Origin of the sequence: Xanthomonas graminis pv. graminis, from assembly GCF_030168915.1 — a bacterium.
Taxonomy (GTDB): Bacteria; Pseudomonadota; Gammaproteobacteria; order Xanthomonadales; family Xanthomonadaceae; genus Xanthomonas_A; species Xanthomonas_A translucens.
This window is the reverse complement of record NZ_CP076255.1, coordinates 2,175,838-2,291,180: the sequence shown is the minus strand read 5'-3', so window position 1 is coordinate 2,291,180 and position 115,343 is coordinate 2,175,838. Positions and strand designations below refer to the sequence as shown.

Annotated in this window: 97 protein-coding genes and 2 pseudogenes (1 of these 99 running past the window's edge); 88 read left to right on the top strand and 11 right to left on the bottom strand. The window is 67.5% G+C overall.

What is annotated here, in order from left to right; all coding sequences use genetic code 11:
- The first annotated feature begins 85 nt into the window (after positions 1-85).
- Together KHF85_RS10020 and KHF85_RS10015 are read left to right on the top strand one after the other, a co-directional pair.
- The gene (locus KHF85_RS10020; protein WP_284569432.1) at positions 86-2,185 is read left to right on the top strand and encodes a PAS domain-containing sensor histidine kinase; all 2,100 of its coding nucleotides are present in this window, start codon (positions 86-88) and stop codon (positions 2,183-2,185) included.
- Positions 2,186-2,189: 4 nt separating this feature from the next.
- A complete protein-coding gene (locus KHF85_RS10015) occupies positions 2,190-3,914 on the top strand; it encodes an EAL domain-containing protein (protein WP_284569431.1) in 1,725 nt (574 codons plus the stop codon).
- A 109-nt stretch (positions 3,915-4,023) separates the two neighbouring features.
- Here KHF85_RS10015 and KHF85_RS10010 read toward each other — a convergent pair whose 3' ends face one another.
- The 4 genes from KHF85_RS10010 to flgA form a co-directional block, all read right to left on the bottom strand.
- Positions 4,024-5,253 carry an ATP-binding protein gene (locus tag KHF85_RS10010; protein WP_053834050.1) on the bottom strand — a complete coding sequence of 410 codons (1,230 nt, stop codon included), beginning with the start codon at positions 5,251-5,253 and terminating at the stop codon, positions 4,024-4,026.
- Between the two features lie 122 nt (positions 5,254-5,375).
- A complete protein-coding gene (locus tag KHF85_RS10005) occupies positions 5,376-5,720 on the bottom strand; it encodes a flagellar protein FlgN (protein WP_409976685.1) in 345 nt (114 codons plus the stop codon).
- Positions 5,717-6,034 (bottom strand): flagellar biosynthesis anti-sigma factor FlgM, encoded by a 318-nt coding sequence (gene flgM, locus KHF85_RS10000; protein ID WP_284569430.1) that lies wholly within the window; start codon positions 6,032-6,034, stop codon positions 5,717-5,719. The genes KHF85_RS10005 and flgM overlap by 4 nt, the downstream gene beginning before the upstream one ends.
- Before the next feature lie 66 nt (positions 6,035-6,100).
- Positions 6,101-6,745: a flagellar basal body P-ring formation chaperone FlgA gene (gene flgA, locus KHF85_RS09995; RefSeq protein ID WP_284569429.1), complete on the bottom strand. Its 645-nt coding sequence runs from the start codon at positions 6,743-6,745 to the stop codon at positions 6,101-6,103.
- A 117-nt stretch (positions 6,746-6,862) separates the two neighbouring features.
- On the opposite strand from flgA, the gene KHF85_RS09990 reads away from it, so the two are divergent.
- The 36 genes and pseudogenes from KHF85_RS09990 (at position 6,863) to KHF85_RS09815 (ending at position 40,210) form a co-directional block, all read left to right on the top strand.
- On the top strand, positions 6,863-7,807 hold the full coding sequence (locus KHF85_RS09990; RefSeq protein WP_004425629.1) for a chemotaxis protein: 945 nt from the start codon (positions 6,863-6,865) through the stop codon (positions 7,805-7,807).
- Between the two features lie 151 nt (positions 7,808-7,958).
- Positions 7,959-8,363 carry a flagellar basal body rod protein FlgB gene (flgB, locus tag KHF85_RS09985; RefSeq protein ID WP_284569428.1) on the top strand — a complete coding sequence of 135 codons (405 nt, stop codon included), beginning with the start codon at positions 7,959-7,961 and terminating at the stop codon, positions 8,361-8,363.
- Between the two features lie 2 nt (positions 8,364-8,365).
- The gene (gene flgC / locus KHF85_RS09980; protein WP_004425624.1) at positions 8,366-8,773 is read left to right on the top strand and encodes a flagellar basal body rod protein FlgC; all 408 of its coding nucleotides are present in this window, start codon (positions 8,366-8,368) and stop codon (positions 8,771-8,773) included.
- A 40-nt stretch (positions 8,774-8,813) separates the two neighbouring features.
- On the top strand, positions 8,814-9,488 hold the full coding sequence (locus tag KHF85_RS09975; protein WP_004425623.1) for a flagellar hook capping FlgD N-terminal domain-containing protein: 675 nt from the start codon (positions 8,814-8,816) through the stop codon (positions 9,486-9,488).
- Positions 9,489-9,513: 25 nt separating this feature from the next.
- Positions 9,514-10,737 carry a flagellar hook protein FlgE gene (gene flgE, locus KHF85_RS09970; RefSeq protein ID WP_284569427.1) on the top strand — a complete coding sequence of 408 codons (1,224 nt, stop codon included), beginning with the start codon at positions 9,514-9,516 and terminating at the stop codon, positions 10,735-10,737.
- Positions 10,738-10,876: 139 nt separating this feature from the next.
- Positions 10,877-11,632, top strand: a complete 756-nt coding sequence (locus KHF85_RS09965) for a flagellar basal body rod protein FlgF (protein ID WP_053837795.1) — start codon at positions 10,877-10,879, stop codon at positions 11,630-11,632.
- A gap of 117 nt (positions 11,633-11,749) precedes the next feature.
- On the top strand, positions 11,750-12,535 hold the full coding sequence (flgG, locus tag KHF85_RS09960; RefSeq protein ID WP_004427262.1) for a flagellar basal-body rod protein FlgG: 786 nt from the start codon (positions 11,750-11,752) through the stop codon (positions 12,533-12,535).
- A gap of 26 nt (positions 12,536-12,561) precedes the next feature.
- Positions 12,562-13,263, top strand: coding sequence for a flagellar basal body L-ring protein FlgH (gene flgH / locus KHF85_RS09955; RefSeq protein WP_053837796.1), 702 nt, complete (start codon positions 12,562-12,564; stop codon positions 13,261-13,263).
- Positions 13,264-13,271: 8 nt separating this feature from the next.
- Positions 13,272-14,390 (top strand): flagellar basal body P-ring protein FlgI, encoded by a 1,119-nt coding sequence (locus tag KHF85_RS09950; RefSeq protein ID WP_004425614.1) that lies wholly within the window; start codon positions 13,272-13,274, stop codon positions 14,388-14,390.
- A 1-nt stretch (position 14,391) separates the two neighbouring features.
- Positions 14,392-15,630, top strand: coding sequence for a flagellar assembly peptidoglycan hydrolase FlgJ (gene flgJ / locus KHF85_RS09945; protein ID WP_284569426.1), 1,239 nt, complete (start codon positions 14,392-14,394; stop codon positions 15,628-15,630).
- A gap of 11 nt (positions 15,631-15,641) precedes the next feature.
- Positions 15,642-17,516 (top strand): flagellar hook-associated protein FlgK, encoded by a 1,875-nt coding sequence (gene flgK / locus KHF85_RS09940; protein ID WP_284569425.1) that lies wholly within the window; start codon positions 15,642-15,644, stop codon positions 17,514-17,516.
- Positions 17,513-18,718 (top strand): flagellar hook-associated protein FlgL, encoded by a 1,206-nt coding sequence (gene flgL / locus KHF85_RS09935; RefSeq protein WP_053837800.1) that lies wholly within the window; start codon positions 17,513-17,515, stop codon positions 18,716-18,718. Before flgK ends, flgL begins: the two co-directional genes overlap by 4 nt.
- Before the next feature lie 333 nt (positions 18,719-19,051).
- Positions 19,052-20,236 (top strand): flagellin, encoded by a 1,185-nt coding sequence (locus KHF85_RS09930; protein ID WP_284569424.1) that lies wholly within the window; start codon positions 19,052-19,054, stop codon positions 20,234-20,236.
- Between the two features lie 118 nt (positions 20,237-20,354).
- The gene (locus KHF85_RS09925; RefSeq protein WP_284566649.1) at positions 20,355-21,311 is read left to right on the top strand and encodes an IS1595 family transposase; all 957 of its coding nucleotides are present in this window, start codon (positions 20,355-20,357) and stop codon (positions 21,309-21,311) included.
- Positions 21,312-21,477: 166 nt separating this feature from the next.
- The gene (gene fliD, locus KHF85_RS09920) at positions 21,478-22,809 is read left to right on the top strand and encodes a flagellar filament capping protein FliD (protein ID WP_284569423.1); all 1,332 of its coding nucleotides are present in this window, start codon (positions 21,478-21,480) and stop codon (positions 22,807-22,809) included.
- A gap of 168 nt (positions 22,810-22,977) precedes the next feature.
- A complete protein-coding gene (gene fliS / locus KHF85_RS09915) occupies positions 22,978-23,397 on the top strand; it encodes a flagellar export chaperone FliS (protein ID WP_284569422.1) in 420 nt (139 codons plus the stop codon).
- Positions 23,394-23,696 carry a hypothetical protein gene (locus KHF85_RS09910; RefSeq protein WP_284569421.1) on the top strand — a complete coding sequence of 101 codons (303 nt, stop codon included), beginning with the start codon at positions 23,394-23,396 and terminating at the stop codon, positions 23,694-23,696. Before fliS ends, KHF85_RS09910 begins: the two co-directional genes overlap by 4 nt.
- Positions 23,693-24,271: a PilZ domain-containing protein gene (locus KHF85_RS09905; RefSeq protein ID WP_064539961.1), complete on the top strand. Its 579-nt coding sequence runs from the start codon at positions 23,693-23,695 to the stop codon at positions 24,269-24,271. Before KHF85_RS09910 ends, KHF85_RS09905 begins: the two co-directional genes overlap by 4 nt.
- A 92-nt stretch (positions 24,272-24,363) precedes the next feature.
- On the top strand, positions 24,364-24,996 hold the full coding sequence (locus KHF85_RS09900; protein WP_284569420.1) for a response regulator: 633 nt from the start codon (positions 24,364-24,366) through the stop codon (positions 24,994-24,996).
- Between the two features lie 268 nt (positions 24,997-25,264).
- Entirely contained in the window at positions 25,265-26,662 is a 1,398-nt protein-coding gene (gene rpoN, locus KHF85_RS09895) for an RNA polymerase factor sigma-54 (RefSeq protein ID WP_053834018.1), read from the top strand.
- A gap of 13 nt (positions 26,663-26,675) precedes the next feature.
- On the top strand, positions 26,676-27,059 hold the full coding sequence (locus KHF85_RS09890; RefSeq protein WP_003466870.1) for a response regulator: 384 nt from the start codon (positions 26,676-26,678) through the stop codon (positions 27,057-27,059).
- The gene (locus KHF85_RS09885; RefSeq protein ID WP_284569419.1) at positions 27,056-28,546 is read left to right on the top strand and encodes a sigma-54 dependent transcriptional regulator; all 1,491 of its coding nucleotides are present in this window, start codon (positions 27,056-27,058) and stop codon (positions 28,544-28,546) included. Before KHF85_RS09890 ends, KHF85_RS09885 begins: the two co-directional genes overlap by 4 nt.
- Positions 28,547-28,850: 304 nt before the next feature.
- The gene (locus KHF85_RS09880; RefSeq protein ID WP_284569418.1) at positions 28,851-30,032 is read left to right on the top strand and encodes a DegT/DnrJ/EryC1/StrS family aminotransferase; all 1,182 of its coding nucleotides are present in this window, start codon (positions 28,851-28,853) and stop codon (positions 30,030-30,032) included.
- Complete coding sequence (locus KHF85_RS09875) at positions 30,029-30,253, top strand: acyl carrier protein (protein ID WP_058360843.1); 225 nt, start codon at positions 30,029-30,031, stop codon at positions 30,251-30,253. The genes KHF85_RS09880 and KHF85_RS09875 overlap by 4 nt, the downstream gene beginning before the upstream one ends.
- A gap of 1 nt (position 30,254) precedes the next feature.
- The gene (locus tag KHF85_RS09870) at positions 30,255-31,295 is read left to right on the top strand and encodes a ketoacyl-ACP synthase III (RefSeq protein WP_284569417.1); all 1,041 of its coding nucleotides are present in this window, start codon (positions 30,255-30,257) and stop codon (positions 31,293-31,295) included.
- Positions 31,292-32,065, top strand: coding sequence for an SDR family NAD(P)-dependent oxidoreductase (locus KHF85_RS09865; protein WP_284569416.1), 774 nt, complete (start codon positions 31,292-31,294; stop codon positions 32,063-32,065). Before KHF85_RS09870 ends, KHF85_RS09865 begins: the two co-directional genes overlap by 4 nt.
- Positions 32,062-32,814, top strand: coding sequence for an SDR family NAD(P)-dependent oxidoreductase (locus KHF85_RS09860; protein ID WP_237649029.1), 753 nt, complete (start codon positions 32,062-32,064; stop codon positions 32,812-32,814). Before KHF85_RS09865 ends, KHF85_RS09860 begins: the two co-directional genes overlap by 4 nt.
- A complete protein-coding gene (locus KHF85_RS09855) occupies positions 32,814-33,455 on the top strand; it encodes an acetyltransferase (RefSeq protein ID WP_284569415.1) in 642 nt (213 codons plus the stop codon). Before KHF85_RS09860 ends, KHF85_RS09855 begins: the two co-directional genes overlap by 1 nt.
- A gap of 14 nt (positions 33,456-33,469) precedes the next feature.
- A pseudogene (locus KHF85_RS09850) lies at positions 33,470-34,285 on the top strand (aromatic ring-hydroxylating oxygenase subunit alpha); the annotation flags it as partial.
- Between the two features lie 90 nt (positions 34,286-34,375).
- Positions 34,376-35,332, top strand: coding sequence for an IS30 family transposase (locus KHF85_RS09845; RefSeq protein ID WP_009597007.1), 957 nt, complete (start codon positions 34,376-34,378; stop codon positions 35,330-35,332).
- 7 nt (positions 35,333-35,339) lie between these two features.
- Positions 35,340-35,672, top strand: a pseudogene (locus KHF85_RS09840) (aromatic ring-hydroxylating dioxygenase subunit alpha); the annotation flags it as partial.
- A complete protein-coding gene (locus KHF85_RS09835) occupies positions 35,662-36,285 on the top strand; it encodes a UDP-3-O-(3-hydroxymyristoyl)glucosamine N-acyltransferase (protein WP_284569414.1) in 624 nt (207 codons plus the stop codon). The pseudogene KHF85_RS09840 and the gene KHF85_RS09835, both read left to right, overlap by 11 nt.
- Before the next feature lie 19 nt (positions 36,286-36,304).
- The gene (locus tag KHF85_RS09830) at positions 36,305-36,964 is read left to right on the top strand and encodes a class I SAM-dependent methyltransferase (RefSeq protein ID WP_284569413.1); all 660 of its coding nucleotides are present in this window, start codon (positions 36,305-36,307) and stop codon (positions 36,962-36,964) included.
- Positions 36,964-37,917, top strand: coding sequence for a hypothetical protein (locus tag KHF85_RS09825; RefSeq protein WP_284569412.1), 954 nt, complete (start codon positions 36,964-36,966; stop codon positions 37,915-37,917). Before KHF85_RS09830 ends, KHF85_RS09825 begins: the two co-directional genes overlap by 1 nt.
- Positions 37,918-38,191: 274 nt before the next feature.
- Positions 38,192-39,157 (top strand): IS1595 family transposase, encoded by a 966-nt coding sequence (locus tag KHF85_RS09820; RefSeq protein ID WP_284569411.1) that lies wholly within the window; start codon positions 38,192-38,194, stop codon positions 39,155-39,157.
- A 15-nt stretch (positions 39,158-39,172) separates the two neighbouring features.
- Positions 39,173-40,210, top strand: coding sequence for an IS5 family transposase (locus KHF85_RS09815; protein WP_458296510.1), 1,038 nt, complete (start codon positions 39,173-39,175; stop codon positions 40,208-40,210).
- Between the two features lie 311 nt (positions 40,211-40,521).
- On the opposite strand, the gene KHF85_RS09810 is transcribed toward KHF85_RS09815, so the two are convergent.
- Positions 40,522-40,746 (bottom strand): hypothetical protein, encoded by a 225-nt coding sequence (locus KHF85_RS09810; protein WP_284569409.1) that lies wholly within the window; start codon positions 40,744-40,746, stop codon positions 40,522-40,524.
- Between the two features lie 673 nt (positions 40,747-41,419).
- Between KHF85_RS09810 and KHF85_RS09805 the strand changes: the two genes are divergently transcribed.
- From KHF85_RS09805 to KHF85_RS09650, 32 genes are all read left to right on the top strand, one after another.
- Entirely contained in the window at positions 41,420-44,941 is a 3,522-nt protein-coding gene (locus tag KHF85_RS09805; RefSeq protein WP_409976684.1) for a glycosyltransferase, read from the top strand.
- A gap of 340 nt (positions 44,942-45,281) precedes the next feature.
- Positions 45,282-45,644 carry a flagellar hook-basal body complex protein FliE gene (fliE, locus tag KHF85_RS09800; protein WP_003472382.1) on the top strand — a complete coding sequence of 121 codons (363 nt, stop codon included), beginning with the start codon at positions 45,282-45,284 and terminating at the stop codon, positions 45,642-45,644.
- A gap of 11 nt (positions 45,645-45,655) precedes the next feature.
- Positions 45,656-47,377, top strand: a complete 1,722-nt coding sequence (gene fliF / locus KHF85_RS09795; RefSeq protein WP_284569408.1) for a flagellar basal-body MS-ring/collar protein FliF — start codon at positions 45,656-45,658, stop codon at positions 47,375-47,377.
- A gap of 10 nt (positions 47,378-47,387) precedes the next feature.
- The gene (gene fliG, locus KHF85_RS09790) at positions 47,388-48,374 is read left to right on the top strand and encodes a flagellar motor switch protein FliG (protein ID WP_284569407.1); all 987 of its coding nucleotides are present in this window, start codon (positions 47,388-47,390) and stop codon (positions 48,372-48,374) included.
- Entirely contained in the window at positions 48,371-48,991 is a 621-nt protein-coding gene (locus KHF85_RS09785; RefSeq protein WP_284569406.1) for a FliH/SctL family protein, read from the top strand. The genes fliG and KHF85_RS09785 overlap by 4 nt, the downstream gene beginning before the upstream one ends.
- The gene (locus KHF85_RS09780; RefSeq protein WP_003472374.1) at positions 48,988-50,364 is read left to right on the top strand and encodes a FliI/YscN family ATPase; all 1,377 of its coding nucleotides are present in this window, start codon (positions 48,988-48,990) and stop codon (positions 50,362-50,364) included. The genes KHF85_RS09785 and KHF85_RS09780 overlap by 4 nt, the downstream gene beginning before the upstream one ends.
- 3 nt (positions 50,365-50,367) lie before the next feature.
- Entirely contained in the window at positions 50,368-50,835 is a 468-nt protein-coding gene (fliJ, locus tag KHF85_RS09775; protein ID WP_003472372.1) for a flagellar export protein FliJ, read from the top strand.
- The gene (locus KHF85_RS09770) at positions 50,832-52,145 is read left to right on the top strand and encodes a flagellar hook-length control protein FliK (protein WP_284569405.1); all 1,314 of its coding nucleotides are present in this window, start codon (positions 50,832-50,834) and stop codon (positions 52,143-52,145) included. Before fliJ ends, KHF85_RS09770 begins: the two co-directional genes overlap by 4 nt.
- A gap of 228 nt (positions 52,146-52,373) precedes the next feature.
- Positions 52,374-52,910, top strand: a complete 537-nt coding sequence (locus KHF85_RS09765) for a flagellar basal body-associated FliL family protein (RefSeq protein WP_284569404.1) — start codon at positions 52,374-52,376, stop codon at positions 52,908-52,910.
- Positions 52,911-52,922: 12 nt separating this feature from the next.
- On the top strand, positions 52,923-53,930 hold the full coding sequence (fliM, locus tag KHF85_RS09760) for a flagellar motor switch protein FliM (RefSeq protein ID WP_064539664.1): 1,008 nt from the start codon (positions 52,923-52,925) through the stop codon (positions 53,928-53,930).
- Positions 53,927-54,265: a flagellar motor switch protein FliN gene (gene fliN / locus KHF85_RS09755; RefSeq protein WP_064539665.1), complete on the top strand. Its 339-nt coding sequence runs from the start codon at positions 53,927-53,929 to the stop codon at positions 54,263-54,265. The genes fliM and fliN overlap by 4 nt, the downstream gene beginning before the upstream one ends.
- Complete coding sequence (gene fliO, locus KHF85_RS09750) at positions 54,262-54,678, top strand: flagellar biosynthetic protein FliO (protein WP_284569403.1); 417 nt, start codon at positions 54,262-54,264, stop codon at positions 54,676-54,678. Before fliN ends, fliO begins: the two co-directional genes overlap by 4 nt.
- 2 nt (positions 54,679-54,680) lie before the next feature.
- The gene (gene fliP, locus KHF85_RS09745) at positions 54,681-55,502 is read left to right on the top strand and encodes a flagellar type III secretion system pore protein FliP (protein WP_284569402.1); all 822 of its coding nucleotides are present in this window, start codon (positions 54,681-54,683) and stop codon (positions 55,500-55,502) included.
- Between the two features lie 4 nt (positions 55,503-55,506).
- Positions 55,507-55,779 carry a flagellar biosynthetic protein FliQ gene (locus KHF85_RS09740; protein ID WP_003469346.1) on the top strand — a complete coding sequence of 91 codons (273 nt, stop codon included), beginning with the start codon at positions 55,507-55,509 and terminating at the stop codon, positions 55,777-55,779.
- Positions 55,780-55,930: 151 nt separating this feature from the next.
- On the top strand, positions 55,931-56,722 hold the full coding sequence (gene fliR, locus KHF85_RS09735; RefSeq protein WP_284569401.1) for a flagellar biosynthetic protein FliR: 792 nt from the start codon (positions 55,931-55,933) through the stop codon (positions 56,720-56,722).
- A gap of 136 nt (positions 56,723-56,858) precedes the next feature.
- Positions 56,859-59,810 (top strand): ligand-binding sensor domain-containing diguanylate cyclase, encoded by a 2,952-nt coding sequence (locus KHF85_RS09730; RefSeq protein ID WP_284569400.1) that lies wholly within the window; start codon positions 56,859-56,861, stop codon positions 59,808-59,810.
- A gap of 217 nt (positions 59,811-60,027) precedes the next feature.
- Entirely contained in the window at positions 60,028-62,928 is a 2,901-nt protein-coding gene (locus KHF85_RS09725; protein WP_284569399.1) for a ligand-binding sensor domain-containing diguanylate cyclase, read from the top strand.
- 115 nt (positions 62,929-63,043) lie between these two features.
- Entirely contained in the window at positions 63,044-64,174 is a 1,131-nt protein-coding gene (gene flhB / locus KHF85_RS09720; protein WP_179564494.1) for a flagellar biosynthesis protein FlhB, read from the top strand.
- Between the two features lie 17 nt (positions 64,175-64,191).
- Positions 64,192-66,255: a flagellar biosynthesis protein FlhA gene (gene flhA / locus KHF85_RS09715; RefSeq protein WP_284569518.1), complete on the top strand. Its 2,064-nt coding sequence runs from the start codon at positions 64,192-64,194 to the stop codon at positions 66,253-66,255.
- Positions 66,256-66,429: 174 nt separating this feature from the next.
- Positions 66,430-68,097: a flagellar biosynthesis protein FlhF gene (gene flhF / locus KHF85_RS09710; protein WP_284569398.1), complete on the top strand. Its 1,668-nt coding sequence runs from the start codon at positions 66,430-66,432 to the stop codon at positions 68,095-68,097.
- Positions 68,084-68,977: a MinD/ParA family ATP-binding protein gene (locus KHF85_RS09705; RefSeq protein WP_064522214.1), complete on the top strand. Its 894-nt coding sequence runs from the start codon at positions 68,084-68,086 to the stop codon at positions 68,975-68,977. Before flhF ends, KHF85_RS09705 begins: the two co-directional genes overlap by 14 nt.
- Positions 68,974-69,723, top strand: a complete 750-nt coding sequence (locus KHF85_RS09700) for an RNA polymerase sigma factor FliA (RefSeq protein ID WP_003470191.1) — start codon at positions 68,974-68,976, stop codon at positions 69,721-69,723. Before KHF85_RS09705 ends, KHF85_RS09700 begins: the two co-directional genes overlap by 4 nt.
- Before the next feature lie 18 nt (positions 69,724-69,741).
- The gene (gene cheY / locus KHF85_RS09695; protein ID WP_010341542.1) at positions 69,742-70,134 is read left to right on the top strand and encodes a chemotaxis response regulator CheY; all 393 of its coding nucleotides are present in this window, start codon (positions 69,742-69,744) and stop codon (positions 70,132-70,134) included.
- Positions 70,134-70,742: a protein phosphatase CheZ gene (locus tag KHF85_RS09690; RefSeq protein ID WP_064539670.1), complete on the top strand. Its 609-nt coding sequence runs from the start codon at positions 70,134-70,136 to the stop codon at positions 70,740-70,742. The genes cheY and KHF85_RS09690 overlap by 1 nt, the downstream gene beginning before the upstream one ends.
- A gap of 4 nt (positions 70,743-70,746) precedes the next feature.
- A complete protein-coding gene (locus tag KHF85_RS09685) occupies positions 70,747-72,510 on the top strand; it encodes a chemotaxis protein CheA (protein WP_284569397.1) in 1,764 nt (587 codons plus the stop codon).
- 366 nt (positions 72,511-72,876) lie between these two features.
- Positions 72,877-73,617 (top strand): flagellar motor protein, encoded by a 741-nt coding sequence (locus tag KHF85_RS09680; protein WP_284569396.1) that lies wholly within the window; start codon positions 72,877-72,879, stop codon positions 73,615-73,617.
- Between the two features lie 9 nt (positions 73,618-73,626).
- Positions 73,627-74,616 (top strand): flagellar motor protein MotD, encoded by a 990-nt coding sequence (motD, locus tag KHF85_RS09675; RefSeq protein WP_284569395.1) that lies wholly within the window; start codon positions 73,627-73,629, stop codon positions 74,614-74,616.
- Positions 74,616-75,398, top strand: a complete 783-nt coding sequence (locus KHF85_RS09670; RefSeq protein WP_064539674.1) for a ParA family protein — start codon at positions 74,616-74,618, stop codon at positions 75,396-75,398. The genes motD and KHF85_RS09670 overlap by 1 nt, the downstream gene beginning before the upstream one ends.
- Positions 75,395-76,858 (top strand): chemotaxis protein CheW, encoded by a 1,464-nt coding sequence (locus KHF85_RS09665; protein ID WP_409976683.1) that lies wholly within the window; start codon positions 75,395-75,397, stop codon positions 76,856-76,858. The genes KHF85_RS09670 and KHF85_RS09665 overlap by 4 nt, the downstream gene beginning before the upstream one ends.
- Positions 76,859-77,153: 295 nt before the next feature.
- Positions 77,154-77,462: an STAS domain-containing protein gene (locus KHF85_RS09660; protein WP_064539680.1), complete on the top strand. Its 309-nt coding sequence runs from the start codon at positions 77,154-77,156 to the stop codon at positions 77,460-77,462.
- On the top strand, positions 77,459-77,824 hold the full coding sequence (locus KHF85_RS09655; protein WP_003470902.1) for a response regulator: 366 nt from the start codon (positions 77,459-77,461) through the stop codon (positions 77,822-77,824). The genes KHF85_RS09660 and KHF85_RS09655 overlap by 4 nt, the downstream gene beginning before the upstream one ends.
- A gap of 33 nt (positions 77,825-77,857) precedes the next feature.
- Positions 77,858-79,858: a chemotaxis protein CheA gene (locus KHF85_RS09650; protein ID WP_284569394.1), complete on the top strand. Its 2,001-nt coding sequence runs from the start codon at positions 77,858-77,860 to the stop codon at positions 79,856-79,858.
- A 195-nt stretch (positions 79,859-80,053) separates the two neighbouring features.
- Here KHF85_RS09650 and KHF85_RS09645 read toward each other — a convergent pair whose 3' ends face one another.
- Positions 80,054-80,281, bottom strand: a complete 228-nt coding sequence (locus KHF85_RS09645; RefSeq protein ID WP_139120032.1) for a hypothetical protein — start codon at positions 80,279-80,281, stop codon at positions 80,054-80,056.
- Positions 80,282-80,454: 173 nt separating this feature from the next.
- On the opposite strand from KHF85_RS09645, the gene KHF85_RS09640 reads away from it, so the two are divergent.
- The 6 genes from KHF85_RS09640 (at position 80,455) to KHF85_RS09615 (ending at position 91,587) form a co-directional block, all read left to right on the top strand.
- Positions 80,455-82,710: a methyl-accepting chemotaxis protein gene (locus KHF85_RS09640; protein WP_284569393.1), complete on the top strand. Its 2,256-nt coding sequence runs from the start codon at positions 80,455-80,457 to the stop codon at positions 82,708-82,710.
- 362 nt (positions 82,711-83,072) lie between these two features.
- Positions 83,073-85,238 (top strand): methyl-accepting chemotaxis protein, encoded by a 2,166-nt coding sequence (locus KHF85_RS09635; RefSeq protein ID WP_284569392.1) that lies wholly within the window; start codon positions 83,073-83,075, stop codon positions 85,236-85,238.
- Between the two features lie 393 nt (positions 85,239-85,631).
- Positions 85,632-87,782 carry a methyl-accepting chemotaxis protein gene (locus tag KHF85_RS09630; RefSeq protein WP_284569391.1) on the top strand — a complete coding sequence of 717 codons (2,151 nt, stop codon included), beginning with the start codon at positions 85,632-85,634 and terminating at the stop codon, positions 87,780-87,782.
- Positions 87,783-88,104: 322 nt separating this feature from the next.
- Positions 88,105-88,527: a hypothetical protein gene (locus KHF85_RS09625; RefSeq protein ID WP_231104259.1), complete on the top strand. Its 423-nt coding sequence runs from the start codon at positions 88,105-88,107 to the stop codon at positions 88,525-88,527.
- 11 nt (positions 88,528-88,538) lie between these two features.
- Positions 88,539-90,746 carry a methyl-accepting chemotaxis protein gene (locus KHF85_RS09620; protein WP_284569390.1) on the top strand — a complete coding sequence of 736 codons (2,208 nt, stop codon included), beginning with the start codon at positions 88,539-88,541 and terminating at the stop codon, positions 90,744-90,746.
- 58 nt (positions 90,747-90,804) lie between these two features.
- Positions 90,805-91,587 (top strand): flagellar brake protein, encoded by a 783-nt coding sequence (locus KHF85_RS09615; protein WP_284569389.1) that lies wholly within the window; start codon positions 90,805-90,807, stop codon positions 91,585-91,587.
- A gap of 47 nt (positions 91,588-91,634) precedes the next feature.
- Here KHF85_RS09615 and KHF85_RS09610 read toward each other — a convergent pair whose 3' ends face one another.
- The gene (locus tag KHF85_RS09610) at positions 91,635-92,561 is read right to left on the bottom strand and encodes an IS110 family RNA-guided transposase (RefSeq protein ID WP_284566813.1); all 927 of its coding nucleotides are present in this window, start codon (positions 92,559-92,561) and stop codon (positions 91,635-91,637) included.
- A gap of 422 nt (positions 92,562-92,983) precedes the next feature.
- Here KHF85_RS09610 and KHF85_RS09605 point away from each other — a divergent pair, with 422 nt between their 5' ends.
- A complete protein-coding gene (locus KHF85_RS09605; RefSeq protein ID WP_003467814.1) occupies positions 92,984-93,475 on the top strand; it encodes a chemotaxis protein CheW in 492 nt (163 codons plus the stop codon).
- 83 nt (positions 93,476-93,558) lie between these two features.
- On the opposite strand, the gene KHF85_RS09600 is transcribed toward KHF85_RS09605, so the two are convergent.
- Positions 93,559-94,515, bottom strand: a complete 957-nt coding sequence (locus KHF85_RS09600; RefSeq protein WP_009597007.1) for an IS30 family transposase — start codon at positions 94,513-94,515, stop codon at positions 93,559-93,561.
- Between the two features lie 299 nt (positions 94,516-94,814).
- Here KHF85_RS09600 and KHF85_RS09595 point away from each other — a divergent pair, with 299 nt between their 5' ends.
- The 9 genes from KHF85_RS09595 to KHF85_RS09555 all read left to right on the top strand — a co-directional run bounded on the left by KHF85_RS09595 (position 94,815) and on the right by KHF85_RS09555 (position 106,731).
- Entirely contained in the window at positions 94,815-95,120 is a 306-nt protein-coding gene (locus tag KHF85_RS09595; protein ID WP_141696369.1) for a hypothetical protein, read from the top strand.
- Between the two features lie 104 nt (positions 95,121-95,224).
- Positions 95,225-97,618, top strand: a complete 2,394-nt coding sequence (locus tag KHF85_RS09590) for a methyl-accepting chemotaxis protein (protein ID WP_284569388.1) — start codon at positions 95,225-95,227, stop codon at positions 97,616-97,618.
- Between the two features lie 346 nt (positions 97,619-97,964).
- Positions 97,965-98,534, top strand: coding sequence for an MCP four helix bundle domain-containing protein (locus KHF85_RS09585; protein WP_284569387.1), 570 nt, complete (start codon positions 97,965-97,967; stop codon positions 98,532-98,534).
- A 60-nt stretch (positions 98,535-98,594) separates the two neighbouring features.
- Positions 98,595-100,856: a methyl-accepting chemotaxis protein gene (locus KHF85_RS09580; protein ID WP_284569386.1), complete on the top strand. Its 2,262-nt coding sequence runs from the start codon at positions 98,595-98,597 to the stop codon at positions 100,854-100,856.
- Between the two features lie 97 nt (positions 100,857-100,953).
- Entirely contained in the window at positions 100,954-101,820 is an 867-nt protein-coding gene (locus KHF85_RS09575) for a CheR family methyltransferase (RefSeq protein WP_053833973.1), read from the top strand.
- The gene (gene cheD, locus KHF85_RS09570; protein ID WP_009601101.1) at positions 101,817-102,419 is read left to right on the top strand and encodes a chemoreceptor glutamine deamidase CheD; all 603 of its coding nucleotides are present in this window, start codon (positions 101,817-101,819) and stop codon (positions 102,417-102,419) included. The genes KHF85_RS09575 and cheD overlap by 4 nt, the downstream gene beginning before the upstream one ends.
- Positions 102,416-103,492: a protein-glutamate methylesterase/protein-glutamine glutaminase gene (locus KHF85_RS09565; RefSeq protein ID WP_284569385.1), complete on the top strand. Its 1,077-nt coding sequence runs from the start codon at positions 102,416-102,418 to the stop codon at positions 103,490-103,492. Before cheD ends, KHF85_RS09565 begins: the two co-directional genes overlap by 4 nt.
- A 200-nt stretch (positions 103,493-103,692) precedes the next feature.
- Positions 103,693-106,362 carry a sensor domain-containing protein gene (locus KHF85_RS09560; RefSeq protein ID WP_284569384.1) on the top strand — a complete coding sequence of 890 codons (2,670 nt, stop codon included), beginning with the start codon at positions 103,693-103,695 and terminating at the stop codon, positions 106,360-106,362.
- 78 nt (positions 106,363-106,440) lie between these two features.
- The gene (locus KHF85_RS09555) at positions 106,441-106,731 is read left to right on the top strand and encodes a two-component regulator propeller domain-containing protein (RefSeq protein ID WP_284569383.1); all 291 of its coding nucleotides are present in this window, start codon (positions 106,441-106,443) and stop codon (positions 106,729-106,731) included.
- 202 nt (positions 106,732-106,933) lie between these two features.
- Here the strand turns inward: KHF85_RS09555 and acnB are convergent, their stop codons facing one another.
- From acnB to KHF85_RS09540, 3 genes are read right to left on the bottom strand one after another with little or no spacing between them, the layout of a single operon-like run.
- A complete protein-coding gene (gene acnB, locus KHF85_RS09550; RefSeq protein WP_284569382.1) occupies positions 106,934-109,525 on the bottom strand; it encodes a bifunctional aconitate hydratase 2/2-methylisocitrate dehydratase in 2,592 nt (863 codons plus the stop codon).
- Positions 109,526-109,576: 51 nt separating this feature from the next.
- Positions 109,577-109,984 carry a type II toxin-antitoxin system VapC family toxin gene (locus tag KHF85_RS09545; protein ID WP_284569381.1) on the bottom strand — a complete coding sequence of 136 codons (408 nt, stop codon included), beginning with the start codon at positions 109,982-109,984 and terminating at the stop codon, positions 109,577-109,579.
- On the bottom strand, positions 109,981-110,238 hold the full coding sequence (locus tag KHF85_RS09540; RefSeq protein ID WP_003465530.1) for an AbrB/MazE/SpoVT family DNA-binding domain-containing protein: 258 nt from the start codon (positions 110,236-110,238) through the stop codon (positions 109,981-109,983). Before KHF85_RS09540 ends, KHF85_RS09545 begins: the two co-directional genes overlap by 4 nt.
- Positions 110,239-110,386: 148 nt before the next feature.
- Here KHF85_RS09540 and acnA point away from each other — a divergent pair, with 148 nt between their 5' ends.
- Both acnA and KHF85_RS09530 read left to right on the top strand, forming a co-directional pair.
- The gene (acnA, locus tag KHF85_RS09535) at positions 110,387-113,155 is read left to right on the top strand and encodes an aconitate hydratase AcnA (RefSeq protein WP_284569380.1); all 2,769 of its coding nucleotides are present in this window, start codon (positions 110,387-110,389) and stop codon (positions 113,153-113,155) included.
- A gap of 538 nt (positions 113,156-113,693) precedes the next feature.
- Positions 113,694-115,343: the 5' portion of a long-chain fatty acid--CoA ligase gene (locus KHF85_RS09530; RefSeq protein WP_284569379.1), read on the top strand. Its footprint extends 30 nt past the window's final position; only the first 1,650 of its 1,680 coding nucleotides appear in the window; the start codon lies at positions 113,694-113,696; its stop codon lies off the right edge, out of view.

Below are 115,343 nucleotides of genomic sequence, written 5' to 3'. Positions count from 1 at the left end.
GGCGGCGGCGGCCGCAGTGGGCCGCGGCCGGCGCTTGCCGGTAAGATGGCAGTGGATGAATAACGCCGCACCAGGCTGTCGGGGCATGCAACCACAACGCGATCTCTCCCCGACCTCCCCGTCCTCGGGCATGCGTCTGGCGCAGCGGCTGGACCGGGGCATCTGGCGGACCGCACTGCTGTACCTGCTGCTCGGCCTGATCTGGTCGCTGGGCAGCGACCTGCTGCTGGTTCGATTCATAGACAACACGCAGACGCTGGCCGTACTGCAACTGGTCAACGACGCCGTGTTCCTGCTGTTGACCGCCATCGCCCTTTACTGCCTGCTGCGCCCGCTGGTACGCGGCGCGGTGCAGGTGCACGCGCAGCTGGCGCTGTCCGAGGCCGGCTACCGGCAAATGTTCCAGGCCAATCCCAGCCCGATGCTGGTCTACGATCCGGAAACGCTGCGGGTGGTGGACGTCAATCCGGCCGCGGTCGCCTTCTTCGGCTGGCCGCACGACACCTTCGTCGGGCTAGAACTGGGCCGGCTGTGGCCACCGAGCGCGGCCGAACGCATGGGCGAGGTGATCCAGTCGATCCGCGACACCCCGTCCAAGGTCTGCGTGGTGGCCGAGCCGCTGCGCCTGCGCGACGGCAGCCTGCGCATGGCCGAGGCGCGCAGCACCGGCCTGGACTACCGCGGCCGCGGCGCGCGGCTGGTGGTGATCAGCGACCGCAGCGCCGAGCACGAGGCGCAGCAGCGCCGCGACCAGGCGCTGCTGCGGCTGGAGGAGGCGCAGGCGATCGCCCGCCTCGGCTCCTGGCAACTGGACCCGGCCAGCGGCCTGGGCCGCTATTCCGACCAGGTGTACCGGATGCTCGGCCGGCGCGCGCCGGAGCAGCCGCGCCAGCATCGCCTGGACGAACTGCTGGTGCCTGCCGACCTGGCCTCGCAGTCGCGCATCCAGCACATGCTCGAGGAGTTGTGCGGCGCCGCACCGGTGCAGCTGGACATGCTGCTGCCGGTGCTGGCCGCCGACGGCCAGGCGCGCATGCTGCACCTGCGCGCCGAATCGGCCAGCGACGACGCCGGCGCGGCCTGCGTGCGCGGCACCCTGCAGGACGTGACCGAGCACGAACGTTCGCGGCGCCTGCTGCACGAGCGCGAGGAACAGTTCCGCGAACTGGTGCGGGTGCTGCCCGACGGGGTCGCGATCCTGCACCAAGAACACGTGCTGTACGCCAACGCGGCCTGCGCCGGACAGTTCGGCTACGAAGGCGAGAACCTGCTCGGCGAGCCGCTGCAGGGCCTGGTTTACCCCGGCGATCTGCAGCAGGTGCGCGAACAGATGCGCGATGCCGGCAACAAGCGCGAGCGCAGCGCCGCCGCGCGCATGCGCCGCCGCGACGGCTCCTCGTTCCACGCCGGGCTGTCGTTCGGCAAGGTCCGCTACAGCGGCCGCGACTGTCAGTTGCTGATCGTGCGCGACCTCAGCGAACCGGAGCGCATGCGCGACGCGCTGGCGCTGAGCAACCGCGAACTGCAGGCGATGGCGCGACGGCTGTTCTCGCTGCAGGAGGACGAACGCCGCGCGATCTCGCGCGACCTGCACGACGACATCGGCCAGGCGATCACCGCGATGAAACTGTCGGCGCACGCGGCGCTGGACGAAGCCGATGCCGAGCGCCGCCGCGAGGACCTGAACGAGATCGTGCAGCTGGCCGACAGCAGCATCACCAAGCTGCGCAACCTCTCCACCTTGCTGCGCCCGCCGCAACTGGACGCGCTCGGCCTGGAGGCGGCGCTGCGCTGGCAGGCCGGCATGCTGTTCCGCGCCTCGCCGGTGCGCCTGCACCTGGAGATCGCCACCCTGCCCGCGCGGCCCAGCGGCGAGGTCGAGCAGGCCTGCTTCCGCATCGCCCAGGAGAGCCTGACCAACGTGCTGCGCCACGCCTGTGCCGGCGAAGTGCGCATGGCGCTGAGCGACGAGCAGCACCAGCAGTTGCGCCTGGAGGTGGTCGACGACGGCGACGGCTTCGATCCGGCCGGCCCGCGCGGGCTGGGCCTGATCGTGATGCGCGAGCGCGCGCAGAGCGCAGGCGGTACCCTGCAGATCGACACCGCGCCCGGTGCCGGCACGCGGGTGACGCTGTGCCTGCCCTATACCACGGCGGCGACGCCAACCCACCCACCTGGACCCTGACACGATGTGGAACCCCGCTGCCCCCGTGCCGCAAGGCGACGAACTGCCGTCGCGCCTGGGCGCAGGCCATCCGGCGCTGACCGGCATGATCGCCGAGGCGCTGGCCGGCGGGCCGGGGGTGATGCTGCTGCACATCGACATCGACCACTTCGCCTCGATCAACGAGAACATGAGCGCGGAAGTCGGCGACCACGCGTTGGCGCTGCTGGCGCAGCGGCTGCAGGCGCATCTGCGCGGGCGCGGTCTGCTGTGGCGCCACGGCAGCGACGAGCTGATCATGGCGGTGCCGCGCACCGCCGACGTGCCGCCGCCGGAGGCCTTCGCCGAGGAGGTCCGGCAGCAGATCGAATTGCCGCTGTCGGTGCTGCCCTACACCTTGTTCATGACCGGCAAGATCGGCGTGAGCCTGTGCCCGGAACACTCCGCGCGCCTGTCCACGCTGCTTGACTATGCCGAGGACGCGGTCTACCAGGCCGCGCGCGAGGGCGGCAACATGGTGCGCCTGTACGCGGCCGACGGCCCGCCCAGCGCACACAGCGAGAGCATCATCTCGCGGCAGATCGTCGATGCGATCCCCAACGGCGAGCTGCGCCTGCGCTACCAGCCGATGGTCAGCGCCCGCGACGGCCGCGTGGTCGGCATGGAATCGCTGCTGCGCTGGCAGTCGCCGACGCTGGGCATCCTGGTGCCGGAACGGTTCATGCGCACCGCCGAGCGCTTGGGCGTGATCGTGCAGATCGGCACCTGGGTGATGGAGGGCGCGCTGCGCCAGGCGCGGCTGTGGCGCGACCAGGGCTTCGACGACTTCACCATCTCGGTCAACGTCTCCACCCTGCAGCTGCTGCGCCCGACCTTCTTCAACGAAGTGATGTCGGCGCTGCAGGCGGCCGGCGTGCCGCCGCAGATGATGGTGCTGGAGATCAACGAAAGCGCGTTGACCAACAACGTCAACTTCGTCCACGAAACCCTGGCCAACCTGTGCCGCGAGGGCATCAGCCTGAGCCTGGACAATTTCGGCACCGGCGATTCCAGCCTCAGCGCGCTGGTGCGCTATCCGGTGGACAAACTGAAGATCGACCGCAGCTTCATCAAGAGCGCGCCGGCCGGCAATCGCGAGGCGGCGATCGCCCGCGCCATCATCGCCATGGGCCATCAGCTGGGCATGGTGGTGATCGCCAACGGCGTGGAGTCGCAGGCGCAGCTGGGCTTCCTGCGCCGCAACGACTGCGACATCTTCCAGGGCTACCTGTTCGGCGAACCGATGTCGGCCGAGGCCGCGGGCATGGCGCTGCGGCGCCGCTACCTGCGTCCGGAATCGTTCACCGAGACCCGCCCGGACCGCACCCTGCTGCTGCTCGACGACGAGGAGAACGTGCTGCGCTCGCTGGTGCGCCTGTTCCGCCGCGACGGCTACCGGATCCTGGCCGCCGGCAACGTGCGCGACGCCTTCGACCTGCTGGCCACCAACGACGTGCAGGTGATCCTGTCCGACCAGCGCATGTCCGACATGAGCGGCACCGAGTTCCTGGGCCGGGTCAAGATGCTCTACCCCGACACCATCCGCCTGGTGCTATCCGGCTACACCGACCTGGCCACGGTCACCGACGCGATCAACCGCGGCGCGATCTACCGCTTCCTGACCAAGCCATGGAACGACGACGAACTGCGCGAGCACATCCGCCAGGCGTTTCGTACGCATGATGAGCAGCGGCGGGATGGGCAGGCTTGAAATCGGGGACCAGGGACCGGGGACCGGGAACCCGGAAGAGCAAAGGGCAACTGCACGACAACGCCGCCACGCCAGGATCGACGCTTTTTCCGGGTCCCCGGTCCCGGCCTTACTTCGGCTGCCTAACCGGAATCACGATGCGAAAACAAGAGCCTTCGCCGACGGTGCTGGTCACGTCGATGCGGCCATGGTGCTTGTTGATGATGCCGTAGGAGATCGACAGGCCCAGGCCGGTGCCGCTGCCGACCGGCTTGGTGGTGAAGAAGGGGTCGAAGATGCGCTGCAGCAGGTCCGCCGGAATGCCGGCGCCGGAGTCCTTGAACTCAATCCAGACCTCCTCGCCGTCCTGGCCGGTGCTGACCACGATGCTGCCGCGCTCGCCGATCGCCTGGCCGGCGTTGAGCAGCAGGTTCATGTACACCTGGTTGAGCTCGGACGGCAGGCACTCGACCAACGGCAGGTTGCCGTAGTGGCGGTCCAGGGTGACCTTGTACTTGAGCTCGTTCCAGATGATGTTGATCGTGGACTCGAGCCCGGCATGCAGGTCCACCAGCTTCCACGATTCCTCGCGGCCGGAATACGAGAAGTCCTTGAGGTCGCGCACGATGCGCGTCACCCGCTCGATGCCTTCGCGCGATTCGGCCATCAGCTGCGGCAGGTCGCGGCTGATGAAGTCGATGTCGAAGCGGTTGCGGATGTCGTCGATCTCCGGGATCAGCGCCTTCGGATCGGGCGCGCGCAGGGCGCGCTCGTAGGCCTCGATCAGGGTGAACAGGCTGCGCAGGTATTCCTGCAGGCTGCCCAGGTTGGAATGCACGTAGCCGATCGGGTTGTTGATCTCGTGCGCGACGCCGGCGGCGAGCTGGCCGATCGAGGCCATCTTCTCCGACTGCAGCAGTTTTTCCTGCGCGCCATTGAGGCGCAGATAGGCCTGGCGCAGCTCGGCGTGGCGTTGCTGAAGTTCCTGCTCGTAGTCCTGCTGGCCTTCGATGCCCTGGATCAGCACCAGATAGTGCCCATCGTCGCCGTCGGCATGGAAATACAGGTGCGCCAGCACCACGTGTTCTTCGGTCGGCAGGCTGCCGCTCCAGCGGCCATGGCTGCGCGCCTGCGACAGCGCATCGCTGGGCAGCCACTGCGCCAGGCGCTCGCCCAGGGCGCAGTCGTCGAAGACGTCGGCATTGCACAGGTGGCCGCGTGCGGCGCTATTGGCCAACAGCAGGCGGCCGTCGGCGCGAAACAGCACCAGGCCTTCGTCGATCAGCTCGCTCAGGGCGAGCAGGCTTTTGCGCGAAGGCAACGGCACCGTATCGGTGTAATCGGGATCGGCGAAATTCACGAAAGGCAACGGGTAACGAGCGGACGCTCAATATACGCCGATGCCATTATCGGAGCGTGGACACGGCAGCTGACCGCCACGTCGCCTTGGAGCCTGGCGACGCCGTTGGCGTCGCCAGGGACTTAGGCGATCGCCAGCGAGCGGCTCATGCGTAAGGTGCTGGACTGGCCGTTGGCATCGTAGGACGGCGCGCTTTCGCTGCGGCCCAGGTGACGCAGCGCCCAGTTCACTTCGCGCCGCCGCCGCGACAGCAGTGCGCCGTTGGCACGGTTGGCGTCGGCCAGTTCGCGCAGCCGCGATTCGGCTTCGGCCCCGGCCGGCACATCGGCCTCCAGCGCCCGCAGCGCCGCCAGCTTGTCGCTGGTGGCCTGCATCAGCCCTTCCACGTTGTGATCCAACAACGCCTGCCGTTCGCCGGCGAGTGCGTCGCTGAGCTGTTGCAAGGGGTTGGTCACGGAGATGTTCATGCGCTTAGCTGCTGGTCCAGATCGAGCATGCGGGTGGCGATCGCGTCCGGGTTGATCTTGTAGGTGCCGCCCTGCAATGCGCTGCGCACCGACTCGACCCGGTTGCTGTCCACCGCCGGCGCTGCCGACAGCTGGCGCTGCAGGCTCTGCAGGCCGGACGCTTCGCCGGTCAGGCGCAGGCTGTCGGTCGCGGCCGTGGCGCCCACCGCACGGTTCTGTCCATCCTCGGACGCACCGGAGGCGGCCTTGGTGTTGACGGCCGTGGTACGGAGCGTGGCCTGGCTGGGCAAGCTCCCTTCGATTTTCTGGCTCATGTGGGTGATCCTGCTACGGGTTCGGTGTAGGTAACGGCCCTACACCGACGAACTTTAGGCCAGATCTCAACGCGTCACAAAAACGTCGCCATTTTGTGACACGGTCCCCTGAACCACCCGCCGCGACGACAGGTTTTCGACGGTCACCCGCTCGTTCTCGCCGCCATCGCTCAATGCGCGCCCGGCCATGCGCACTTCCAGTCCCCCGTTGCGCGCCACCAGTGCCACATTGTCGCCGCGCCGCACCAGCCGCTGCGCGACCAGATCGCTCGCCGACAGTAGCGTGCCGGCCGGCAGCGTGCGCCGCACCACCCGCCCGATCGCGGCCGCCGGATCGGTCATTGCCGCACCGACGATGCGCGCCGCGTCGCGCTTCTCGATGACCATATCGGCGGCGCCGACGGTTTCCCCAGCGGCCAGCCCGCGGCCCAGCACCAGCACGTTCTGCAGACGCCGCACCTTGAGCGGCACGAACAGGCGCCAGCCGGCCTCGCGCGGACAACTCACTTCCACTGTCGTGGTCCCGGTCGGCTGCGCCTGCAACGAAACCGGGCACAGCGGTACGCGCACCGACGGGTCCAGCGTCGCCTCGGCTTCGGCATCGGCGCCAAGGGTGGACAGCGCTGCGGCGCGGATCGAGTCCACCGATTGGAATTCCGCGGCCCAGGCCGGCGTCGCCGCCAGCAGGGCCACTAACAGGATCAGGCGCATGGCCGTCGCTCCAATAGAAGGTGTCGCCATTGCCATGCAAAGCCCGTGCCGCGATTCGCGGGCGCATTGCCGCAGCCCGGCCTCAAGTTCCGCCGCGAGGGCGCCGATATGAACCCCATGTCTCATGACCTGCTCAACCGAATCGACCAGCGCACCCGCTTGGCGGGCCACAATCGGCTTGCCCTGCTGCTGTTCCGGCTGGGCGGCCGTCAGCTTTTTGGCGTGAACGTCTTCAAGGTGCAGGAAGTGCTGCGCCGTCCGGAGCTGTTCCAGGTGCCGGGGCTGCCATTGCAATTCTCCGGGGTCGCCGATGTCCGCGGCCGTTCGGTGCCGGTGCTCGATCTGGGCCTGGCGATCGGCCATCCGGAACGCGAGACGCACGCCGACAAGGCGCCCGGCTACCTGGTGGTCACCGAGTTCAACCGCTCGGTGCAGGGTTTCCTGGTGAGCGGCGTGGAGCGCATCGTCAACATCGCGGTGGAAGACATCCATCCGCCGCCGGAACTGGGCGCCGAATCCAGCTATCTGACCGCGGTGACCCGCTTCCAGGGCGAGCTGATCCAGGTCATCGACGTGGAAAGCGTACTGGCCGACATCGCCCAGAACCGCACCGACGCACAGATCGACCCGGCGCTGGCACTGATCGGCTCGCAGCTGCAGGTACTGGTGGTGGACGACTCGCGCGTGGCGCGGCAGCAGATCCGCAGCGTGCTCGACCAGCTCGGGGTCGGCGCCACCCTGCTGTCCGACGGCCGCCAGGCGCTGGACCATCTCTTGCAGATCCACGCCGGCGGCGAGAATCCGGCCGACCGCTATGCGATGGTGATCTCCGACATCGAGATGCCGGCCATGGACGGCTATACGCTGACGACGGAAATCCGGCGCCATCCCGGCCTGGCCGGCCTGTATGTGCTGCTGCACACCTCGCTGTCGGGGGTGTTCAACAACGCCATGGTCGAGCGCGTCGGCGCCAACGCCTTCGTCGCCAAGTACAGCCCGCACGAACTGGCCGACTACGTGCTGGCGCGGCTGCGAGTGGTCGCCGAGGCCCAGGCCGCCTAGCGTTCCGCGGTGCCCGGGCGACGCCGGGCACCGCAGCCGCACGCCTTGCGCCGCACTGGCGAAGGCCGTTCCCCCGCGCCGCACCGCGCGCGCACCCCGGTTCTGGCACAGACTTTGCCTGCACTCCTGCAACGAACCTCGGGAGCGCGCCATGCCCAATCTGATTTCATCCTATCTAGGTGTCCACGGCGACGCCCTGCCGCTGCGCGAGCAACGGATGAAGCTGATCGCCAGCAACCTGAGCAATGTGGACACGCCCGGCTACAAGGCCCAGGACCTGGATTTCGACGCGGCGATGCGCGCCGCGCAAGGCCAGCGCGACGGCAGCCAGCTGCAGGCCACCGACAGCCGCCACATCGCGGTCGGCGGCAGCGGCAACGGGCTCAACCCGTTCCAGGTCACCCGCGAGGCCAAGCAGCCCAGCCTCGACGGCAATACCGTCGATGCGGACGTCGAGCGCGCCGCCTATGGCCGCGCCGCGCTGGAGTACCGCGCCTCGCTGAGCTTCGTCGAATCCAAGGTGCGCAGCATGCTCACCGCGATCACAGGCCAATAAGCATGAGCAATCTGCCCATCTTCGATGTCGCCGGCTCCGCGCTGCAGGCGCAGTCGGTGCGCCTAAGCACCATCGCCAGCAACCTGGCCAACGCCGATTCGGTGGCCGGTTCGGCCGAAGCGGCCTACAAGCCGATCGAGCCGATCTTCCAGGCCGTGCGCAACCCGCACGACAGCAGCTTGACCGGGGTCAACGTCAAGGAAATCACCCAGAGCAAGGATCCGCCGATCAAGCGCTACGAGCCCGGCCATCCGCTCGCCGATGCCGACGGCTACATCTATTCGCCGGACGTGGACCCGGTGTCGCAGATGGTCAACCTGATCTCCGCCTCGCGCAATTACCAGGCAGGCGTGGAAGTCCTCAACACCGCCAAGGAACTGGCGTTGGCCACCTTGACCATGGGCCGCTAAGCGCCCTCCCTCCCGCCGCCTTAGGGCCTAGGACGTACCGATGAGTACCGTTTCCAACGACATTTATTCCAGCCTCGGCTTGACCGGCGCCAGCGCCGGCAAGACCACCGCCAACAAGTCGTCGTCGCTGAACCAGGCCGACTTCCTGAAGCTGATGACCGAGCAGCTGCAGCACCAGGACCCGCTCAAGCCGATGGACAACAGCCAGATGGTGTCGCAGATGGCGCAGCTGTCCACCGTGCAGGGCATCGGCGACCTCAACAAGACCGTGACCGCGCTATCCAGTTCGATGAGCAGCGACCAGATCCTGCGCGGCGCGCAGCTGGTCGGGCACAAGGTGCTGGTGCCGTCGGCGACGATGCCGCTGGGCAGCGACGGCGGCGCCAACGGCGTGATCGCCGCGCCCGGCGCCGGCATCGTCAACCTCACCGTCAGCGACGCCAACGGCAACGCGGTCAAGCAGATCAGCGTCAACGCCAGCAAGGCCGGCGAAGTCAATTTCAGCTGGGACGGCACCAACAGCGCCGGCACCCGCCTGCCGCCCGGCACCTACGGCGTCAGCGCCACGCTTACCGACAGCAAGGGCACCAATACCGCGCTGTCCACCTACGTCCAGGCCCCGGTCGAGAGCGCCACCATCGGCTCGGACGGCATCTACCTCGACCTGACCGGGCTGGGCACCGCCCCGCTCGCCAACGTGCTCCGCGTCAGCTGAGCCGGCCAATCCACAGGAGTCCATCATGGGTTTCAATACTTCGCTGTCCGGCATCAAAGCGGCCAACTCCGACCTCAACGTCACCGCCAACAACATCGCCAACGTCAACACCACCGGCTTCAAGGAATCGCGCGCCGAGTTCGCCGACCTGTTCTCCGCCACCGGCTACGGCCTGGCGCGCAACGCGATCGGCGCCGGCGTGCGTGTCAGCAACGTCGCCCAGCAGTTCTCGCAGGGCAACGTCGATCCGACCGGGCGCAACCTGGACATGGCGATCTCCGGCGACGGCTTCTTCACCCTGACCAACAACGGCGCCAAGGTCTACTCGCGCGCCGGTAACTTCCAGACCGACGAGAACGGCTACGTGGTCAACCCGCAGGGCGCCAAGCTGCAGGTGTTCCCGCCGGCGGCCAACGGCAACGGCTTCGCGGTCGGCACGCTGACCGACCTGCAGTTGCTGACCACCGACAGTTCGCCCAAGCAGAGCGAAACGGTGAACCTGATGTTCACCCTGCCCGGCAACGCCAAGACCCCGACCGTCGCCACCTTCAGCCCGAGCGACGCCAACAGCTACAACCATTCCACCGGCGGCATCACCGTTTACGACTCGCTGGGCGTCAGCCATACCCAGACCTCGTATTTCGTCAAGACCGGCAACGCCAACGAATGGCAGGTGCACAACTATGTCGACGGCACTGCGGTCGGCACCCCGAGCACGATCCAGTTCGACGGCAACGGCAAGCTCACCACGCCCGCCGACGGCAAGATTGCGCTGAGCACGTTCACCCCCAGCACCGGCGCCGGCACCCTCAACCTGACCCTGGACGTGAGCGGCTCGACCCAGTACGGCGAGGCGTTCGCGCTGCGCGACGCGCGCCAGGACGGCTACGCCAGCGGCAAGCTCAACTCGATCAGCATCGACGCCAACGGCGTGGTCTTCGCCCGCTATTCCAACAACGCCGACAAGGCGCTGGGCCAGGTGGCGATGACCAACTTCGTCAACCCGCAGGGGCTGAGCTCGCTCGGCGACAACGTGTGGGCGGAAAGCTCGGCCTCGGGCAATGCCCGCACCGGCGCGCCGGGAACCTCGGATTTCGGTAGCGTGCAGTCCGGCGCGCTGGAAGCCTCCACCGTGGACCTCACCGAACAGCTGGTCAACATGATCGTCGCGCAGCGCAACTTCCAGGCCAACTCGCAGATGATCTCGACCCAGGATCAGGTCACTCAGACCATCATCAATATTCGTTGATGGTGATGTCGGGACCGGGGACCGGGGACCCGGAAAAGCGAGGGCAGCAGCGGCGGCGCAGTAGCGTCGGCGCGCCGACTTCCACGCTTTTCCGGGTCCCCGGTCCCCGGTCCCCGGTCCCGGCTCCCAGGAGCTCCAGATGGACAAAGCACTCTACGTCGCCATGACCGGCGCCCGCGCTTCGCTGCAGGCGCAGGGCACGGTGTCGCACAATCTTGCCAACGTCGATACCGCCGGTTTCAAGGCGGCGTTGGCCAATACCGAGGCATTCCCCATCAAGGGCGCCGGTTATCCGTCGCGGATCGATGCGCTGCACATCGACCAGGGCTTCAACCGCGACGTCGGCGCGCAGCAGGTGACCGGCAATGCGCTGGACGTCTCGCTCAGCGCCGACAACTGGCTGGCAGTCCAGGCCAGCGACGGCAAGGAGGCCTACACGCGCGGCGGCGAGCTGGCGGTGACCCCGAACGGCCAGCTGGTCACCTCCAGCGGCCGCGCGGTGCTCGACGACCAGGGCAATCCGATGGCGATCCCGCCGCACCAGTCGCTGGAGATCGGCGAGGACGGCTCGGTGTCGATCGTGCCGCTGGGCGAAGGCCCGCAGGCGATGGCCGTGGTCGGCAAGATGAAGGTGGTGCAGGCGCCGGCCGAGCGCCTGGAACGCCGTCCGGACGGGCTGATGCGCAATATCAGCGACGACCCCACCCAGGCGTTCGCCCTGGCCACCGGCAGCGCGGTCCACACCGGCGCGCTTGAAGGCAGCAACGTCGATGCGGCAGGCGCGCTGGTGCAGATGATCCAGCTGCAGCGCCAGTTCGAGATGCAGATCAAGGTGATCAAGCACGGCGACGAGAACGCGCAGTCGGCCAACACCTTGCTGCGCCTGAACGGCTAAGCCAATTACGCGCGCCGTGCCGCCGCCGCCGACAAGCCGGCGCATTTGTGGCACGGCACATGCATCAGTCCCCCTGCCCCTCGCGGATCTCGGGGCCACCATCAGAGGAATCGGGTCATGAATCAGGCTTTGTGGGTCGCCAAGACCGGACTGGATGCGCAGCAGACGCGCATGTCGGTCGTGTCCAACAACCTGGCCAACACCAACACCACCGGCTTCAAGCGCGATCGCGCCAGCTTCGAGGACCTGCTGTACCAACAGGTGCGTCAGCCTGGCGGCGCGACGTCGGCGCAGACGCAGTTGCCCTCCGGCCTGCAGCTGGGTACCGGCGTGCGCGTGGTGTCCACCTCCAAGGACTTCGAGCAGGGCAATCCGCAGCAGACCGGGCGCGCGCTGGACGTGATGGTCAACGGCCGCGGCTTCTTCGAAGTGCAGATGCCCGACGGCACCACGGCCTACACCCGCGACGGCAGCTTTCAGATCAATTCGCAGGGCGAGCTGGTGACCAACAGCGGCTATGCGGTGCAGCCCGGCATCCAGGTCCCGGAAGGCGCGCAGTCGCTGACCATCGGTACCGACGGCACGGTCAGCGTGCAGGTCGCCGGCACCGCCGCGGCGCTGGAGATCGGTTCGTTGACGCTGAGCGACTTCATCAATCCCTCGGGCCTGCAGGCCAAGGGCGGCAACCTGTACGCGGAAACCGCGGCCTCCGGCCCGGCGCAGAACGGCACGCCCGGCCTCAATGGCCTCGGCACCACCGTGCAGGCCTCGCTGGAAGGCAGCAACGTCAACGTGGTCGAGGAGCTGGTCAGCATGATCGAGACCCAGCGCGCCTACGAGATGAACGCCAAGGCGATCTCCACCACCGATTCGATGCTCGGCTATCTGAACAACAACGTCTGATCCCGACACTTCTTCTGGAAACCGCCATGTCGCGTCTGTCCTCCCTCTCTCTCACCGCTGCGCTGCTCCTGCCCGTGCTGCTCGGCGGCTGCGCCGGCCTCGGCGTCGCCGCCGGCGACGTGCGCCCGTACGCGCCGATGGCGCCGATCGTGCCGGTGGTGGCGCAGGCCGCGCCGCCCAGCGCCGGCGCGATCTATGCCGCCGGCCCAGGCCTGTCGCTGTATTCGGACCGGCGCGCGCGCGACGTCGGCGACCTGCTGACCATCACCCTGGTCGAAAGCACCAACGCCAGCACCACCGCCAACACCAGCATCACCAAGAAGGACGCGGTGACGATGGCCACGCCGACCCTGCTCGGCGCGCCGCTGACGATCAACGGCGTCAACGTGCTCAACAATTCCACCAGCGGCGACCGCAGCTTCGCCGGCAAGGGCAACACCGCGCAGAGCAACAATATGCAGGGCAGCATCACCGTGACGGTGATGCAGCGTTTGCCCAACGGCAACCTGGTGATCCAGGGGCAGAAGAACCTGCGCCTGAACCAGGGCGACGAGCTGGTGCAGGTGCAAGGCATCGTCCGCGCCGCCGACATCTCCCCGGACAACACCATTCCTTCCAGCAAGGTCGCCGACGCGCGGATCGCCTACGGCGGTCGCGGCGCCGTCGCCCAATCCAACGCGATGGGCTGGCTGAGCCGCTTCTTCAACTCGCGCATTTCGCCGTACTGAGGCCCACCATGAACCTTCTGTCCCTGTCCTGCCGCCTGCTCGCCGCGTTCGCGCTGTGCGCCGGCGTGGCCGCCCCGGCCGCCGCCGAACGCATCAAGGACCTGGCCCAGGTCGGCGGCGTGCGCGGCAACGCGCTGGTCGGCTACGGCCTGGTGGTCGGCCTGGACGGCAGCGGCGACCGCACCAGCCAGGCGCCCTTCACCGTGCAGAGCCTGAAGAACATGCTTGGCGAACTGGGCGTCAACGTGCCGTCGAACGTCAATCCGCAGCTGAAGAACGTGGCCGCGGTCGCGATCCACGCCGAACTGCCGCCGTTCGCCAAGCCCGGCCAGCCGATCGACATCACCGTGTCCTCGATCGGCAACGCGGTGTCGCTGCGCGGCGGCTCGCTGCTGATGGCGCCGCTGAAGGGCGCCGACGGCCAGGTCTACGCGATCGCCCAGGGCAGCCTGATCGTCGGCGGCTTCGGCGCGCAGGGCAAGGACGGCTCGCGGATCTCGGTCAACGTGCCCAGCGTCGGCCGCATCCCCAACGGCGCGACGGTGGAGCGTGCGCTGCCGGACGTGTTCGGCAGCAGCGGCGAGATCACCCTGAACCTGCACCAGAACGATTTCACCACGGTGTCGCGGATGGTCGCGGCGCTGGAGAGCACCTTCGGCCCGGGCAGCGCGCATGCGGTCGATGGCGGCACCGTCGCGGTGCGCTCGCCCACCGACCCGAGCGCGCGCATCGGCCTGCTGGCGCGGATCGAGAACGTGGAACTGTCGCCGGGCGCGGCGCCGGCCAAGGTGGTGGTCAACGCCCGCACCGGCACCGTGGTCATCGGCGCGCAGGTACGGGTCAGCCCGGCGGCGATCTCGCACGGCTCGCTGACCGTGACCATCAGCGAAGGCACCCAGGTCAGCCAGCCCAACGCACTGAGCAACGGCCAGACCGTGGCTGCGCCGAAATCGACCATCACCGCCACCAACGAAGGCAGCCGCATGTTCAAGTTCGAGGGCGGCACCTCGCTGGACCAGATCGTGCGCGCGGTCAACGAAGTCGGCGCCGCGCCGGGCGACCTGATCGCGATCCTGGAAGCACTGAAGCAGGCCGGCGCGCTGAGCGCGGAGCTGGAGGTGATCTGACATGCGTATCTCGGCCTCTCCCATCGAACTGAACCCGACCACCCAGAACGATCCCGCGCGGATTGACAAGGTGTCGCGCCAGTTGGAAGGACAGTTCGCGAACCTGCTCGTGAAGAGCATGCGCGACGCCAGCTTTGGCGATTCCCTGTTCCCGGGCGAGAACCAGACGTTTCGCGACATGTACGACAAGCAGATGGCCAAGGCGCTGACCGAGGGCAAGGGGCTGGGCCTGGCGGGGATGATCGCCAAGCAGCTGGGCGGCGGCAAAAGCGCCGACGCACCGGCCACCAACACGTCCATCGGTGCCGCCTCGATCGGTGCCGCGCAGGCGGCCAAGGCGTATTCGCTGGTATCCGCCCAGGGCGGCGCCGCCGGCAATCCGGCGACCGCTGGCGCCGCAGCGCTGGCCGATACCGGTGCCGCGGTTGGCGCCGGCGCCTGGCGCGGCATGGACGCGGGGGATGCGCCGCAGCACCAGATCGCGCGCGTGCTCGACCTGATCGCTGGCCGCGAGACCAGCGCCATGCACGACGCGATCGGCAGCAACCCGGCCGACGGCAGCGCCAGCGTGGCGTGGACCGGCGCCGACGACCGCTGGTCGGATCTGGCGGCGACGGCAGGCGCCGACGCCAGCAGCAGCATCGACGCCAGCGCCACCGCCGCCGCCAAGGCCGCCGCGGCCAGCCTCGGCGAGCGCACCCCGGAAGGCTTCGTCGCGCAGATCTGGACCCACGCGCAGAAGGCCGCCAAGGAACTGGGCGTGGATGCGCGGGCGCTGGTCGCGCAGGCCGCGCTGGAGACCGGCTGGGGACGCCGCGGCATTTCCCGCGGCGACGGCGCCAGCTCCAACAACCTGTTCGGGATCAAGGCCACCGGCTGGAGCGGCGAGCGCGTCACCACCGGCACCCATGAGTACGTCGATGGGGTCAAGCAGTCGCAGACCGCCGATTTCCGCGCCTACGCCTCGCCGGCCGAGAGCTTCGCCGACTACGTGCGCCTGCTGAAGACCAATCCGCGCTACCAGCAGGCGCTCAATGCCGGCACCAACATCCGCGGTTTCGCCCAGGGCCTGCAGCGTGCCGGCTACGCCACCGATCCGTCCTACGCGGCCAAGATCGCCGCGATCGCCGGCGGCCCGACCATCGACCGTGCTGTCGCGGCGATCGGCAACGCCGCCGCCAGCGGCCTCGAGCGCGCGTTCGCCAGCACCTCCGATCCCTCCAGCAGCGCGTTGCGCTGAGGTAGCCGCCCATGTCCGTCCTTTCCACCGGCACCAGCGCCCTCATCGCCTTCCAGCGCGCCCTGGCGACGGTGAGCCACAACGTCGCCAACATCAACACCGACGGCTACAGCCGCCAGCGCGTGTCGTTTGCGACCACCACGCCGACCCAGTACGGCTCGGACTACATCGGCAACGGCACCAAGATCACCGACATTTCCCGTGTCGCCGACCAGTTGGCGACCTCGCGGCTGCTGGACAGCGGCGGCGAACTGGCGCGGCTCAAGCAGCTGTCGAGCCTGTCCGACCGCGTCGACGGGCTGTTCTCCGACAAAGCCACCAACATCTCCGGGCAGTGGTCGAACTTCTTCGACGCCACCACCGGGCTGTCGTCCAACGCCTCGGCCACCGCCAGCCGGCAGAACCTGCTGGACAACGGCAACTCGCTGGTGACCCGCTTCAAGCAGCTCAACGGGCAGATGGACGCGCTCGGCAACGAGGTCAACAACGGCCTGCTGTCCGGCACCACCGAAGCCAACCGCCTGGCCGGCGAGATCGCCAAGATCAACGGCCAGATCGGCGGCGACGCCAGCTCGGCCGCACCGGACCTGCTCGACCGGCGCGATGCGCTGATCACCCAGTTGGTCGGCTACACCGGCGGCAACGCGGTACAGCAGGACGGCGGCGCGATCAACGTCTATACCGCCGGCGGCCAGGCGCTGGTGGTCGGTACCACCGCCTCCACCCTGACCACGGTCACCGATCCCTACCAGCCCGGGCGCCTGCAGGTCGCGCTGAAGGCGCAAGGCACCACCATCAGCCTGGGCAACAGCGCGCTGGGCGGACAGATCGGCGGCCTGATCGAGTTCCGCAGCAACGTGCTGGATCCGACCAAGGCCGAAATGGGCCGCATCGCCACCGGCCTGGCGGTCAGCTACAACCAGCAGCACAAGGCCGGCGTGGACCTGTACGGCAACCTCGGCAGCGATTTCTTCTCGCTGTCCGCGCCCAACGTCAACGCCAACGCCGCCAACACCGGCAGCGCCAGCTTCAGCGCCAGCGTCGGCGACCTGAGCAAGCTCGACGGGCAGAACCTGCTGCTGAAGTTCGACGGCAGCAACTGGACCGCCAGCCGCGCCGACACCGGCGCCAGCGTGGCCATGACCGGCAGCGGCAGCAGCACCGATCCGTTCGTGGTCAACGGCGTGAGCCTGCAGCTGTCCGGCACCGGCGCGGCCGGCGACAAGTTCCTGCTGCAGCCCACCGCCAACGCGGTCACCGGCCTGGCGGTGGCGATCACCGACCCGTCGCGCATCGCCGCGGCCACCCCGATCACCGCCAGCGCCGACCTGGACAACCTCGGCACCGGCAAGGTCAGCAACGTCCGCGCCACCAACGCCGGCAACGCCAATTTGCTGACGCCCGCCAGCATCGCCTTCATCGACGCCAACCAGTACACCGTCGACGGCGCCGGCCCGTTCACCTATACCGCCGGGCAAACCATCAGCGCCAACGGCTGGAGCATGACCCTGGATGGCGCGCCGGTCGCCGGCGACACCTTCGCGGTGAAGCCCACCGGTGCAGGCTCCAGCAACAACGGCAACGCCCTGACCCTGTCCAACCTGGACGATGCCAAGGCGTTCAACGGCGGCACCATCACCCTCAACGGCGCGGTGTCCGGGTTGACCACCACGATCGGCTCGGCCGCGCGGCAGGCGACCTACGCCGCAGACGCGCAGGACGTGATCCACACCAGCGCGCAGGACGCGCGCGACTCGGTCTCCGGCGTCAACCTGGACGAGGAAGCCTCGGACATGTTGCGCCTGCAGCAGGCCTACCAGGCCGCCTCGCAGTTGATCTCCACCGCCGACACGATGTTCCAGTCCATCCTGGGTGCGATCCGATGAGCAACCGTATTTCCACCGGCATGATGTTCAGCCAGTCGGTCAGCACCATGCTCGGCAAGCAGGCCAAGATCTCGCACCTGGAGCAGCAGCTGGCGACCGGCCAGCGCCTGGTCACCGCCGCCGACGATCCGGTCGCTTCCGGCACCGCGGTCAACCTGGACCGCGCAGTGGCCGAACTGGAGCGTTTCGGCCAGAACGCCAACAATGTGCAAAATCGCCTGGGCCTGCAGGAGAATACCTTGTCCCAGGCCGGCGACCTGATGGCACGGGTCAGCGAGTTGACGGTGGAAGCGAACAGCTCGGCGCTGACCACCGACGACCGCAAGGCGATCGCCTCCGAACTCAAGTCGCTGCACGGCAGCCTGCTCAGCCTGTCCAACAGCACCGACGGGAGCGGCCGCTACCTGTTCGCCGGCGCCGCCGACGACGCCGCGCCCTTCGCGGTGGTCAACGGCAACGTCGTCTACAGCGGCGACCAGACCCAGCGCAGCGTGGAAGTGGCCGCCGACACCCAGGTCGCCGACGCCCTGCCCGGCAGCGAGATCTTCATGCGCATCCGCACCGGCGACGGCACCGTCGATGCGCATCCGGCCAGCACCAACACCGGTACCGGCCTGTTGCTGGACTTCAGCCGCGACTCCGGCACTGGCGGCTGGAACGGCAGCAGCTACAGCGTCGCCTTCACCGCCACCGACACCTATGAAGTGCGCGACAACACGGGCAGCGTGGTCAAGACCGGCACCTATGCCGCCGGCGAGACCCTCAGCTTCGCCGGCCTGAAGATGCGCCTGGACGGCGCGCCGGCGGCCGGCGACAGCTTCCAGATCGGCGCCTCGACCAACAAGGACGTGTTCTCCACCATCACCACCCTGGTCAATGCGCTGAGCACCGACCCGCTGACCGCAAGCGACAAGGCCTCCCTGCAGAACACCTTGCAGTCGTCGATGCGCGACATCAGCCAGGCCTCGTCGAAGATGATCGACGCGCGAGCATCGGGCGGGGCGCAACTGGCCGCGCTCGACAACGCCGCCGAGTTGCGCGAATCCAACGAAGTGACGCTGAAGACCACCCTGTCCTCGCTGCGCGACCTGGACTACGCCGACGCGATCGGCCAGTACCAGCTGGAACAGGCCGCGCTCAAGTCGGCGCAGACCATCTTCACCCGAATGCAGTCGATGTCGCTGTTCAACATGATCCGCTGAATCCCGATTCCACTCTATAAGCGAAGGCCCGGGGCGCGGCAACGCCTCCGGGCCTTTTGCGTTATACCGAGTTCGTCATCGCTGCCGGGGCCTGGTAGCGTCACCTGCGGATCGCTAAAGTTTGGCAAAGCGCGGCCGAAACAAGCTCTTCGCCGCGAGTGCCACAGGCTACCGGTTCGCCGCATCGCGATAATTTCCGCAGCGAATCGCTAAAGGTTATTGACATCGCGCCGTTACTTATCTCAGCAGCGGCAACGGCCAATTGATGGCCCCCCTGCGGAGGCTCCAGGCACCGATCGGTTGCCGGATAAATCGCTTAGAGGAGATATCAAAATGGCACAGGTAATCAACACCAACGTAATGTCGCTGAACGCTCAGCGTAACCTCAGCTCCAACAGCGCCAGCCTGGCACTGACCATCCAGCAGCTGTCATCGGGCAAGCGCATCACCAGCGCCTCGGTCGACGCCGCCGGTCTGGCGATCTCAGAGCGCTTCACCACCCAGATCCGCGGCCTGGACGTCGCCTCGCGCAACGCCAACGACGGCATCTCGCTGGCCCAGACCGCGGAAGGCGCGATGGTCGAAATCGGCAACAACCTGCAGCGTATCCGCGAGCTGTCGGTGCAGTCGTCGAACGCCACCAACTCCGACACCGACCGCGAGGCGCTGAACTCGGAAGTCAAGCAGCTGACCTCGGAAATCGACCGCGTCGCCAACCAGACCAGCTTCAACGGCACCAAGCTGCTGAACGGCTCGTTCTCCGGCGCGCTGTTCCAGGTCGGTGCCGATGCCGGCCAGACCATCGGCGTGAGCAGCATCGTCGATGCCAACGTCGATTCGCTCGGCAAGGCCGGCTTCGCCGCCACCCAGACCGGTTCGGCCGCCCTGGCCTCCGGCACCGCGACCGCCAGCGGCAGCTTCTCCGGCATCTCGGTCAACGGCACCAGCATCGCCTCGGTGGCCGTCGCCATCGGCGACAGCGGCAGCGACATCTCCAAGAAGATCGCCTCCGCGATCAACGACAAACTGGACCAGACCGGCGTCTACGCTTCGGTCGACAGCACCACCGGCGCGTTGAAGCTGGAGTCGCTGAAGGCGGGCAAGGACTTTTCCTTCACCGCAGGCTCGGCCACCGGCGCCACCGGCGTCACCTTCAGCAACGCCGGCATCGCCGCAACGGCCGCCTCCACCGCCGGCACCACCAACACCCTGACCGACCTGGACATCTCCACCTTCTCCGGCGCGCAGCGTGCACTGGAAATCGTCGACAAGGCGCTGACCTCGGTCAACTCCTCGCGCGCCGACATGGGTGCGATCCAGAACCGCTTCACCTCCACCATCGCCAACCTGAGCACGACCTCGGAAAATCTGTCGGCCTCGCGCAGCCGCATCGCCGACACCGATTATGCCAAGGCAACGGCCGAACTGACCCGTACGCAGATCCTGCAACAGGCCGGTACCGCGATGCTGGCGCAGGCCAAGTCGGCCCCGCAGAGCGTGCTGAGCCTGCTGCAGTAACAGCCCGCTCGACACTGGTACGACGAGAAGCCCCTCCGCAAGGACCTGATTAGCGCTGTGTCTCAGCTGGTGATGCTGCCTTGGTTTAGAAATGCAGGTTCTTCAGTGAGATACGGCGATGACGCTCAATCGGATCCAGTTCCAAAAGGGGCTTTCGATTCCGGCTTTTCTGAGCCGCTACGGCTCCGAGGCGCAATGTGTCGAGGCCTTGGTTCAGGCCAGGTGGCCCAATGGCTTCGTGTGTCCGCAGTGCGGACACACGCATGCCAGTGGCTTTGAGCGGGGACGCCAGCACCTGTGGCAGTGCGCGCGCTGCCGGGTACAGACCAGCTTGACCGCCGGCACGCCCATGGCAGACACCAAGCTTCCCTTGCGGGTGTGGTGGCTGGCCATCTATCTGGTGAGCCAAGCCAAGAACGGAATTGCTGCGCTGGAACTGGCTCGGCAACTGGGCGTGTGCTATCGCACTGCATGGCGGATCAAGCACAAAGTGATGTCGGCGATGGCCGATCGTGAGCAGTCACGCCGGCTCGACGGAGAGGTCCAGATCGATGATGCCTATCTGGGCGGCGAACGCGCCGGTGGTCCAGGCCAACCGCAGTGGCGCAATAAAGTGCCGTTTATTGCAGCGGTTTCCCTGCATCAAGGGCGCCCGCGCTATCTCCGCCTGGATGTGGTCTCCAGCTTCCGAAGAAGCGTCGTGCACACGTGGGCTCAGCAGGCACTGGCACCGGGCACCCATGTCGTCAGTGATGGGCTGACAGCGTTCACCGGTGTGGGCTGGGCAGGCCTGACCCACGATGCCATCGTGACCGGAAGCGGCCGCAAAGGCGTCCAGCAGCCTCGTCTGCGTTGGGTCAATACGATCCTGGGCAATCTCAAAACGGCGCTTAGCGGCACCCACCATGCGGTGGACTTCCCCAAATACGGCGCGCGCTACCTGCATGCGCATGCCTACCGCTTCAATCGCCGCTTCAACCTGGCCGCCATGGTGCCGCGCCTGGCCAGTGCCCTGGCCGGCGCGGGAAGGCTCACAGAGCAGCAACTGCGTACGACAGCTGAGACACAGCGCTAATCAGGCCGCAAGGAGGGGTTTTTTTTGCGTCTGGCCATCCGCAGGCACGGGATTTGCATCGCCCTCGGGGCATCGCCGACGCACGCGCGAGCTCAAGAACCTTCGTACGCTGCCGATACCCCTATCTACCGCTGGCCTGCGTGCCCGCTCTCGTAAGGAAGTCCACATGGCTACTTCATCGCTGTCTAGCGTCGGCTCAGGGATGGACATCGCCGCAGTCGTCAAAGCCTTGGTCGCCGCCCAGCGCGCGCCGCAGGAAAACCGGATCAACGCCGACGGCACCGCCTCCAGCGCCCAACTTTCGGCGCTGAGCACGATCAAGGGCGCATTGTCCAACTTGCAAACGGCCATGGATGCGATCGCCAAGAGCGCCGACAAGAGCGCGGTCAAGGCCACCGTCGCCGACGGCGCCGGCTACACCGCCAGCCTCACCGAGAGTGCCACTGCCGGCAACTACAGCGTGGAGGTGGTGAAGCTGGCCGAACGGCAGAAGCTGACCTCGGCCGCCTATGCCGACAACGCAGTGGTCGGCGACGGCAGCTTGACCATCGCTTATGGCGACAAGACGCTGAACGTCACCGTGGCCGAAAACAGCAAGCTCCGCGACGTCGCCGCCGCGATCAACAAGGCCGCCGGCGGCAGCGGCGTGACCGCCAGCGTGGTCAGCGCCGACGACGGCGATCACCTGGTACTCAACGCCGTCGATTCCGGCACCAAGGGCGCGCTGACCATCAGCAGCTCCGGCGGCAACGGCGGACTCGCCGCGCTGACCTACAGCAGCGGCAGCAGCGGTGGCCTGACCCAGACCGTGGCCGGGGCCGATGCGGTGGTGCGCGTGGACGGCTTCGAGCGGACCTCCAGCAGCAATGCGATCGCCGACCTCGTCCCCGGCGTTACCCTGAACCTGACCAAGGCCGCGGAAGGCACCAAGTACAGCCTGAGCATCGCCAACGACAGCAGCGGCCTGAAGGCGAACCTCACCGCATTGGTGAGCGCCTACAACACCGTCAACACCGTGCTGAAGTCCTCCAGCGCCTATGACGCCACCAACAAAAAGGCCTCGGCGCTGACCGGCGACTCGATGGTGCGCGGGCTGCAGCAAACGCTGCGCAAGCAGGTCAGCGACAACACCAGCGATCTCAAGGCGCTGGGCGTGACCATCGACAAGAACGGGGTGATGAGCTTCAACAGCGCAAAGTTGGACAGCGCAGTAGCCAGCGACCCGGCCTCGGTCAAGGGGATGTTCGGTACCGATGGCAGCTTCACCACTGGCATGAAAACGTTACTGGACAGCAATCTCGACGCCAGCAACGGCACCCTCTCCCAGCGCACCACTGCGCTCAACAAGCACATCAGCGACCTGACAGACCAGCTCGGCAACCTGGACAGGCGGATGGACACGCTGACCACCAACTACACCGCCAAATTCACCGCGATGGATACCATGGTCGCGCAGATGCAGTCGGTCAGCGATACCCTCACCAAACAGTTCTCCTAGCGCCGACGGCATTGGAATGAAAGACGCTGCTGGTGCTCAAGTCCGTCCAGGCAGCGGCCGATATCTTTAGCATCGACAGTCATTCAGGACTGGCAGCACGTACCGTCGCCACGGCGCCTTCGCCGACCGGCGCGGCAGCACGGCACCAGGCCACCCGAGGGAGTTTCCATGTACGGTTCCAGCCGCCAATACGCCGAGCAATACCGCAAGATGAGCGTGTCCACCAGCATCACCGATGCCGACCCGCACAAGCTGGTGGCCTTGCTGTTCGCCGGTGCCTGCCAGCGTATCCGCCAGGCACAGGCCTGCCTGGCGCAGGGCGACCAGGCGCGCAAGGGCAAGGCGATCGGCGAGGCCTGCGCCATCGTCGGCCACCTCAACGGCTCGCTGGACCACGAGGCCGGCGGCGAGATCGCCAATAATCTCTCGGCGCTGTACGACTACGTGATGCACCGGCTCACCGAAGCCAACCTGCACAACGACGAAAGCGCGCTGGTCGAATCGCTGGAACTGCTCAGCGAGATCGATGCGGCGTGGAACGCCATTCCCACCCAGCAGCGCGAACTGCCCGCGGTCGCCGCACTATGATCGCCATCAGCATCGACTCGCTGCACGCCGAACTGCGGCAACTGCAGCAGGTGCTGCAGGGCGACGACCACGCGCTGGCCGAGCGTATGGTGTCCGAGCACGAGCAGCATCTGCGCGAATACCTGCAGCAGGCCGGCACCGACGTGTCCCGCGACGGCATCGGTTCGCTGCTGAAACTGCAGCAAGCGGTGATCGCGCAGATGCTGCAGGCGCGCGACGAAGCCGGCGACTGGCTGCGCGCCAACCGCCTGTCCAACAATGCCGCCCGCGCCTACTCGCAGGCCGGATCGCTGAGATGAACAGCGCGTCCGACGGCGCCGTGCACCATCCCGCCGAAACCGAACTGTTCCACGACACCCTCAGCTGCGAACTGGCGTTGCCGGCCGACTTCAGGCTCGGCAATAGCATCGGCCGCTTCGGCGCCGGCGAAGCCCTGTTGCGTGGACTGGCCCAGGTCGAAGACCTGCGCAGCGAGGACGGCGGCGAAGAGCGCAGCGAGCAGCCGCTGCAGTTGCAGCGCATGGACGCCAAGCTCGACCTGATGCTGGTGCTGCTCGGCCGCCTGGCCCGCCAGCACGAGGAAGGTTTGCCGTTGCGCCCGCTACGATGGTCGCATCGAGGGCTGAGACTGGAGTTGGGGTCGCGTTCGGGCGCCCTTCCCGGCGCCGCCGGCCTGCTGCGCCTGCAGCCCTCCGACTGGTTGCCCGACCATCTTGAATTGCCGGTCCAGGTCGTGGCCGAAGCCGCCAGCGGCGGCGGTTTCCATCTCTGGCTACGATTCGAGACACAGCCGCCAAGCCTGCAGGAAGCACTGGAACGGCACCTGTTTCGCCTGCACCGGCGGCAGATCGCCGACAGCCGGCGCACGCGCTGAGCCACTGCCGGCCGCGCCCCGGGGAGACGCACGGTTGGCGGCGGCGGCGCGCTCGGCTAAGGTGCGGGACTAGCGAAAGAGACCTTCCCACCGTGCGAGTCATCATTGTCGACGATCACACCCTGGTCCGCGCCGGCCTGAGCCGGCTGTTGCAGACGTTCGCGGACGTCGACGTGGTCGCCGAGGCGAGCAACGCGCAGCAGGCGGTGGACCTGGCCACCCTGCACCGCCCCGACCTGGTGCTGATGGATCTGTCGCTGCCCGGGCGCAGCGGCCTGGACGCGCTGACCGACGTGCTGCAGACCTCGCCCAAGACCCGCGTGGTGATGATGTCGATGCACGACGATCCGGTACACGTGCGCGATGCGCTGGACCGCGGCGCCACCGGCTTCGTGGTCAAGGACGCGGCGCCGCTGGAGCTGGAGCTGGCGCTGCGCGCGGCCAGCGTCAACCAGATGTTCCTGAGCCCGCAGATCTCCTCGAAGATGATCGCGCCGATGCTCGGCCGCGAACGCCCGGTCGGCGTCGCCGCGCTGTCGCCGCGGCAGCGCGAGATCCTGCGCCAGATCGGCCGCGGCCAGAACAACAAGGAAATCGCCTCGGACCTGGGAATCAGCGTCAAGACCGTCGAAACCCACCGCGCGCGGATGATGGAGGCGTTGGGTTGCCGCCGCGCCAACGATCTGGTCCTGCTGGCCGCGCGCCACCAGAACGAACTGAGCTGAGGCCGGCAACGGGTTCCCGACACGTCACATTGGCATGCGGCTTGCCTTAACCGGTCAGCTGCCGCCGTGAAACCTGCGAGGCCCGCCAGCATTGGCTCCGGCGCGCCGACCTACCGGCGCCCCCTACATCGACGTAGGGATTTTCCTTACATGGCGTCGGGGATTTGACTACATCACTCAGGAACGCCCTGATTCTGTTACCGTCAGGTGGCAAGCACTATGCATTCCACGGGCGCCGGAGGGTTGGCGCCAAACCGAGGAAGTCCGCATGAAGCCGACCGTTTCCGCCCAGCTAGGCCAGCAACTCCACCTGACCCCGCAATTGCTGCAGTCGATCCGGCTGCTGCAACTGGACGGGATGCAACTGGAAATGGAAATCCGGCGCGCGCTGGAAACCAATCCGTTGCTGGAACTGGAAGAGCCCGAAGGCGTGCTCGAGCCGGTGCTCGACCACGACAACGCGCTGGAAACCGCGGCGTTCGACGAACTGCCCGAATCCTCGATGTGGGACATTCCCGCCGCCGGCTGGAGCGAGGGCGAAGACGACCGCATGCAGCGCATCGCGGCCGGCGAGTCCACCGATCCGCAACTGCGCGTGCTGCAGCGCCTGGCGCTGGAACTGGACGAATCCGCATTGGAAGTGGCCGCGTTCTGGCTGGAGCACAGCGACGATGCCGGCTATCTCGACGGCGCGCTGGACACGCTGACCCAGTTGGCCTGCGCGCGCTTCGACCGCTCCGCCGCACAGGTGGAAGCGATCCGCCAGCGGCTGCTGCACGGCGATCCCGCCGGCCTGGCTGCCTGCGACCTGCGCGAATGCCTGAGCGTGCAGCTGGCCGCCCTGCCCGGCCGCGTCGCCGGCCGACACCTGGCCGCGCGCCTGCTCGCCGGCGACCTGAATCTGCTCGCCAGCCACGATTACCCGTTGCTCGCGCGCCAGCTCGATGCCGAGGCGGACGACGTGCGCGAGGCGGTGCGGCTGATCCTGTCGCTGCAGCCGCGTCCGGGCGACAGCCTGCTGCCAGAGAACCTGGGCCACGTGATTCCCGACGTGGTCGCCTGGCACAGCGACGGCACCTGGCGGGTCGCGCTGAACCCGGCCACCACCCATCGCGTCAGCGTCAATCCGATGCACGAGCGCGCCCTGGCCGAGGCCGGCGAGGCCGCGGCGCCGCTGCGCGAAATGCTGCAGGAGGCCCGCTGGCTGACCCGCGGCCTGTCGATGCGCTACGAGACCCTGCTGCGCACCACCCGCGCCATCGTCGAGCGCCAGGCGGTGTTCCTGGTCAAGGGCGAGGAAGCGATGGCGCCGCTGACCCTGAAGGAAGTGGCCGACGCGATCGGCATGCACGAATCCACCGTGTCGCGCATCACCACCGGCAAATACCTGCAGACCCCGCGTGGTACCTTCGAACTGAAGCATTTCTTCGCCGTGCGCCTGGAAGGCGCAGCGGTCTCGGGCCAGGCGGTACGCGCGATGGTGCGCCGCCTGATCGAGTCCGAGCCCGCGGGGCGACCGCTGGCCGACGAGGCGATCGCCGCGCTGCTATCGCGACAGGGCGTAAACGTGGCCAGGCGTACCGTGGCCAAGTACCGTGAACAACTGGATATCGCTCCCGCTCGCGAACGCCGTCGCGCCAAGCCGTTGCTGGCCCGCGCGGGCTAAGGAAACAATGCACATGAACAAACTGTCCGTGCTTCTGGTCGACGACCACGAAGGTTTCATCAACGCGGCGATGCGCCACTTCCGCAAGCTCGACTGGATGGAAGTGATCGGCAGCGCCGCCAACGGCCTGGAGGCGATCGAGCGCTCCGAGTCGTTGCGCCCGCAGGTGGTGCTGATGGACCTGGCCATGCCGGAGATGGGCGGCCTGCAGGCCACGCGCCTGATCAAGACCCAGGACCAGGCCCCGTACATCGTGATCGCCAGCCATTTCGACGATGCCGAGCACCGCGAGCACGCCATGCGCGCCGGCGCCGACAACTTCGTCAGCAAGCTGTCTTACATCCAGGAAGTGATGCCGATCCTGGAGGGCTTACGCACAGAGGGAGTAGCGGCATGAGCGAATCGCGGATCCTGGTGATCGACGACGATGCGGTCCGCGCCGAACGCACGGTGAGCCTGCTCGAATTCATGGACCTCAACCCGCGCTGGGTGACCGACGTGGCCGACGTCAATCCCGGCCGCCACCGGCAGAGCGAGTGGATGGCGATCCTGGTCGGCGGACTGGACGACCAGGCCCAGGCCGACGCCTTCTTCGGCTGGGTCGCGCGCAGTCCGCTGCCGCCGCCGGTGCTGCTGCTCAACGGCGAGGCGCAGGCGTTCGCGCAGCGCCACGGCCTGCACGAGGCCAACGTGTGGCAGCTGGAAGCGCCGCTGCGCCACGCACAGCTGGAAACCCTGCTGCGCCGCGCCAGCCTCAAGCGCCTGGACGCCGAGCACCAGGCCGGCGCGGTGCAGGACAGCGGCCCGACCGGCAACAGCGCCGCCGTGGTACGGCTGCGGCGGCTGATCGACCAGGTCGCCGCGTTCGACACCACCGTGCTGGTGCTGGGCGAGTCCGGCACCGGCAAGGAAGTGGTGGCCCGCGCGATCCACCAGCAATCGCCGCGCCGCGACGGCCCGTTCGTGGCGATCAATTGCGGCGCGATCCCGCCGGATCTGCTGGAAAGCGAACTGTTCGGGCATGAGAAAGGCTCCTTCACCGGCGCGCTGTCCGCGCGCAAGGGCCGTTTCGAGATGGCCGAGGGCGGCACCCTGCTGCTCGACGAGATCGGCGACATGAGCCTGCCGATGCAGGTCAAGCTGCTGCGCGTGCTGCAGGAACGCAGCTTCGAGCGGGTCGGCGGCAACGTCACCATCCGCTGCAACGTGCGCGTGATCGCCGCCACCCACCGCAATCTGGAAGAGCGCATCGCCGGCAACCAGTTCCGCGAGGATCTGTTCTACCGGCTCAACGTGTTTCCGATCGAAATGCCGGCGCTGCGCGAGCGCAGCGACGATCTGCCGGCGCTGGTCAACACCATCGCCGCGCAGCTGGCGCGCACCGGGCGCGGCGAAGTGCGCTTCTCCGAAGAAGCCCTGCAGGCGCTGCGCGGCTACGACTGGCCGGGCAACGTGCGCGAGCTGACCAACCTGGTCGAACGCCTGGCGGTGCTGCATCCCAGCGGCCTGGTGCGGGTCCAGGACCTGCCGGCGCGCTACCGCGGCGACTTCGCCTCCTCGATCGACGTGTCGGCGCCGCCGGCGCCGATCGCCACGCCGGATGCGCGCCGGGTACCCAACGTGGTCGACCTGCACGTCGGTCCCAAGGCGTTCGCCGATCCATCCGAAGCGGCGGCGCAAACCGCCTCGACGCTGCCGGAAAGCGGCCTGGACCTGCGCGGGCACATGGCCAACATCGAACTGGCGCTGATCAACGAAGCGCTGGAGCGCACCCAGGGCGTGGTCGCGCATGCGGCGCAGCTGCTGGGCCTGCGCCGCACCACGCTGGTGGAGAAACTGCGCAAGTACGGCATCGACCGCGACCAGACCGAACTGGCCGGCTGAGGCAGCGGCCGCGGCCGCTGCCGATGTCACCGCGTCGTCGCGCGCTTGCTGCGCTATGCAACGACCGCGGTTCGAAACTGAAGTACCCTCACCCTTCGCATCGCATTGCTTGCCGGACGCGCGTCCGGGCGCGCGATGGATGCGTCTGTTTCGCGAGCGATGGGGATCGCAGCGCGCCACGCTTCATGGCAGCGCTCGCGGAAGCAGTGGACACCTCTGTTGGCATATGGCTTGCTTGCAGAACAGGAACCACGTCGCAACGCGTCGCGCCGCGGATTTTCCACACGCACCCATGCAGGCCACCATGCCCATTCCCGTCACCAGCCCGCTGCTGCCTCCCCTGGACGAGTTCGTGCCGTACCTGGAGAAGATCTGGAGCAGCCGCATCCTGACCAACGGCGGCGGCATGCACCAGGCGCTGGAAAAGGCGCTGGCGGAGTACCTGGGCGTTGGACACCTGGCCTTGCTGACCAACGGCACCCTGGCCCTGCTCACCGCGCTGCAGGCGCTGCGCGTCACCGGCGAGGTGATCACCACGCCCTACTCGTTCGTCGCCACCGCGCACTCGCTGCTGTGGAAAGGGATCAAGCCGGTGTTCGTCGACATCGACCCGGTCACCCTGAACCTGGACCCGCAGAAGATCGAGGCGGCGATCACCCCGCAGACCACCGCGATCATGCCGGTGCACTGCTACGGCACGCCCTGCGACACCACGGCGATCGAACGCATCGCCGACACCTACAACCTCAAAGTCATCTACGACGCCGCGCATGCGTTCGGGGTCAAGGACGACGGCGGCTCGATCCTGCGCCACGGCGACCTCAGCGTGCTCAGCTTCCACGCCACCAAGGTGTTCAACACCTTCGAGGGCGGCGCCATCGTCTGCCCGGACGCCAAGACCTACCAGCGCATCAGCCGCTTGAAGAACTTCGGCTTCGTCGACGAGACCACGGTGGTGGCCACCGGCATCAACGGCAAGATGAGCGAGGTGAACGCGGCCTTCGGCCTGCTGCAGCTGCAGCACATCGATCGCGCGCTGGCGCAACGCCGCGAGATCGACGCCGCCTACCGGCAACGCCTGGCACAGGTGGCGGGCGTGCGCTGCCTGCCGCCGAGGTCGCCGGAGCTGGCCAACTACGCCTCGTTCCCGATCCTGATCGAGGACGAGTTCCCGTTGACCCGCGACGCCCTGCATCAGCTGATGCGCGAGCACGAGATCCTGGTGCGCCGCTATTTCTATCCGCTGATCAGCGATTTCCCGATGTACCGCGGCCTGCCCTCGGCCGCGCCGGCCGGCTTGCCGGTTGCGCGGCAGATGGCCGAACGGGTGCTGTGCCTGCCGATCTATCCGGGCCTGAGCGCCGGCGACGTGGAGACCATCGCCGACCTGATCGCTGGCGCCGGTACAGCCGCATCAACCGCTGCAAAAATCGGTCGCCCTGCCGCGACCATCCCTTCCTCCGCCCACCCCGTGGAACAAGAATGAGCCAAGAGACGTTTATCGAGAATTTCCTGTCGGCGACCGATTTCCAGACTCCGGTCGAGGTGACGACGGACACCGTGCTGCGCGAGCTTCCCGAATGGGATTCGCTGGCCGCACTCGGCGTGATCGTGATGTTCGACATGGAATACGGCAAGACCATCACCGGCGAACACCTGGCCGCCGCCGTCACCGTGGGCGACCTCTATCAGCTGACCGAGGCGTAGCATGCCGACCTCCACCCTGCACAACGTGCGCTTTGCCGGCATGGCGACCTGCGTGCCCAAGCGCGTCGTCTCCAACCTGACCGATTGCCGGCCGCAGATCCGTTCCGAGCGCGAGCGGCTGGTGCGCAACATCGGCATCGAGACCCGGCGCATGGCGCAGGAGTGGCAGTGTTTTTCCGACCTGGCGTTCGACGCGGCGCAGGTATTGATCGAACGGCTGCAATGGCAGCGCGAGGAAATCGATGCGCTGATCGTGGTCACCCAATCGCCGGACTACCCGATCCCGGCGACCGCGATCATCCTGCAGGACCGGCTGGGCCTGTCGCATGCCACCGTCGCCTTCGACGTCAACCTGGGCTGCTCGGCCTACCCGTTCGGCATCAACCTGCTGGGCTCGATGATCGCCGCCGGCGGGGTCAAGAAAGGCCTGCTGCTGGTGGGCGACCGCAGCGCCAACCTGGAGGACCCGATCTTCTCCGATTCCGGCACCGCCACCGCGCTGGAATTCAGCGCCGACGCCGCGCCGATGTATTTCGACCTCAACAGCGACGGCAGCGGCTACAAGGCGATCATCCTGCCGGTGGGCGGACAGCGCGAGCCGGTCGGCATTCAACATCTGGTTCCCTATCGTGAGAACGAGAAGGATCGCTGGCACCAGGCGATCGACCTGCAGCTTGATGGGCCCGCGGTGCTGAGCTTCTCGACTCAGCGCGTGCCACCGGCAGTCGAAAAGTTGATCAATTACGCGGGCGTGGGCAAGGACGACATCGACTATTTCGTGTTTCACCAGGCCAACCGGATGATCAACGAGACCATCCGCAAGAAGCTCGGCCTGCCGGTGGAGAAAGTGCCTTCGACCCTGCGCGACTTCGGCAACACCAGCGGCGCCTCGCTGCCGGTGACCATGACCGCACGCATCAACAAGGAGCTGGAAGTCGGCCGCAAGCGCGTGCTGCTGTGCGGCTTCGGCATCGGCCTGTCGTGGGGTACCTGCCTGATTGATATCGAAGGCGCGGTGTTTCCGGAGTTGATCGAGTCGTGAATACCGACATCGATCCGAACGACCCGTTCGCGCTTCAGGGCAAACGTATCCTGGTCACCGGTGCTTCGTCCGGCATCGGACGGCAGATCGCGCTGAGCTGCGCGGAGATGGGCGCGCAACTGGTCATCAGCGGTCGCAACGAGGCCCGCCTGGCCGAGACCTTCGCCACATTGCAAGGCGCAGGGCACGCGCAGGTAATCGCCAACCTGGACAAGCAGGAGGACATCGACCATCTCGTGGCTTCGGTCGGTGTCCTGGATGGGGTCGCACACGCGGCCGGCATCGCCCGGCTAGCACCATTCCGGATGATCAACCGCGCGCATCTGGACGAAACCTTCGCCAGTAATGTCTATGCACCGCTGCTGCTGACGCGCGGCCTGCTGGCGAAAAAGCGCATCAACGCCAACGGCTCGATCCTATTTATCTCGGCGGTGGGCTCGCACATCGGCCCTGTGGCCACCGCCGCCTACTCTGCCAGCAAGGGAGCCCTGCTCGGCGCAATGCGTACGCTGGCACTGGAAGTGGCAAAGCACGGTATCCGCGCCAACTGCATCGTGCCCGGCTACGTGCGCACGCCAATGCTCGAGGGCCTCAACCACAGCGGCGGCAACATCGACGAGCATGCCAAACTGACCCCACTGGGGCTGGGCGAACCGGAAGACGTGGCTTACGCGGCGGTGTTTTATCTGTCCGACGCAAGTCGCTGGGTCACCCGCAACTACTTCGTCGTAGATGGTGGCCTGACCGTGCCGATGGACATCTACGCATGAGCAATCCGACTCGCAAGGCCTTTTCCCTAACTGGCAAGACCATCCTGGTCACCGGCGCATCGTCCGGCCTTGGTCAGGAAATCGCACTGACCTGCGTACGGCGCGGCGCGCGCTTGGTCATCAGCGGTCGCGATCCCGAGCGTCTCCAGCAAACCCATGCGCAACTGACCGGCGACGGGCATGTGCAGGTGCAGGCCGACCTGACTGTTTCGGAGGACCGGGAGCGCCTGGTACAAGCCAGCCAGCGCATCGACGGCGTAGTGCACTGCTTCGGCGGGCAGATGCTGTCGCCGATCCGCCAGCTGAAGGAAGAACTGATGACGCGTATGTACCAGGTTCATTTCCTGGCACCGGTCATGCTGACGCAGCGTCTGCTGCAAGCCAATGCCATTAACACCCAAGGCTCCATCGTGTTCATGCTGTCCACCTCCGCGCATATTGGTACACGCGGCGTGGGGCCGTACTCAGCAATGAAGTCCGGCCTGCTGGGCATCATCCGCTGCTTGGCACTGGAACAGGCGAGGCACCGCATGAGAGTCAACGGGATTTCGCCATCGGCTGTGCCCACTCCGCGCCTTTGGGGTGAGGACAACGGGCTCAACGAACTACTGAACCAACAACGCGCGCGCCATCCACTGGGTCTGGGCACACCGCACGATGTCGCCAACGCCGCGGTCTATCTGCTGTCCGACGCCAGCCGTTGGGTCACCGGCACCAGCCTGGTCATGGACGGCGGGGCGGTGCTCTGATGGACCGGGCACTCATTATCGGCGCCGGCGGCTGGGGCCGCGAAGTCCTGGAGCAAATGCATGACGACGCCGGGCATGGCAAGGACTGGCTGATCGGCGGGTTCCTGGACAGCCGCGCCGATATCCTGGACAGCTACGGTGTCGACACACAGATCATCGGCGATCCGATGAGCTACCTGCCACAGCCTGACGATGTATTCGTCTGTGCGATGGGCAACCCCTACGACCGCCACCGCTACGCACGGCCGATCCTCGAGAAAGGCGGGCGGTTCATTCCCATCCTTACCGACGTCCGCCTGGGCAGGCGGGTGCACTTCGGCCAGGGCTGCTTCTTTGGCCTGCTGGTCCATTCCGGGCCGGACGTGCGCATCGGCGACTTCGTCACCATCCACGCCCAGAGCATGCTCGGGCACGACGTAAGCATCGGCGACTACGTGCACGTTGGCGCAATGGCATTCATGGGCGGCGGCGTCCAGATCGGCAACTTCGTCACCGTACATCCGCGCGCCACCCTGATGCCCGGCGTCAAGGTCGGTGACGGCGCGGTCATCGGGGCCGGCGCGGTGGTCATGAAAGACGTACCAGCCGGCGCCAGCGTGTTCGGCAACCCTGCCCGAATCGTGTTCCAGAAAGACCTTTGACAAGGCAGTTATTCATGCGCTCGCGAATGCACCCCAGGTACTACCTGTCACCGGAGATTTTTTCCCGCGAGCAGGAAAAGATTTTTCGCAAGGTTTGGCTTTTCGCCGGTCTGAAGACCCTGCTGACGGAGAACAACAACTTCATCACCCGCAAGATCGCGGGCATCCCGGTGGTCATCCAGAATTTCAACGGCCAGTTGCGCGCATTCGAGAACGTGTGTCTGCACCGCAGCGCGCCGCTCCAGACCGCGCCGACCGGACGACGTCCACTGGTATGCCCCTACCACGCTTGGAGCTACGACCAGGACGGCGCGATCAAGAACATCCCCGAATGTCGTGCCCTGTACCGCATAAGCCGGGCCGAACAGCAGAAGCTCCGGCTGCGGGAGTTCGCCCTGCACGCTATCGGCAACGTGCTGTTCGTCAACCTGGACAGCGACCCGATGCCGATCGAGGAACAGTTCCCCGCGCACTTCATTTCCATGCTGGAAAGCAGCTCAAACCTGTACGACGGCGAGGTGATGGTGACCACCTGGCACTGCAAGTTCAACTGGAAGCTGGCGTACGAGAACCTGCGCGACGCCAATCACCCGCGCTTTGTCCATCCCAAAAGCCTTGCCCGGGAATTCGACTTCATCCCCTACGTCGATACTGAACTGGCGGCCGAAGGCCTCCGTCCCCTGGCCGACACCAGCCCCACCGGGCTACGCGCGGAGATGCGCCGCTTCAGCTCGGCCGGCGCTGACGCGCCGATCACCGAGCCCAAGCCTCTGCCATTTCATGACATGGTCGAGCGCTGGGGGGAACAGGACGCCTATTTCAATTGGCTGGGCGGCTTCAACTCCGATTCGCAACACCAACGGTTGTGAAGTGGCCCGGCGACCTGACTTGAGCGACTTCACCGCCAAGTGGAGTTGCCCATGTCATCCAGCCGCCTGGACCAGGCCGAACGATACCGTTTGCATGCGTTATATGAAACCGGGATGTCGATGCGGGCCATCGCCGATGCGTTGGAGCGCGCGCCCAGCACGATCAGCCGCGAACTGCGCCGCAATCAGCACGCTCGGCACTATCTGCCAGATCACGCACAGCGCATCAGCGAGCATCGGCGCACGCAGGCCAGCCGGCGTCCACGCATCGACGCTGAGCGCATCGCACAGATCGAGGTCCTGCTGAGCGAGGACTTCAGCCCGGAACAGATTGCCGGTCGCACCGGCCTGGCCAGTCACGAATGGATCTATCGGCACATCTACGCTGACCACAAGCGCGGTGGCCAGTTGTTCACGCATCTACGCAAGCGCCGCCGCAAGCGCCGTCGGCGGGGCGTGCGCGATGGCCGCGGACAGCTGACACATCGGCGCAGCTGGACACAGCGCCCCAGCGTGGTGGAGCAGCGAAGCCGCATCGGCGACTGGGAGCTGGATACCCTCCGGGCCTCACACGGAAAGGCCGTGGTGGTCAGCATGACCGAACGCCGCAGTCGCCTGCATCTGCTGGCTTACTCGCCTGACGGCACCGCCGAGAACGTGCGCAACGCCATCGTCCAGCGCCTGGGCGGCCTAGGCCACACGGTGCACACCCTCACCGCCGACAACGGCAAGGAATTCGCCGATCATCGGCTCATTGCCGCCTGCTTGCAGAGCGACTTCTATTTTGCAGATCCGTACTGCGCATGGCAGCGAGGCAGCAACGAAAATGCCAACGGATTGACGCGCCAGTACTTGCCACGACACATCGATTTCAGCACCATCACCGATGCGCACCTGCGATGGATCGAACAGCGACTCTACAATCGTCCGCGCAAGATACTCGGATTCAAAACGCCCCTCGAAGTCTTCTCCGAGGAGGTCCTCAACAGCGTTGCGAATCGGAGTTGAATCCGCCCTGGCTTTTCCCAACATGCATATCGCCTGCCCCAACGGCGGCTATTCCTTCACCCTGGAACATCACATCCCCGTGGCCCCGGACAGGACCGACCTGGAAATCTATTGGTTCACCACGCGCAAGAAGAAGCCTTATGCCTTTTCCAGCTGGAACCTGCTCTCGCACATGCATGGCAGCCGGCTGGTGACAGGCGAGGATGTGGAGATCATGGAACATGTGCAATCAGCGCTGCACATGAACGCACCGATGCCGACCCAGGGGGTCTACGAGTTCACCAACCGCTTGGTGGAGCGCTGGTACGCAACACTGATGGAGACAGAACATGGCCTCTAGATGCGTCATAGGAACCGGCATCTGCCTGGAACAGGTCTTCAATGCCTGGAGGCAGGCCGAGCCGCAGGCCGACGTGCGCAGGATCGAGGTTTCGCTACGCACCGACTACAGCTTCGACCTGGACGCACTGGATGGGCTGGACCCGGCCGAGGACAGACTGTTCGTTGCCTACGACGAACGCTTCGGCAATTTCAAGCGCATGGAGCTGATGCAGCTGGCGATGGCGCGCGGCTTTAGCCTGGAGCCTTTCGTCAGCACTTCGGCCGTGGTCGCTGCCGATGCAGTGATCGGCCGCAACTGCTTCATCGGCGACGGCGTGGTGGTCGGCGCGGGTAGCCGTATTGACTACAACACCGTGCTGCATAGCGGAGTCAAGATCGGCGCTGGCGTGCACCTGCGTCCATCATGTTGGTGCGACATCGGCGTAAGCATCGGCCACGGCACGGAGATCGGCGCGCACGCCATCCTGCGCATGGGTGCGGTGGTTGGCCCTGGCGTCCGAATCGGCCGCCACTGCGAACTGGGCTGGTCACGACTGTATGACCGGGACGTGCCCAGCCGCACGGTGTACGACACCCGCTATGACGAGCCGATCCATGTCTATGGTCATTAAATCCAAGGATAGCCGCACGATGAAAGACTACGCGCTGAAAAGCGGAGAGAGATATCACACCCTCGACCAGAATCTGGTCGGCGGAGACCACTTGTGGCGATATCGCTACGCAGCCTCGCGTTTACCCAATGGCCATGCCCAGCTTTTCGGCGCGGACGTTTTCTGCGGTTCCGGATACGGAGCGGCGCTGGTGGCGCGCGAAACCCACGCTTCTATCCTTGCAATCGACGGATCGGAGGAGAGCATTGCCATGGCAAGCCACAGAATCCACGCTCCAAATATCATTTGGGCCGCCAAGTTGTTTCCCTTCGATCTACCCGACGGCTGCTTCGACTTCGTGATGAGCATGGAGTCGCTAGAACATGTCAAGAATCATGAAGCTCTTTTCTGGGTATTGAGCAAATCCCTGAAACGCGGCGGGCAACTTTTCATTTCCTGTCCCAATGAGAGTGTCATGCCTTACACGGGCTACAAATGGCATTACCGCCATTTTGTGCCGGAAGAAGTTCGCACGCTTGCACGCGAAAACGGACTTGAAGAAGTCGCCGCATTCTCGACCCTGTGTTGCGGACTTAAAGATGGAAGGACCGCGATCTTCTATCCCCACCAGATGCGCAACGACCAAGCCCTGGATGTTGAAGTCGGCGACACCATGTTATTTGAATTCAGGAAGCCATGATGCGAATTTACGCAGCCGGCTGGGCCTTGCAGAGCCCAGCACTCAACTTCTTCAAACGTTTCCTAGTCCTGAATGCGATTCAGCTATCGGGCATCGTGTATCCGCGCCAAATTCCCGATGATCTGGATGGCATTCCAGTGCTGGACTTCGAAACTGCCAGGAGCGAGCTGCACGTAGGAGATGTCGTGCTGGAGTGCCATCGTCCTGGCGTAGATGACCAGCGCATGGGCACTGCGCTCAGTGAATTTTTCGCAACGCTCCGTATCCAGACCGTGGGGGTGGCAGCCTTCATTTCCAGTCTGATCGAGCAGGATCAGGGCGATCTCCTGCGTTTCCCGGTTGCCGGCGTCACTTCGACCCACTTGCGCGGCCTGCGCGATGAACCTTTGCCGCGCCTCATCGAAGACGGCTTCGTCGATCTGCGTTCTCACCAGGTCGCCACCAGGCTCGATGCAATCGCCAGAAGCTGTGATTGGGACCAGATGCTGGCCTTCGATCAGGATCAGACACCGGAAGAGGAGCTGCATGTCGTCGTGGCAGAACTGCATGCTTACGGCATGCTCCAACGCGTGCATGTACTGGACACGCCGCTGCCCTTTCTGGAGGCGCTGCTGGCACTGAAGGTCCAGGCACCCGAAAGCGAGCTCGTAGTGGAACTGGCCGCGGCTGCGGCACAGGCGCTGGGGCCGCAGCTGGAATTCTACCGGCGCAGCCTGGGCTGTCTTCAGGTGGCTGAGGCGTCGGCTGGGGTCACCTATTTGTCCGGTTCAGCCGATGCGATTGCCAGGGTGATGCGCCCAGGACATATGAGTGCTCCTGCGGTTTTCTTCATGCGACGTTCGATTCTGGACATCGGTACGATTCGGCGTGCGAGCGGTGCCCAGCCGTATCGCATCATGCTGCGTCAGCCGGACACCAGCCCTGGCAACCTGATCGCGGCGCTGCTGAACTGAAAGCCGAGAAGTGCCCCTCCGTGCATGCAACCTTTGATTGTTCAAGATGATCGATCACCGATAATTTGCGATGCCTTGGCCAGCATTGTCATGCCCGCCTACAAGGGAGCCTACAACAGCTACCTCCCCACATAATACATGACATCATAGCTATGCGTGAAGGCAGCTGTTATAAAAATGGCAACTGATTAGCACGCTACTTCAGCCCAGTCGCAAGATATGAGCGGGCGTGTCTGCACAGTGGCGTTCGGTCACATCAAGCAGGCAAGCGATCATGGCAATGAACCGTGTCCAGTTCCAGGCAGGGCTGTCGCTGCCAGGATTTTTGGCGCGTTACGGCAGTGAAGTGCAATGCGAGCAAGCGCTGGAAGCCACCCGCTGGCCGGACGGGTTCACCTGCCCGCGCTGTGCAGCCAAACGTTGCAGCAAGTTTTACCGGTATGAACAGGCTTACTGGCAGTGTTTGCAGTGCCGCCATCAAAGCAGCCTGCGGTCGGGGACGGTGTTCGAGCACAGCCGGCTGCCCTTGAGGACCTGGCTGCTGGCGATGTATCTGCTGGGCCAGAGCAAGACCAACCTGTCGGCTTTGGAGTTGATGCGGCACCTTGGGGTGAGCTATCCGGCCGCCTGGCGGATGAAGCACAAGCTGATGCAGGCCATGGACGAACGAGAAGCAGGGCGCAAACTCGGCGGCGTGGTGCAACTGGATGATGCCTATCTGGGCGGGGAACGCAACGGCGGCAAGGCGGGCAGAGGTTCGGAGAACAAGCGTCCTTTTGTCATTGCCGTGGAGACCACGCAGGACGGTCGTCCACGGCAGGCGGTGATCGATCCTGTGCCGGGCTTCACCAAGGCGGCGCTGGCCGATTGGATCGAGCGGTGGTTGCGGCCGGGGGCTGACGTGTATAGCGACGGACTGGGCGCTTTCCGGGTCCTGGAGGCTGAGCATGCCCATACAGTGATCGAGGGAAGTGGCCGGAGCCGTTGCGAGGAAGCCAACGCCCGCTGGGTCAACGTGGTGCTGTCCAATCTGAAGCGGTCACTGGACGGGGCGTATCACGCCTTCAAGTTCACCAAGTATGCGCATCGCTATCTGGCCGAGACGCAAGGGCGGTTCAACCGGCGCTTTGATCTGGCGGCCCTGGTGCCGCGACTGCTGGTGGCCGCAGCCCGGATCAAGCCATGGCCCGAATCTCGTTTGCGCGCTGTCCCAGTCTTTTCGGCTGAAGTAGCGTGCTAGTCAGGTGAGGATTTCGTGCCGGCCGATCATCCACTGCGTCCGGTCCGGCTGATGATCAATGAAGCGTTGGTGCGATTGGACAGCCTGTTCGCCGCCATGTACGCCTCCAGCGCCAAGGGCGGTCGCCCCAGCATTGCGCCGGAGAAGTTGATGCGTGCGATGCTGCTGCAGGTGTTCTACAGCATCCGTTCGGAACGGCAATTGATGGAGCAGGTGCAGTACAACTTGCTGTATCACTGGTTCATCGGGCTGTCGATGGACGATGCGGTGTGGGTGCCGACGGTGTTCAGCAAGAATCGGGAACGGCTGATCGAACACGATGCGGTGATTGCACTGTTCAATGAAGTGGTGGAGATCGCCGATGGACGCGGCTGGCTGTCGGGCGAGCATTTCAGCGTGGATGGGACGTTGATCCAGGCCTGGGCCGGGCACAAGAGCTTCAAGCGCAAGGACGGCAACGACAAGGACGGCGACGATTTCCGTGGACACTCCCGCAGCAATGACACGCACGTTTCCACCAGCGATGCGGATGCGCGGCTGTATCGCAAGGGCAATACGGCCAGCGAACTGCGCTACATCGGGCACACGCTGAGCGACAACCGCCATGGGTTGATCGCCAATGCACGCGTGACGCGAGCGGATGGATACGCCGAACGCGAAGCGGCCAAGGCGATGATCGCCGATGCCCGGCAGGCGGCAGCGCCGGAGGCGGTGCTGACCCTGGGAGCGGACAAAGGGTATGACGCGGCCGAGTTCATCCAGGGGCTGGAGGAACTGAAGGTCGTGCCGCACGTGGCGGAAAACACCTCGGGTCGGCGTTCGGCGGTGGCAGATGCGGTGGCGGCCAGTGAGGGGGATGCGATCTCCCAGCGCAAGCGCAAGTTGATCGAGCAGGGATTTGGCTGGGCCAAGGCCGTGGGTCGTATCCGGCAGGCGATGGTGCGCGGCCTGGAAAAGGTGGACCAGATGTTCGTGCTGAACATGGCGGCCTACAACCTAGTGCGAATGCGCACGCTGGGACAGTTGCGCCTGCCGACCGGGGCAAGGGCATGAACCGGGGTATCCGGGTTGCTTGGATGCCGTATTGCTGGGGGAAATGTGCTTTTTTCGGGCTGGCCTGCCCGATCAGCAGCGGTCGCAGGAATCGGCAACGCTCTGACCAGCGGTAGATGGGCTTTGGTATTTCAGCAGCCTGCTAGGCCCGCAGCGCAAGTACGCGCTGCGAGCAATGTTCAATGCATTGTGCCGGATGGCGCATGCTGGAGCGCCGTGGCACCTGCTGCCCAACGCCCCCCCCTACGAGCCAGAGTCCTGCATCGGAGTGGGCTCGTTCAGACCTTCCCTAATCCTATAGCTAAATGGCGTTACTCAACATACCATCGCATTGGATAGATATATTTTCCATTCGTATATACCTCGCCAGCAGCAATCTTTATATCAACCTCGGCGTACTGACCAGATGTATTCAAAAGATAATGACCTGAAATGGATGGATTACTGGGAGAGCCAAACTGACCCCCCATCCCAATATTCATATAGTGATCGTCATGACTCACGCAAACCACAGCTTGCGAATCATCCAGCTTCATGGATGTATTTGTACATATCACACTCCAAGTATGACGCGTATTCTGACTTGGCGCGGTCACAAGAACTTTGACGCTGGCTCCATTGTCCACTGCTGTCCGGAGCGATTGTAACGCCCCCCCCTGAAACACTCCCACTAGCATCTGTTGCATACACCAAAGTCCAAGCTTGCGAGGTACCCGCGACCAGAGTGAGAGCGGAAAAAAGGAAAAATTTACGAAAAATCATAATCATCCCCCATCAAAAATAAGAGGATGTGTCCTGTAATATATTTATTACCACGTATTTGCCAAATTCGTACAACTATATTGCATTTATTTTATCACCTGCGATAACCAGAGATGCGGTGCTGGCATCGGCATCGCATCTATCCAGTGCAAGACGCGATGATCGGCATGCGTCCTTCATCGTCGATACGCGGCCAGTGCAACCCTGCATGTGACAGATGATCCCTTCGAGGATTGCTGGACCCGCACCACACTGGTCGCACAGTGTCGATCGCGGCTATGCTGGCTTTGCTCGGAAGCAGCCTGCAGCAACGCGGCCACGGAGCATGCCAGGGCAGCCTGCTGATCCGGCACATACATTGCATCACTAGCAGATCGGGCCGCACCCGGCAGCTAAGCCTCATACCGCGATCGCTGTTTTTTCTTCAAGCAAGATGGTCAAGCCTGCATGACTTCCCCCACCCTGGTCAGCATCGTCATGCCGGCCTACAAGTTCCGGTACTTCGAGCGGACGCTCGACAGCGTGCTGGGCCAGACCTATCCGACGCTGGAACTGGTGATCTGCGACGACAATCCCGATGGCACGATTGCCGCGGCGGTGGAGCGCAAGCGCGCAAGCGCGAGCTTCCCGATCCGCTACGAGCGCAACCCGTTCCGTCACGGCGAACTGGGCAGCACCATCAAGGGCATCGGCCTCGCGCAGGGCGAATACGTCAAATTCCTGCACGACGACGACGTGCTGGAACCCGATTGCATCGCCGCGCTGGTGCAGGCCATGCAGTCGAGCCCCGACGTGGTGCTGGCTTCCTCGCGCCGGCAGCGCATCGACGGCGACGACGCGCCGCTGCCGGACATCCACGCCACCAGCTTCCCGTTCGCCAGCGACGTGCTGCTCGACGGTCCCGAACTGTTGTCCTTCCTCGCCGATCACACCATCAACTTCATCGGCGAGCCCAGCTGCGTGCTGTGCCGGCGCCAGGATCTGCTGGAGATCGGCGATCAGCTGATGATGCTCGACGGCCGCCTGATCCACTGGGTCGGCGACCTGGCGCTGTACGCCAAGCTCCTGCACCGCGGCAACCTCGCCCTGCTGGCCAGGCCACTGACCCGCTTCCGGGTGACGCAGGACCAATACAGCCAGGCCGGCCGCGACCGGCCGGGGATCGGCGACCAGGGCCACGCCGATTTCCGCCGCGGCGTGCGCGCCATGGGCTGGTACCGCGGCGACGGCGACGTGCGCCTGGTCCATGTGACCCCGCTGGACGGTGGCGACGCCGCACCGGTCGATCTGCTGCAGGCGATCCAGGCCGAGTATGCGCGCGGCCGCGCCCAGCTGGCGCTGCGCGACTGGCAGGCGCAGCGCCAGCTGCCGCCGGTCCAGCGCGCCCTGTTCGACGCGCGCCTGGCGGAGCTGGGCGGCGGCGCGCGGCTCGCGGTGCTGTTGGATGCGCGCAACGGCGACACGGACGCGCTGCACGCCAGCCTGCACAGCCTGCTGCTGGACGGCGCCGCCTTCGCCACGCTGAGCGTGGCCGTGCTCGGCGCCGCGACGGCCACGCCGTGGCCGGATCCACGGGTGCGGCATCTGCCGCTGGCGTCCGCCGACGAAGCCGCAGACCTCAACGCCGCACTGGCCGAACTCGGCCACGCGGACTGGTTCCTGTGCGCCAGCGCCGGCACCCGTTTCTACGCAGGCGGCCTGCTGCGGTTGCTGCTGGAACTGGCGCAGCAGCCGCACTGCAGCGCGCTGTATGCCGACGAATGGCTGGCGCTGGACGGCCAGACCCAGGCCCCAGTGCTGCGCCCGGATCCGGACCTGGACCTGTTGCTGGGCAATCCGCTGGCGACCGCCGGGCATTGGGTGTTCCGCCGCGCCCTGGTGCAGGAGCTGGGCGGGTTCGATCCCGATCACGACGGCGCACTGGAACTGGAGCTGATCCTGCGCCTGTTCCAGCGCGATGCCGGCGCCAGCCTGGCGCATCTGCCCGAGCCGCTGCTGATCGCGCCACCGACCGACGCTGCCGCGGGCGCCGAGGCGCGCCAGCGCGCCGTCGCCAGTCACCTGCGCGCACGCGGCTATGCGGCCGCCCAGGTCCATGCGCTGCCAGGCGGTCTGCAGCGCATCGACTACGGCCACGCCCAGCAAGCCCCGGTCTCGATCGTGACCATCGCCCAGGACAATCTGCCGGCCCTGCAGCGCCTGGTGGTCGGCCTGCTCGAGACCACCGCCTACCCGGCCTACGAACTGCTGCTGGTCGACAACGCCAGCACCTCGCCGGCGGTCGGCGCATGGCTGCAGGCGGTGGCCGAACTGGGCAACGGCCGCATCCGCGTGTTCGCGCTGGAGCAGCGCGTGGCCCAGGCCGAGGCGCGCAACCTGGCCGCGACCCAGGCGCATGGCGACTACCTGCTGTTCCTGGACGCCGACAGCGCCGTGGTCCAGGGCCGCTGGCTGCACGAACTGATGAACCATGCGCAGCGCCCGGAGGTCGGCATCGTCGGCGCCAAGGGCGTGTCCGCGGACGCCACCATCACCCACGCCGGCTTGCTGCCGGGGCTGTTGCCGGGCACCGGCCATGCCTTCGCCGGCGAGCCGATGGCGCAGTCCGGCTACATGGGCCGGCTGCAGGTGGCGCACCGCTACAGCGCCGTGTCCGAGCGCTGCATGCTGGTGCGGCGCGACCTGTTCGAGCGGCTGTCCGGGTTCGATGCGGGCGGGTTCGGCGACGGTGGTGCCGACGTGGACCTGTGCCTGCGCGCCGCCGCGCTGGGCGAATGGACCCTGTGGACGCCGGAAGCGCTGCTGCTGCAGCCCGCCGCGCCGCCACGGCCGCAAAGCGCCGACGACGCGCTGCTTCAACGCTGGCTACCGGTCATGGCACACGATCCGGCCTACTCGCCGAGCCTGGGCCTGGAGCAGCCGGGCGGCTTCAAGCTGGGCGAATCCGAGTTCTCCTGGCAGCCGCTGGCGTGGAAGCCGCTGCCGCGGATCCTGGCGCATCCCGGCGACGCGTTCGGCAGCGGCCACTACCGGGTGATCCAGCCGTTCCAGGCGCTGGCCGAGGCCGGGCAGATCGACGGCGTCTACTACGCGCGCCTGCTCGACCCGGTGGAGATGGAGCGCATCGCCCCCGATGCGGTGGTGGTGCAGCGCCGGGTCGGCGACGTCGAGCTGGCGAAGATGGAGCGCATGCGCCGTTTCTCCACCGCCTTCAAGGTCTACGAGCTGGACGACTACCTGCCCAACCTGCCGCTGAAGAGCGTGCATCGCGAGCAGATGCCCAAGGACGTGCTGCGCTCGCTGCGCCGCGCCGCGGCGCTGGTGGATCGGGTGGTGGTGTCCACCCCCGCCCTGGCCGAGGCCCTGGCCGGCCTGCATGCGGACATCCGCGTGGTCCACAACCGGCTGGATCCACGCATGTGGGGCGATCTGCCCGCGCCGACCAGGACCAGCGCAGGCGCCAAGCCGCGGGTCGGCTGGGCCGGCGGCGCCAGCCACACCGGCGACCTGGAATTGATCGCCGACGTGGTGCAGGCGCTGGCCGGCGAGGTGCACTGGGTGTTCATGGGCATGTGCCCGGAGCGGCTGCGCCCGCATGTGGCCGAAGTGCACCCGGGCGTGGACTTCGAACGCTATCCGCAGGCGCTGGCCGCGCTGCGCCTGGACCTGGCGCTGGCGCCGCTGGAAGACAATCTGTTCAACCGCTGCAAGAGCAACCTGCGCCTGCTCGAATACGGCGCCTGCGGCTACCCGGTGGTGGCCAGCGACCTGCCGCCCTACCAGAACGGGTTGCCCGCCACCCTGGTCAAGAACCGCTTCCGCGACTGGGTCAACGCCATCCGCATGCACCTGGCCGATGCCCCTGCCCGCGCCGCGGCCGGCGAGGCGCTGCACACGGCGGTGCGCCGCGACTGGATGCTGGAAGGCGCCAACCTGCAGGCCTGGCGCGCGGCCTGGCTGACGGACTGAGCGCAGCGGCCGCCGGAACCGGCACCAGGATTGCATCCTGATCCGGGCCAGGACCCGCGCCGGCGCGGCGCGTCAATCGGCCGTCACCAGGGGAGCGAAGACCGCGACCGGGCTGCGTCGGGAAGCCGACGCCGCCGTCGGCCCTCCCACGGCACCTTCTCCCTTGTCCCCCCGGGAGAAGGTGCCCCGAAGGGGCGGATGAGGGTACGGGCGAAGCTTGGTATCGTTCGATGCGGCCATGCGTTCGCCCGTCCTTCCGGGTAGCCGATCGGCACCCGCCGGATTTCGGCACACCGCTTGCATCCATCCCGGGTAGCCGCCCCGGCATGGACATCCCCGTATGAGCGACTCCATCAGTTCCATCCTCTCGCAGATCCGCAGCTACCAGAGCCAGGTCGGCCAGGCCGCGCCTGCGCAGGTGGCCGATGCCGGGCGCAGCAATGCGATCGAGGGCCTGACCGGGACCCAGGGCACGCAGGGCCCGAGCTTCAGCGACACCCTGCGCAGCGCGATCAGCGGCGTCAACGAAACCCAGCAGAAGGCCGGCGATCTGGCCAAGGCCTTCGAAATGGGCGACCCCAACGCCGGCCTGGCCAAGGTGATGATGGCCGCGCAACAGTCCCAGGTGGCGTTCCGCGCCACCGTGGAAGTCCGCAACCGACTCGTCCAGGCGTACCAGGACGTGATGAACATGCCGCTGTAAGGTAGACAACGATGGCTCTTGCGCTCAGCAAAGACACTCTCAGCGGCGAAAAGGCAGGCGCCTGGTTCGATCGCCTGCAGAGTCTGCAGATCACTCGCCGCATCGGTCTGATGGCGATGATCGCCGTGGCCGTGGCCGCGGGCCTGTTCGTGTTCTTCTGGTCGCAGAAGCCCGCCTACACCCCGCTGTACACCGGCCTGGACGAAAAGGGCACGGCCGAGGCCACCGACCTGCTGCGCACCGCGCAGATCCCGTTCAAGCTCGACCAGACCACCGGCGCGATCACCGTGCCGGAGGACAAGCTCTACGACGCGCGGCTGAAGCTGGCCGGCTCCGGCCTGACCGAGAACGGCGGCAACATGGGCTTCGAGGTCATGGAGAAGGATCCGGGCTTCGGCGTCAGCCAGTTCGTCGAGAACGCCCGCTACCAGCACGCGCTGGAGACCGAGCTGGCGCGCACCATCGCCAGCCTGCGCCCGGTGCGCGAGGCGCGGGTCCACCTGGCCATTCCCAAGCCCAGCGCGTTCACCCGCCAGCGCGACGTGGCCAGCGCCTCGGTGGTGCTGGAACTGCGCGGCGGCACCACCCTGGAGCGCAACCAGGTCGATGCGATCGTCAACATGGTCGCCTCCAGCATCCCCGACCTGACCCCGGAGCGGGTCACCGTGGTCGACCAGAGCGGGCGCATGCTGACCATCGCCGACCCGAACAGCGACGCGGCCCTGAACGCGGCCCAGTTCGAGCAGGTGCGGCGCCAGGAAAGCTCCTACAACCAGCGCATCCGCGAGCTGCTGGAGCCAATGACCGGCCCCGGCCGGGTCAATCCGGAAGTCAGCGTGGACATGGATTTCTCGGTCACCGAGGAAGCGCGCGAGCTGTACAACGGCGAGCCGCCGAAGCTGCGCAGCGAGCAGGTCAGCGACAGCAGCACCGCCGCGAGCGGCCCGCAGGGCATCCCCGGCGCGACCAGCAATTCGCCGCCCGGCGCCGCCGCACCCGGACAGCCCGGCGCCGCCGGCACCCCGGGCGCCACCCCGGCCAACGCCCAGCAGGCCGCCGCCGCGACCCCGACCGAAAGCTCCAAGAGCGCCACCCGCAACTACGAGCTGGACCGCACCCTGCAGCACACCCGGCAGCCGCCGGGCCGGATCAAGCGCGTGTCGGTGGCGGTACTGGTCGACCACGTGCCGCGGCCCGGCGCCAAGGGCAAGATGGTCGAGCAGGCGCTCAGCGCCGCCGAGCTGACCCGCATCGAAGGCCTGGTCAAGCAGGCGGTCGGTTTCAACGCCGAGCGCGGCGACACCGTCTCGGTGATGAATGCGCCGTTCGTGCGCGAAGCGCCGGAAGCGGCGGACAAGCCCGGTTGGTGGGAAGATCCGCGGGTGATGAACGGCTTGCGTCTGCTGCTCGGCGCGGCGGTGGTGCTGGCCCTGCTGTTCGGCGTGCTGCGCCCGGCGCTGCGCCAGATCGCCGGCCCGGCGCCGGCCAAGAACAAGAACGCCGGCAAGGACAAGTCCGAGCCGCACAACGCCAATGTGTCGATGCTCAACGACGACGACCCGCTGCTGCCGTCGATGGCCGACGACACCGCCAGCATCGCCGGCGGCAGCCGTCCCGCGATCGCGCTGCCCGACGCCTACGAAGAGCGTCTGCGCCTGGCGCGCGAAGCGGTCAAGCAGGATTCCAAGCGTGTCGCGCAAGTCGTGAAGGGATGGGTGGCCAGTGAAGCCTGATGCAGATGCAATGAACGGGACCCAGCGCGCCGCGGTGCTGCTGTCGCTCGGCGAAAGCGATGCGGCCGAAGTGCTCAAGCACATGGAACCCAAGGAGGTGCAGAAGATCGGCATCGCCATGGCGACCATGAGCGGCATCTCGCGCGACCAGGTCGAGAAGGTGATGGACGAGTTCAACAACGAACTCGGCAGCAAGACCTCGCTGGGCGTGGGCGCCGACGACTACATCCGCAACGTGCTGGTGCAGGCGCTGGGCGCGGACAAGGCCGGCGGCCTGATCGACCGCATCCTGCTCGGCCGCAACACCACCGGTCTGGACACGCTGAAGTGGATGGACCCGCGCGCGGTCGCCGACCTGGTGCGCAACGAACACCCGCAGATCATCGCCATCGTCATGGCGCACCTGGACAGCGACCAGGCCGCCGAGGCGCTGAAGCTGCTGCCAGAGCGCGTTCGCGCCGACGTACTGATGCGCATCGCCACCCTCGACGGCATCCCGCCGAACGCATTGAACGAACTCAACGAGATCATGGAGCGGCAGTTCTCCGGCAACCAGGGCCTGAAATCGTCCAACGTCGGCGGAGTCAAGGTCGCCGCCAACATCCTCAACTTCATGGACAGCGGCCAGGACCAGGGCGTGCTGGCGGCGATCGGCAAGATCGACGCCGAGCTCAGCACCCGCATCCAGGACCTGATGTTCGTGTTCGACAACCTGGTCGAACTGGAAGACCGCGCGTTGCAGACCCTGCTGCGCGAAGTCAGCGGCGACCGCCTCGGCCTGGCCCTGCGCGGCGCCGACATCAAGGTGCGCGAGAAGATCACCAAGAACATGTCGCAGCGCGCCGCCGAGATCCTGCTCGAGGACATGGAAGCGCGCGGCCCGGTACGCCTGGCCGATGTGGAAGGCGCGCAGAAGGAAATCCTCACGATCGTGCGCCGGCTGGCCGATGAGGGCGTGATCAGCCTCGGCGGCGCGGGTGCGGAGGCGATGGTATGAGCGGCAACGTGGTGCGCTGGTTCGCGCCGGAACTCAATGCCGCGCCGGCGCCGGAGCCGCAGTTCGAGGACGCCTTGCCGGAAGAACCGGTCCTGCGCCCTCCGACCCTGGAAGACATCCAGGCGATCGAGTCCGCCGCGCAGCACGAAGGCTTCGAGCGCGGCCACGCCGAGGGCCTGGCCCAGGGCCAGGCCGAGATCCGCCGCCTGACCGCGCAGATCGAAGGCATCCTGGACAATTTCTCGCGGCCGCTGGCGCGGCTGGAAAACGAAGTGGTCGGCGCGCTCGGCGAACTGGCCGTGCGCATCGCCGGCAGCCTGGTCGGACGCGCCTACGAGGCCGATCCGGCGCTGCTGGCCGAACTGGTCGGCGAAGCGCTGGACGCGGTCGGCGGCGCGCGCCGCGAGGTCGAGGTGCGCCTGCACCCGGACGACATCGCCGCGCTGACCCCGCTGCTGGCCTCGATGGCCGACGGCACCCGGCTGGTGCCGGACCTCACCCTGAGCCGCGGCGACCTGCGCGTGCACGCCGAAGCGGTACGCATCGACGGCACCCTGGAAGCGCGCCTGCGCGCGGCGCTGGAGACGGTGCTGCGCAAGTCCGGAGCGGGCCTGTGAGCGCGCTGTCCGGCACCCATCCGGCCGACTGGCTGGACGCGCGCAACCTGCGCCTGGCCTCGCGCCTGGGCCAGCTCGGCCTCGACGCCGCCGCCGGCCGCGGCCTGATCCGCGAAGGCATCCTGCGCCGCGCGGTCGGGCTGACCCTGGAAGCGGTCGGCTGCGAGGCGCCGATGGGCGCCACCTGCAGGGTCGAGGTCGACGGCGGCTGGGTCGATGCCGAGGTGGTCGGGTTCTCCGGCGAGCGCACCTCGCTGATGCCCAGCGCCGAAACCCACGGCCTGCTGCCCAACGCGCGGGTGGTGCCGGTGCGCCGCCGCGGCGGCGTGGAAGTGGGCGAAGGCCTGCTCGGCCGGGTCATCGATTCGGATGGCGTGCCGCTGGACGGCAAGGGCCCGATCCGCGCCGAAGGCTCGGTCGGCATGGCCGGTATCTCGATCAACCCGCTGGCGCGCGAACCGATCACCATGCCGCTGGACGTGGGCGTGCGCGCGATCAACGCGCTGCTGCCGATCGGCCGCGGCCAGCGCGTGGGCCTGTTCGCCGGCTCCGGCGTCGGCAAGTCCACCCTGCTCGGGATGATGACCCGCTACACCGCCGCCGACGTGATCGTGGTCGGGCTGATCGGCGAACGCGGCCGCGAAGTGCGCGATTTCGTCGAGACCACGCTGGGCGAGGAAGGCCTGCGCCGCGCCGTGGTCGTGGCCGCGCCGGCCGACCGCCCGCCGCTGGCGCGCCTGCACGGCGCCTACCGCGCCACCGCGATCGCCGAATGGTTCCGCGACCAGGGCCTGAACGTGCTGCTGCTGATGGATTCGCTGACCCGCTTCGCCCAGGCGCAGCGCGAGATCGGCCTGTCGGTCGGCGAGCCGCCGACCACCCGCGGCTACCCGCCGTCGGTGTTCGCCAAGCTGCCGGCGCTGGTCGAGCGCGCCGGCAACGGCGCCAAGGGCCGCGGCTCGATCACCGCGTTCTACACCGTGCTGACCGAAGGCGACGATCCGCAGGACCCGATCGCCGATGCCGCCCGCGCCATCCTCGACGGCCACATCCTGCTGTCGCGGCGCGTCGCCGACAGCGGCCTGTATCCGGCCATTGACGTGGAATCCTCGGTCAGCCGCGTGGTCCAGGACATCGCCGACGAGCCGTGGCGGCTGCGCATCCGCGCGCTGAAGCGGCTGGTCTCGGCGTACTCGGCCAACCGCGACCTGATCACCATCGGCGCCTACCAGCGCGGCAACGATGCGGCCGTGGACGAGGCGCTGGAGCGCTGGCCGGAGATCATGGAATTCCTCGGGCAGGATGTCGCCAAAGCCGCAGATCTGCCCCACAGCCAAGCCGCGTTGAAGCGCCTGGTCGAACGTGAGAATTAAGCCATGATGCAATCACAGCGTATCGATCCCCTGCTCCGCCGTGCCCAGCAGCACGAGGACGAGGTCGCCCGCGATCTGGCCGAGCGCCAGCGCGCGCTGGAGACCCACGAGTCGCGGCTGGAAGAACTGCGCCGCTACGCCGAGGAATACGCCAACAGCCAGATGTCGGCGACCAGTCTGGCGCAACTGGCCAACCGCCGCGCGTTCCTGGATCGCCTGGAAAGCGCCGTGCAGCAGCAGTGCCAGACCGTGGACCGCAATCGCGAGAAGGTGGAAATGGAACGCAGCCGGCTGCTGCTGGCCAGCCGCGACAAGCAGGTGCTGGAACAACTGGCAGCCAGCTACCGCGCCCAGGAACGCAAGGTCGACGACCGCCGCAGCCAGCGCGAGATGGACGACCTCGGCGCGCGCCGGGTGCGCCTGGCGGTGGCCGCCGCCGACAGCGACTACGAGAACGGAGACAGCCGATGAGCAACCCACTTTCCGCGCTGGGCGGCAACGCCCGCGCCAGCGCCTCCAGCAACAGCGGCGATCCGCAGGGCCAGGGCCGCAGCGGCGGCCAGGACTTCGACAAGCTGCTCGGCAACGACGGCGCGCGCGCCGCGCCCAAGCCGGCGCCGCGACCCAACGCCAACAAGACGCAGCAGGCCGCGGCCGACAAGGACGCGGCGGCCAAACGCCCGCAGAGCGAGGAAGACACCGCCAGCGAGCCGGCGCGCAGCGCGCAGGCCGGCGCGCAGGCCGCACGCGACAACCAGAAGAGCGGCGACGAAGCCAAAGCCCCGGCCAAGGCGCCGTCCAAGGGCAGCAAGGCCGACGCCAAGCAGGGCGAGGACGCCGAGGAAGACGCCGGCTGGCCGCCGGCCGGCCTGGCCGGCATCGGCATGAGCCTGTTGCCGACGCTGGCGGCCGCGCTGCCGGCGGCGAGCGCCGGTCCGCTGGGCGCGGCCGGGCTGGCGATCGGCGTCGCCGGTGCCGCCGCCCAGGGCGTGGCCGCGCTGCTCGGAGGCGACACCCTGGCTGCAGCGGCCGGCGCCGAGACCGCCGCCGGTGCGGCCGCGACCGCCGCCGCGCCGGCGACCGCTGCGGCCAGCGCTGGCGCCAGCGCCGCCGGCGGTTTCGGCGGCATGCTGGCGCAGGTCGCCGGGGCCGCGGCGCAGGCGGCCAGCGGCGGCGACGCCGCGGCACCGGTCGCCGCGCTGGCGGCGCTGGCGAGCGCCACCGACAAGAGCACCGACAGCGGCAGCAACGTCGCCAGCACCGGCACCGATCCGATCAACCTGCTGGCGACGGCCGGGATCCACGCGCCGGCGCGCAGCGCCGACCCCGCCGCGCCGTTCACCGGCTCGCCGACCCCGACCCCGAACCTGCACGGCGACCACTTCGACGACGAACTGGGCGCACGCATGAGCTGGCTGGCGGACCAGAAGATCGGCCACGCCCACATCAAGCTCAGCCCGGCCGACCTGGGCCCGGTCGAAGTACGCCTGCATCTGAGCGGCGACCAGGTCAACGCCAGCTTCTCCAGCGCCCAGCCAGAAGTGCGCCAGGCGCTGGAGAACAGCCTGCCGCGGCTGCGCGAAATGCTCGGCCAGCACGGCTTCCAACTCGGCCAGGCGGACGTGGGCCAGCAGCAACAGCAGGCCTCGCAGAACGCCCGCCAGGGCGGCGGGTCGAACGGCGGCAATGCCGCTGGTGGCACTGGCGACGAGCTGCTGGGCAGCGTCGGGATTCCGTCGGTGGTGCTGCGCCAGCGTGGCCTGCTGGACGCCTACGCCTAATCCAGCGGCAGCATCGCGGCCGGACCGACGCCGGCCGCTCCTTGTGGGAGGGGCTTCAGCCCTGACGGGCATCACTGATAAAGCCCGCCGGGACTGAAGTTCCTCCCATAAAAAACGCCGCATGGCGGGCCGTCGCGGCCCGCGTCAAATATCCGGCAAGCCCACCCCGCCGTTTCGGCACACCGATTGCATCCTCAGGGGCAGAGTCCCCCCTTAAGGAGCCCATCCGTGGCAGCAGCAGCCGACAAATCGAAGAAATCCGCCGACGCCAAGGACCCCAAAGAGGCCCCGGAGGGCGGCAAGTCGAAGAAGAAGCTGCTGATCATCGTCATCGCCGCGGTGCTGGTGCTGGGCGGCGGCGGCGCCGGCGCCTGGTTCTTCCTGAAGAAGCCCGACGCCGCACATGGCAAGCCCGCGGCCAAGACCGCCGAACTGCCCAAGCCGGCGCAGTACTTCGCGATGGACCCGGCCTTCGTGGTCAACCTCAACGGCAGCCCCGACGAGGGCCCGCACTATCTGCAGATGGAAGTGCAGCTGATGACACGCGACCCGGAAGAGCTGAAGCTGATCACCGAGAACGCCCCGGCGATCCGCGCGCACCTGCTGATGCTGTTCTCGCAGGTGAAGGCGCAGGACATCGCCGACATCGCCGGGCGCAAGAAGCTGCAGGCCGCGGCACTGGCCGACGCGCAGAAGCTGATGACCGCCGAGACCGGCAAGAAGTGCGTGGAAGAGCTGCTGTTCACCAGCTTCGTGACCCAGTAAGGGCCGACGACAATGACCGACCTGCTTTCCCAAGACGAAATCGATGCCCTGCTGCATGGCGTCGATGCCGGCGCGGTGGACACCGGGCCGGCGCCGCCGGAGCCGGGCGAAGCGCGCCAGTACGATTTCTCCAGCCAGGACCGGATCATCCGCGGGCGCATGCCGACCCTGGAGATGGTCAACGAACGCTTCGCGCGGCTGTGGCGCATCGGCCTGTTCAACCTGATCCGACGTTCGGCCGACATGTCGGTGCGCGGCATCGACCTGATCAAGTTCAACGACTACATGCATTCGCTGTACGTGCCGAGCAATCTGAACCTGATCAAGTTCAAGCCGCTGCGCGGCACCGGCCTGATCGTGTTCGAGCCGACCCTGGTGTTCACCGTGGTCGACAACTTCTTCGGCGGCGACGGCCGCTACCCCACCCGCATCGAAGGCCGCGAATTCACCCCGACCGAGATGCGGGTGATCCAGCTGATGCTCAAGCAGACCTTCGCCGACCTGCACGAGGCCTGGGCGCCGGTGATGGAAGTGGAGTTCGAATACATCAATTCCGAGGTCAACCCGCACTTCGCCAACATCGTCACCCCGCGCGAATACGTGGTGGTCAGCCGCTTCCACGTGGAGCTGGAAGGCGGCGGCGGCGAGATCCACATCACCCTGCCGTATTCGATGCTGGAGCCGATCCGCGAACTGCTCGACGCCGGCATCCAGAGCGACCGCGTGGACCGCGACGAGAGTTGGAACATCATGCTGCGCGAGCAGCTCAACACCGCCGAGGTCACCGTCTCCAGCGTGCTGGCGCACAAGCAGATGACCTTGCGCGAGCTGACCCGGCTGAAGATCGGCGATGTGCTGCCGATCGATCTGCCCAAACACGTGCCCCTGTGCGTGGAGAACATCCCGGTGTTCACCGGCGAGTTCGGCATCTCGCGCGGCCAGAACGCCGTGAAGATCACTTCGACCCAACCCCCGGGCGCGCTGCGCCGCCGCCCCGCCCTTCAGGAAGACGCGTCATGAGCCAGAACGAAATCCCCGAGCCGGTCCCGGCCCAGTTCGACAGCCTGCAGCCGGAAACCGGCAGCGAGGGCGGCGAACTGAATCTGGACATGATCCTGGACGTACCGGTGACGCTGTCGCTGGAAGTCGGGCGCAACCGCATTCCGATCCGCAACCTGCTGCAGCTCAACCAGGGCTCGGTGGTGGAACTGGAGCGCGGCGCCGGCGAGCCGCTGGACGTGTACGTCAACGGCACCCTGATCGCGCACGGCGAAGTGGTGACGATCAACGACCGCTTCGGCGTGCGCCTGACCGACGTGGTCAGCCCCAGCGAGCGCATCCGGAGACTGCGGTGAGCCTATTGCTCGCAGCCGCCACCCAGGCGGCCAGGTCCGCCTCGGGCGTCGGCAGCGCCGCGCCCTCGCCGCCGAGCCTGATCGGTGCGGTGCTCGCCCTGCTGCTGGTGCTGGGGTTGATCCTGGGCATGGCCTGGGTGCTCAAGCGCCTGCCCGGCAGCGGCTTCCGCCCGGCCGAGGGCCTACGCGTGGTGGCCAGCCTGGCGGTCGGCGCCAAGGAGCGTGTGGTGGTGATCGACGTCAACGGCGAGCAGCTGCTGCTCGGGGTGTCGCCGGGCGGGATACGCACCTTGCATCACCTGCCCGAGCCGCTGCCGCAAGCGCCGGCGCCGTCGCTGCCGAACCTCAGGCAGCTCAAGCACCTCCCCGATTTCGCCCAGCTGCTTGCACAGAAGCTGCGCAAGGACAAATGACCATGTCGCTTCGTTGGAACCGCTACGGGCGCAGCCTGCGCAGGCTGCTGATCTTGCTGACGCTGAGCCTGCTGCCGGCGCTGGGCTGGGCCCAGGCCGCGCCGGCGGCACTCGCCGCGCCGGCCGCGCAGAACGCCGCGCCGACCCTGCCCTCGCTGCCGGAAGTGAACGTCGGCAAGGTCGGCGCGCAGCAGGTGAGCCTGCCGCTGCAGACCCTGATGCTGATGACCGCGCTCACCCTGCTGCCGTCGATGCTGCTGGTGCTGACCGCGTTCACCCGTATCACCATCGTGCTCGGCCTGCTGCGCCAGGCGATGGGCACCGGGCAGACCCCGTCCAACCAGGTGCTGATGGGCCTGGCGCTGTTCCTGACCGCGATGGTGATGATGCCGGTGTGGGAAAAGGCCTGGGGCCAGGGCATGAGCCCCTACCTCAACGGCCAGCTCGACCTCCAGACCGCCTGGACCCTGACCACCCAGCCGCTACGCGCATTCATGCTGGCGCAGGTGCGCGAGGCCGACCTGATGACCTTCGCCGGCATGGCCGGCAACGGCACCTACAACGGCCCCGACGCGATCCCGTTCCCGGTGCTGGTGGCCTCGTTCGTGACCTCGGAGCTGAAGACCGCGTTCGAGATCGGCTTCCTGATCTTCATCCCGTTCGTGATCATCGACCTGGTGGTGGCCAGCGTGCTGATGTCGATGGGCATGATGATGATGTCGCCGATGCTGATCTCGGCGCCGTTCAAGATCCTGCTGTTCGTGCTGGTCGACGGCTGGGTGCTGACGGTCGGCACCCTCGCCGCCAGCTTCAACGGAGTCTGAGCCGATGAGTCCCGAACTGGCCCTGACCGAACTGCGCGGCGGCCTGATCACCGTGCTGTGGGTGGCCGGCCCGTTGCTGCTGTCGATGCTGGTGGTGGGCGTGGTGATCGGCGTGTTCCAGGCCGCCACCCAGCTCAACGAACCGACCATCGCCTTCATCGCCAAGGTCATCACCCTGACCGCGATGCTGTTCGCCACCGGCAGCATGCTGCTGGCGCACCTGGTCGAGTACACCACCATGCTGTTCCAGCGCATTCCGCATCTGATCGGGGGTTAGGCGTGGCTGGCGAGAACGGGACCGGGGACCGGGGACCGGGGACCGGGAAAAGCAGGGGCAACCTCTGGGCTTTCCCGATACGCGCCGTTCGGGTCCCCGGTCCCCGGTCCCCGGTCCCGGCCTTTCCCCCTCGCTGCCCGGTCCCCGCCTGATGGATTCGGCAACTCAAATGGTCATCGATGGCCAGCAGGCCTTCGCGATGGTCGGCGCGATCCTGTGGACCGTGCTGCGCATCGGCGCGATGCTGATGGCGATGCCGCTGGTCGGCAGCCGCGCGGTGCCGGCGCGGGTGCGGGTGATGCTGGCGGCGACGCTGGCGATGGCGCTGGCGCCGCTGCTGCCGCCGGTGCCGGACTGGAACGGCTTCGACGCCGCGGTGGTGCTGAGCGTGGCGCGCGAACTGGCGGTCGGGGCGAGCATGGGCTTCATGCTGCGGCTGATCTTCGAAGCCGGCGCGATGGCCGGCGAACTGGTCTCGCAGAGCACCGGCCTGGGCTTCGCGCAGATGGCCGATCCGCTGCGCGGGGTCACCTCCGGGGTGATCGGGCAATGGTTCTACCTGACCTTCGGCCTGCTGTTCTTCACCGCCAACGGCCATCTGGCGGTGGTGGCGCTGCTGGTGGACAGCTACAAGGCGCTGCCGATCGGCAACGCGCTGCCGGACGCGCAGGCGATGGCCTCGGTGGCGCCGGATTTCTTCATGAGCATGATGCGCGGCGCGTTGACCCTGGCGCTGCCGGTGATGGTGGCGATGCTGGCGGTGAACCTGGCGTTCGGCGCGCTGGCCAAGGCCGCGCCGGCACTGAATCCGATCCAGCTCGGCCTGCCGGTGGCCGTTGTGCTGGGCCTGGCGCTGCTGGCGGTGCTGGTCGGCGAGATGGGGCCGCCGGTGCAGCGCCTGTTCGATGCCGCCTTCGACGCCGCGCGGCAGATAACCGCCTAGAATCGGCTGGCGCAAGCCCGCTGCCGGGCCTTGCGCGATTCAAGCCTTGCGCGAGAGCGCCGATAGTCTCTTCAGCGGTGCTGCACGCGCAGCACCCACCCTCGCGCAGTGCCTTCCGGGGACGCCAGTCATCGCCTTGCCGAACAGCCACCCGTCGCTGTCGCCCTCACTATCGCGCGGCATCGCGTGGCAGCTCGCCGCCGTGCTCGCGCTATGCGCCTGCATCGGCGCCGTGGCGGCGCAGGAATACAGTTTCCGCAACTACGCCCAGGCCGACGGCCTGCAGGGCTTGACCATCAACTGCCTGTACGCCGATCGGCACGGCGTAGTCTGGGCCTGCACCGAACTGGGCCTGCACCGCTACGAACGCGAACGCTTCGAGCAGATCGGCGCCGATACCGGCTTCGGCAGTCCACTGGTCGATGCGATCGCCGAGGATCGCCGGCAACGCATGTGGGTCGGCACGTCCAATGCGCTGTACGTCGGCGACGGCCGCCGCTTCGCCGCGGTTCCCGCTGCAGACGGGCGACGCCTGCGGGTCGACCAGGGCCAATCGCTGGCGGCGTTCGGCGACGACATCGTCGTGCTCAGCGACAAACGGCCGCTACGGATCTCCGCAAGCGCCGCTGGCGGCTGGCAGGTCGCGGCGCTGCGCACGAGCGACGCCGCGCCGCTGGCCGAGGTTTACGGTGTCACCGCGATCGGCGAGGCGCTGTGGCTGGGCTGCGGCCGCCAGCTATGCCGGCTGGATGCGCAAGGCCGCTTGCGCCGGCTCGGCCCCGCCGACGGCGTTCCCGAGGATATCTGGCTGGCGCTGCTGCGCGACCGCAACGGCACGCTGTGGGCGCGCAGCATCCACCACATACTGGCCTGGCCGGCCGGCGCGGCAGGCTTCAGCGAACGCGCGCCGCCGCCGGGCAGCGGCTTGTCGACCACGGCGGTGGGCATCAACCTGGTCGAGGACGCCGACGGCCGGGTGCTGACCCGCAGCGACACCGGCCTGCTGCGCTGGGAAGGCGGGCAGTGGCGCGCCTTCGAGCGCGCGCAGGGGCTGGAAGCGCTGGCGCCCAACATTGCGCCCCTGCTCAGCGATCGCCAGGGCCGCCTGTGGATGGGCACCCGCGGCCGCGGCGTGCAGCGCTGGCTGGGCTATGGGCTGATCCAGCATTGGGAAGAACTGCAGGGACTGGCGACCGGGCCGACCTGGTCGATCCTGCGCAGCCGCGGCGATGGCCGCCTGTACGTCGGCAGCGAAATGGGCGCCAACGTGCTCGATCCCGACAGCGGCCACATGCTGCCGCTGACCGACGGCGACGGGCAGGCGCTGCGGCAGACGGTGCAACTGGTCGATGCGGCCGACGGCACCCTGTGGCTCGGGCAATCGTCAGGGCGAGTGTTGCGGCTGGACCGCGGCAGCGACCGCATGCTGGAGCAGGCCAAGGTGCTGTCGGCGATGAAATGCATGTTCTTCGACGATGCCGGCACCCTGTGGATTCTGACCAGCCGCGGCCTGTTCCTGCTGCCGGCGGGCGGACGCAGCGCAGAGCCGGCGCGCGACCTGCCGCACGACCAGTTCGTCGGCGGCGGCTACGATGCGCGCCACCGCTTATGGCTGGTCGGCCAAAACGGCCTGTACCTGCGCCAGGCGCAGGGCTGGCAGTCGATCCGCCTGCGCGGCACGGCCCTGCCGGACGCAGAACTGAGCAAGTTCAGCATCAGCGCCAACGACGAGGTCTGGCTGTCGTTCGCCGATGTCGGGGTCTGGCGTGGGCAGTTCGAGCCGCGCAGCGCCAGCGTGTCGCTGCGCAAGGTCGACGACCCGCTGCTGGCACGGATCGTGCCTTACGTGCTGCACCAGGACCGGCAGCAGCGGCTATGGATCGGCAGCAGCCAGGGCCTGGATCTGTGGTCGGGCGGGCGCTGGATCCGGGTCACCCAGGCCGACGGCCTGCTGTGGGACGACACCTCCGAATGGGCTTTCTTCCAGGACGCCGACGACTCGGTGTGGATCGGCAACACCAAGGGCGTCAGCCAGATCCTGGACCCGGCGCGGCTGTTCGCCTTGCGGCCGCTGCAGCTGCAGTTGCTGCGCGCCACTCGCGCCGGCAAACCGGTCACCGCCGGCGCGCAGCTGCCTTGGTCGCAGCAGCCGATCGAATTCGCCGTCTCGGCCCTCGGCGCGGTCGGCGGCAGCGACACCATCGGCTTCCGCTATCGCCTCAAGGGCCTGCAGGAGCAATGGGCCAGCACCCAGCAGGCGCATCTGAGCTACACCCTGCTGTCGCCCGGCCATTACGCGCTGGAGGTGCAGGCGCTGGACGAACGCCAGCGCACCCGCAGCGATGTGGTGCGCCTGGAGTTCACCATCCTGCCGCCCTGGTGGCGCAGCCCGCTGGCGTGGATCGCCTACGCGCTGGCCGCGGCGCTGCTGCTGACCGCGGTGTGGCACTGGCGGGTGAAGCAGTTGCTGAGCCGCGAGCGCACCCTGGCGCGGCTGGTCGCCGAGCGCACATGCGAGCTGGAACACGACAAGCGCGAACTGGAGCAGGCGCGCGCCGCGCTGGCGCTGAAGGCGGTGCGCGACGATCTGACCGGCCTGCTCAACCGCGTCGGCATCCTCGACGCATTGGCGCTGCAGATGCAGCTCAGCCGCAACGACGGCACCGCGCTGGCGGTGGCGATGATCGACCTGGACCACTTCAAGCAGATCAACGACCGCCACGGCCATCTGATCGGCGATGCGATGCTGGCGCGGGTCGGCCGGCGCATGAACGCAAACCTGCGCGGTGCCGACCTGATCGGCCGCTACGGCGGCGAGGAACTGCTGGCGGTACTGCCGGGCCTGCTGCCGCCGGCGCACAACCGGTTGCACGCGCTGCACCAGGTGATCGGCGCCACGCCGTTCCTGACCGACGCCGGCCTGCTCGAGATCACCGCCTCGATCGGCGTGGCCTGGCACCGCCCGGGCGAGACCCTGCAGCAGTTGCTCAGCCGCGCCGACGAGGCGCTGTACCGGGCCAAGCATGGCGGCCGCAACCGGGTCGAACTGCACCTGGACCCGCAGCCGGGACACGCCCTGCAGCGCTGAGCGATTGCAGCTCAAGCCAAGTGGCAGCGCGGCCGATACCAAGGATTGCCACGCGCTGCGCGCGCGCATCGCCATGGCCGCGCGCCGCGGCGGACAGGGCGCGGCACGGCGCGCGCTTCTTCTCCACTTTCCTGCCCGGTGCCGCACGCGATGTCGCATTCCCTGCCAGCCCCCGTTGATGACTGCCGCGGCGCACGCGGCGGCTGAGGGGCGCGGCATGCGCGCGCGCCACCCCTGCCTGCGGTCGCTGCAGGCCCTGCTGCTGTGGCTGGCCCTGGAACTGCTGCTGGGCAACGGCGCGCGCGCGCAGTCGATCCCGTTGCGCCGCTACGCCCACGACCAGGGCCTGCTCGGCCTGGCCGACACCTGCCTGCTACAGACCGGCAACGGCAACCTGTGGGTGTGTACCGAGAGCGGGCTGTACCGCTTCGATGGCCATCGCTTCGAACAGGTCTCACTGCAGGGGCAGCGCGGCCATTCCATCAGCGCCGCGAGCGAGGACACCGGGCAGCGGCTGTGGGTGACCACCTTCGATGCGGTCTACGTCGACGACGGCATGCAACTGCGGCGGCTGGCGCCGGAGGAAACCGGGCCGCTGCACAGGAACAAGCTGCGCCTGGTCAGCACCACGCGCTGGGGAATGGTGCTGCTCAACGGCGAGCAGGCGCTGCGCGCGGTGGCCGGCGCCAGCGGGCGCTGGCGGCTGCAGCCGCTGTTCGACGCGGTGACGCTGGCGCGGCTACCGCAGCTCGGCAAGCTCGGCGAAGCGCAGAGCGAAGCCGACACGCTATGGCTGAGCTGCGGCGAGGAGCTGTGCCAACTCGCTGCCGACGGCTCGGTGACGGTTTACGGCCAGGCGCAGGGGTTGCCGCCCGATCGCTGGCGCAGCGTCGTGCGCGACCGCGACGGCGCGCTTTGGCTGCGCGGCGTTCATCACCTCATGCGATTACCGGCCGCGGCCGATCGCTTCGTCGCGCAGGAGCCGCCCGGCAGCGACCCACCTAAGGTCGTCGGGCAAGCGCAGATTCTGCTCGACCCGCAAGGGCGCGTGCTGATGCGCAGCGGTCAGAGCCTGGTGCGCTGGGAACACGGCCACTGGCGCCGCTTCGACCGCAGCAACGGCTTGCCCGACGCCGGCATCGTGGTGCTGCTGTTCGATCAAGCCGGCGACCTGTGGATGAGCGTAGACGGCGAAGGTCTGGTGCGTTGGAAAGGCTACGGCTGGATCGAGAACTGGGACGTCACGCAGGGCATGAGCACCGCGCCGACCTGGAGCATCCTGCGCAACGGCGACGGCGCGCTGTTGCTCGGCAACGAAGCCGGTATCAACCGCCAACGCCGTCCCGACCAGCGCTTCCAGCCCTGGCTGGCGGATGCCGGGCTGCAGGTCATCAGCCTGCAGAACGCGGCGGACGGATCGCTGTGGAGCCTGGGCTCGCTGGGCGAGCTGCGCCACCACGACCGCCAGGGGCGCCTGCTGCGCAGCTATCCGCGCCTGGGCGCCACGATCAGACGGCTATTTCTGGACGCCGCCGGCCGGATCTGGATCCTCTCCGCGGATGGCATGTACCTGCTGCAGCGGCCGCATTCGGACGATCTGCCGCAGCGGGTGAAAGAGCTGCCGGCCGGCGAGTACTCGGACATCCAGCAGCGCCGCGACGGCAGCCTGTGGCTGGCCGGCGCGGCCGGCGTGTTCCGGCTGCGCGGCACCACCTGGACCCCGATCCGGCTGCAACTGGACGGCAAGCCGGCGCAACTGTGGGTCATCGAACTGCTGATCCAGGAAGACGGCCAGGTCTGGGCCGCGCTGTACAACCAGGGCGCGTGGCGGGGCCGGCTCGACGGCGACACCCTGCAGTTGCGGCCGAGCGCGCAGTCCGAACAGCGCGAGCTGCAGATCTACCTGATCCGGCGCACCCGCAACGGCTGGATCTGGATCGGCCACAACCAGGGCGTGGACGTCTACGACGGCCGCCGCTGGTCGCGCCTGAACCAGTCGCAGGGGCTGCTGTGGGACGACATTTCCGAATCGGCGTTCTTCGAGGACCACGACGGCTCGGTGTGGATCGGCACCAGCAAGGGCGTCAGCCACGTGCTGGCCCCGCAGCGCCTGTTCCAGGCCAGCGCGCCGCGGGTGACGCTGAGCGAATTCAGCCGCGGCGGCCATCCGATCGCGGCCGGCGCGCGCCTGCCCTGGAACCAGGAGCCGCTGCACATCGAGGCCGGTTCGCCGGACCTGTACGACGACCGCAACCGGGTCTCGCTGCGCTACCGCTTCGAAGGCGCGCAGACGCAGTGGATCTACACGCCCAACTTCGAGATCGAACATCCGCCGCTGGCGCCGGGCGACTACACGTTCGAACTGCAGCTGCTCGATGCCTACCGGCACAGCGCCTCGGCGCCGGTGCGGGTGGCGTTCTCGGTGGCGCCGGTGTGGTGGCGCAGCCAGAGCATGCTGGCGCTGTACGTGCTGCTCTGCAGCGGGCTGGTGATCGCCGCACTGCATTGGCGCGAGCGCCACCTGCGGCAACGCGAGCGCCAGCTGGCCGAGCTGGTCGCGCTGCGCACCCAGGAACTGGAACACGACAAGCGCGAGTTGGAGATCGCCCGCGCCGCGCTGGCGGTGAAGGCCTCGCACGATTCCCTGACCGGCCTGCTCAACCGCGCCGGCATCCTCGATGCGCTGGCCGCGCAGATGCGGCACAGCGTGGCCGAGCAGCAGCCGCTGGCGGTGGCGATGATCGACCTGGACCACTTCAAGCGCATCAACGACACGCACGGCCACCTGATCGGCGACGCGGTACTGACCAAGGTCGCACAGCGCCTGAACGCCAATCTGCGCGAATCGGACCAGATCGGCCGCTACGGCGGCGAGGAACTGCTGGGCGTGCTGCCTGGACTGCCGGTCCCGTCACATGAACGGTTGCAGGACCTGCGCGTGGCGGTCTCCGGGCATCCGCTGCGGGTCGGCACGCAAAGCCTGGCGGTCACCGCCTCGATCGGCGTGGCTTGGTATCGGCATGGCGAGAGCATGCAGCAATTGCTGGCCCGCGCCGACAAGGCGCTGTACCGGGCCAAGCACCTGGGCCGCAATCGCGTGGAACTGCAGCAGGACTAGCTTGCGTCGACGCGGCCGGAAGAAGCCGCGGCCCGCCGCGGACCGGCCGCCCAGCGAACGGTACGGTCCTTGCAGGAGGCTGGGTTGAATCCCCTGCCCGGCGCGCCTCACCGTCATGTCCGAAAACGAAGAAGGCACCGAAAAAACCGAACAACCGACCGAAAAACGCCTGCGCGAGGCACGCGAGCAGGGCAACATCCCGCACTCGCGCGAACTGGCGACCGCGGCGGTGTTCAGCGCCGGCATCTTCGCCCTGATGGGCATGTCCGGCTCGCTGGCGGCCGGCGCGGCGAACTGGATGAAGGGTGCGCTGCGCCCGGATCCGCGCCTGCACGACAACCCGGACGCGCTGTTCGGCCACTTCGGCGAATTGCTGCTGGGGCTGCTGTGGGTGACCCTGCCGCTGGTCGGCATCTGCGTGGCGGCCGGCTTCGTCGCGCCGATCCTGATGGGCAGCCTGCGCTTCTCCGGCGCGGCGCTGATCCCCAAGTTCGAGCGGCTCAACCCGATGGCCGGGCTGACCCGGCTGTACGGCCCGGAAAGCCTGGCCGAACTGTTCAAGTCGATGCTGCGCATGGGTTTCGTCGGCGGCGCCGCCGCCCTGTGCATCTCCAACAACGTGGACGGCCTGCGCAGCCTGATGCGGCAACCGCTGGAGACCGCCATCGGCGACGGCCTGGGCTTCACCCTGCACCTGCTGCTGTACACCGCCGGCGCGCTGGCGCTGCTGGCCGCCATCGACGCGCCCTACCAGAAGTGGAATTACACCCGCAAACTGATGATGACCCGCGACGAAGTGCGCCGGGAAATGAAGGAGAGCGAGGGTAGCCCGGAGGTCAAGGGCCGCATCCGGCAGATGCAGATGCAGCTGTCTCAGCGGCGGATGATGGAGGCGGTACCCAGCGCCGACGTGGTGGTGGTCAACCCCACCCACTACGCGGTGGCGCTGAAATACGAGAGCGGGCGCATGCGCGCACCGACCGTGGTCGCCAAGGGCGTGGACGAACTGGCCTTCCGGATCCGCGAGATCGGCGAGCAGCACCGCGTCGCAGTGGTGTCTGCGCCACCTTTGGCACGCGCTTTGTATAGGGAAGGACAACTCGGCAAGGAAATTCCCGTGAGACTGTATTCGGCCGTGGCCCAGATCCTCTCCTACGTCTACCAGCTGCGCTCCTGGCGCAGCGGGCCGATGCCGCCGTTGCCGCCGCTGGAGGTCGATGAATTCGCCCCGGGGAGCAAGCCGTGAGCCAGCCCGCCGCGCAAATGAACACGCGCAAGATGATGGACATGATCAAGCACGGCCTCGGCGCGCCGGTGATCGTGGTGGCAATGCTGGCGATGGTGGTGGTGCCGCTGGCCGCGCCGGTGCTGGATGCGCTGTTCACCTTCAACATCGCGATCTCGCTGATGGTGCTGCTGGCGGTGGTCTACGTGAAGCGGCCGCTGGAGTTCAGCATCTTCCCGATCGTGCTGCTGATGACCACGATGCTGCGCCTGGCGCTGAACGTGGCCTCCACCCGCGTGATCCTGATCAACGGCCAGGACGGCCACGGCGCCGCCGGCAAGGTCATCGAGGCGTTCGGCGAGTTCGTGATCGGCGGCAACTACGCGGTCGGCATCGTGGTGTTCGCGATCCTGACCATTATCAACTTCGTGGTCATCACCAAGGGCGCCGGGCGCGTGTCGGAAGTGACCGCGCGCTTCATCCTCGACGCCATGCCCGGCAAGCAGATGGCGATCGACGCCGACCTCAACGCCGGCCTGCTGACCCGCGAGGAAGCCAAGGCCCGGCGCGAGGAGGTCCGCGAGGAAGCCGACTTCTACGGCTCGATGGACGGCGCCAGCAAGTTCATCCGCGGCGACGCCATCGCCGGCATCCTGATCCTGTTCATCAACCTGATCGGCGGCATGGCGGTCGGCGTCCTGCAGCACGGCATGCCGGTGGCGCAGGCCGCGTCCACCTATACGCTGCTGTCGATCGGCGACGGCCTGGTGGCGCAGCTGCCGGCGCTGCTGGTGTCCTCGGCGGTGGCGATGCTGGTCACCCGCGCCTCGCGCTCGCAGGACATGGGCGCCTCGATGATGGGCCAGGTGTTCGGCCAGCACAAAGCGCTGGCGGTGGCCGCGGCGATCCTGGGCCTGGTCGGCCTGGTCCCGGGCATGCCCAACGTCGCTTTCTTGACGCTGGCGCTGATCCTGGGCCTGCTGGCCTGGAAAATGTGGAAGCGCAGCCTGCTGCCGGAAGAAGCCAAGCCGGATCCGGCGCAGCAGGCGGCCAGCGCCGGCGCGCAGGCCAACGCCGAACTGGGCTGGGACGAACTGCGCCCGATCGATCCGCTGGGCCTGGAGGTCGGCTACCGGCTGATCCCGCTGGTGGACAAGACCCAGGGCGGCGAACTGATGGCGCGGATCAAGGGCGTGCGCCGCAAGCTGACCCAGGACATCGGCTTCCTGATCCCGCCGGTGCACATCCGCGACAACCTGGAGCTGCCGGCCAACGCCTACCGCCTGCTGGTGCACGGCGTACCGGTGGCCACCGCCGACATCCATCCCGACCGCGAGCTGGCGCTGGACCCCGGCGGCGCGCTGGGCAAGATCGACGGCATTCCCGGCAAGGATCCGGCGTTCGGCCTGGACGCGATCTGGATCCAGCCGCACCAGCGCGCCCAGGCCGAGACCATGGGCTACACCGTGGTCGATCCGGCCACGGTGATCGCCACCCACCTGTCGCACCTGATCCGCGAGCACGCCCCGGAGCTGCTCGGCCATGAGGAAGTGCAGCAGCTGCTGGCCACGCTGGCCAAGAGTGCGCCGAAGCTGGTCGAGGACCTCACCCCCAAGGCGCTGCCGCTGTCGGTGGTGGTGCGCGTGCTGCAGAACCTGCTGATCGAGAAGATCCCGGTGCGGCAGCTGCGCAAGATCGTCGAGGCGCTGGTCGAACAGGCCCCGCAGAGTCAAGAACCCGGCGTGCTCACCGCCGCGGTGCGCAACGCGCTGGGCCGGTTCATCGTCCAGGAAATCTCGGGAATGTCCGCCGAACTGCCGGTGTACACCCTGGCCCCGCAATTGGAACGTGTCTTGCAAGACTCTACGCAAGGCAACGGTGCCGCGCTGGAACCAGGGTTGGCCGAGCGACTGCACCAGAGCCTGGCCGAATGCGTCAGCAAGCAGGAAGCGCGCAACGAACCGGCCGTGGTGCTGGTACCGGCGCAAGTCCGCGCCGCGCTGGCCAGGCTGGTCCGCCACAGCGTCCCCTCGCTGTCGGTGCTGTCCTACAGCGAAGTACCGGAAGACAAGCGGTTGAAGTTGGTGGGAACGATTAGTTGAAGCCGGGACCCGGGACGAGGGACCCGGGACTCGGAAGCGCAACGGTCAGGAATCGGAATAGACAAATGAATGCTCGCAAACACATCCCCATCCAAACGCGATCGCAAGCTGCGGCCTCCAGGCGCTTGCTGTTGCCGAGTCCCGGGTCCCGAGTCCCGCCCCGAAGGTGACCGCATGAAAATCAAACGCTTCGTAGCTCCCGACATGCGCACCGCGTTCCGCATGGTGCGCGACGAGCACGGCCCGGATGCGGTGATCCTGTCCAACCGGCGCACCGACGAGGGCATCGAGATCGTCGCCGCCAGCAACTACGACGAAGCTCTGGTGCAGCAGGCCCTGGATGCGGCGCGGCCGGAAGAGCCGGCGCCGCGGCTGCAGGTGTCGGCCGCCAATCCGGCGCCGCGTGCGGCCAAGTCCGGCGCCATGGCCAACCCGGCGATGGCGATGATGGCCGCGATCAGCGAGCGCCGCTCCCCGGCCACGGCCAGCGTGGCCACCGCCGCGCCGGCGCGGCCGCTGACTCAGCCCGCCGCGATCGCCGTCTCGGCGATGCCCGCCGGCAGCGCACCCGCGCCGAACCGTCCGGCCGCCGCAGCGCAGGCCCCTGCCCCGGCTCCGGCCGCCGCCGACGTGCCCTTCGCCGAATTCCGCATTCCCGAGGACGTGTTCCGCAACGCGCCGATCAGCGTGCCGATGGCGAGCCCGTTCGCCGTCCCGGCCGCGGCCAGCGCCGCGGCCAGCGCCGCCGCCGTGCCGGCGTGGCTGGAGGACATCGCCGCGGTGTCGCTGAGCCCGGCCGCCACGCCGGGCGCCCCGGCTGCGCCCAGCGCCGAACCGGTCGCCGCCGCCACGGTGCCGGCCCCCGCTGCCGGCAGCGCCGGGATCCCGGCGCTGCCGGCCCTGACGCCGGTGCCGAGCTTCCCGGCAGCGCAGAACGACGAACAATTGACTCAGCTGCGCGACGAACTGGCGCTGATGCGGCAGATGATCGAGCGCGAGATGAACCGGCTCACCGACGAGCGCCTGCGCGGTTCGCCGGTGCGCGCCCAGGCGCTGGAGCTGATGGACGACTACGGCTTCGACAGCGGCCTCATCCGCGACGTGGTCATGCAGATCCCCGCCGACCTGGAGCTGCACCGTGGCCGCGGGCTGATGCTGGGGCTGCTGTCCAAGCGCCTGCCGATCGCGCCGCTGGATCCGATCGAGGAAGGCGGCGTGATCGCCCTGATCGGCCCCACCGGCGCCGGCAAGACCACCACCATCGCCAAGCTGGCCTCGCGCTTCCTGGAACGCCACGCCGCCCGCGACGTGGCCCTGGTCACCACCGATACCATCCGCGTCGGCGGCCGCGAACAGCTGCACAGCTACGGCCGCCAGCTCGGCATCGCCGTGCACGAGGCCGACAGCGACGCCGCCCTGCAGCAGTTGCTGGAGCGCCTGCGCGACTACAAGCTGGTGCTCATCGACACCGCCGGCATGGGCCAGCGCGACCGCGCCCTGGCCGCACAATTGCACTGGCTGCGCGCCTCGCGAGTGGTCCGGTCCTTGCTAGTACTCCCTGCCAACGCGCATTTCTCCGACCTGGACGAGGTGGTGCGCCGGTTCGCCGGCGCCGATCCACAGGGGGTGATCTTGACCAAGCTGGATGAAACCGGGCGGTTTGGCAGTGCCCTGTCGGTGGTCGCGGACCACCGGCTTCCCATCACCTGGGTGACCGATGGTCAGCGCGTGCCGGACGACCTGCACCGCGCCAACGCCGCCAGCCTGGTATTGCGCCTTGAAGATTTGCGGCGCGCTGCCGATAAGCCCTGTACTCCGGAGCAGAACCATGCCGTCGCGTGATTACGCCAATCTCACCAATGCCTTCCCCCTGTCGGCAACCCGCAGCGAACCGCTGGGTCCGCTAGGCCCGGTGCGCACGATCGCCGTGACCGGCGGCAAGGGCGGCGTGGGCAAGACCAACATCTCGGTCAACCTGTCGATGGCGCTGGCCGACATGGGCAAGCGCACCCTGCTGCTGGACGCCGACCTTGGCCTGGCCAACGTCGACGTGCTGCTCGGGCTGACCCCCAGGTTCACCCTGGCCGACCTGGTCGCCGGGCGCTGCACCCTGGAAGAAGTGCTGATCGACATGCCCAACGGGTTGATGGTGGTGCCCGCCGCCTCCGGCCGCCGGCACATGGCCGAACTGCCGCCCGCTCAGCACGTCGGCCTGGTCAACGTGTTCTCCGAGCTGCAGCGCGAGCTGGACGTGATGATCATCGACACCGCCGCCGGCATCACCGACAGCGTGCTGACCTTCTGCCAGGCCGCGCAGGACGCGGTGGTGGTGGTCTGCGACGAACCGGCCTCGATCACCGACGCCTACGCCCTGATCAAGGTGCTGTCGCGCGAACGCGGCGTGGACCGGGTGCAGATCGTCGCCAACATGGTCCGCGACGCCAACGAAGGCCGCCTGCTGTACGACAAGCTGAGCCGGGTGTGCGAGAAATTCCTCGGCGACGTGTCGCTGAACTACCTGGGCTGCGTGCCGCAGGACGACTGGCTGCGCCTGTCGGTGCAGCGCCAGCAGCCGGTGGTCAAGGCCTACCCGTCCAGCCCGTCGGCGCAGGCGATCACCGAAATCGCCCGCCGCACCTCGCGCTGGCAGGCGCCGACCGTGCCACGCGGCAACGTCGAGTTCTTCGTCGAACGGATCATCCAGCGGGGGGTCGCCGCATGAACGCCGCCGCCCAATACCGCGCCGTGCAGCGCAACAGTTCCAACGACTACATCGCCCAGCATTCGGACCTGGTGCGGCGCATCGCCCACCACCTGGCGGCCCGGCTACCGGCCAGCGTCGAGATCGACGACCTGATCCAGGCCGGCATGATCGGCCTGATCGAGGCGTCGCGCAGCTACGACGCCGACCAGGGCGCCTCGTTCGAAACCTACGCCTCGATCCGCATCCGCGGCTCGATGATCGACGAGATCCGCCGCGGCGACTGGGTGCCGCGCTCGGTGCACCGCCGTGCCCGCGACGCCGCCTCGGCGGTGCGCAAGATCGAACAGAGCACCGGCCGGGCCGCTGCCGCCAACGAAGTGGCCGCGGCGATGGACATGCCGCTTCCCGACTACATGCGATTGATGGAAGATGCCGCACGCGGCCAGGTACTGAGCCTGGAGTCGCGGGTCGAGGACCATGGCGAGCTGGACACCATCGCCAAGGGCGGCCCCAATCCACAGCAAATGCTGGAACGCAGCGAGTTCGGCCGCGAGCTGGGCAAGGCGATCGGGCAGTTGCCCGAACGCGAGCAGCTGGTGCTGTCGCTGTACTACGAACAGGAATTGAACCTGAAGGAAATCGGCGCGGTGCTCGGTGTCAGCGAGTCGCGCGTCTGCCAGATCCACGGCCAGGCCACGGTACGCTTGCGCGGACGCTTGAAAGCGTTCGAAGCGGCAGACGCCGGCCTGGAAGACGAAGAATAAGACCCAAGGGAGTTAGCGGTGAACAAGAACATGCGGATTTTGATCGTGGACGATTTCTCGACGATGCGGCGCATCGTCAAGAATCTGCTCGGCGATCTGGGCTTCACCAACACTGCAGAGGCCGAAGACGGCAACAGTGCGCTGGCGGCACTGCGCTCGGCACCGTTCGAGTTCGTGGTCACCGACTGGAACATGCCCGGCATGACCGGCATCGACCTGCTGCGCAACATCCGCGCCGACGACAAGCTCAAGCACCTGCCGGTGCTGATGGTGACCGCCGAGGCCAAGCGCGAGCAGATCATCGAGGCGGCGCAGTGCGGCGTGAACGGCTACATCATCAAGCCGTTCACCGCGCAGACGCTGCAGGAGAAGCTGGGCAAGATCTTCGAACGCCTGGGAGCGACCGCCTGATGCAAGCCACCGCCGAACGCAGCGCCCTGATCGAACGCCTGCAAGGTGCGCTGGACGCACTGGAGCGCGGCGACGAAACCGCCTGGCGCAAGGAAATCGACACCCTGGCCGCCTGGCGCACGCGGCCGATGATGCAGGGCCTGAGCCGGCTGGCGCGCGACCTGGGCCAGGCGCTCGGCGAGCTGCCGGTCATTCCCAGCGAAGCCGGCGAACTGGACGACGCCTGCTCGCGCCTGGACCACGTGGTGGAGATGACCGAGAAGGCCAGCCACCGCACCCTGGACCTGGCCGAGGAATGCCGCGCGCTGGCCGAACAGCTGCGCGCCGGCGGCCTGACCGGCGACCAGGGCGAGATCCTCGACAAGATCCGCCACAATCTCACCGAGATGGCCCTGGCGCAGAGCTTCCAGGACCTGACCGGGCAGATCATCCGCCGCGTGGCGACCATCGTGCGCCGCGTGCACGAGGGCTTCGGCGCGCTCGGCCTGCCGCCGAAGGACGACAAGAAACCCGACGGCGGCCTGGCCGGCCCGGCGCTGGCCGGTCTGGACCGCCACGGCGTGTCGCAGAACGACGCCGACGATCTGCTGTCCGGGCTAGGGTTGTAATCCGATGAGCGCCGTGCCCGACGACATCGCTGCCGACTTCATCATCGAGGCCCAGGAAATCCTGGACCGGCTCGGCGAGCAACTGGTGTCGCTGGAGCATGCGCCCGAGGACAGCGAACAGCTCAATGCCGTGTTCCGCGGGTTCCACACGCTCAAGGGCGGCGCCGGATTCCTGGCGATCAACGCCATGGTCGAGCTGTGCCACGCCGCCGAGGACACCCTGGGCCAGGCGCGCGCCGGCCAGGCCACGCTGCAGGCGCGGCACTTCGACGCCGCGCAGCAGTCGCTGGACTACCTGCAATCGATGCTCGACGCGTTCGGCAGCGGCAGCGAACCGCCGCGCGCGCCGCAACAGCTGATCGCGCAGTTTGCGACCAGCGGCGAAGAAACCGCCGTGCCGTCGGGACCCGGGACTCGGGACTCGGGACCCGGCAAAAGCGCTGCACATGCAACGGCCGGTTCCGCCGATTCCGAATTGATCAGCGACGACGAGTTCGAAGCCCTACTGGACAACCTGCACGGTGCCGCTCCCGGCGCCGGAGCACCGCTTTCCCGAGTCCCGAGTCCCGAGTCCCGAGTCCCGACGGCGCCGAAGGCAGCCGCAGCGCCAGCCAAAGCCTCCGAACCCGAACAAACCGTGCGCGTGGACACCAAGCGCCTGGACGCGATCGTCAACCTGATCGGCGAACTGGTGCTGTCGCGCAACCGGCTCAAGACCCTGCGCGTGCGCCTGCGCGACGAAGAACTGGACCGCGCGGTCAGCAGCCTGGACATCGCCACCTCGCGCCTGCAATCGGCGGTGATGCGCACCCGCATGCAGCCGGTCGGCAAGGTGTTCTCGCGCTTCCCCAAGGTCGCGCGCGACGTTGCCCGCTCCTTGAACAAGGAAGTGGACCTGGAACTGATCGGCGCCGACACCGAACTGGACCGCAACCTGGTCGAGGCGCTGGCCGATCCGCTGGTGCACCTGGTGCGCAACGCGATCGACCACGGCATCGAATCGCCGGCGCTGCGCGAGGCCACCGGCAAGCCGCGCGGCGGCCACGTGCGCCTGTCGGCGCAGCAGGAAGGCGACTACGTCAGCATCGAGGTGCAGGACGACGGCGCCGGCATCGACCCGGAACGGCTGCGCGCCAAGGCGCGCGAGAAGGGCCTGATCGATCCGGAAGCCGCCGCGCGCCTGACCACCGAAGAATGCCTGCACCTGGTGTTCCTGCCCGGTTTCTCGACCAAGGCCGAAGTCACCGACATCTCCGGCCGCGGCGTCGGCATGGACGTGGTGCAGTCGCGCATCCGCGAACTCAGCGGGCAGATCCAGATCCAGTCCGAACTGGGCCGCGGCAGCCGCTTCCTGATCCGCGTGCCGCTGACCCTGGCGATCCTGCCGACCCTGCTGGTGCAGGCCGGCGACACCGTCTATGCGCTGCCGCTGGCGCGCGTGGTCGAAGTGCTGCATGCGCCGCGGCGCGCGCTGGGCTGGTTCGACGGCCGCGCCGTACTCGACCGGCAATCGCACACCTTGCCGCTGGTGGACCTGCGCCAGTGGCTGAACATCGAGGCGCCGGAACTGCCGCTGCTGACCGTGGTGGTGCTGCAGGCCGGCGAATCGCGCATGGGCCTGGTCGTGGACCAGGTCCGCGGCCGCGAGGAAGTGGTGATCAAACCGCTGCCGCGCGCACTGCGCGGCCTGCCCGGCTACGCCGGCGCGACCCTGATCGGCGACGGCCGGCTGGCGCTGATCCTGGATGTGGATGGGTTGAAGAGCTGAGGGACCGGGGACCGGGGACCGGGACCGGGACCGGGACCGGGACCGGGACCGGGACCGGGACCGGGACCGGGACCGGGACCGGGAGATGGTGTCCGAGCGAAAATCGCTGTCAAGCGATTTGAAGAAGAAATGCCGTTTTTTTTTGAAAAGGAAACGGCCATCTTGCCATTCAAGCGCAGCGCTTTTTCTGTAGGAGGGGCTTCAGCCCCGACGCTTTACTCGTAACGCATCGGGGCTGAAGCCCCTCCTGCAGCAAGCAGGAATGCAGCGCACTCGCGATCATTCCCGGGTCCTGGGTCCCGGGTCCCCGGTCCCGAAAAACAGCCCCACCATCAAGTCCCTCCCCTCACTGCCGATAGTTTCTGCATGGACAAACTCAGTCTCATTGGCTTGCTGTTGGCGATCGCTTCGCTGGTCGGCGGCAGCATCCTCAAGGGCGCCGGCGTCTCGGCGCTGTGGTCGCCGGCCGCGTTCGTGATCGTGATCGTCGGCACCATCGCCGCGATCCTGGTGCATACCCCGCCGGCGGTGTTCAAGCGCGCGTTCCAGATCGCCAAGTGGATCCTGCATCCGCCGTCCAGCGATCGCCAGGCGCTGCTGCAGCAGATCGTGGAGTGGAGCAACATCGCCCGCCGCCAGGGCCTGCTCGGCCTGGAGAACCAGGTGCAGCAACAACAGGACCCGTTCGTGCGCAAGGGCCTGCAGATGCTGGTCGACGGGGTGGAGCCGGAATCGATCCGGCACATGCTGGAAATCGACCTCGACGGCCAGGAACACTGCGACCTGGCCGCGGCCAAGGTGTTCGAAGGCATGGGCATCTACGCACCGACGCTGGGCATCATCGGCGCGGTGCTGGGCCTGATCGCGGTGATGAAGAACCTCGCCGACCCGAGCAAGCTCGGCCACGGCATCGCCGCCGCGTTCACCGCCACCATCTACGGCATAGCCTCGGCCAACCTGCTGTTCCTGCCGATGGCCAGCAAGCTCAAGAGCGTGATCAAGCACAGCAGCGGCGAGCGCGAAATGATCATCGAAGGGCTCATCGCCATCGCCCAGGGCGAGAACCCGCGCAACATCGAATCGAAGCTGGCCGGCTTCTTGCATTGACCCACGACTATGGCCCGCAAGCGTCAGCACGAAGATCACGTCAACCATGAGGCATGGGCCATCCCCTATGCCGATCTGATGACGTTGCTGCTCGCCTTCTTCGTGGTGATGTACGCGCTGTCCACGGTCAACGAGGCCAAGTACCGGGTCATGGCCGACGCGATGAGCACCGCCTTCGGCGGCGCGCCGCGGACCATGAGTCCGGTGCAGGTCGGCGAGCACCTGATGCAGGGCCAGGGCGGCGCACGCCCGACCCCGATCAAGTCCAGCCCGGCGCTGTCCCTGCCCGATCCGAACCGGCTGCCGTCGACCTCGCCGCTGCGCGCGCCCGCCGCGCTGCGCGACGAGGACCAGTTACGCCGCGCACAGCGCCAGCTCGACGGCATCGCCGACCGGCTCGGCGCCGCGCTGGCGCCGCTGATCCAGAAGAATCTGATCAGCGTGCGCCATGCCGGACTGTGGATCGAAGTGGAGATCAACAGCGACATCCTGTTCGGCTCCGGCTCCGCCTCGCTGGACCAGAGCGCCCGCGCCACCCTGGCGCAGCTGGCGCAGGTGCTGGTGCCGGTGCCCAACGGCGTGCGTGTGGAGGGCTATACCGACAACAGCCCGATCGCCACCGTGCAGTTCCCGTCGAACTGGGAACTGTCGGCGGCGCGCGCGGCCAGCGTGGTGCATCTGTTCGCCGACCAGGGCCTGCAGCCGTCGCGGCTGTCGATGATCGGCTACGGCGAGTTCCGCCCGCGTGCCGACAACGACAGCCAGGCCGGCCGCAACGCCAACCGCCGCGTGGTGCTGGTGATCCTGGCCGACGCCGGCGGTCCCGACAGCGGCAGCGACCCGGCGCCCGGCGCCACGGCCGGCACCCCGTCGCCGCAAGACCGATCGACCCATACCGCCGGCGCCGCGCCGGCGACCCCGCTACATGCCGTCGCGGCGGCTGCCGGCCATGCCGGCCAGCCCCGCGCGGTACCTGCCGCCATTGAAGGAGTGAACTGATGCGCATCTGGGCGATTGCCAACCAGAAGGGTGGCGTGGGCAAGACCACGACCACGCTGGCGCTGGGCCGCGGCCTGGCCATGCTCGGCCACCGCGTGCTGATGCTGGATCTCGATCCGCACGCTTCGCTGACCCGCGCTTTCGACGTGCCGCAGGACCCGCCGCCGAACGGCGTGCTCGACCTGTTCGCCACGCCACCGAGCGACCTGGCCGCACTGGCCCGCGACAGCGCCATCGAGCGCCTGAGCTATGTCTGCGGACAGACCGCACTGGCCACGCTGGAGCGGCGCAGCGCCAACCAGCCCGGGCTGGGCCTGGCCCTGCAGCAGGCGATGGCGCGGCACGCCGGCCAGCACGACTACATCCTGCTCGACTGCCCGCCGACCCTGGGCCTGCTGATGATCAACGCGCTGGCCGCGGCCGACCGGGTGATCATCCCGACCCAGGCCGAGCCGCTGGCGCTGCACGGCCTGGCCAGCATGGTCCGCACCGTGGACATGGTCGAGCGCTCGCGCCGCCGTCCGCTGCCCGCCTCGATCCTGCCGACCCTGTTCGACAAGCGCACCCGCGTCGGCAACGACACCTTGCGGCAGATGCAGGACAGCTACGGCGAGCGGGTCTGGGAAGACGCGATCCCGGTCGACACCAAGATCTGCAACGTCAAGGCGTTGACGGTGGCCGGCGTCCCCGGCGACTACCCCGGCCGCGGCCTGGCCGCCTACCGGCGCGCGCTGGAATGGCTGGTCGCCAGCGACGTGGCGCCGATGGAGCAGGCCGCATGAACACCCCCGGGGTCATCGACGATTATCTGGAAGGCCTGCTGCACGACGTGATCGCCGAGGAGCACGACGCCGCACGCCAGGCGACGCTCGCCGCGGTCAGCGCCGCACCGGCACCGGAACCGCAACCGGCGCGCGCCGTCGAGGCACCCGCGCCGGTGGTTCCCACCCCGGAAGAACTCGCCGCCGCCGTACTGGCCGAAGCCGACGCCGATCCAGCCCTGGCCGGGATCATGTCGCAGCAGGCGCTGGCGCCCAAGCCGGCCGGCCCCACCCCGGAGGAACTCGCCGCTGCGGTGCTGGCCGAAGCCGACGCCGATCCGGCCCTCGCCGGGATCATGTCGCAGCACGCCCTGGCGCCCAAGCCGGCCGGCCCCACCCCGGAGGAACTCGCCGCCGCGGTGCTGGCCGAAGCCGACGCCGATCCGGCCCTGGCCGGCATCATGTCGCAGCACGCCCTGGCGCCCAAGCCGGCCGGCCCCACCCCGGAGGAACTCGCCGCCGCGGTCCTGGCCGAAGCCGACGCCGATCCGGCCCTGGCCGGCATCATGTCGCAGCAGGCCCTGGCGCCCAAGCCGGCCGGCCCCACCCCGGAGGAACTCGCCGCCGCCGTGCTGGCCGAAGCCGACGCCGATCCGGCCCTGGCCGGCATCATGTCGCAGCACGCCCTGGCGCCCAAGCCGGCCGGCCCGACCCCGGAGGAACTCGCCGCCGCCGTGCTGGCCGAAGCCGATGCCGATCCGGCCCTGGCCGGCATCATGTCGCAGCAGGCGCCGTCCGCGGCCGAGCGCCAAGCCGATCTGGAGGTGGTCGCGGCGATGGAACTGCAACGTGCCGCCGCGCCGCCGCGCGACCTGGCCGCCGAAGACGATGCCGCCGCCGCCCGCGCGATCAAGCGCCCGCCAATGGGGGTGCCGCCGGAACGCCGCGTCGAGGCCGAGCGCGCGCAAGCGGCAGGCGCACGCCTGCCGCCCAATCTGCAGGCGTTCATGGCCCCGAGCGTGCCGCACGAAGCCTCCCCGCACCAGCGCCGCGCGCCGGACCGCAGCACCCGCTGGCTGCGCCTGCGCTGTGGCGAACAGGCCTATGCGCTGGAACTGCTGAAGGTGCAGGAAGTGGTGCTGCCGGTGCCGTTGCTGGCCTTGCGCGGCACCCCGCCGGCGATGCTGGGCATCATGAACCTGCGTGGCCAGGTGGTGCCGGTGATCGACCTGGGCATCCACCTGGGCGCCGCACCGATCGAGATGGACATGCTGACCCGGGTGGTGGTGCTGGAAGAGAACGGCGAGACCCTGGGCCTGCGCGTGTCCGCGGTCGAGGACGTGGCCAGCCTCACCGACCAGCAGATCGAGCCGCCGGACAACGCCCGCATCTGCCGCATCTCCAACCACCTGTTCCGCGGCGTGGCGCGTCTGGCGCAGCAGCCGATGATCCTGCTCGACGCCGAGCAGTTGCTGCACTGAGATCAGGCGCATGGTCCCGCCGCGCCTGGACGCGTACGGGTCGAGCAGCACCAAGAACCGCGGGCGCGTTACGGCAAGCGAGCGCCTCACCCAGCCGTCTCCCGCGCGCCCGGCAAGGCCTGGCGCGCGCCCGTCGCGACACCACCCGGCCGCGGCCCCGCGCCGCGCCAGCGGCGATGTCCCACGGCACCGCCAGACGGCAACTGCCAATCCTGCCGCACTTTCCCGATGCGCCGCTAAAGCTTCCCGCGTATTGGCCGTTATCTGCCCTAGAACCATTCCGTGCGGAGCAATGATGAGCACAGTCACCCTTGGCGAAGATCTCGGTATCGAGACCAGCGCCGACCTGAAACAACGGCTGACGCCGTTCCTGGCGTCAGACGACGAGCTGCAGTTGGACGCCGGCGAGGTCCGCCGCATCCATACCGCATCCGTGCAGGTGCTGTGCGCATTCGTCGACGCCCGTCGGCAGGACGGCAAAAGCACTGTGTTCGCGGCCTGCAACGACACATTCCGCGACGCGGCACGCCTGCTAGGGGTCAGCGCATCGCTGGGCCTTCCTGCAACCCCTGACAACCTGAAATCTGTGGAGAACGCGGCATGAGCGCACGTATCTTGGTGGTGGACGATTCGGCGTCGATGCGCCAGATGGTCTCCTTTGCCCTCACTTCGGCCGGGTTCGCGGTCGAGGAAGCCGAAGACGGCCAGGTCGCCCTCGGCCGCGCCCAGGGCCAGCGCTTCAACGCGGTGGTCACCGACGTCAACATGCCGAACATGGACGGCATCTCGCTGATCCGTGCGCTGCGCCAGCTGCCGGACTACAAGTTCACGCCGATGCTGATGCTGACCACCGAGTCGGCGGCGGACAAGAAGTCCGAAGGCAAGGCCGCCGGCGCCACCGGCTGGCTGGTCAAGCCGTTCAACCCGGAACAACTGATCGCCACCGTCCAGAAAGTCCTGGGCTGATTCCCTCTCCACCCTTTTCCGGATTCCCCGCCCATGAGCATGGACCTGCAACGTTTCCACGCGACCTTCTTCGAGGAAAGCCGCGAAGGGCTGGACGCGATGGAAGCCGGATTGCTGTCGCTGGAAGAAGGCAACCGCGATCCCGAAGTGATCAACTCGGTGTTCCGCGCCGCGCACTCGATCAAGGGTGGCGCCGCCACCTTCGGCTTCGAGGCGATGGCCGGCCTGACCCACGTGCTGGAGACGCTGCTCGACGAGCTGCGCTCAGGCAAGCGCGACGTGGAAGCGCACGCGATCGACGCGATCCTGGGTTCGGTGGACGTGCTGCGCGCCTTGCTGCGCGAAGCCGAGCACGGCACCCCGGCCGATCCGGTCGCGGTCAAGGCCGTGCACGACCGCCTGCAGCAAGCCCTCAACGGCAACGCCGCCGCCGCGCCCGTGGCGACCCCGGCCGCCAACCAGCCGGCCGAACCGGAAGCCTGGCAGATCGGCTTCACCCCGGCGCCGTCGCTGTTCATGAGCGGCAACGACCCGCTGCGCATCATCCGCGAACTCGAACACCTCGGCCCGCTGCAGGTCGCCTGCCGCACCGCGCGCATGCCCGGCTTCAGCGACCTCGACCCGCTCGAAGCCTATCTGGCCTGGGACCTGGGCCTGGTCGGCAAGATCCCGCGCAGCGCGATCGAAGACACCTTCGCCTGGGTGATCGACGATTGCGAACTGGACATCCGCGCGGTGCCGCCGCCGAGCCTGGCCAACGCGCCCGCCCCGACCCTGGCGCAGCCGCCGGCCAGCGCCACCGCCGCGCCGGCCGCCGCCGTCGCCGCCAATGCACCGGCCGGCAACGCTGCCGCCGCGCACGAAGCGGAAAGCTCGATCCGGGTCAGCGTCGACAAGGTCGATGCGCTGATCAACCTGGTCGGCGAACTGGTCATCACCCAGGCCATGCTCAAGCAGGTCTCCGGCGACCTCGACCCAGCCCACGCCGAACGCCTGTTCGCCGGCCTGGACCTGCTCGAACGCAACACCCGCGACCTGCAGGAAGCGGTGATCGGCGTGCGCATGCTGCCGGTGGACGCAGTGTTCCGCCGCTTCCCGCGCCTGGTCCGCGACCTGTCCAGCCGCCTCGGCAAGCAGGTGCGGCTGCGCACCATCGGCGAAGGCACCGAACTGGACAAGGGCCTGATCGAGAAGATCGCCGATCCGCTGGTGCACCTGGTGCGCAATTCGATCGACCACGGCCTGGAAATGCCCGAAGCGCGCCGCGCCGCCGGCAAGGACGAGACCGGCACCATCACCCTGGCCGCCTCGCACCAGGGCGGGCACATCGTCATCGAAGTCAGCGACGACGGCGCCGGCCTCAACCGCGAGCGCATCCTGGCCAAGGCCACCGAGCGCGGCCTGAGCGTGCCGGACAATCCGACCGACGCGCAGGTGTGGGACCTGATCTTCGCCCCCGGCTTCTCCACCGCCGACGCGGTCACCGACCTGTCCGGCCGCGGCGTGGGCATGGACGTGGTCCGCCGCAACATCCAGGGCCTGGGCGGCGAAGTGCAGCTGGAAAGCAACTCCGGCCGCGGCACCCGCGTGCTGATCCGGCTGCCGCTGACCCTGGCGATCCTGGACGGCATGACCGTGTCGGTCGCCGGCGAGACCCTGATCCTGCCGCTGGCCTACGTGCTCGAAGCGCTGCAGCCGCAGCCCGACGACATCCGCAGCATGGCCGGCGAAGGCCGCGTGTTACGGGTCCGCGGCGAATACCTGCCGATCCTGTCGCTCAGTGATTCCTACGGCTACGGCCGTACCGAGCAGGCCGAGCCGCTGGTGGTGGTGGTCGAGGCCGACGGCCAGAAGATCGCGCTGGAAGTGGACGAACTGGTCGGCCAGCAGCAGGTGGTGGTCAAGAACATCGAGAACAACTACCGACGCATCGGCGGCATCTCCGGCGCCACCATCCTCGGCGACGGCCGCGTCGCCCTGATCGTGGACATCGGCGGGCTGGTGCGTTCGCTGAAGGTGCCGCAAGCGGCCTGAGCGCAGCGGCACACGCACCGACGGCGACGCTGGGTCGCGTCGCCGGCTAAAGAAATCGCGGCCGAAGGCGTTGCTTAAGGGACAAGCGGCATCCTGGACGGGCCACAGACATCGTGACGCAAACGGGTCCGTCCAGACCAAATTGAGGTTGGCGTTCGGTTCGGTGCAATGCCGACCACGTCCAGGGCATGATGCCTACTCACGGATGCGCCTGATGCACACCGTGAAGTTCCCGAAGATCAGGTAGGCGAACACGCATTCCCGCCCGATCAGCTTTACCCGCATCGCGCGCGCAACGCACAGGCTGCAGCGGCGATGCAGCAGGCCGCATGCGCCCAGCGCATGCGCCCCGGGAATGCCGGCCGTGTTGTTGCCGCGGAGAAAACGCAGTCCTGACGCCGTCGCTGAAAGCTGAAGTTTCATCTTTCCCGACGCAACGACCGCCACGCCACGGAGCACACAGGCGCCGCCCCGTCTCCGTGGGGATGCGGCCTTGCGTTGCGGTCGTCATCCAATTGCTGCATGGACGCAGCAAACGCAACTGTCACCCTCACGTCAGCCGCTCACCTTGCCCCTGGTCTTACTGGAATTTCGTCATGAATGCACTTCTGCAACGCTACAACGTCGGCCGTCGGCTGACGCTGGCCTTCGGCCTTTTGATCCTGCTGTCCTGCTCGCTCGTCGCTGCCGGCGTCGCCACCATCGCCAAAGCACGCAGCGAGCTCGACGGCATCGTCAACGTCAACATTGAAAAGATCCGGCTATGGAGCGAGATGCTGGATGCCAACAGCAGCATCTCGATCGCGTTGCGCGACCTGTCCATGGCCAAGGATGCCGATGAAATCGCCACCGCCAAACGGACCATCGACAGCGAGCGCCTCCGCTACGACACGAACCGCGATGTCATATTCGCTACCAAAACCGATGCGCAGGGCATGCAGAACCGCGCGCAGGTGTCCAAGCAACGGGAGATCGCCCGCATCGCCAACGATGCGATCATCGCCAGCGCCATGGCAGGGCGCCAGGCCGAGGCGCAAGCGCTGTTGATGGGTTCTGGCGGCGCCGCGATGAACGGCTGGCAAAAAGCGATCCGTAACTGCGTTTCCAGCCAGCGCAAGAAGGCCACCCTGGCCTACGCCAAGGCAACCCAGGCACTGGTCAACGGGCGCAATACACTGATCGCCGGGGGCGTCGGCGTGCTGCTGGTCAGCAGCCTGCTGGCCTGGCTGATCACCCGCAGCCTGACCCAGCCGCTGGAGCGCGCCACCCGCGCCGCCGAGGCGATCGCCAACGGCCACCTGGACAACGACGTCGTCACCCAGGCACGCGACGAACCCGGCCGCCTGCTCAATGCGATGGAGAACATGCAAGGACAGCTGCAGCGCTTCTCCAGCGAAACCGCGCAGATGATCGAACTGCATGCGGACAAGGACATGAGCCACCGCATGCCGCTGGACTTCCCCGGCGTGTACGGCGACCTGAGCAAAGGCATCAACACCATGATGTTCGAGCACCTGGATGCCATCGTCGATGCGATCGCGGTGCTCAACGAATACGCCAACGGCGACCTGCGCCGCGATGCGCGGCGCCTGCCCGGCAGCCGCGCGGTACTGCACCAATCGATGGACGCGGCCAAGACCAGCCTGCTGGCGATCAACACCGAGATCAAGCGCCTGGCCGCCGCAGCCGCCGCCGGCGACTTCAGTGCGCGCGGCGATGCGCAGCACTTCCAGCACGATTTCCAGGCGATGGTGCAAGGCCTCAACGCGATGATGGAAGTCAGCGACCGCAACCTCGGCAAGCTCTCCGCCTTGCTGCAGTCCATCGCCGCCGGCGACCTGACCGCGCGCATGCACGGCGAGTTCCAGGGCGTGTTCGCCCGGATGCGCGACGATGCCAACGCCACCGCCGACCAGTTGACCGGCATCGTCGGCGGCATCCAGACCGCCACGCTCAGCATCAATGCCGCGGCCACCGAGATCGCCACCGGCAACGACGACCTGTCGCGGCGTACCGAGCAGCAGGCCGCCAGCCTGGAAGAGACCGCCGCCTCGATGGAAGAACTGACCTCCACGGTCAAACAGAACGCCGAGCACGCGCGCCAGGCCAACCAGCTGGCGGTCGGCGCCGCCGCGGTCGCCTCGCAGGGCGGCGACGTGGTGAGCCAGGTGGTGAGCACGATGAGCGGCATCGAGACGTCCTCCAAGAAGATCGCCGACATCATCTCGGTCATCGACGGCATCGCCTTCCAGACCAATATCCTGGCCTTGAACGCCGCAGTGGAAGCGGCGCGTGCCGGCGAACAGGGCCGCGGCTTCGCCGTGGTCGCCAGCGAGGTGCGTACCCTCGCCCAGCGCTCGGCCGGTGCGGCCAAGGAGATCAAGAGCCTGATCGACGACTCGGTCACCCGTGTCGCCGAAGGGTCGACGCTGGTGCGCCAGGCCGGCCAGACCATGACCGAGATCATGGCCTCGGTGCAGCGCGTCACCGACATCATGGGCGAGATCTCCGCCGCCTCGCAGGAGCAGTACGCCGGCATCGAGCAGGTCAACCAGACCGTCACCCAGATGGACGAAGCCACCCAGCAGAACGCCGCGCTGGTCGAGGAAGCCACTGCCGCGGCGCGCGCGATGGAAGACCAGGCTGGGCAGCTCAGCGCGGCCGTCGCGATATTCAGACTCGACGGCCACCTGCAGGGCACGGCGGTACCGAGCCGGACAGCGGCCGCGGTGAAGGCGCTACCGAAGCGACCTGCGCCGGCGAGCGGCATGCGCACGCCAGCCGTTCGCGCGATTCACGGCAATCGCACCGCCGCCCACCCTGCGACCAACACGGATTGGCAAACGTTCTGATGGAGTGCCAGCCGGGCGGTTCGCCTGGCTGCACGCTCGGCACCAGCGTCGCATGAACGCCGACGCATCATCGCAAGCCTGTAGCGCGTAGGGAACGCACTCGCCCAAGGTCGGGAGTCGCCCTACACCTAAGGTTCCATACGCCAACCCAGCCTCCGTGCCGCTATTGCATTCAGGCGACGGCACAACAGTTGCAGCACAGCTGGACAGAAACGCAGCGACACAATGAAACAGTCGAATTCTTTCTCCATTTGTTTACCGCCAAGTCTCGCCGCTACAGACATTTCTTCGGCAATGCCGCTCTGCAGGGACGTTGCCCACCGAACCGTTACAGCAACCTTTGGTAATCAAAGAGGTCCACCATGAATTCGTTCCTGCAACGCTACAACGTCGGCCGCCGTCTCGGTGGCGCTTTCGGCCTGCTGATCCTGCTCTCCTGCCTGCTGGTGGCGGCAGGGCTGCTGTCCATGTCGCGTGCCCGCGAGGAGCTCGACAACATCGTCAAAGTCAACGTCGAGAAGGCCCGGATCGGCAACGGCATGCTCGATGCCAACACCAACATACTGGTCGCGCTGGGCACCCTGTCCATGATCACCAGCAAGGAACTCAACCAGCAGGCGCTGGCCGAGATCAAGACGCAGCGCCAGCGCTATGCGGACTTGCGCAAGCAACTGGAGGCATTCCCCGCCGACGAGAAAGGCAAGGCGCTTCGTGCCGGGATCGACGCCGCACGCGCCATCGCCCGCACCATGAACGACGAAGTGATCGCGCTTGCCACCTCCGGCCGCAATGCCGAAGCGCAAACCGCGCTGAGCGAGCGCTCGCGCCCCGCCACCCTCGCCTGGATCGCGAAGATCCGTGACAACGTGGACCTGCAGGACCAGCAATTGCAGACGGCCTATGCGCAGGCGACACACGCAATGGCCCAAGGCCGCAACATGCTGATCGTCGGCGGCATGATAGTGCTGATCGTCAGCAGCCTGCTGGCCTGGGCGATCACTCGCAGTCTGACCCAGCCGTTGAATCGCGCCACCCGTGCCGCCGAAGCCATCGCCGACGGCCGCCTGGACAACGACGTCGTCACCCAGGCACGCGACGAACCCGGCCGCCTGCTCAATGCGATGGAGAACATGCAAGGACAGCTGCAGCGCTTCTCCAGCGAAACCGCGCAGATGATCGAACTGCATGCGGACAAGGACATGAGCCACCGCATGCCGCTGGATTTCCCGGGCGTGTACGGCGACTTGAGCAAGGGCATCAACACCATGATGTTCGAGCACCTGGACGCGATCGTCGATGCGATCGCAGTGCTCAACGAATACGCCAACGGCGACCTGCGCCGCGATGCGCGGCGCCTGCCCGGCAGCCGCGCGGTACTGCACCAATCGATGGACGCGGCCAAGGCCAGCCTGCTGGCGATCAACACCGAGATCAAGCGCCTGGCCGCCGCAGCCGCCGCCGGCGACTTCAGTGCGCGCGGCGATGCGGCGCACTTCCAGCACGATTTCCAGGCGATGGTGCAAGGCCTCAACGCGATGATGGAAGTCAGCGACCGCAACCTCGGCAAGCTCTCCGCCTTGCTGCAGTCCATCGCCGCCGGCGACCTGACCGCGCGCATGCAAGGCGAGTTCCATGGCGTGTTCGCCCGGATGCGCGACGATGCCAACGCCACCGCCGACCAGTTGACCGGCATCGTCGGCGGCATCCAGACCGCCGCGGTCAGCATCAATGCCGCTGCCACCGAGATCGCCGCCGGCAACGACGACCTGTCGCGGCGTACCGAGCAGCAGGCCGCCAGCCTGGAAGAAACCGCCGCCTCGATGGAAGAACTGACCTCCACGGTCAAACAGAACGCCGAGCATGCGCGCCAGGCCAATCAGCTCGCAGTAGGCGCCGCCACGGTCGCCTCGCAGGGCGGCGATGTGGTCAGTCAGGTGGTGAGCACGATGAGCGGCATCGAGACGTCCTCCAAGAAGATCGCCGACATCATCTCGGTCATCGACGGCATCGCCTTCCAGACCAATATCCTGGCCTTGAACGCCGCAGTGGAAGCGGCGCGTGCCGGCGAACAGGGCCGCGGCTTCGCCGTGGTCGCCAGCGAGGTGCGTACACTCGCCCAGCGCTCGGCCGGTGCGGCCAAGGAAATCAAGACCCTGATCGATGACTCGGTGAGCCAGGTGGCCAACGGCTCGGCGCTGGTGCGCCAGGCTGGCCAGACCATGACCGAGATCGTGTCCTCGGTGCAGCGCGTCACCGACATCATGGGCGAGATCTCTGCCGCCTCGCAGGAGCAGTACGCCGGCATCGAGCAGGTCAACCAGACCGTCACCCAGATGGACGAAGCGACCCAGCAGAATGCGGCACTGGTCGAGGAAGCCACCGCCGCGGCGCGCGCGATGGAAGACCAGGCCGGCCAACTCACCGCAGCGGTGGCCGTGTTCAAGATCGAAGCGGCCAAGGCCGCGCCGGCAAACCGGACAGCGGGGCGCAGCCTGCCGGCACAACCAGCGCAGTTGCGTCAGGCATAGACGCAATGGCCTAGGCCACACAACGATGGCGGCGACCAGGAATCCGGTCGCCGCCTGACCCAGCGCACAGCGACACCCGTCGGCCGTGGAATCTCCGCGGCCGATTCACGTTCTGTGACGCAGTTCTAATTGTGGCCGGCTGTGATACGTCGCAGGTGTCTGCCGTGGCACAGACCACAACCTCACCGCGTGGCGTGTCCTAAGTCAAGCAAATTAAAGGCTCAGCATAGAAAACACCCAATAACGATTGATGGAGACTATCTTTTACGGTCGAGAAATCGATTGAACTTGATCGTGGATCGGCCGTTACAGAAAACATGGATGCAGCGATCGGCATCCGCGCTGCCGTCCTGCTGTCATAGCCCGTTTCATCCTCAACTTCGGGATCCATCGATGAAGACCAAGAATCTGCCCATTTCGGCACAACTCGCCATCGGCTTCGGTGCCGTCGTGCTGGTGCTGCTCATCGTTGGCGCGATCAGCCTGCGCAGCCAGTTCCAACTCAACGATGCCATGGCCATCAACGAGCACACCTTCAATGTGCTCGCGACCGGCGAACTGATGCAGGCCAATGCACTGAACGTGGAAACCGGAACCCGCGGCTACCTGCTGACGGGCGACAAGGCGCATCTGCAGCCGTTCGTGTTCGGCCAGGCCGGCTTCGAAAAGAGCTACGCCGAGGCCAAGCGCCTGACCGCGGACAATCCGCGGCAGCAGGCGCGCCTGGTGCAGCTGGACGCCAAATACCAGGAGCTGCTGCAGGTCGAGAAGCAGATCATCGCGCTGCGCGCAGGCGCCAACGGCCAGAACCAGGTGTTGTCCGCGTTCGCCGAAGGCCGCGACCGCAAGGCGATGGGCACGATCCGCTCGCTGCTGAGCGCCTTCGCCGACGAGGAAAGCAGTTTGCTGGTCAAGCGCAGCGAGCAGTTGGCTGTGGTGCGTGCGCAAGGCAAGTGGTCGGTGCTGCTGGGCAGCCTGGTCGCGATCCTGGTCGCAGTGGGCATGGGCATCCTGATCCGGCAGCAGTTGCTCAAGCGCCTGGGCCTGGCGATCGGTGTCGCCGACGCCATCGCCTCGGGCAAGCTGGACAACGCCATCGACACCCAGTCGCGCGATGAGACCGGTCGCTTGCTGGCCAGCATGGGCATCATGCAGACCCAGTTGCGCGCGGTGCTGGCGGCGCAGGCGGAAATGGCGCAGCGCCACGACGCCGGCCAGATCAGCTACCGCATGGACGAGACCGTCTTCCCCGGCGACTACGGGCGCATGGTCCGCGACAGCAACGCACTGGCCGCCTCGCACATCGCGGTGAAGCTGCGCCTGGCGCAGATCATGGGCCGCTATGCGATCGGCGACCTCAGCGAGGACATGGACCGCCTGCCCGGCGAGAAGGCCGCATTGACTGCGACCATGGATACGGTCAAGCAGAACCTGACCGCGATGAACCGCCAGATCGGCCAACTCGCCACGGCCGCAGCGGCCGGCGACTTCAGCGTGCGCGGTGATGCGCAGCGCTTTCAGTACGACTTCCGCGCCATGGTCGACAGCCTCAACCAGCTGATGGCCACCGCCGACGGCAACCTGCAGTCGCTGTCGGCACTGCTGCAGGCCATCGCCGCCGGCGATCTGACCGCGCGCATGCATGGCGACTTCAACGGCGTGTTCGCCAGCATGCGCGACGATGCCAACGCCACCGCCGAGCAGTTGGCCGGCATCGTCGGCCGCATCCACAGCGCTGCGCTCAGCATCAATGCCGCAGCCAGCGAGATCGCCACCGGCAACGACGACCTGTCGCGGCGTACCGAGCAGCAGGCCGCCAGCCTGGAAGAAACCGCCGCCTCGATGGAGGAACTGACCTCCACCGTGAAGCAGAACGCCGAGAACGCGCGCCAGGCCAACCAACTCGCCGCCGGTGCGGCCGCGGTCGCCTCGCAGGGCGGCGAGGTGGTCGGCCAGGTGGTCACCACGATGAGCGGCATCGAGACCTCCTCCAAGAAGATCGCCGACATCATCAGCGTCATCGACGGCATCGCCTTCCAGACCAACATCCTGGCGCTCAATGCTGCGGTGGAAGCGGCGCGTGCCGGCGAACAGGGCCGCGGCTTCGCCGTGGTCGCCAGCGAGGTGCGTACCCTCGCCCAGCGATCGGCCGGCGCGGCCAAGGAGATCAAGCATCTGATCGACGCCTCGGTGAGCCAGGTGTCCACCGGTTCGGCGCTGGTGCGCCAGGCCGGCCAGACCATGGGCGAGATCGTGTCCTCGGTGCAACGGGTGACCGACATCATGGGCGAGATCTCCGCCGCCTCGCAGGAACAATCGGCCGGCATCGAGCAGGTCAATCACACCGTCACCCAGATGGACGAAGCGACCCAGCAGAACGCCGCGCTGGTCGAGGAAGCCACCGCCGCGGCACGCGCGATGGAAGATCAGGCCGGCCAACTCACCGAGACCGTCGCCCTGTTCAAGATCGAGCCGGCCCATGCCGCGCCATCGTCGCGGTCCCGCCCTGCTGCGGCAGGCATGCAGCGGCGCGCGCGCGGCTAGCGGCGATCCAACGCACGCCGCAGCGATACGCCTGCGGACGGCGCCATGCAGGAACCGACCAGCCTTGGCCGCGGAGCGCTTCTGCGGCCAAGGCTGTGTGCGTCGCCACCCGGGCGACGGCGGCCCGGCGGCGAAGGCATGGCCCAAGCGCCCTGCCCCAGGTTTCGGCATCCGATCGGCAATCCTCTAAAGCCAGCGCGTTTCCCGTCGATAACATGAAGAGCCGGTGATTGTCGGCGCAGTGCCCGTCGGGGAGCCCATGCACGATGCCACCATTGCCCAGGCGGATCTTCCGCGACGGTCGTCGCGGTTGCCGATCGGCATGCTGTTGCTCGCTGTGTGGGCTAGCTGGTCGGCCGCCGGCCTGCTCTTGCTTGCCAAGCCGCCGGCCAGCGCCAGCGCCGACGCCATCCGCCGGCAATTGCAGGCCTTCGCCTCCACCACAGCACCGCGCGGCCAGGCGGTGGCGTTCCAGTTGCGCGCGGCCGGATGCGGTTGCGAGGCTGGCGCTGCGGCGTCCACGCCGCCGGGCCTGCGCAGCGTCGATCTGCGCCAGCGGCCGGCGCCGGCGGCACTGCCCTACGCGCTGGTCGTGTTCGACGCCGGCGATCGCCTGGTCTACGCCGGACCTACGCAGATCGAAGGCTGCGGCAAGCCGATTCCCGCCGCGACGCTGATCCCGCGCTTGCTCGCGGCCGGCAATGCCTCACCACTGATCCTTCCCACCCACTGTGCATGCCGATAAGGAACCACCGCATGAGCGCATCGAACACCCAAAGCAGCTTCCTTGTCGGCAACGAACGCTACGTCTACCTGCAGAAGCTGGCGGCGGACGCCGACCGGCTGTTCCTGGCGGTGGCCGCGTTCGTCGGCCTGATCGGCCTGGCCATCGCCTGGCGCCAGGGCGTGTGGACGCCGTGGCTGGCGGTGACCTTGCCGACCCTGATGGTGATCGCGCTGCAGGTGCAGCTGTATCCGGGCACGCTGCTGAGCCGCTGTACCATGGCGCTGGGCTTGATGGTGCTGGCCGCCATGCTGATCCAGCAGGCCGGCGGCATGACCGAAATCCACTTCGGCGTGATCGTGCTGATCGCCTTGTTGCTGTACTACCGCGACTGGCGGCCGATCCTGGTCGCCTCCGCGGCCATCGCCGTGCATCACCTGCTGTTCTTCTGGCTGCAGCATCGCGGCCTGCCGCTGCGCGCGTTCGCCGCCGACGCGGGGATCGGCATCCTGGCCATGCACGCCGGCTATGTGGTGGTCGAGGCCGGCATCCTGATGGCGATGGCCGTGCAGATGCGCAAGCAACTGCTGAACGTGGGCCATGAACCGCGCGAGCTGGCGCTGCTGGCGCGCGCCATCGCCCGCCAGCAACCGCTGCCGGCCTCGATCCGCGGCCTGACCCTGCCGGAAGGCTCGATCGCGCATACCCTGGTGGTGGCCAGCGAGCAATTGCTGAGCAGCCACGCACAGCAAGCGCAGGCGCAGCACGAGAACCTGCGCATCCGCACCGCATTGGAGAACGTCACCGCCAACGTGATGATCGCCGACGCCGAGCGCAACATCGTCTACGTCAACAAGCCGCTGGCACGCATGCTGTCGGCCGCGCAGGACGACCTGCGCCGCGAGCTGCCCGGCTTCGATGCGAACGACCTGCTGGGACGCAACATCGACGTATTCCACAAGCGCCCCGAGCACCAGGCCAAGCTGCTGGCCGCGCTGCAGCACACGCACACCGCGCAGATCCGGGTGGGCGGACGCACCATGCGCCTGATCATCAATCCGGTCATCGGCGATGCGTCCGAGCGCCAGGGCTTCGTCGTGGAGTGGGCCGATCGTACCGACGAGATCCAGGTCGAAGAGGAAGTGACCCAGATCGTGCGCGCGGCCGCCGCCGGCGACCTCGACAGCCGCATCGGCCTGGACGGCAAGCAAGGCTTCTTCCTGCTGCTGACGCAGCAACTCAACACCTTGCTGGACAACAACGCCGACGGCCTGGCGCGCATTTCCCGGCTGCTGTCGGCGTTGTCGCAGGGCGACCTCACCGCGCGCATGGACGGTGATCTGCATGGCGTGTTCGCGCGTATTCGCGACGACGCCAACGCCACCGCGCTGCAACTGGCGACGATCGTGCGCCAGATCCAGGGCGCATCGGATTCGATCAACAACTCGGCCGGCAATATCGCCACCGGCAACGATGACCTGTCACGGCGCACCGAGCAGCAGGCGGCGAGCCTGGAGCAGACCGCTGCCTCGCTGGAGGAGCTGACCTCCACGGTCAAGCAGAACGCCGAGCACGCGCGCCAGGCCAATCAGCTGGCGGTCGGCGCCGCCGCGGTCGCCACCCAGGGCGGCGAAGTGGTCGGCCAGGTGGTGAGCACGATGAGCGGCATCGAGACGTCCTCGAAGAAGATCGCCGACATCATCAGCGTCATCGATGGCATCGCCTTCCAGACCAATATCCTGGCCTTGAACGCTGCGGTGGAAGCCGCGCGCGCCGGCGAACAGGGCCGCGGCTTCGCCGTGGTCGCCAGCGAGGTGCGGACGCTGGCCCAGCGCTCGGCCAATGCCGCCAAGGAGATCAAGGGCCTGATCGACGACTCGGTCGGCCGCGTCGCCGAAGGCTCGGCGCTGGTCGACCGCGCCGGCCGCACCATGCAGGAGATCGTGGCCTCGGTGCAACGCGTGACCGACATCATGGGCGAGATCGCCAGCGCCTCGCAGGAGCAGTCGGCCGGCATCGAGCAGGTCAACCGCACCGTCACCCAGATGGACGAGGCGACCCAGCAGAATGCCGCGCTGGTCGAGCAAGCCACCGCCAGCGCACGCTCCATGGAAAGCCAGGCCGGCGAGCTGGCGCGGGCGGTGGCCTCGTTCACGCTGGTGCAGCGTGCGCCGGCCGGCGCCGCGGGCAACGTCGCCATGTTGCATGCAGGCTACAAAAAAGCCGAACACGGCCGATAGCATCGTGGGACGGGCGCAATACGCCGCCCCGCCCCATCCATCATCCTATTGCCCACCCATGGCCGAAGGCACCAACAGCGACTCAACCGAACCGTCTGCGCATGAGGCGACGGAACAGGACGACCGCTTCCTGCTGACCAACCCGCGCGAGATCCGGCAACTGCTGCGGTCGCTGATCAATCAGCGCTCGCAGATCAGCGCGCATGTGGGCGGCCGCGACCAGTCGTTCTCGACCGCGCTGCTGGAGATGGACGATGACAGCGTGCTGCTGGACCTGAGCGTCAACGAAGCCAACAACCACTCCGCGGAGCAGGCCGAGTACCTGCTGTGCTTCGCGCAGGTGGACAAGGTGCGTCTGCGTTTCCGCATCGTCGGCCTGGAACGGGTCGCGCACGGCGAAGCGCCCGGCTTCCGTGCGCCGCTGCCGGAGTCGCTGTACTACCTGCAGCGCCGCGAGCACTTCCGGTTGGAGACGCCGATCACGGAATCGCCGATGTGCGTGCTGCGGCTGGACGATGCCAGCCCGCCCACCGAACTGGTGCTGCGGGTCATCGACATCAGCGGCGGCGGCCTGGCGGTGGCGCTGTTACCCGGCCAGCCGCTGCCGGAGGAGCGGCAAAGCTATCCGTGCTGCGTCTTGCAGTTGCCCGATGCCGACGCCATCCGGCTGACCCTGCAGGTCTGCAACATGTATCCGCAAAAGCTGGCCAACGGCCAGGACACGCTGCGCGTCGGGCTGCGCTTCGCCGACCTGCCGCGCGGCGCGGACGCGGCGATCCAGCGCTACATCTTCCGCATCGAGCGCCAGCGCAGCGCGCGCAAGAGCGGTGTGCTGTCCTGAACAGCACCTCGACCGCACAAGGCGCCCCTGTAGGAGCAACTGTCTTCTCATCCGATAACCTCACGCCATGGTGTGCGATCTCGTGCCATGGCGTTGAGTCGGATAAGCAGCACGCGCATGCATGCGGTGATGGCGACCTTGGCGGGCTTGCCGCGTGCCCGTAACTGTTGATAACGCTCCTTGAAGGAGGCTTGAGTGCGCACAACGCTCCAACAGGCCATGTACAGCACTCGTCGGATCGTGGCACGCCCGCCGCGGATGCGGCGTTTGCCGCAGTGCTGCCCGCTGTCCACGTTGTAGGGAGCCAGGCCGACCAGGGCCGCGATCTGGCGACGATCCAGCGTCCCCAGTTCGGGCAGATAGGCCATCAGGCTGGCGGTGGTGACCTCGCCGATGCCCGGGACCGTGCCCAGGGCGTGCGCCAGCGCATCGTCGAGCTGGCACCGCACCTGCTTGATCGCCTGGTTCATCCGCTGGATACGGCGGCGCACGTCGCCGATCTGCTCGATCAGGCACGCGCGCACCATGGCCAGGGTCGCCTGATGCAAGCGACGGCGCTCGTCGTCACGTTGCTGGACCAGTTGCTCGCGGCGCTGGACCAGCATGCGCAGTTGCTCACGCAAGGGATCGGGAGCCGGCGCGGGCGCTTGCACCAGGTGAGCCATGCGCGCCAGCAAGGCCGCATCCAGCGGATCGGTCTTGGCGGTTGTGCCCAAGGCCGTGGCGAAAGCGCGTGCCCGGCGCGGATTGATCCGGGTCACCGGGATCCCTGCCGTGGCCAGTGCCGTCATCACCGCCCGTTCGTAGCCGCCGGTGGCCTCCAGCAGCGCGTTGCCGACGCAGTGCCCGGCAAGGTGGTCGCACAGGCGCTGGTGGCCCTGGGCGGTATTGGGAAAGGACAGCAACTGGTCCAGGGGAAGCACGTGGACGGCCAAGGTGTCCTTGGCCACATCGATACCGATCCAAAGAGGCATAAGCGTTAGGTAGACTGGGGGACAGGAGAGAGCCACCTCGTCGCTGCCCACGCTTGTGAAGTTCGAGCGAACGCTCGTTCAACTGTTCGGGCTAGGCAACGAGGTCGATGTGCGGCCGCCCTGGCTCCTACACGTGCTTGAACACTACGGCCTGTCGGCGTGCCGCACATCGCTCTCCACTCAAACTGTAGAGCAATCTCCAGACACAAGCGGCTTCAGCCGCGACCGGGGCGTTACCAGGAAACCCCAGTCGCGGCTGAAGCCGCCCCTATAGGTCACGCCATCTGTATCGCATCCACCAAGCCGGCCGCGGCGGTGACAGGACCGCTAAAGTTCCGCCCCACCACGCCGATCTAGTGCAAGAGCCGCATTTCCCGCTTCCCGCCATCCCTCCGCAATTCCGTGCGCACCAGGAGCACACGATGAACGACAAGAACACCTCTGCCTCCGGTGCCACCGGCGGCGAATTCCTCAGCTTCACCCTCGGCGAAGAACACTACGGCGTCGACATCCTGAAAGTGCAGGAGATCCGTGGCTACGATTCGGTCACCCGGGTCCCGGACGCCCCGGAATACATCAAGGGCGTGATCAACCTGCGCGGCACCATCGTGCCGGTGATCGACCTGCGCCTGAAGCTGCGCCTCAAGGAAGCGCGCTACGACGCCTTCACCGTGATGATCGTGCTCAACGTCGAGGACCGCGTGGTCGGCATCGTCGTGGACAGCGTCTCCGACGTGATCCCCCTGAACGAGGAGCAGATCCGGCCGACGCCCGAATTCGGCGCCGCGGTGGATACCCGCTTCATCTCCGGCATCGGCACCCAGGACGACAAGATGCTGATCCTGCTGGACATCGAGACCCTGCTCGACAGCGCCGACCTCAGCCAGCACGCGCACGTCGACGAAGCCGCCTGAGCGGCCTGAGCCGCGGCCGCGCCGCGGTTGCGCACGCAATTCCCGACCCGCCGTCCATCGGCGGGTTTTTTCCTTCGGCGGATTCAACTCCGATTCGCAACGCTGTTGAGGACCTCCTCGGAGAAGACTTCGAGGGGCGTTTTGAATCCGAGTATCTTGCGCGGACGATTGTAGAGTCGCTGTTCGATCCATCGCAGGTGCGCATCGGTGATGGTGCTGAAATCGATGTGTCGTGGCAAGTACTGGCGCGTCAATCCGTTGGCATTTTCGTTGCTGCCTCGCTGCCATGCGCAGTACGGATCTGCAAAATAGAAGTCGCTCTGCAAGCAGGCGGCAATGAGCCGATGATCGGCGAATTCCTTGCCGTTGTCGGCGGTGAGGGTGTGCACCGTGTGGCCTAGGCCGCCCAGGCGCTGGACGATGGCGTTGCGCACGTTCTCGGCGGTGCCGTCAGGCGAGTAAGCCAGCAGATGCAGGCGACTGCGGCGTTCGGTCATGCTGACCACCACGGCCTTTCCGTGTGAGGCCCGGAGGGTATCCAGCTCCCAGTCGCCGATGCGGCTTCGCTGCTCCACCACGCTGGGGCGCTGTGTCCAGCTGCGCCGATGTGTCAGCTGTCCGCGGCCATCGCGCACGCCCCGCCGACGGCGCTTGCGGCGGCGCTTGCGTAGATGCGTGAACAACTGGCCACCGCGCTTGTGGTCAGCGTAGATGTGCCGATAGATCCATTCGTGACTGGCCAGGCCGGTGCGACCGGCAATCTGTTCCGGGCTGAAGTCCTCGCTCAGCAGGACCTCGATCTGTGCGATGCGCTCAGCGTCGATGCGTGGACGCCGGCTGGCCTGCGTGCGCCGATGCTCGCTGATGCGCTGTGCGTGATCTGGCAGATAGTGCCGAGCGTGCTGATTGCGGCGCAGTTCGCGGCTGATCGTGCTGGGCGCGCGCTCCAACGCATCGGCGATGGCCCGCATCGACATCCCGGTTTCATATAACGCATGCAAACGGTATCGTTCGGCCTGGTCCAGGCGGCTGGATGACATGGGCAACTCCACTTGGCGGTGAAGTCGCTCAAGTCAGGTCGCCGGGCCACTTCACAACCGTTGGTGTTGCGAATCGGAGTTGAAGCCGCCTTCTGAAATGCGAACTGCTACGCACTTGCGCCGGTCAAGTTCGTCGTTACCACGCCGATAGCTGATTGGTAGCCGCGATTCAGTTGCGCCCGATTCATTTTCCCACCCCTTCCCGCCTCTAAAGGAGTTTCTCCGTGAAACCGAACTTCCCGTTGCTGCTGATCCTGCTGCTTGCCGCCAGCCCGAGCGCCTTCGCCCAGTCGCAGCAGATGATCCCGCCGGAGATGGCGGCCCGCTTCGTCGGCAAGGACGGCATGGTCTGCGGCAAGGTCGAGAAGGCCAAGTACGCGCAGAACTCCGAAGGCGAGCCGACCTTCCTGTACATGGGCGGCATGTTCCCGCGCCACACCTTCTCCGCACGCATCGCCGGCGCCGACCGCGGCAAGTTCGGCTTCGCGCCGGAAAGCCTGGAAGGCAAGGACGTGTGCGTGATCGGCAAGATCGAACGCGACAGCTCGCGCGCCGAGATCCAGGTCAGCGCGCCGTCCAGCCTGAAGCTGGCCACGATCAAGTAAGACGACGAAGCGTCGCCTCGCCGGAGCCCATGCGCGCCGGCAAGGCGGCGTTTTTGTTTTTCTGATGCTTCGCCGCCGTTGTCGAACCAAGGGGAAATGCGTTCATGCAGTGGATAAAAAATCTGAAGCTGATGCCGAAGCTGATGCTGGCGTTCGGTCTCGTGCTCGCCATCATGTTGATCCAGGGACTGGTCGCCTACAACGGCCTGCATTCGATCAACAACGTGGCCGACAATGCTTCCAACCAAGTGGTGCCCAGCGTGCGCACCGGCGGCGAGATGCGCGGCATCCTCGGCGAATACCGCAGCGCGGCCTACCAGAGCCTGATCCGCAGCAGCGAAGCGATCAAGAAAGACGCCGAAACGCGCAAGGTGGCGCTGAAGAAGCGGATGGACGAGATCATCGCCCAGTATCCGCCGATGGTCAGCAACCCGCAGGAGCGCGCGATCTACGAGCGCACCGCGGCAGACTGGAAGAAGGCCGTCGCCTCCTACCAGTCGGTGGACGAGATGCTGCAGCTGGAACTGCACGACGATGCGATCGACACCTTTACCGGCGAGACCCGCACCCTGCACAACAAGGTCGTGGACGACGTGATCGCGCTGATCGCGGAGAACAACCGCCAAGCGCAGGTCGCCGCGGTGGTCGCCAACACCACCTACCGACGGTCCTCGGCCTTGCTGCTGATCTGCGTGGTGATCGGCGTCATCGGAGCCGTAGGCCTGGCCTGGCTGTTCGGGCGCATGCTGGCCAGCAACGTGCGCAGCGCGGTCAAGGTCGCCAACGAGGTCGCCGGCGGCAAGCTCGACGGGCACATCGACGCCAGCGGCAAGGACGAGATCGGCGAACTGATGCAGGCGCTCAAGCGCATGCAGCAGGACCTGCGCGAGCGCACCGAGCGCGACGCGGCAGTGGCTGCCGAGAACCTGCGCATCCGCACCGCGCTGGACAACTCCTCCACCGGCATGTTCATCGCCGACCTGGACTACACCATCGTCTACGCCAACCCGTCGATGCAGGGCATCGTCGACAAGTACGCCGGCCAGATCCACAAGGTCGCTCCCGCATTTGATTCGAGCATGCCGCTGGTCGGCTCCTCGCTGTCGGTGCTGGAATACGGCAACCAGATCGACACCCGCACCGTGGCCGCGATCGAGAAGCACGGCGTGGCCGAGCGCGAGATGGCCTACGGCGATGCCCGCATCGCGCAGATCGTGTCCAGCATCCGCGACGCGCACGGCAGCCATGTCGGCTTCGTCTGCGAATCGCGCGACCGCACCGTCGAGGCCCAGGTCGAAGAGGAAGTGGCCAAGATCGTGCAGGCCGCCGCCGCCGGCGACCTGTCCGGACGCGTGGCCACCGACGGCAAACAGGGTTTCTTCCTGCAGCTGGCGCAGCAACTCAACGGTCTGCTGCAGGCCAACGGCGACAGCATCGGCGAAGTCTCCAAGCTGCTGACCGCACTGTCGCAGGGCGACCTGACCGCACGCATGCATGGCGAGTTCGACGGCGTGTTCGCGACCATGCGCGACGACGCCAATGCCACCGCCGAGCAACTGGCCGCCATCGTCGGCCGCATCCAGACCGCCGCGGTCAGCATCAACGCCTCCGCTGGCGAGATCGCCGCCGGCAACGACGACCTGTCGCGCCGCACCGAGCAGCAGGCGGCGAACCTGGAAGAAACTGCCGCCTCGATGGAAGAACTGACTTCCACCGTCAAGCAGAACGCCGAGCACGCCCGCCAGGCCAACCAGCTCGCGGTCGGCGCCGCGTCCGTCGCCTCGCAGGGCGGCGCCGTGGTCGGCCAGGTGGTGACCACGATGAGCGGCATCGAGACTTCGTCGAAGAAGATCGCCGACATCATCAGCGTCATCGACGGCATCGCCTTCCAGACCAATATCCTGGCGCTCAACGCTGCAGTGGAAGCGGCGCGTGCCGGCGAACAGGGCCGCGGCTTCGCCGTGGTCGCCAGCGAGGTGCGCACCCTCGCCCAGCGTTCGGCCAATGCCGCCAAGGAGATCAAGGGCCTGATCGACGCCTCGGTCACCCAGGTCGCCAACGGCTCGGCGCTGGTGCGCCAAGCCGGCCAGACCATGAGCGAGATCGTGTCCTCGGTGCAGCGCGTCACCGACATCATGAGCGAGATCGCGGCCGCGTCCCAGGAGCAGTCGTCCGGCATCGAGCAGGTCAACCAGACCGTTACCCAGATGGACGAGACCACTCAGCAGAACGCTGCGCTGGTCGAGGAAGCCACTGCCGCCGCACGCTCGATGGAAGAACAGGCCGGGCAGCTGACCGAAGCGGTCTCGATCTTCCGCGTGGAGCAGGCGCCGGCCAGCGCGCCGACGCCGACGCCGACGCCGCGCCATGCGCAGGTGCACTCGATCCGCACGGTGGCCACGAAGCCGGCCGCGGTGCCATCGAGCAAGTCGGCGCTGGCCACCCGCAGCAAGAAGTCGGTACCGGCCCTGGCTGATTCGGACTGGCAGGAGTTCTGAGTCGCCGGCAATCGCCGCGTTCATGCACTTCCCGATCCCCGGCCACGCGCCGGGGATTTTTTTGCCGGACGCATCTCGCGCGGCGGGTCGCGCCGTTCGGTCGGGGCCGGCGCGCGCCTGGTCTCAACCAGGCGGCAGGTACGCGCGTGGCAATGGCCCAAACGGACTGGGCGAAGTTCCGTATCCAGTGCCATGAGCGGGCCATCGAATCCAAATTGCATCACAGTTGAACCGGTTCCGTGCAATGGTGAACTCAAGCGCTAGGCGCCGCAGTCGATATCCGATTAACGATACGTGAACGCAGCCTGCCACTGCCCTCGTCATCGCCGCCGTTTCGGAGCCTGAGATGCCACGCCATACCGATCTGAAATCGTCCCTGCTCGCTGCGCTGCTGTGCGTGCTGGGCTGCGCCACGGTGGTCGCGGTGGCGTATCTGGGCACCCGCAACCTCGATGACTCGCGCGAGCACCTGCAGCAGTTGCAGACCCGGCAAGCGCCAGCGGCCATGGCCTTGTGCGAGCTGCGCGCGCAACTGGCGGAATTGCGCCTGTACCAACTGTCGCTGATCGCCGCCACCGGCAATGCGGCGGAGGTGGCCGACTACGACCAGCGTATCGAGCAATCGCTGCGCGGCGCGCGCAAGCAGGTGGCGCTGTACATCGCCACCATGCCCAGTGGCGAAGAACGCCACCGCTTCGCCACGATCCAGGCCGAACTGGATGCCTACCTGAAGTTGCAGCGGCAGATCGGCACGGCGGTGCATGCCGGGGATCGCGAACGCGCCAGCCAGCTGTCCACGCAGCAGGCGCTGCCGCAGCGCCGCGCCCTGTTCGCCGACCTGGAGGAATTGAGCCGCATCAACGCCCGCCACGCGCCGCACGCGGACGCCGACGTGTTCGTCTACACCCCCCGCTAGCTCCGGCGCACCGCATCGCATCGCCACCGTCTTCGACCAATCTGCTGCACGGAACCTTCAATGCACCTCCTCAAACAGCTGAAAATCCGCGACAAGCTGATCTTCGCATTCGCCATGACCACGCTGCTGACCTTGGTCCTGGGCGTGTTCACCTATTCGCGCACCACCCTGGCGATGGCCGAACTCAAGCGCATCGAACTGGATTGGTTGCCGGCCACGCAGGCGCTGGCCGAAGTCCGCGCGCAGCTCGGCGAGTTCCGTACCTACGAACTGGCGCAGATTGCGCGCGCCGACGATCCGGAAGCGATGGCCGACTACTTCAAGCGCATGCAGAAGGCGCGCACCGAAGTGGCGAAGAACCAGGCGATCATCGAACGGGTGATGCTGGAGCAGACGCAGCGGCAGATGTATGCCGGGGTCAGGGAAAAACTGGACGCCTACCTGCAGAGCAACACCGCGATGGGCGATGCGCTGCGGGCCGGCGACGTCGCCGCTGCGCAGGCCATCTCCGACACGCAGTCGCGGCCGCTGCGGCGCGCACTGTTCGAACGCATCGTGGCGCTGACCGAGTACAACGTCGCCCAGCTGAACCAGGAAATGGACATCATCAACGCGCAACTGTCGCGCACCAAGCTGCTGATCCTGAGCCTGCTGGTGCTGGCCATCGCCGCCGCGTCCGGCATCGGCTGGCTGTTCTCGCGCGGCATCGCGCGGCAGCTCGATGCGGCACGGCAGCTGTCGCAGGCCATCGCCCGCGGCGAGCTGGACAGTGCGGTGCGCGCCCATTCCAGCGACGAGATCGGCCCGCTGATGGGCGACATGCTGGACATGCGCGGCAGCATCCGCGCGGTGATCGACGCCCAGAACCAGATGGCGCAGCGCCACGAGCAGGGCACGATCAGCTATCGCATGGACGCGACCGCCTTCCCCGGCGACTACGGACAGATGGTCAAGGCCAGCAACGACCTGGTCGCCGCGCACGTGGCGGTGAAATTGCGCCTGGTGCAGATCATCCAGCGCTATGCGGTCGGCGACCTGAGCGAAGACATGGAGCGCCTGCCCGGCGAGAAAGCGGTGCTGACCGAAACGATGGACACCGCCAAGGCCAACCTGACGGCGATGAACGCGCAGATCAAGCAGCTGGCCGAAGCCGCCGCGGCCGGCGATTTCAGCGCGCGCGGCGACGCCGAGCGGTTCCAGTACGATTTCCGCACGATGGTGCAGAACCTCAACGCGATGATGCAGGTCAGCGACCTGACCCTGGGCGAGCTGTCGCAGCTGCTGCAGGCCATCGCCGCCGGCGATCTGAGCGTGCGCATGCATGGCGAGTTCCATGGCGTGTTCGCCAGGATGCGCGACGACGCCAACGCCACCGCCGAACAGCTGGCCGGCATCGTCGGCCGCATCCAGGCCGCGGCGGCCAACATCAACGTCGCCTCCTCGGAGATCGCCGCCGGCAACGAGGACGTGTCGCGACGCACCGAACAGCAGGCCGCCAGCCTGCAACAGACCGCCACGTCGATGGACGAGCTGACCGCCACGGTCAGGCAGAACGCCGAGCATGCGCGCCAGGCCAACCAGCTGGCGGTCGGCGCCGCCACGGTCGCCTCGCAGGGCGGCGAGGTGGTCAGCCAGGTGGTGCGCACGATGAGCGGCATCGAGGTCTCTTCGAAGAAGATCGCCGACATCATCAGCGTCATCGACGGGATCGCCTTCCAGACCAACATCCTGGCGCTCAACGCCGCGGTGGAAGCGGCACGTGCCGGCGAACAGGGCCGCGGCTTCGCTGTGGTCGCCAGCGAGGTGCGCACCCTGGCCCAGCGCTCGGCCGGCGCGGCCAAGGAGATCAAGCAGCTGATCGATGACTCGGTCACCCGCGTCGCCGAAGGATCGGCGCTGGTCGATCAAGCCGGCCGCACCATGCAGGAGATCGTGTCCTCGGTGCAGCGGGCCACCGACATCATGGGCGAGATTTCCGCCGCCTCGCAGGAGCAGTCGTCGGGCATCGAGCAGGTCAACCAGACCATCAGCCGAATGGACGAGGCCACCCAGCAGAACGCCGCGCGGGTCGAGGACGCCACCGCCGCCGCGCGCACACTGCAGACCCAGGCCGGCCAGCTCAGCGCCACCATCGCCGAGTTCAAGCTGGACCCGCACGGCAGCACGCCGCCAGGACACGCCGCGCCTGGCGCCGCGCCGCGTCCGCGTGACCAGGCCAAGGCGCGACCGGCGGCAGCCGCCGCGCGGCAGGCGGCGCGCATGCGCAGCGCAGCGGGCAGCGCGCGCACGGCCGCCGCCGAAGACCATTGTCAGCAATTCTGACCGCGGCAGCGGCGCCGGCACAGGCCGCGTCTTGTTCCGGCGTCAACTTCCCTCGGCGCCGGCCGATAACCCGATAGACCGATCACCGCTGCGAGCCATGGCCACTCCAACGTCTTCCCTGCCCCATCCCGGTTCCGACAATCGCGACTTCGACTTCAGCGATCGCGATTTCAAACGGGTCTGCGACCTGATCTACCAGAAGGCAGGCATCGCCCTGGCACCGGCCAAGCGCGACATGGTCTACGGCCGCCTGTCGCGGCGCCTGCGCACGCTGGGCCTGCGCTCGTTCCGCGACTATCTGGACTGGCTGGAGCGCGACGGCGGCGACGAGTGGGAAGCGTTCACCAATGCGCTGACCACCAACCTGACCTCGTTCTTCCGCGAGCCGCACCACTTCGAGCGCCTGCGCGAGGAGCTGCAGAAGCATGCCAGCTCGGCGCCGCTGAAGATCTGGTCGTGCGCCGCCTCCACCGGCGAGGAACCCTATTCGCTGGCGATCACCGTGTGCGAGGCGTTCGGCACGCTGACCCCGCCGGTGCGGATCCTGGCCACCGACGTGGACACGCAGGTGCTGGCGACCGCCTCGCGCGGCGTATACGCGGTCGATCGCATCGCCAGCCTGGACCCGGCATTGAAGCGCAAGTACTTCCAGCGCGGCAGCGGCGCCAACGAAGGCCAGTGCCGGGTGGTGCCGGCGCTGCGCGAGCTGCTCGAATTCCGCCAGTTGAATCTGCTGGAACCGCGCTACGACGTCAGCGGCCCGTACCTGGCGCTGTTCTGCCGCAACGTGATGATTTATTTCGACAAGCCGACCCAACGTGGCATCCTGTCGCGGCTGATCCCGCACCTGGACGACGAAGGCATGCTCTACACCGGCCATTCGGAGAACTACCTGCATGCGGCCGACCTGATCCAGCCCTGCGGTCGCACCCTGTACCGGCGCGCCGCCAAGGCACGCGCATGAGAGCCGCCACGATGGTCGCGGATCAGGTGATGCGCTATCACGACACCCGCTTCCAGACCATAGCGGCCAAGCTGTTGCCGACCCAGTACCTGGTGGTGGACGACGACACCGCGCTGACCACCATCCTCGGCTCCTGCGTGGCCGCCTGCATCCGCGACCCGCTGCTGAAGATCGGCGGCATGAACCACTTCATGCTGCCCGACGGCCAGGCTGGCGACGGCGCACCGGCGCGCTACGGCAGCTATGCGATGGAAGTGCTGATCAACGACCTGCTCAAGCGCGGCGCCAGCCGCAGCCGCCTGGAAGCCAAGGTGTTCGGCGGCGGCAACGTGCTCAAGGGGTTCACCAACAACCCGGTCGGCACCCGTAACGCCGAGTTCGTGTTGCAGTATCTGAAGGCCGAGCAGATTCCGGTGGTGGCCGAGGACCTGCGCGGCATCCATCCGCGCAAGATCTGGTTCTTCCCCACCACCGGCCGCGTGGTCGTGCAGCGCCTGCCGCATGCGCACGAAGAAGCCGAAGTCGCCGCCGCCGAATCGGCGGTGCGTGCCCGCCTCGCCAAAGCGCCGGTCACCGGTGCCGTGGAGTTGTTCGAATGACCTCAGAAATCCCTTGCCGCGTGCTGATCGTCGACGATTCCGCGGTCGTTCGGCAGATGTTGACCGAAATCCTGTCGCGTGCGCCCGGCATCGAAGTGGTCGGCTCGGCCGCCGATCCGATCCTGGCGCGCGAGAAGATCAAGCGGCTCAATCCGGATGTGATCACCCTGGACGTGGAAATGCCGCGCATGGACGGCCTGGCGTTCCTGGAAAACCTGATGCGGCTGCGGCCCACGCCGGTGGTGATGATCTCCTCGCTGACCGAGCGCGGCGCCGACACCACGTTGCAGGCGCTGGCGCTGGGCGCGGTGGATTTCATTTCCAAGCCCAAGCTCGACGTGGCGCGCGGCCTGGAGGAGTACGCCGAGGAAATCATCGGCAAGGTCAAGGCGGCGGCCAAGGCCAAGGTCCGCGCACTCGACCGCCCGGCCGCGCCGCGGCCTGCCGGCAACGCCGTGGCGGCGCCCAGCGCGGTGTCCACGCTGAAGTTCCGCACCACCGACCGGCTGATCGCGATCGGCGCCTCCGCCGGCGGCACCGAGGCGCTGCGGGTGGTGCTGGAAGGCATGCCCGCCGATGCGCCGGCGGTGGTGATGACCCAGCACCTGCCCGCCGGCTTCAGCACCGCCTTCGCCGACCGCCTCAACCGGCACTCGGCGATGGCGGTGCGCGAGGCCAGCGAGGGCGAAGCGATCCTGCCCGGCCACGCCTACCTGCCGCCCGGCGGCAAGCACCTGCAGGTGGTCCGCGACGGTGCGCGCTGGCGCTGCAAGATCGACGACGGCCCGCCGGTCAACCGGCACAAGCCGGCGGTGGACGTGCTGTTCCAGTCGGTGGCGCGCAACGCCGGCGCCAACGCGATCGGCGCAGTACTGACCGGTATGGGCGACGACGGCGCGCGCGGCCTGCTGGAAATGTTGCAGGCCGGCGCCAGCACGCTGGTGCAGGACGAGGCCACAAGCGTAGTCTGGGGCATGCCCGGCAGCGCATTCCGGCTGGGCGCCGCACAGGAAGTGTTGCCGCTGGACAGGATCGCCGAGCGCCTGATCGCGTTATCCAACCAGACCCGCTAGGGGCTGTGCGACGCGATCGGGAGACGTCGCGCCGTGCTTGGGCACGTGCGCGGCAAGCAACAACGGGAAAAGATATGTCGATTAGCGAGCGAGTGATGACGCCATTGCGCACGCACCAGGGCACGGCGCGCCGGCTTGCCGTGCGCGCTGTCCGACACGGCCATGCGGCCTGCCGCCATCGCGTTGCCGGACCCTAGGCCATGCCGCGCCAGCGCGCCAGCAAACCGACTGCGCCCGGCGCCGGCAGCGCCGTCGCCACCACGATGCTGCGCAAGCTGCAAGCGCCCGAGCAGGCACTGCTGAACTGTCTGCAGCAGGCACCCGACGGCGTGGTGGTGATCGACGCGGACGCACGCATCCTGGCCTTCAACCAGACCGCCGAAGCGCTGTGGGGGTTGCCGCAGGCGCAGGTACTGGGGCGTCCGCTCGGCGAGCTGGTGCCGGAGGATGCGCGCGCGGCGTTCCTGGCCAGGTGCATGCAGCGCGGCTCAGGCGCGCCCGGCGACAGCCACGAACTGCAGTTGCCCGGCAACGACGGCGTGCAGCGCTGGGTGGCGGTGAGCGCGGCGACGGTGCCGCAGGAGCCCACGCCGCTGTACGTTGTGTTCGTGCGCGACATCAGCGCCGAACGCGAGCGCGACGCCAAGATGCGGATCCTGTCGCTGGCGCTGGACCGCAGCGACAACGCCATCGTGGTGTGCGACGCGCAGTTGGCCATTCTCTACGTCAACCCCGGTTTCGTGCACATGTTCGGCCATGCCGCCGACGACGTGCGCGGGCTGCTGCCGAGCAGCGTGCTGCACGGCGCCGGCACCGACATGCAGGTGATCCGGCAGATCCGCGAGCGCGTGGTCGGGGGCCAGGGCCACCAGACCGACCTGCTGGTCTACCGCAAGGACGGCTCGCCGCTGTGGACCACGATCGTGGCCAATCCGATCGCCGACGCGGACGGCTGCACCCAGCACTACGTGCTGTCGTTCACCGACATCACCCAGAGCAAGATGCACGAAATCCTGCACAAGAACGTGCTCGACGCGCTGGTCCGCGAACAGCCGCTGGTCGAGGTGGCGACCTTGATCTGCAGCGAGGTCGAGCGCATCGCCCCGCAGGTGGTGGCCTCGATCATCAGCGTCGATGGCAATGGCCGGCTGCACCCGCTGGCCTCGCCGAGCCTGCCGACCGCGTTCAACGCGGCGGTCGAATCCATGCGCGTCGGCCCCGCCTCCGGTGCCTGCGGCACGGCGATCTGGCACGGCACGCAGGTGCTGGTGCGCGACGCCGCCACCGATCCGCTGTTCGCCGATTACCGCGCGCTGGTGCAGCAACTCGGCCTGGGCAGCTGCGTGGCCAGCCCGATCAAGTCCAACGGCGGGCGCGTGCTCGGCAGTTTCGCGCTGTATTACCGCGACGTCTGCGAACCGCAGGCCTGGCACCTGCGGCTGATCGAGCTGTGCCTGCACCTGTGCGCGCTGGCGCTGGAGCGCGAGCAGACCAAGGCGCGCGTGCACCAGCTGGCGTTCTACGATGCGCTGACCGACCTGCCCAACCGGGTGATGTTCAGCGCCCGCGCCGAACAGGCGCTGGCCGCCGCCGAATACCACGCGTTTCCGGTGGCGATCCTGTTCGTCGACATCGACCGTTTCAAGCGCGTCAACGAGACCCAGGGCCATGCCGCCGGCGACGGCCTGCTGCGCGACATCGCGCGACGCCTGGGCGAAACCTTGAGCGCGACCGACCTGATCGGTCGCCAGGCCGGCGACGAGTTCGTGCTGATGCTGCCGCAGTGCGGTGCCGAGCAGGCGGCCGGGGTGGCCGAGCGCCTGCTGCTGGCGCTGGCCGAGCCGACGGTGGTCGGCAACGTGACCCTGCACCCGGGCGCCAGCATCGGCGTGGCGATGTTCCCCGACGACGGCCGCGACATCGAGACCCTGCTGCGCCACGCCGACCTGGCCATGTACCGGGCCAAGAACGAAGGCGGCGGCAGTTTCCGCTTCTTCAGCGCCGACATGAACCGCATGGCGCAGGAACGCGTGGCGCTGGAGACCGCGCTGCGCGAGGCGCTGCGCCGCGATCAGCTGCAACTGCACTACCAGCCGCAGCTGCACAGCCAGCCGCCCTGCGCGCTGTACGGCGTGGAAGCGCTGCTGCGCTGGCAGCACCCGCATCTGGGCGACATCTCGCCGGCCCGTTTCGTGCCGATGGCCGAGGAATGCGGGCTGATCGACGAACTCGGACATTGGGCGCTGCGCCAGGCCTGCCGGCAGATGGCCGATTGGCGCCTGCGCGGGGTGCCGGTGCCGCGCGTGGCGGTCAACCTGTCGGCCAGCAACTTCGCCGACGCGCAGCTGCCCGCGCGCGTAGCGCAGACGCTGAGCACGCATGGGTTGCTGCCCAGCGACCTGGCACTGGAGATGACCGAGAGCGTGATGCTGTCCAACGCACCGGCGGTGCTGGCCAATCTGCGCCAATTGCAGGCCAGCGGCGTGCGCCTGTCGCTGGACGATTTCGGAACAGGCTATTCCAGCCTCAGCCATCTGCACCAGTTGCCGGTCAACGAACTCAAGCTGGACATGAGCTTCGTGCGCGACCTGGAACACAGCGAGACCGCGCGCGCATTGACCACCTCGGTGCTGCGCATCGGCGAGAGCCTGCGCCTGCACACCGTCGCCGAGGGCGTGGAAACCGAGGCGCAACGCGCCTTTCTGTCATGGCTGGGTTGCGACGTGCTGCAGGGTTTCCTGTTCGCGCCGGCGTTGCCGGCCATCCAGCTGGAACGCTGGCTCGACGCGCGCCAGGCCGACGCGGATCGTGCAACGCCGCCGCCCGGTTCCCCCCGCGCGAAACCGCGGGACGCGCCCCCCATCCCGTAGCACCCCTCATCCATCCGCGAGCCGATCGCGGCACAATTCCGGCACCGCCTTGCACCGCTACGACACCGTGCGCCGGCAATGGTTGCCGGCACCGGCGCCGGTGCGCGGCTGGCGCGCGACGCGCAGCAGCGGCTGTGGGCGGTCGATGTCGATGGGCAGGTGTTGCACGACGGCGACGATGGCGGTGGGCTGCGGCCGTTGCCGACCCCGGCACTGTCGGCGGCGCGCAGCCTGCTCGGCGACCGCGACGGCAACCTGTGGCTGGGCAGCAACGTACACGGCCTGCTGCGCATCGCGCGCTCGCGCATCGGCCTGCGCAACGACGCGCAACAGGGCGCGGCAGCTCGTCGCGCAACCGGTCGCGGTTGAAACCGCTTCTACAAAGCCTGCGGCGAGTTGGCTGGGTGCACTGTAGGAGCGGTTTCAACCGCGACCAACGAAGCCAGCACGCCATCGGCTTCGCGATCGCCCGGTACTCGAACCGCGCAACACAATGCGACCGGACGAGCGCCGCAAACGAAAAAGCCCGGCATCGCCGGGCTTTTTCGTCACAACATCGAACCACCGTGGATCAGGCGGCGACCGTATCGGCCACGTCCTGGTATTCCTGGATCTGATCGAAGTTCATGTAGCGATAGATCTGCTCGCCGCTGGTCTTGATCACACCCACGTCGGCCATGTACTCGTCCTTGGTCGGGATGCGGCCCAGGCGCGAGCAGATCGCCGCCAGTTCCGCCGAGCCCAGGTACACGTTGGTGTTGCGGCCCAGGCGGTTGGGGAAGTTGCGGGTGGAGGTGGAGAACACCGTGGCGCCCTCGCGCGCCTGCGCCTGGTTGCCCATGCACAGCGAGCAGCCCGGCATTTCCATGCGCGCGCCAGCCGCGCCGAAGGTGCCGTAGTGGCCTTCCTTGGTCAGCTCGGAGGCGTCCATCTTGGTCGGCGGCGCGACCCACAGCCGGGTCGGGATGTCGCGCTTGCCTTCCAGCAACTTGGCCGCGGCGCGGAAGTGGCCGATGTTGGTCATGCACGACCCGATGAACACTTCGTCGATCGCCGCGCCGGCGACCTCGGACAGCGTCTTGACGTCGTCCGGATCGTTCGGGCAGGCCACGATCGGCTCGTGGATGTCGGCCAGGTCGATCTCGATCACCGCGGCGTACTCGGCATCGGCATCGGGCTCGAGCAGCTGCGGATCGGCCAGCCACTCTTCCATCTTCTTGATGCGCCGGCCCAGGGTGCGCGCATCGGCGTAGCCCTCGGCGATCATCCAGCGCAGCAGGGTGATGTTGCTGGTCAGGTATTCGATGATCGGTGCCTTGTCCAGGCGCACGCTGCAACCGGCGGCAGAGCGCTCGGCCGAGGCGTCGGACAGCTCGAACGCCTGCTCCACCTTCAGGTGCGGCAGCCCTTCGATTTCGAGGATGCGGCCGGAGAAGATGTTCTTCTTGCCCTGCTTGGCCACGGTCAGCAGACCGTCCTTGATCGCGTACAGCGGGATCGCGTTGACCAGATCGCGCAGGGTCACGCCCGGCTGCATCTCGCCCTTGAAGCGCACCAGCACGCTCTCCGGCATGTCCAGCGGCATGACCCCGGTGGCGGCGGCGAACGCGACCAGGCCGGAGCCGGCCGGGAACGAGATGCCGATCGGGAAGCGGGTGTGCGAATCGCCGCCGGTGCCGACGGTGTCGGGCAGCAGCATGCGGTTGAGCCAGCTGTGGATCACGCCATCGCCCGGACGCAGCGACACGCCGCCGCGGGTGGAGATGAACTCCGGCAGGCTGTGGTGGGTCTTGACGTCCACCGGCTTCGGATACGCGGCGGTGTGGCAGAACGACTGCATCACCAGGTCGGCAGAGAAGCCCAGGCAGGCCAGGTCCTTCAGCTCGTCGCGGGTCATCGGCCCGGTGGTGTCCTGCGAGCCCACCGAGGTCATCTTCGGCTCGCAGTAAGTGCCCGGACGCATGCCCTCGCCTTCCGGCAGACCGCAGGCGCGGCCGACCATCTTCTGCGCCAGCGAAAAGCCCTTGCCGGTATCCGGCGGCACCATCGGCAGGCGGAACAGGTCCGACGCCGGCAGGCCGAGGAACTCGCGCGCCTTGGCGGTCAGGCCGCGGCCGACGATCAGCGGGATGCGGCCGCCAGCGCGCACTTCGTCGAACAGCACGTCCGACTTCATCGCGAACTCGGCGATCACCTGCCCGTTCTTCAGCGCCTTGCCGTCATACGGGCGCAGCTCGACCACGTCGCCGTGCTCCATCTGCGACACGTCCAGCTCGATCGGCAGCGCGCCGGCATCTTCCATGGTGTTGTAGAAGATCGGTGCGATCTTCGAACCCAGGCACACGCCGCCGAAGCGCTTGTTCGGAATGAAGGGAATGTCCTCGCCGGTCCACCACAGCACCGAGTTGGTCGCCGACTTGCGCGAGGACCCGGTGCCGACCACGTCGCCGACATAGGCGACCAGATGGCCCTTGGCCTTGAGGTCGGCGATCGCCTGGATCGGGCCGCGCTTGCCGTCCTCTTCCGGCACGAACGCGGCGCCGTCGCGCTTGTTCTTCAGCATCGCCAGGGCGTGCAACGGGATGTCCGGGCGCGTGGTCGCGTCCGGCGCCGGCGACAGGTCGTCGGTGTTGGTCTCGCCCGGCACCTTGAACACGCTGACGGTCAGGCTCTGCGGCACTTCCGGCTTGCTGGTGAACCACTCCGCGTCGGCCCAGCTCTGCAGCACCGCCTTGGCGTGCGCGTTGCCGGCTTCGGCCTTTTCCTGCACGTCGTGGAACGCATCGAAGATCAGCAGCGTGTGCTTGAGGCCTTCGGCAGCCACCGCGCCGAGCTCGGCGTTGTCCAGCAGTTCGATCAGCGGATGGATGTTGTAGCCGCCGAGCATGGTGCCCAGCAGCTCGGTGGCGCGCTTGGGCGAGATCAGCGCGCACTGCTCGCTGCCGAAGGCGAGCGCGGCCAGGTACGAGGCCTTGACCTTGGCCGCGTCGTCGACGCCGGCCGGCACGCGCTGGCTCAGCAGTTCGACCAGGAACGATTCTTCGCCGGCGGGCGGGTGCTTCAGCAGCTCGACGACCTCGGCGGTCTGCTGCGCGCTCAGCGGCAGCGGCGGGATACCGAGCGCAGCGCGCTCTGCAACGTGGTGGCGGTAGGCTTCCAACATGCGGGTTCTCCGGAAATTTCGGTAGGGGTGAGCGGTAAACGAATAACGGCGTCAGGCGGACGGCTTGGGCACGATGATCTTCAGGCCCTTGAAGTAGTCGCGGAAAAAGCCGTCGTCGTGGGTGATCAGACCATCGCATTGCAGCAGCGCGTGGGCGCCGATCAGGAAATCGGCCACCACCCGCTCGCGCTGGCCGCCGCGGGCACGGAAACGGCGCTGCATCTCGCCGGCGCGCAACGCCGACTTGGCTTCCAGCGCGTTGAAGCGGATGCTCATGTCCTCCAGCACCGACAGCGCCTCGGCACCGTCGCGCAGCGCGCTGCAGACCTCGGCCAGGACGATGTCGCAGACCACCACCGGGCCGGTGCTCAGGCACTGGCGCAGGCAGGCTTCGGTGGCGTCGGCCTGCGGACCGTCGGCCAGCAGGTCCACCAGCACCGACGAGTCGATCGCGATCATGGCTTGGCGGCGGGTTCGAACGGATCGCCCGGCGCGCGGCCGCGGATCGCGCGCATCGCCTCGTCGGTGCTGGCGAAGCCGTCCAGCTTGAAGCGGCCGCGGGCGCGCGAGATCGCATCGTCCACGCTCTTGCGCAGGATGATGCGGCCGCCGTCCAGCTCCACCTTCAGGATGGTGCCCTTGCTCAGGCCCAGCGCATCGCGCACGGCCTTGGGCAAGGTGATCTGACCGCGCTCGGCGACGGTGGCTTCCATGGGCAGGCTCCACAAGGTATGCACAAATTTTACATACTTCAGGCGTCATACTCAAGCCTGCATACAGCGCCGGTCACACCATCCGTACACACTGAATCGGTCAGACTGACCGCCGTCCCTACAGCCGCGACGCCATAGGAGTTCCGTGATGAGCGATTCCTTTTCCACCCGCACCTCGCTCGAGGTCAACGGCAAACGCTACGCCTATTACAGCCTGCCCAAGCTGGCCGAGCGCTTCGACATCGGCCGCCTGCCCTACTCGCTGAAGATCCTGCTGGAAAACCTGCTGCGCCACGAAGATGGCGGCGTCACCGTCGGCAAGGACCACATCGAGGCGGTGGCGAAATGGGATCCCACGGCCGAGCCCGACACCGAGATCGCGTTCATGCCGGCGCGGGTGGTGCTGCAGGACTTCACCGGCGTGCCGTGCGTGGTCGATCTGGCCGCGATGCGCGATGCGGTGGTCAAGCTCGGCGGGCGCCCGGAGCAGATCAATCCGCTGATCCCCTCGGAACTGGTGATCGACCATTCGGTGCAGGTGGACGTGTTCGGCAAGGCCGATGCGCTCGACCTCAACGGCAAGATCGAATTCCAGCGCAACAAGGAGCGCTACGGTTTCCTGCGCTGGGGCCAGAAGGCGTTCGACAACTTCAAAGTGGTGCCGCCGAACACGGGCATCGTGCACCAGGTCAATCTCGAGCACCTGGCGCGGGTGGTGATGACCGGCGAGCGCGACGGCGAGGCGCTCGCCTATCCGGATACGGTGTTCGGCACCGACAGCCATACCACCATGATCAACGGCATCGGCGTGCTCGGCTGGGGCGTGGGCGGCATCGAAGCCGAAGCGGCGATGCTCGGCCAGCCTTCGTCGATGCTGATCCCGCAGGTAGTCGGCTTCAAGCTGACCGGCAGGCTTCCCGAAGGCGCCACCGCCACCGACCTGGTGCTGACGGTGACGCAGATGCTGCGCAAGCACGGCGTGGTCGGCAAGTTCGTCGAGTTCTTCGGCGAGGGCCTGCAGCATCTGCCGCTGGCCGACCGCGCCACCATCGGCAACATGGCGCCCGAATACGGCGCCACCTGCGGCATCTTCCCGGTCGATGCCGAATCGCTGACCTACCTGCGCCTGTCCGGGCGCAGCGAAGAGCAGATCGCGCTGGTCGAGGCCTACGCCAAGGCGCAGGGCCTGTGGCACGACGCCGACACCGCGCACGCCGCCTACAGCGCCACGCTGGAGCTGGACATGGCCGAGGTCAAGCCGTCGCTGGCCGGGCCCAAGCGGCCGCAGGACCGGGTGCTGCTGGAAGACATGCAGCGCAATTTCCGCGACAACCTGGTGCCCTTCGCCGAAGCGCGCCACAAGCGCCACAGCGACGCCAAGCAGGAAGACCGGCTCAAGAACGAAGGCGGCGGCGGCACCGCGATCGGCGCCAAGGCGGCGCACGCCGAGACCGGTGCCGACAGCGGCGCCGGCTGGCAGCTGCGCGACGGCTCGGTGGTGATCGCCGCGATCACCTCCTGCACCAACACTTCCAATCCGGCGGTGATGCTCGGCGCCGGGCTGCTGGCGCGCAATGCCGTGGCCAAGGGCCTGAAGGCGCAGCCCTGGGTCAAGACCTCGCTCGGGCCGGGCTCGCTGGTGGTCACCGATTATTTGAAGAAGGCCGGGGTCATGGACGACCTGGAACGCCTGGGTTTCTACGTGGTCGGCTACGGCTGCACCACCTGTATCGGCAATTCCGGCCCGCTGCCGGACGACGTGTCGGCGGCGATCGCCAGGGACGACCTGGTGGTGGCTTCGGTGCTGTCGGGCAACCGCAACTTCGAAGGCCGCGTGCACCCGGAAGTGAAGATGAACTACCTGGCCTCGCCGCCGCTGGTGGTCGCCTACGCCATCGCCGGCACCACCGACATCGACCTGAGCCGCGACCCGCTCGGCACCGGCAGCGACGGCCAGCCGGTGTACCTGCGCGATATCTGGCCGAGCAACAAGGAAATCGGCGACACCATCGCCGCCACGGTCGGCCCGGAGATGTTCAAGCAGAACTACGCCGACGTGTTCAAGGGCGACAGCCGCTGGGCCGCGATCGCCTCGCCCGACGGCGAGCTGTACGCCTGGGACGCGGCGTCCACCTACATCAAGAACCCGCCCTACTTCGACGGCATGACCATGCAGGTCGGCAACGTCGACGACGTGCACGGCGCGCGCGTGCTCGGCCTGTTCGGCGACTCGATCACCACCGACCACATCTCCCCGGCCGGCAACATCAAGCAGGACTCGCCGGCGGGCCGCTTCCTGCAGGAACGCTGCGTGCAGCCTGCCGACTTCAACAGCTACGGCAGCCGCCGCGGCAACGACGACGTGATGGTGCGCGGCACCTTCGCCAACATCCGCATCAAGAACCTGATGTTCGGCGGCGAAGAAGGCGGCAACACGCTGTACCGCGGGCCCGACGGCGCGCAACCGCAGAAGCTGGCGATCTACGACGCGGCAATGCAGTACAAGGCCGATGGCGTGCCGCTGGTGGTGATCGCCGGCAAGGAGTACGGCACCGGCTCCTCGCGCGACTGGGCGGCCAAGGGCACCAATCTGCTTGGGGTCAAGGCGGTGATCGCCGAGAGCTTCGAGCGCATCCACCGCTCCAACCTGGTCGGCATGGGCGTGCTGCCGCTGCAGTTCCTGGACAACGAGAACGCGCAGTCGCTGGGCCTGGACGGCTCGGAAGTGTTCGACATAAGCGGCTTGCAGGACGGCGCCAGCAAGCGCGCCACGGTCGATGCGAAGAAGGCCGACGGCAGCGTCAAGCAGTTCCAGGTCAAGGTGCTGCTGCTGACGCCGAAGGAAGTGGAGTACTTCAAGCACGGCGGCCTGCTGCAGTACGTGCTGCGCCAGCTGGCGGCACGCAAGGCGGCCTGAGGTCGCGACGGCGCGTGTCCTGCGCGCGCCGTTGCGCTCGCGCAGGCACGCACCGCCGTTCGTGCACGCCGCTGGCGCATCGGCATCGCGTTTCCAAGTACGGGTCTTTGCTGCCACACCGATAGATTGAAGGCACCGCGTTTTCCGAACGGAGCCCTTGCCTTTCGACGCTGGCGGTTGCCGCCCCGCAGTTGGATCGACAGTGGCCTGTTGCTCATGCCGATCCGGCTATTGACCAGGAATTGCGCGCGCAACAGGTTGTGCAGCGCAGCACGATCCATCCCCGCCTCGCCCGCGAAATCCGCGGCCAGCGCAGCCAGCGCATCGCGGCGAGGTCCTTGCACAGCCGCGGTTCCGCCGAATCGCGCTGGCAGCCGCGCAAGGCCAGCAGCAGTGCGCATCCGCATCCCCACGCACACGCCTGACGCATCGGATTGCCTCTCGGTTTCGTCTTTTCCATACGGAACGGTATGCTGCCACCCGCCACGCCGCAGTGTTGCGTCGGCGTGCGGCAGCATTCCACACCAGGGGGTAGTACATGAGTCAGGAACGTCCGTGGTTGCAGAGTTATCCGGCCAGCATTCCCGCCGAGATCGATGTCGATGAATACCGATCCGTCGCCGCCGTCTTCGAAACCTCCGTCGCCAAGTTCGGCGACCGTCCGGCCTACTGCAACTTCGGCAAGACCCTGACCTACCGCGAGGCCGGCGAACTGGCCCGGCACTTCGCCGCCTACCTGCTGGGCGAACTGCAGCTCAAGAAGGGCGACCGCGTCGCGCTGATGATGCCCAACTGCCTGCAGTATCCGATCGCCACCTTCGGCGTGCTGCTGGCCGGCATGACCGTGGTCAACGTCAACCCGCTGTACACGCCGCGCGAACTGCGCCACCAGCTGGTCGACTCCGGCGCCAGCGCGATCGTGGTGATCGACAACTTCGGCAAGACCGTGCAGGACGTGCTGGCCGACACGCAGCTCAAGCAGGTCATCACCACCGGCCTGGGCGACATGCTCGGCTTCCCGAAGGGTCCGTTGGTCAACTTCGTGCTGAAGTACGTCAAGAAGCTGGTTCCCGATTACACCATCCCCAACACGGTGCGCTTCCGCGACACGCTGACCCTGGGCCGGCGGCACACGCTGCCGCAGCTGGACATCGAGCCGGACGACATCGCCTTCCTGCAATACACCGGCGGCACCACCGGGGTGGCCAAGGGCGCGATGCTGACCCACCGCAATCTGGTCGCCAACATGCTGCAGGCCGGCGCCTGGATCGCGGCGACCGGCAAACTGGAGGAAGGCAAGGAAGTCATCATCACCGCGCTGCCGCTTTACCACATCTTCGCGCTGACCGCGAACGGCCTGGTGTTCATGAAGCTCGGCGGCCTCAACCACCTGATCAGCAATCCGCGCGACATGCCCGGTTTCGTCAAGGAGTTGCAGAAGACCCGCTTCACCGCCTTCACCGGGGTCAACACGCTGTTCAACGGCCTGCTCAACACGCCCGGCTTCGACACGGTGGATTTTTCGACGCTGAAGTTCACCCTGGGCGGCGGCATGGCGGTGCAGCGCGCCGTGGCCGAGCGCTGGAAGCAGGTGACCGGGGTGACCTTGGTCGAGGCCTACGGCCTGACCGAGACCTCGCCCGCCGCCTGCATCAACCCGCTGACGCTACAGAACTACAACGGCGCCATCGGCCTGCCGATCCCGTCCACCGACGCCTGCGTCAAGGACGACCAGGGCCAGATCCTGGCGACCGGCGAGGTCGGCGAACTGTGCATCCAGGGTCCGCAGGTGATGAAGGGCTACTGGCGCCGCCCCGAGGAAACCGCCGGCGCCATCGATGCCGACGGCTGGCTGCACACCGGCGACATGGCGCGGATGGATCCGCAGGGCTTCTTCTACATCGTCGACCGCAAGAAGGACATGATCCTGGTCTCGGGCTTCAACGTGTACCCGAACGAAGTCGAGGACGTGATCGCGATGATGCCCGGCGTGCTGGAAGTGGCCGCGGTCGGGGTGCCGGACGAGAAATCCGGCGAAGTGGTCAAGGTGGTCATCGTCAAGAAGAACCCCAACCTCACCGCCGAGGACGTCAAGGCGCATGCCCGCGCCAACCTGACCGGCTACAAGCACCCACGCATCGTCGAGTTCCGCAAGGAACTGCCCAAGACCAACGTCGGCAAGATCCTG

Coding starts and splice junctions, on each gene's coding strand:
- fliG (WP_284569407.1), top strand. CDS start 47,388: ATGAACGGGACCCAGCGCGCCGCGGTGCTGCTGTCGCTCGGCGAAAGC.
- KHF85_RS09830 (WP_284569413.1), top strand. CDS start 36,305: ATGAAAGACTACGCGCTGAAAAGCGGAGAGAGATATCACACCCTCGAC.
- KHF85_RS09670 (WP_064539674.1), top strand. CDS start 74,616: ATGCGCATCTGGGCGATTGCCAACCAGAAGGGTGGCGTGGGCAAGACC.
- KHF85_RS09930 (WP_284569424.1), top strand. CDS start 19,052: ATGGCACAGGTAATCAACACCAACGTAATGTCGCTGAACGCTCAGCGT.
- KHF85_RS09610 (WP_284566813.1), bottom strand. CDS start 92,561: ATGCCTCTTTGGATCGGTATCGATGTGGCCAAGGACACCTTGGCCGTC.
- motD (WP_284569395.1), top strand. CDS start 73,627: ATGGCCCGCAAGCGTCAGCACGAAGATCACGTCAACCATGAGGCATGG.
- flgH (WP_053837796.1), top strand. CDS start 12,562: ATGTCGCGTCTGTCCTCCCTCTCTCTCACCGCTGCGCTGCTCCTGCCC.
- KHF85_RS09820 (WP_284569411.1), top strand. CDS start 38,192: ATGGCAATGAACCGTGTCCAGTTCCAGGCAGGGCTGTCGCTGCCAGGA.
- KHF85_RS09605 (WP_003467814.1), top strand. CDS start 92,984: ATGAACGACAAGAACACCTCTGCCTCCGGTGCCACCGGCGGCGAATTC.
- KHF85_RS09615 (WP_284569389.1), top strand. CDS start 90,805: ATGGCCGAAGGCACCAACAGCGACTCAACCGAACCGTCTGCGCATGAG.
- KHF85_RS09635 (WP_284569392.1), top strand. CDS start 83,073: ATGAATTCGTTCCTGCAACGCTACAACGTCGGCCGCCGTCTCGGTGGC.
- KHF85_RS09825 (WP_284569412.1), top strand. CDS start 36,964: ATGCGAATTTACGCAGCCGGCTGGGCCTTGCAGAGCCCAGCACTCAAC.
- flhA (WP_284569518.1), top strand. CDS start 64,192: ATGAACACGCGCAAGATGATGGACATGATCAAGCACGGCCTCGGCGCG.
- KHF85_RS09860 (WP_237649029.1), top strand. CDS start 32,062: ATGAGCAATCCGACTCGCAAGGCCTTTTCCCTAACTGGCAAGACCATC.
- KHF85_RS09580 (WP_284569386.1), top strand. CDS start 98,595: ATGCACCTCCTCAAACAGCTGAAAATCCGCGACAAGCTGATCTTCGCA.
- KHF85_RS09950 (WP_004425614.1), top strand. CDS start 13,272: ATGAACCTTCTGTCCCTGTCCTGCCGCCTGCTCGCCGCGTTCGCGCTG.
- KHF85_RS09845 (WP_009597007.1), top strand. CDS start 34,376: ATGTCATCCAGCCGCCTGGACCAGGCCGAACGATACCGTTTGCATGCG.
- KHF85_RS09965 (WP_053837795.1), top strand. CDS start 10,877: ATGGACAAAGCACTCTACGTCGCCATGACCGGCGCCCGCGCTTCGCTG.
- KHF85_RS09565 (WP_284569385.1), top strand. CDS start 102,416: ATGACCTCAGAAATCCCTTGCCGCGTGCTGATCGTCGACGATTCCGCG.
- acnA (WP_284569380.1), top strand. CDS start 110,387: ATGAGCGATTCCTTTTCCACCCGCACCTCGCTCGAGGTCAACGGCAAA.
- KHF85_RS09890 (WP_003466870.1), top strand. CDS start 26,676: ATGAACAAACTGTCCGTGCTTCTGGTCGACGACCACGAAGGTTTCATC.
- KHF85_RS09685 (WP_284569397.1), top strand. CDS start 70,747: ATGAGCGCCGTGCCCGACGACATCGCTGCCGACTTCATCATCGAGGCC.
- acnB (WP_284569382.1), bottom strand. CDS start 109,525: ATGTTGGAAGCCTACCGCCACCACGTTGCAGAGCGCGCTGCGCTCGGT.
- KHF85_RS09870 (WP_284569417.1), top strand. CDS start 30,255: ATGCCGACCTCCACCCTGCACAACGTGCGCTTTGCCGGCATGGCGACC.
- KHF85_RS09560 (WP_284569384.1), top strand. CDS start 103,693: ATGCCGCGCCAGCGCGCCAGCAAACCGACTGCGCCCGGCGCCGGCAGC.
- KHF85_RS09680 (WP_284569396.1), top strand. CDS start 72,877: ATGGACAAACTCAGTCTCATTGGCTTGCTGTTGGCGATCGCTTCGCTG.
- KHF85_RS09835 (WP_284569414.1), top strand. CDS start 35,662: ATGGCCTCTAGATGCGTCATAGGAACCGGCATCTGCCTGGAACAGGTC.
- KHF85_RS09705 (WP_064522214.1), top strand. CDS start 68,084: ATGCCGTCGCGTGATTACGCCAATCTCACCAATGCCTTCCCCCTGTCG.
- KHF85_RS09545 (WP_284569381.1), bottom strand. CDS start 109,984: ATGATCGCGATCGACTCGTCGGTGCTGGTGGACCTGCTGGCCGACGGT.
- KHF85_RS09555 (WP_284569383.1), top strand. CDS start 106,441: ATGGTTGCCGGCACCGGCGCCGGTGCGCGGCTGGCGCGCGACGCGCAG.
- fliE (WP_003472382.1), top strand. CDS start 45,282: ATGAGCGACTCCATCAGTTCCATCCTCTCGCAGATCCGCAGCTACCAG.
- KHF85_RS09650 (WP_284569394.1), top strand. CDS start 77,858: ATGAGCATGGACCTGCAACGTTTCCACGCGACCTTCTTCGAGGAAAGC.
- KHF85_RS09810 (WP_284569409.1), bottom strand. CDS start 40,746: ATGAAGCTGGATGATTCGCAAGCTGTGGTTTGCGTGAGTCATGACGAT.
- KHF85_RS10020 (WP_284569432.1), top strand. CDS start 86: ATGCAACCACAACGCGATCTCTCCCCGACCTCCCCGTCCTCGGGCATG.
- KHF85_RS09625 (WP_231104259.1), top strand. CDS start 88,105: ATGCTGTTGCTCGCTGTGTGGGCTAGCTGGTCGGCCGCCGGCCTGCTC.
- KHF85_RS09655 (WP_003470902.1), top strand. CDS start 77,459: ATGAGCGCACGTATCTTGGTGGTGGACGATTCGGCGTCGATGCGCCAG.
- KHF85_RS09590 (WP_284569388.1), top strand. CDS start 95,225: ATGCAGTGGATAAAAAATCTGAAGCTGATGCCGAAGCTGATGCTGGCG.
- KHF85_RS10015 (WP_284569431.1), top strand. CDS start 2,190: ATGTGGAACCCCGCTGCCCCCGTGCCGCAAGGCGACGAACTGCCGTCG.
- flgE (WP_284569427.1), top strand. CDS start 9,514: ATGGGTTTCAATACTTCGCTGTCCGGCATCAAAGCGGCCAACTCCGAC.
- KHF85_RS09585 (WP_284569387.1), top strand. CDS start 97,965: ATGCCACGCCATACCGATCTGAAATCGTCCCTGCTCGCTGCGCTGCTG.
- KHF85_RS09665 (WP_409976683.1), top strand. CDS start 75,395: ATGAACACCCCCGGGGTCATCGACGATTATCTGGAAGGCCTGCTGCAC.
- KHF85_RS09690 (WP_064539670.1), top strand. CDS start 70,134: ATGCAAGCCACCGCCGAACGCAGCGCCCTGATCGAACGCCTGCAAGGT.
- KHF85_RS09910 (WP_284569421.1), top strand. CDS start 23,394: ATGATCGCCATCAGCATCGACTCGCTGCACGCCGAACTGCGGCAACTG.
- fliM (WP_064539664.1), top strand. CDS start 52,923: ATGACCGACCTGCTTTCCCAAGACGAAATCGATGCCCTGCTGCATGGC.
- KHF85_RS09700 (WP_003470191.1), top strand. CDS start 68,974: ATGAACGCCGCCGCCCAATACCGCGCCGTGCAGCGCAACAGTTCCAAC.
- KHF85_RS09990 (WP_004425629.1), top strand. CDS start 6,863: ATGTCTCATGACCTGCTCAACCGAATCGACCAGCGCACCCGCTTGGCG.
- fliF (WP_284569408.1), top strand. CDS start 45,656: ATGGCTCTTGCGCTCAGCAAAGACACTCTCAGCGGCGAAAAGGCAGGC.
- KHF85_RS09805 (WP_409976684.1), top strand. CDS start 41,420: ATGACTTCCCCCACCCTGGTCAGCATCGTCATGCCGGCCTACAAGTTC.
- KHF85_RS09640 (WP_284569393.1), top strand. CDS start 80,455: ATGAATGCACTTCTGCAACGCTACAACGTCGGCCGTCGGCTGACGCTG.
- KHF85_RS09620 (WP_284569390.1), top strand. CDS start 88,539: ATGAGCGCATCGAACACCCAAAGCAGCTTCCTTGTCGGCAACGAACGC.
- rpoN (WP_053834018.1), top strand. CDS start 25,265: ATGAAGCCGACCGTTTCCGCCCAGCTAGGCCAGCAACTCCACCTGACC.
- KHF85_RS09785 (WP_284569406.1), top strand. CDS start 48,371: ATGAGCGGCAACGTGGTGCGCTGGTTCGCGCCGGAACTCAATGCCGCG.
- fliD (WP_284569423.1), top strand. CDS start 21,478: ATGGCTACTTCATCGCTGTCTAGCGTCGGCTCAGGGATGGACATCGCC.
- flgC (WP_004425624.1), top strand. CDS start 8,366: ATGAGCAATCTGCCCATCTTCGATGTCGCCGGCTCCGCGCTGCAGGCG.
- KHF85_RS09875 (WP_058360843.1), top strand. CDS start 30,029: ATGAGCCAAGAGACGTTTATCGAGAATTTCCTGTCGGCGACCGATTTC.
- cheD (WP_009601101.1), top strand. CDS start 101,817: ATGAGAGCCGCCACGATGGTCGCGGATCAGGTGATGCGCTATCACGAC.
- fliR (WP_284569401.1), top strand. CDS start 55,931: ATGGATTCGGCAACTCAAATGGTCATCGATGGCCAGCAGGCCTTCGCG.
- KHF85_RS09925 (WP_284566649.1), top strand. CDS start 20,355: ATGACGCTCAATCGGATCCAGTTCCAAAAGGGGCTTTCGATTCCGGCT.
- KHF85_RS09770 (WP_284569405.1), top strand. CDS start 50,832: ATGAGCAACCCACTTTCCGCGCTGGGCGGCAACGCCCGCGCCAGCGCC.
- flgG (WP_004427262.1), top strand. CDS start 11,750: ATGAATCAGGCTTTGTGGGTCGCCAAGACCGGACTGGATGCGCAGCAG.
- flhF (WP_284569398.1), top strand. CDS start 66,430: ATGAAAATCAAACGCTTCGTAGCTCCCGACATGCGCACCGCGTTCCGC.
- flgM (WP_284569430.1), bottom strand. CDS start 6,034: ATGAGCCAGAAAATCGAAGGGAGCTTGCCCAGCCAGGCCACGCTCCGT.
- flgK (WP_284569425.1), top strand. CDS start 15,642: ATGTCCGTCCTTTCCACCGGCACCAGCGCCCTCATCGCCTTCCAGCGC.
- fliP (WP_284569402.1), top strand. CDS start 54,681: ATGTCGCTTCGTTGGAACCGCTACGGGCGCAGCCTGCGCAGGCTGCTG.
- KHF85_RS09630 (WP_284569391.1), top strand. CDS start 85,632: ATGAAGACCAAGAATCTGCCCATTTCGGCACAACTCGCCATCGGCTTC.
- KHF85_RS09905 (WP_064539961.1), top strand. CDS start 23,693: ATGAACAGCGCGTCCGACGGCGCCGTGCACCATCCCGCCGAAACCGAA.
- KHF85_RS09740 (WP_003469346.1), top strand. CDS start 55,507: ATGAGTCCCGAACTGGCCCTGACCGAACTGCGCGGCGGCCTGATCACC.
- flhB (WP_179564494.1), top strand. CDS start 63,044: ATGTCCGAAAACGAAGAAGGCACCGAAAAAACCGAACAACCGACCGAA.
- KHF85_RS09595 (WP_141696369.1), top strand. CDS start 94,815: ATGATCCCGCCGGAGATGGCGGCCCGCTTCGTCGGCAAGGACGGCATG.
- fliJ (WP_003472372.1), top strand. CDS start 50,368: ATGATGCAATCACAGCGTATCGATCCCCTGCTCCGCCGTGCCCAGCAG.
- flgJ (WP_284569426.1), top strand. CDS start 14,392: ATGCGTATCTCGGCCTCTCCCATCGAACTGAACCCGACCACCCAGAAC.
- flgA (WP_284569429.1), bottom strand. CDS start 6,745: ATGCGCCTGATCCTGTTAGTGGCCCTGCTGGCGGCGACGCCGGCCTGG.
- flgL (WP_053837800.1), top strand. CDS start 17,513: ATGAGCAACCGTATTTCCACCGGCATGATGTTCAGCCAGTCGGTCAGC.
- KHF85_RS09855 (WP_284569415.1), top strand. CDS start 32,814: ATGGACCGGGCACTCATTATCGGCGCCGGCGGCTGGGGCCGCGAAGTC.
- flgB (WP_284569428.1), top strand. CDS start 7,959: ATGCCCAATCTGATTTCATCCTATCTAGGTGTCCACGGCGACGCCCTG.
- fliS (WP_284569422.1), top strand. CDS start 22,978: ATGTACGGTTCCAGCCGCCAATACGCCGAGCAATACCGCAAGATGAGC.
- KHF85_RS09885 (WP_284569419.1), top strand. CDS start 27,056: ATGAGCGAATCGCGGATCCTGGTGATCGACGACGATGCGGTCCGCGCC.
- KHF85_RS09880 (WP_284569418.1), top strand. CDS start 28,851: ATGCCCATTCCCGTCACCAGCCCGCTGCTGCCTCCCCTGGACGAGTTC.
- KHF85_RS09725 (WP_284569399.1), top strand. CDS start 60,028: ATGCGCGCGCGCCACCCCTGCCTGCGGTCGCTGCAGGCCCTGCTGCTG.
- KHF85_RS09540 (WP_003465530.1), bottom strand. CDS start 110,238: ATGGAAGCCACCGTCGCCGAGCGCGGTCAGATCACCTTGCCCAAGGCC.
- KHF85_RS10005 (WP_409976685.1), bottom strand. CDS start 5,720: ATGAACATCTCCGTGACCAACCCCTTGCAACAGCTCAGCGACGCACTC.
- KHF85_RS09645 (WP_139120032.1), bottom strand. CDS start 80,281: ATGAAACTTCAGCTTTCAGCGACGGCGTCAGGACTGCGTTTTCTCCGC.
- KHF85_RS09975 (WP_004425623.1), top strand. CDS start 8,814: ATGAGTACCGTTTCCAACGACATTTATTCCAGCCTCGGCTTGACCGGC.
- KHF85_RS09660 (WP_064539680.1), top strand. CDS start 77,154: ATGAGCACAGTCACCCTTGGCGAAGATCTCGGTATCGAGACCAGCGCC.
- KHF85_RS09575 (WP_053833973.1), top strand. CDS start 100,954: ATGGCCACTCCAACGTCTTCCCTGCCCCATCCCGGTTCCGACAATCGC.
- fliN (WP_064539665.1), top strand. CDS start 53,927: ATGAGCCAGAACGAAATCCCCGAGCCGGTCCCGGCCCAGTTCGACAGC.
- KHF85_RS09600 (WP_009597007.1), bottom strand. CDS start 94,515: ATGTCATCCAGCCGCCTGGACCAGGCCGAACGATACCGTTTGCATGCG.